Below are 113,341 nucleotides of genomic sequence, written 5' to 3'. Positions count from 1 at the left end.
CCGGTCCGGTCGTCGTAGTTCGTGAGCCGTATACTCCCCGCGCTGGTCTCATCGTGGTCGGGATAGACGGCTCCGAGCCGAGCAAACACGCGTTGGAGTTCGCCGTGCGACATGCCCGAGATACCGGCGGGCGTATCCTCGCCATGCATGTCCAAAGCAAGCACGACGGCCACACAGACGGACAAGTTGATCAGGTGCTCGCCGAGGCGCGTCTGAATGACGTTCCTTTGGAGATCGAGCATGTTCGGGGCATTGCATCCGAGAAACTCGCTGAGGCAAGCCGGGAAGCCGACCTTCTCGTCACCGGCACTCGCGGGCGCAGCCCGCTCAGCACGCTCATCATGGGATCAGTGAGCCACGCAGTTCTCGAGCATTCGCAGTGCCCCGTCGCCGTAGTTCGGTGACGCGCTTCGTTCTCAGCTCGGGGAAAGCACCACCTGCAGGACGGCCATTCCGTCTTGCTCCGTGAGGGGCTAACGGGGTCTCCCGGTGCACCAGCTTTGGGCTTAGTTGGCCGACTCTTCGTCGTTCTCGATGTCTTCTACGTCGTCATCTGCTGGGCCGGTATCGCTTTCGAGGACCGGTGGCGTGCTCTCGACCTGTTCCCCGGGTTCGGGTTCACTGGCCGGGCCGGACTCGGCATCGCAGCCGGTGAGAGCCAGCAAAGCTGAGGCTGCCAGCGCAGTGATCATCTTCGTCTTCATGAGTCCTCTTCTTCTCGAGGCAAACATCGCCTAGCAGACCGCGTGGAAGCCCGGCGCCTGACAGTCACTGCAGGCACGGGGCTTCCACACAGTCCGTTCGAGGGGAGTTCACCGACAAGTGACCCTTGCTCAGTGACCTGCACCGAGGTTACCGGTCATCCGATCGTGCAGCGCCTGACTGGCGGTATTGAGACCGGAGATCTCCACGTGCTTTCCGTACTTGGAATACTTCTCGGTGATCGCGTCCAGGGAAGCCACCGTCGAGGCATCCCAGACGTGTGACCCGTACATGTCGATCACGATGTGATCGGGATCCTCCGCGTAGTTGAACTGGGTGTAGAGATCATTCGAGGAGGCGAAGAACAACTCCCCGATGACCTCATACTTCGCGATCTCCTCACCGAAGTGCTGCTCGATCCGACGCTCCACCGTCGCCAGGTGAGCCACCCGGCGGGCGAAGAGGACGAAGGCCGTCAGCACGCCGAGTCCCACACCGATCGCCAGGTTGTGTGTCCAGACGGTCGCGATCACCGTGATCAGCATGACCGTGGTCTCGGACTTGGGCATCATCTTCAGCGTGGAGGGCTTGATGCTGTGCCAGTCGAAGGTGGCGACCGAGACGAAGATCATCACCGCGACCAGTGAGGCCATCGGGATCATCGCCACGATGTCACCCAGCGCCACGGCCAGGAACAGGACGAAGACGCCGGCCATGAAGGTCGAGATACGGGTACGGGCCCCGGAGGCCTTCACGTTGATCATGGTCTGGCCGACCATGGCGCAGCCGCCCATGCCGCCGAAGAAACCGCTGATCACGTTGGCGACGCCCTGGCCCCAGGATTCGCGGACCTTGCCGGAGCGGGTGTCGGTGACATCATCGACCAGCTTGGCAGTCATCAGCGACTCAAGCAGACCCACAGCCGCCATACCCAGCGCGTAGGGCGCGATGATCTGGAAGGTCTCCATGGTGAAAGGGACATCTGGGATGAACAGCGACGGGATGGACTGCGGCAGCTCGCCCTTGTCACCCACGGTCGGGACGTTCAATGCGAACACGACCGCGAGGACGGTCAGCAGCACGATGGAGACCAGCGGGGCTGGCACGATCTTGGTGATCCGTGGCAGCAGGTAGATGACCACCAGCCCGAGTGCCACCAGCGGGTACACCAGCCACGGGACATCGATGAGATCAGGGAACTGCGACGTGAAGATCAGGATCGCCAGAGCGTTGACGAAGCCGACCATGACCGAGCGCGGGATGAATCGCATCACCTTCGCCACGCCGATGACGCCCATGATCACCTGGAACACACCGGCCAGGATCACCGCGGCGATGAAATAGTTGAGACCGTGACTCTCCACCAGCGGGGCGATTACGAGCGCAGTGGCGGCCGTGGCGGCGGAGATCATCGCCGGGCGACCGCCGAGGAAGGCAATAGACACCGCCATCGTGAAGGAGGCGAAGAGTCCGATGCGTGGGTCCACGCCCGCGATCAGTGAGAAGGCGATGGCCTCCGGGATCAGCGCGAGCGCCACGACCAGTCCTGCCAGGATCTCGGTCTTGAGCAGTCGTGGAGACTTCAGGGTGCGGAAGACGGATTGGCGTTCTTCCGGAGTGAGCTCAGCGTGTGGCGCGACAGTGGAGGCGGCCATGAATCTCCGTTCGGCGTTGTGGACACAAGAGTGCCCGGGTTCAAGGTCTGCGAGTGTGCGCGCAGCGGTGCGCGCTAAAAGAATGAGGAGTCCGAGCGGTCATGCTCGCGCGGCCTACACCAACTCTACCCTTACGTAAGAGTAGAGTTGCAAATGATGTGAGGAAGGTCTCAGTGGCGCAGTTTGCCTTCGAGGTCCTCGACGATGTGCTCAGCTTGCTTCAGATAAGCTGCGAGCTTCTGACGTTCCCGCGTAACTCGTTGCAGAGCTACTTCGGCTTCCTTGCGCTGATCTGCCGTGAGGGACTCCAGGTCCAGGAGTCCCACGACCTCAGCGATCTCTTCGAGGCTGAAGCCCAGGGGCTTGAGGTAGTTGATGCGTTGGAGCCGGGCCTGGTCGGCTTCGGTGTAGACACGAAACCCACCTTCGGTGCGGCTGGTGGCTGGCAGCAGGCCGATATCGCCGTAATGGCGGATGGTGCGCAGAGACAGACCGGTGCGTTCGGCGAGCTCACCGATGTGCATCACCGCATCTGTCAGGTTCTCCGACATGGAACCTCCTCTGCATCGTGGCCCACTACTTTAGCAACGCGAGCTTCTGGCCGGTCCTGGTTTCGAGGGGAGTGTGCGTGGTCACGAGCGAAGCAGGACCGTGCCACTGACGCCTGGCTAACCCTTACCTTACGGTAGGTTCCTCAACGGCAGTAGTTGTGGCAAGGAACCTTAACGGGGCGGATTGAGCGGCACACACGCAGACGCATCATGGCAGGTGGGGGCTGCTGCGCTGGCGGCCCACATGAGCGCCCCGGGCCAGAGGATGGCGATCGCGGGTCCACTGAGATCCTGATCTGGAGGTCACCCGCAAGATATGCGCGACGGCAAGTTTCAGATATGGAGGATCGTTCCATCGTGCTTAATCCAGGCCTGTCCCACCGCCCGTTGGACGATCGCTTTGCAATCGTTCATGCATTGGTTGAGGACTCAACGCGCGCTCAGGGAGCCCTCAACTCACATGCCGCGTAGCCCGGCATATCGCAGTTACGCAACAGCGCAGCTACGCGCCGTCACGGCCAGAAAGGGCACTGGGGTCCGTGTGGGGCAGCGTGGCCAGGCAGTGCTGGACCACGGAGCTATACGCACTGAGAGTTTCTCGGAGCTGTTGCTCCGCCCAGCTGATAGCTCCCCCGCCCAGTCGAGGTCTCTACGGCTGGTATCGATCGTTCTCGCGTCAGTTCGCCCGGAAACGTAGTCCAAAGTTGTTCAGCAGCGAGGGCAGATTCTCTGGGTCCAAGGAGTGGGACTCCAACTGAAGCGACGCGCGGCTGAGGATCTCTGCCATGAACTTTGACGTCAACAGCAGGACCAGATGCCGCCCGGGGCACAGACCCGGCCCTGCGCTGAAGGGCACCAGCGGCCAGTCTTCGCGGGTGCGTGGGCGCTCCCAGAGCTCCGGGGCGAAGCGGTGCGCGAAGTCCAGCTGGCGCTCATCACGGTGGAAGAACGGCGCGAAGATCAGCACGGAGGTCCCGGCGGGCATCACCCCATTGGCGAACTCCACCTCGGTCGTGGTCTCGCGCAGGATCATCGGTGTGGTGGGCCAGAGTCGCAGCGATTCCAGGACCGTAGAGCGCAGCAGCGGGAGCAGCGGTGCGGTCTCCTGCTGCTCCTCGCGGATCTGGTGCTTGACGGCGTCGAGAGTCTGGGGGTGAGCGCTCAGAAGCGCAAGCGCGCGGAAGGTGGCCATCCCCGCGGGGTCGAAGGCAAAGAGCCACTGCGGGATCTGCTGAGCCGGCTCCGCCTCGGAGCCCTGGGGCTGCTGCGTCATGAAGGCCGCGAGGCTGCCCGGTTCCGCTCGGTCCAACGCCTGCTGCATCTGCGCCAGCAGGGCGGCCCGCCCGGTCTTGTCCACGGGTTTGAGGAAGGCCCAGTTGCCGTCCGCGCGAAGCTTCTCGGTCAGCTCGGTCAGCTCGGTATTCTCCCGCGCAGAGTCACCCAGGACGACGCGTCGCACAATCCGGAACCACGCATCGAGGAAGGCGTCGTACTCCAGTACGCCGCCGGCTGCGCGCACCTCCTCCAGCAGGGCCTCCGCCTCCTGCTCCACCACGGGCATGAACATCGCCGCCATCTGGTGGATCGGGTGACCGTGGTCGAGGGTGTGTTCGTTGAGGCGACGGCGTTGGGTGCGCTCGGCACCGTGGGAGATGAGCGCGACCTTGGGCTCGAAGTGCTTGAGCGCGTGCGTCTTAAGCGTCTCGGCGGTGGCGAAGGGCTCGGGACAGTCCTCGAGCACCCGGTGGACGTCGTCAGGGTCGAGGATCAGCGCCATGTTGCGGCCCGGGATGTTCAACATCAGCGGTCCGCGTCCGTATTTGTCGGACAAGACCTGCACCCGTCGGACGCCCCGGCCGTCCAGGTCGAAGCGCTCCGAAGCGGCCACCACCTTCGGGCGCCTGATGATCGGCCCCTTGGCGACCATCGGTCCCTGCACGTCTCGGAGCACCTGGGCAGTCTCTGCCAAGGTGGCCTTCGGAAGTGGGTTCTGGACGGATGAGATCGAGCTGGCGGTCATGGCGCACCTTCATATCGGTCGGCTTCTACCTGTCGGCATGGATAGTCTCTGGTTGCCCCCAGTGGCACCGTCGCGAGCGTCTCGCTCGGAAGCAGCACCGGCAACCGTAAACTCTCACCTTCTGAACCACCTAAGCACATGAGGATTAGATCCTCCCGTTCAGTTGGCCGCTGCGTCGTGTCGATCTCTTCATCAGCTAGAGCGCCCATGTCATGGGTGTAGAAGTTCACCGTCACAGTGGGAATGGTGCCCATCACCCCGGCCTCAGGAGCCGCGTAGGACGGCATCTCAACCCGTCATTCCTCGAGAGAACCACCGCCGGCCACCCACTACAGGGAAGCTCCATGCGTCCCGGGTGCTCCCTCGCGGGCTTCACGTGCCGAGGCGACATCATCGACGACGACCACGATGTGGCGCACGCTGGCGATCAGAGAGCCGTAGACAGGCCAAGACGTTCTCGGCAACTTATGATCCTCGGACATCTCGGCAGACAACGACTCCAGGCTCTCGTGCAGAGGCGCGACCTCGGCGTCGGGATCGGAGATCCTTAGACCCACATCGGCTACGACTTCAGCCCAGCGTTCCCGGAAACGACGATCCCAATCACCTTCAGAGTAAGTCGCCTCGCGCAGTGTGCGGGTCAGATGTCGCAGATGCGAGATGCCCTCGTCAGCGCGTTCAAGGATCTCCCCGTAGTCGACCTTGTGAGAACTCCCCCGACTCTGTTCGCGGCTCGTGCTTCTCCCATGCGCGCGCAGGTTAGAGCGGCGCGATTCCCTGGCGAAGCGAACGACTCTCCAGGCAGAATCGAGCTCACGGCTCATCGATTCAGCCTCTTCGAACCATGAGTCAGCCCTGTCAGTCTCCCAGGAGTCCGAGGACTCCTCTGAGATCCGGGTCAGGAGGCTGCCCATGCGCTTGTTGATGCTGTCCACGTAGCGCCCAGCCTGTTTGTCTGCCAGCGGCGGAACGATCAACAGGTTGGCCACGATGCCAGCAGCGACGCCCACGGCAACTTCGAGGATCCGATCGTCTAACAGGGGCTCCTGACCGTCGAAGCCACTGCCGAGCACGAAGATCGCTGTGGTGGCGATCGAGATTCCCTCATCGCGGATCCAGGGCATCCGGGCGACGGTGAGCCCAACGATCAGGGCAAGGGCGAAGGTCCACAGACTGACGCCAAGGAAGTAGCCGATCGCGAAGGAAAGCCCGACACCAATGGTGGAGGCGACCGTTGTCTGCACGCCCCGTGCCAGAGAACGATGGACTGTTGCGTGGACGGTCAACAGCGCAGTCCAGGGAGCGAGAAACGGGATCTCGGATTCCAGCACTGAGACGGAGAACCACCATGCGCCGGTGGCAGCGATCACGGACTTGAGACTCTGCAGCACATCGGTGAGGAATCCCGGACGTTGCACCACGTGCTGGATCTTGTGGACGCGGGCTCGGACGGGCCCCACGTGATGCGCCTCCTCCCCGGAGTCTTGCCCTCGCTGCTGCTTCGTTGACGTCTTTGGGCTTGTGGCCACGCGTCCTCCTCCTGGTGTGAGCGGATACCTTGGGTGAGCGGCTACTGGTGGGCGGGAACAACACGCGGGGCTGCGTTTAGCGTAGGGGGTTGAGTCTCCGCGCCCAAGGGGTGAACACTCAGAGAATCCGCTCCTCATCCGTGCCCGGACCCTCAGCGACAAGACGGGTCAGATGAAACTGATGAAACATGGCAACAGAGGTCACTGGCCGTCTCCGTGGATGAAGCGCCAGGCTTCAGCCCCCTCATCGGCGTCCAGCACTCTAATCTCTCTGGGCGCTCGGCGATGCTGATCGTCACAGCAAGACAACCTGAGAAGAATCCTAACCTGACGGCGGACGCTCGCGCCGCACTGGCTTCCAAAGTTGAGCCTGCGCGGGAAAGCAACCTCTGGAGCGCGCGACCCCATTGACATGACCCTGCATTCGAACGACCAGGAGAAGATTCGTGGACTTGAACCTCGTAGTGACTCTCTTCACCGGCGCAGTAGTGGTGCTGTCCTTATACTCCAGCCTGCTGCAACGGCTGAGCCTCCCAGGACCACTCCTAGCTCTGGCGTTCGGCGTGCTCATCGGCCCGTACGCGGTCGACCTGGTGCGGATGGAAGATTTCCCACTGCCCACCGGGACACTGTTGGAACAGGCGGCTCGCGCCACTTTAGCCGTAGGACTGACCGGGGTCGCCTTGCGGCTGCCCCATGGGTACTGGAGACGCAGCATCAGGTGGCTCACAGTCATCATCGGACTGGGGATGGTCGGAATGTTGATCATCGCCACTGGAGCCCTATGGGCAGGGGCGGGGGTCCCTTTGGTGCTTGCCCTGCTGATCGCCGCGATCATCACCCCCACTGACCCGGTGGTCACCACCCCGGTGGTCACCACCCCGGTGGTCACCGGCTCAATGGCCGAGGAGAAGGTCCCCGAAAGGGTGCGATTCAACCTCTCTGCCGAAAGCGGGATCAATGACGGACTCGGCTACTTGTTCGTGATGTTGCCCGTCTTATTGATGACCGGTCCCGACACGGCGTGGCAAAAACTGCTGACCAAAGTCCTGCTCTGGGAAGTTCTTGGTGCCGCGGTGTTCGGCGCGCTGTTCGGCTACGTGCTGGCAAAGTTGTTTGTCCTGGCGAAGAACAAGAAGCTCATGGAGGAGAGTTCTTACCTCGCATTCGTGATCCCCTTTGGACTTCTGGCGCTTGGTGCCGCAAAACTACTGGGAACCGACGGGGTTCTTGCCGTATTCGTCGCGGCGGCCGTCTTCGGCCAAGTCGTCCCCGAACGGGACGAAGCACAAGAGGACAAGGTTGACGACGCCGTGAATCGGCTCTTCCTCCTTCCCGTCTTTATGCTCCTGGGGATCGCTCTGCCGCTTGACGACTGGGCTCAGCTTGGGTGGGCTGCCCCAGGCACTATCATCGTGGCGATTCTGGCCCGGCGGCTGATCATCCTCTGGGCGCTGCGACCCTTGTTGAGGTGCGTGCATGATCGTGCCGAGACGTTCTTCTTGAGCTGGTTCGCTCCCGTGGGGGTCTCCGCCCTGTTCTACGCGACCCTGGCTGAACGCCACACCGGCAACCCGGATATCTTCGTCTACGCCTCCCTGGCCATCACCGCATCGGTGGTGCTCCACGGGCTCTCTACCGCACCGATGAGCGCCTGGCTCAAACGTCACACTTCGAAAAGTCACCAGCAAGAAGCCACAGGTTGACGGACCCTTCTCGGCCTGGCGTCGGAAGCGCCCACCAGATACTGAGAGGTCACCCCAGTGCACGGAACAACTTCTCGCAGGCAGCTTCGCGTCGTCGGCGGGCCTCCCGAAGCTCGGGCCAGCGAACATCCGTCACCTCCGGGGATCATAGGCGAGTCTCCAGGTGAACCTTGGTCTAACCGCGGGCCCTCCGGGACGGGAAGACTGCATGCAGCAGCGGCAGTAGCGAGACCGCCATAAGCCCGTATCCGATGAGGCCGCTCTCGTCGCGCAGCAGTGTTCCCGTCACCACCAGTCCGGTGAACAGCACCGCGGAGATCACTCGCCGCCCCACCCTTTCCAGCGCGGCGACCCGACGGTCGAGATCAGGGGTGCGCACGGCGATACGTCCGTCGTCGATGCGGTCAGCGATCTCGGAGAACCGACCCGGGAGCCGGAGCGCCGTCGCGGCCGTGTTCGCAACCTGACGAGCCGCGTCCTGCACCGCTGGCCCGCGCTGATCGCGGATCAGCTGCTGGGCGTAGGGCTCGATGGCGTCCCAGAGGTTGAACTTCGAGTCCAGCGTGCTGCAGACCCCCGAGATCAGAGAGACCGTGCGCAGCATCAGCAGGAAATTCTCCGGCAGCTGGAACGGCAGCGAGCGGACCAGCTCACCGAACTCATTGGCGAAGTCTCGAAATTCGCGGGGGTCGACTTCCTTGAGTTCCGCGAAGCCCATGCCGCCGAACCGGGCAAAGAGCTGGGTCATCGCCCGCTCGAGTTCTGCGGTATCAGCCGAGGGAAGCAGCACACCCACGTTCTGGATCCCGTCCACCAGGCCCTTGCCATCTCGCGAGGCCGCGGCGATGAACACCCGGCGCAGCCCGTCACGCAGGGTATCGGAGATTTCCCCCATCATGCCGAAGTCGATGAAGGTCAGGTGCCAGCCGGTTGGCCCTTCATTACCGGCGGAGGCCCCATCAACCGGAGGATCCGGAGTGACGAAGATGTTCCCGGGATGCGGGTCGGCATGGAAGAAGCCGTGGGTGAAGATCTGGTCGAACATCACGTTCGCGAACTCCAGAGCAACCTCTGATGGGTCGATTCCTGCGGCTCTGAGCCGTCCGACGTCGTTGATCTTGATCGCGCTCACGTCTTCGAGGGTGAGGACCCGCCGCGTCGTGCGTTCCCACATCACCTCGGGAACGGCGACGCGCGAATCCTCGGCGAAGTTCGCCGCGAAGCGCTCGGCGTTGGACGCCTCGTTGAGGTAGTCGATCTCCTCCATGCTGGTGACGGCGAACTCCTCCACCAGAGCAGGCGCGTCGACACGGTTGCTCACCAGACGAATGTGCGACAACCAGCGGCCCACCCGTCGAAGGGCCGCGAGGTCGACGTCGACGATGTCACCGATCCCGGGGCGCTGGATCTTCACGACGGCGGCGCCGAACCCTGCCATCTCAGCGTCTTCAGGCGTGGGTACAGCCCGGTGGGCCTGGCCCAGTGATGCCGCAGCCAGGGGCGTCGAGTCCACGGTGGAATAGACATGCGACAGCGGGGCCCCCAGCTCCTGCTCGGCAGCCATCTGGATGGCCGAGAAGTCCACGCGGCTGACCTCATCCTGGAGCCCCTCCAGTTCCTTGGTGATCTCCGGAGGCAGCACGTCCAAGCGCGAGGAGAGGAACTGGCCGACCTTGATCATCAACCCGCCGAGGTCCACGGCGAGCACATGGAAACGCTGCGCGAGGCGCCGCATCCGCCGCGAGCGCCCCGGGGCGGCTAATCGCGCGAGACCGATTCTCGGCAGGAACAGCTCGAACCACCACACCTGGATCAGGTGCAGGGCGGCGAAGCGCAGGATGCGGCGGTACCGGTTGCGCAGCGCCTTGGACGAAAGGCTCACTCGGCGCCCTGCAGGCAGCGGCGCCGAGCATCACGAGGTGCAGTCACCCGGTCAGTCCTGCGCGAGGATGGAATACAGCCGACGTCGTACCTGGTCCAGCTCCTTCTCCGCCTGGCGAATCTGCTCAGGAGTTCCCGAGCGGCCCACCTGGGCGGCCGCTTGGGCCAGCTCTATGCCGGATTTGGACAGGGTCCGTACGGCGTGGCCACGAGTCTCAGCATTCTGGCTTTGCGCGGGCCACGGGCCAGCCGCCTCTGCGGCCTCCCGGCCTTCCTCGGTCAGCGAGTAGGTCTTGCGTCCACCCTCGGCCTCCGCGTGGATGAGCCCCTCATCGGCCAGCAGCTGCAATGCGGGGTAGATCGAACCGGGGCTGGGCTTCCAGGCCCCTCCGCTGCGCTCGTCGATCTCATGGATGATCTGGTAGCCGTGCATCGAGCGTTCAGTCAGAAGCGAAAGCACTGCTGAGCGCACATCGCCGCGGCCCGCTCGCGGAACCGGCTGGTTCTTGAAGGCACCACGCAGCTGGTCGAGGGCTTCCCAGATGTCACCTGAGGACCCTCCCACCGTGGGCCGAAAATCTCCGAAGATCCCCCGAGAATGGGAGTCGAATGGTCCAGTCACAACAGCCTCCTAGGCACCGCGCCCACGATGGGCCCGATCAGGCTTAACGATATATCGGCGAATATCGCCCCGTGAAGATGTGACGAGTCGACCAGGCGGCCGGAGAGAACCGAAAACAGTTCCACGCCCCACACAGAGAAATCCGCTGAAACTTGCCCGATTTCAAGCTCCCGCTCCCGGGATACGCAGATCAGAGCGATGGGCGCGCTCCCTGACTGCAACCTGCCGCGAGCATCGCACCCTTCAACCCACACACCCCCGGGGCGCACTGTCCGCGCTGGCCAGCAACGAGCCGTCTGTGACAGACGAACTCCGCCATTGCAGGCCCTTGACAGTCCGTCTGACCTGCGAATATCGACGATCTGTGCCACTTCTCAGGAGCCATGTGTGACATCGCTCGCGTTTCCTTTCGGCGCGGAAAAGGCCGGTGCGAGCCACTACAGAAGCCGTCTACCGGCCTTTTGAAAAAGATAGCACCAAAGGTTGCGTCCAGCTTCTTTCCATGGTTGTGTGTGTTCTACCTCACAGACGGCTAGAAGGTAATACTAAATGATCACCGCACAACTTTCGACGTCGATGGGTGCCCTTCGATCGCAGCGTTGAGCTGCGAACCAGATCTTCAGGAAGCGAGAACAACGATGTCCACTCACCAGAACTTCCCCCAGCCACCTCTTCCCGCCAGTTCCTCGCCGAGCCAGCACGGGGCCCGATTCATCCGGGGCCGCGCGACCCGAACCATCGGCGCACTGTCCGTGGCTTCTCTGGCTCTCGGTCTCGCGGCGTGCGGCGGTGGAGATGAGCAAAGCGGCGGAGTCAGTGAAGCTGCCAGCGACGAGGAAGTCGAGCTCACGCTGTGGCTCCAGCGCGATGAGTTCGCGCCGACCGACTCCTTCGAGGCCTTCGAGGAGGAGCACGAGAACATCACGGTCAACACGGTGACCATTCCTGCTGAGGAGCAGGTCTCCTCCTTCCTGCGCTCCTCCGCGGCAGGGGACACCCCCGATGTCTTGATGCCCACCACTGACCTGTGGCCAGCACTGGCAGAGCAGGAGGGTGCGCTCTACGACATGACTTCCCTGCTCGAGACTTGGGAGGAAGAGGACCCAGAGGGTTACGAGGCCGCCTCGGCCGGCATCAGGTTCGGCACCGCACAGGACGGGTCCACCTACGGCGTCGGCATCAGCGGCGCGCCAACCTGGACGCTCTACCGAAAGGACTGGTTCGAGGAGGCTGGCATCGAACCTCCCGAGACCTACGAAGAGCTGCTCGAGGGCGCGAAAACCATCAAGGAAGAGCACCCCGAGTCCACTGCCTTCGGTCTGGTCGGCGGCCGCAGCGCGTCGCCGGCTTCCCACTTCCTGACGTACTTCTACCGCATGGGCGGCACCCACGAGAACGGCGTGCCGCAGTTCGACTCCGAGGCGGGCATCGCACTGCTGGAGTATTACCAGGACCTCGTGAAGGAGGGCCTCGCGCACCGAGACACGCTCACATGGACGACCGATCAGACGCGCGGGACGTTCATCGAGGGCCAGCTGGGGACCGTTCAGATGTCCCAGAACCTCTACCCCACCGTCGAGGAAAGCCTGACCTACGACGAGGAATGGGCGATTCTGCCGGACATCCATCGTGAAGGCGCCGAAGACGACCTTCTGATGACATACCGCGCCGTGACCGCATTGGTCGCTGGCAGCACCGAGCACCCGTACGAGGCCTCGCTCCTCGTCCGCTATCTCGCAGGCGAGGAATACGGCGTGGATCTGTCCAAGCGCTACCAGCCCTCATTGAACGCGGCTGTACAGGAGGACGAAGAGTACTTGGACGTGGCGCCATGGGTGCCTGAATTGGCCGACAACATGGATGCGGCCGAGCCGCTGCCGGCAAATCCCAACTCGATCGAGCTCTATGAGGTCATCCAGGACATGAAGCAGGAAGCCATCGATAACCCCGATGCCGATGCTGCGGAGATCGCCGCCAACGGCCAGGAGGCGTTGGATGCCATCGGTTCCGAGTAGCGACCGGCGCCTGAACCGCGGCAGCACCACGAGACCGGGCTGCCTGGCCCACCAGCACTAGCGAAGTAGCTCTTCTCGCGCACTCCTCAAGGAGAGATGGAATGACGACACAAGTCGCCGAAAAATCGGTGGGTGAGCGACCCCCCGCCCGCAAACGCAATCTAAGAAAGTTCGGCCAGACCTGGGGGCCCATCGCGGCCGCTCTGCCTGCCGTTCTCATTGTGGGAGTCTTCCTGGCATATCCGATCGGATATGGCTTCTGGATGTCTCTTCACGAAGTGAGCATGTTCAACCTCTCGGCTCAGGACTTCGTGGGATTCACGAATTATCAGGAGCTCTTCGCGGACCCCGCGTTCCGCAATTCACTCTGGCGCACGATGATATTCGTCTTTGGCGTGATCATCATCGGTATGGCCCAGTCGCTTGCCTTCGGACTCACGCTGCACTATCTGCCGAATGGTCGGTTCGTCCGGGCGCTGAACCTTGTTCCGTATTTCATCTCCTCGGTCGCAGTGGCCATGGTGTGGAGATTCTTCGTCCAGTCCGACGGCGGCTTCACCTCCTTCATCACCGAGGCGTTCGGGCAGACCGCGATCTCGTGGTTGGCCGACGGGAACCTGGCTCTGTTCGTGGTCACGATGGCCACGGTCTGGATGATGGCCCCGTTCTCCGTGCTGCTGATCCTTTCCGGACTGCAGACCGTGAACGCGGATATGTATGAAGCTGCCCAAGTCGATGGGGCGAACGCCTTTCAGCGGTTCATCCACGTGACGCTGCCGAGCATCAGGCCACAGATCGCCACCAGCCTGATCTGGCTCACCTTCCAGGCGTTCAACTCCTTCGGTCTGATCCTTGCCCTGACGGGCGGAGGGCCGGGCGACTCTACAGAGCTCCTGGCGGTCTACATGTACGCCCTGGGCATGGAGAACCTGGATATATCCGGATCTTCAGCGGTGATGATCATCATCCTCGTGCTCAACGCAGTGTTCTCACTGATCTACCTGAAGCTTTTCCCGACCGACGAACCAGAAAAGTCCTGAGAAGGACTGCTGAGGTGACTAAGTGATGAAAAAGTATGGAATCTGGCTCGCGGGGATCGCCCTGATCGTCTGGACTGTGATGCCGCTGCTGTGGGCATTGCTGGCCACGTCGAAAGACACCTCCGAGGTCTACGCCAACAACTTCTGGCCCGAACAGTTCAGCCTCCAAGCTTGGGGCGATCTGTTCCAACTCGATGGCTTTTGGCGCTTCGCCTTCAACAGTCTCTACGTGACGACTGTGTCCACCGTCATCGCCGTGGCCATCAGCATCGTCGCGGCCTACGCCTTTGCTCGGTACGCCTTCAAGTGGCGGCACATTCTGCTGCTCTTCATCTTGGTGCCGCGTCTCGTGCCTCGCGTGGCACTCATCGTGCCGCTCTATCTGATGTTCTCCAAGGTCGGTCTGATCGACACCTACACGGTCATCATCGTGTTGTATGTGGCTTCTGCGGTGCCGCTCGCGACCTGGACACTGATCGGTTTCATCGGCGCGATTCCGCGAGAGATCGAAGAAGCTTCCGCCATCGACGGCGCGTCGCTGCTGCGTCGATTGTGGACCATCGTTCTCCCGCTGACGATCCCAGGGCTGGTGACGGTCACGATCGTCTCCTTCGTGGAGTCTTGGAACGAGTTCCCGTTCGCCCTGGCCTTCCTTCAGGATACGGAGATGCGCACGCTCCCGTACCAGCTCTTCTCCCTGGAGTCGAGCCTCGGGCTCATCGACTGGCCACTGATCTCAGCCTTCGCGATCTTCACCATGCTGCCGATCCTCGTGCTGTATCTGAGGTTCGAGAAGTCCATCGTTTCGGGCATGACCGCAGGAGCTGTGAAGTAGGCGTCTGTTCGCACGACCTGCGCGGCCGGAGCCACACGGCCCGGTCGCGCAGGTCGCCTCGCAAGACCATCACCCACCACTAACGAGGGAACAATGGAGTACAGAAGCTTCGGACGTACCGGAATCCAACTCTCAGCCGTCAGCTACGGGGCGATGCGCCTCACCGGAGATGCGGCCCATGTGGCGCGTTCCCGAAAGCTGACTTCCGCAGAGATCGAGAACGAGAACGCCTCCGGCGAGAGTGCCCTGGAGACTGCTCTCGACGCCGGCGTGAACTGCATCCACTCCAGTCAGGACTATGGCACGTGGTGGATGCTGGAGAAGGTGTTGCGTCGGCGAAAGCTCCGCGACGAGGTGCACCACGTCATCAAGGTCACTACTCCGGACTACGCCGAGGACTACTTCGATGCTCGGCTCGTGCGCTCTGAGGTGGAGAACGCCTTGAAGACCCTTGGGGCAGAGCGGATCTCCTTCGTCCAGCACCTGCAACGTGGCCCCCAGGTGAACAAGTACGACGCGTACAGCACCGCAGGAGACGAGCGCCGGATCGCCGCGGCTGACTCGATTGCGCACCAGTTCGCCCAGATCATGGCCGAGCTTCGCAACGAGGGCAAGGTGGCCCACGGAGTCACGTTCCCACATACGATTCCCTTCGCGGCGGCGGCCCTGCGGACTGGCGCCTACGCAGGGACGGCGCACTTCTTGAATGCGCTGGAGCCGGAGGCTTTGGACCTGCTCGACCGCGAGCGCGGCCGCACGGGGTTCTTCGGAATTCGCCCTCTCCTGCAGGGACTCCTCACCGACAAGAGGATCGACCGCGGGGCGCTGCCCCAAGAGGACTCCAAGCGCAGTCCTGCCTGGGACACCCGGTATGAGGCGATCGAGAGATTGCGTACGACTGTCTCACCGGACTCATGGACGGACTGGGCATTGAGGTTCAGTCTGAGCCACCCAGGGGTGAGTTCGGTGATCGTGAGTGCCCGCAACTCCGCACAGATGGACGCCATCCTGAACGCGGCTGAACAGGGGCCTCTCGAGCAGGACGAATTCACGCGAGCTGTGACAGCCGTTCGCGAGGGGCCGCGGCTCCCAAAATCCGACATCTTCGTCGAGAACCTGGTCTGACTCACGGACCCTATGGGACGACCACGCTGGGCTCCCACAGCCATGCCGCTCGGTCTCTCAGCCTCTCCGCCTCTCAACCTCTCCGCCGCCTGTAAACCGTCACTTTCTACGATTGGTGAACACATGACCACTTCTGAACCCGCAACTCGCATGAACACGTCCATGGAGATGACTCCTCTGCCCAGCCATCCGCCGGAGGGAGCCGGCATCCTGCACCTCGGTCTCGGAAACTTCCACCGCGCGCATCAGGCGGTGTATACGGCGAAGGCGCTCGAACACCAGAACGGCCCCTGGGGGATCGTCGGAGTCGCGAACCAGTCTCATCGCATCGTCGACGCCCTGAAGGAGCAGTCGGGTCGCTACTCTGTGCTGACGCTTGACGAGGAGCACCCCCGCGGAGACGTACTGGCGGTTCACACGGACGCGTTCGTAGCCGCCGAGGAACCTGATCGAGTGACCGCATTCATCGCCGATCCTGCCATCAAGATCATCACGCTGACGGTGACAGAAAACGGGTACTACTACTCTCAGGTGTCCCAAGGACTGGATCGCGATGCAGAGGCGATCCAACACGACATCGCCGGTGGCGCCCCGCGCACTGTCATCGGCCAACTCGCCCGCGGTCTCCGGGCGCGATGGCAGGCCGACGCCGGACCGCTCGCGGTGGTCAGCTGCGACAATATGAACGACAACGGCAATGTCCTGCAGGCACAAGTGCGGGAAATGATCTCGGCGATGGACGAATCTGGCCACGCTGAGTCCCACGCGAGCGCCGACCTGCTGGCATGGATCAAGGAGCATGTGGCGTTCCCGTGCACCATGGTGGACCGGATCGTCCCGGCGACCGAGGAACGGCACTCTTCGATGAGCAGGGAACTCACTGGACTCTCCGACGCGGCTGCGGTTCCGGCCGAACCGTTCACCATGTGGGTCCTCGAAGACAAGTTTCCGGCTGGTCGCCCCGCCTGGGAGATTGCGGGCGCAATCTTCACCGAGGATGTGGCGGCATACGAGTTGCTGAAGCTCCGCGTACTCAACTCGTCAAACTCGCTTCTGTCCTATCTTGGGCTGCTCCTCGGCAAGGATCTCATCGCGGAGACGCTTCGCTCGGATCCGCAGGTGCGCACCGTCGTCGAGCACATGATGCGCACTGACATGTTGCCCACGTTCGCCGCTCCCGCCGCCATCGATGTGGACAAATACGTCGCTGAGCTCTTCGACCGCTTCGGCAACGCCGCGGTGGGTCATCGGTCTCGTCAGGTCGGCTCCGATGGTTCTTCCAAACTCGCCGTGCGCATCACCGAACCGGTGCTTTTTCACGCCGAACGTGGTCGTGTGCCCGCGGGGCTGGCACTTTTGGCGGCCTCCTACATCAGAGTCTTCACCAACCCGGCAAGTTATCCCGCCGACATCACTGGTAGACCGGAAGATCCGTGGAGCGAGCGCCTGATCGAGGCCGGGCGACTGCATCAGGACCCTCAGGACCTGGTACAGGCAGTCCTGGTCGATCTCGGCATTTTCTCGGAGCGATTGGCGATGGCGCCACAATGGCTGAGATTGGTGGCAGAGCTTCTCGATACCCTGGAAACAGAGGGCGTCGCATCGGCTATAGATGCTGCACTGGCTCGCGGAAGAGACTGATCTCAGCCGGGGAGGTCGCTGCGGAAACCGCTGCAGCGACCATCTCTCCTCCAGCGTTCAGGTCTGCGAATCGTGGTCTCGCGCTGCGCTAGCTGCCGGCTCGCTGGGTGTGGCGTGGACCCCGGGCTCGAAATCCCGATCTCGGTCCACTTCGACCCCGCCAGCATGTCGTTCCTGATAGCTGCGGTGCACCTTGAGACGGAGTTCTTCACGCACTGCCGTGAGGGTGCCCTGCATGGCCCGTTCTGCTTCATGGGGGTCACCGTCCCGAATCGCCCACGCAACTCTCTCATGCGCGTCCAAGGACGCCGGGGAGGGATGCGTCGGCATCAGACCAGCATGCGTGCGTCCCGCCAATACCTCGGTGACCGCTTCCGTGAGCGCCGAGAAAAGTTCATTGCCTGTCGAACGCAATACGCGTGAATGAAATTCGATGTCGTACTGGAGAAACGCCTGTACATCCCCATTCTCTCCTGTACGGCGCAGCTCACCCGCGATTCGAAGGAGTTCTTCGATGTCTTCCTCGGTGGCGGACTCCGCGGCCGCTCCAGCGGCAAAGGGCTCGACCGCGACGCGCAGCTCGGTGAGCGACCGCAATTGGGCACTGCGGTTCTGACCCTCCAGGCGCCACCTGATCACACGCGGATCAAGAACCTTCCACTCGCTGAAGTCCTGGACGATCAGTCCCACACGCCGACGCGAGTAGAGAAGACCAAGCGATTCCAAGACGCGCATGACGTCCCGGGCTATGGTGCGAGAGACGCCGAACTCTTCCTGCACATAGTTCAAGGTCATGACATCGCCGGGGGCGATATCGCCGCTGGTGATCGACAGTCCTAAGGCGTTGACAATCGAACTATAGCCAACCGGCGCCGAGGCCATGACTTTGTTCATAATGTCAGTCTCCTTTAGTTGTGCCGTATCTGCTAGAAAACCACATTGCCACGAATGGGTCGACTCCATCCGCGGTGATCAACCTGCTTCTCACAGACCAGAGGGCCCATTGCCCGGTGGGCTGAAACGCCTTCTTGAGGCGGGGGCGAGAACCGCGGCAGATCACTCTGAGCCGTTGACCTGCTCGTCTCGAAGCCACAGCAGGGCGGCCGCTACGAGGTCTTCGACAGTGGAATCGTTAGCAAGAACGGCCCCGTCCTCGTCCGAGTCCAGCGCTTCCAGTGTTGCCGCCTGCGACTTCAGCAGGGTCGCCGGCATGAAGTGGTCCGATCGGCGCTCCAGGCGAGTCTCCAGTTCAGGCAGAGCGACTGACACGTGGAGCCACAGCGTCTTGCCGCTAGCGGTTCGAAGCACATCGCGGTAGCTGCGACGGAGCGCAGAGCAGGTGATGACAGACCCTGTTTCAGCGTGATCACTCATCCAGTCCCTCAGCGAGTGCAACCAAGGCCAACGATCATCATCCGTGAGGGGAACCTGCGCAGACATCTTCGCGATGTTCTCGGGAGAGTGAAACTCGTCCGCCTCGGCCATGGGCAGGTCGAGTTCCTCGGCAAGCGCTTGGGCGAGCGTGGACTTTCCTGATCCCGAGACGCCCATCACGACGATATGCCGCGGAGTCGCGAGGCGGTTGTACCTGCTCTGGTGACCTGGGTCTGTCATACGTCCCTCGCTTTGGATGTCCGATGGGCGTCAACGACCCCAATACAGAAACATCATACCTTTATGGGGATAGTATATCGGAGAAACAAAACGTGAGCGTCTTCATATTCTTAGTTCTTTATCCACTTCAGCTGGCGGACACGCTCCAGCGCCAACGACGTCAGCCGTCGTCGCCCCCGGCCCAATCGACACCCTCCAGCGAGAGCTGCTGCGTCATATCCTGGAGGAATCCGATGACGACCTCTCGCTCGCTCGCGCTCAGCCGTGCTGCAGAGTGGAATCGCTTCGCCTGCTGGCGTCCGACTGTCTCCATCGCCGTCTTCGCAGTAGCCGGGGTCACGCGCACGATGAAGGCTCGCCGATCGGAGTGATGCACTTCGCGGGTGATGTGCGCTCCGCGTTCCAGACGATTGAGAAGCTTCGTGGTGGATGCCGGGGAGATGTCGAGATGCGCCGCGAGCATTCCCGGGGTCACCCTGGCTCCGCGATTGTCCGCCACGATCAGGTAATGGATCGCACCCATGTCCTGCTGGCTGAGCTTCATGTACTGCTGCGAAGCCTCCGAGAGACGCTCCTCGGCCGCACGAAGATCGGAGAGCGCGCGCATGAGTCGACCGATCTGAGCGGTGTCCTCGGCTGACACACCGGACCGGTCGACGAGCCGCTGCTCGGGGTCGGTTGCTTCCACCTCATACAGGTGATCTGCGACGGGGTCAGACCCTGCTTCTGCTGCTGCCATGATGCCCACCTTACGACGCAACGCTGACGCTGATGCAGCTTAGTAACTTTTGGCGTACTTTATCCTATAGGACATTAAATGTGGGTCCATCAGAACCGCCACGCGAGGAGAAGCAGACATGCCGCAGCGCGAGCAGGCCAGGCTCAACGAGGACGGCGGTTCCAGCGCGACACGCGGCGCCCGCTCGGCGCGAGGACGGGCCCCCCGCTGGCTGAGGGTCTTCCTTCCCGCCCTGCTGATCCTGATCTGGCTCACTGGCACGGCGGTGGGTGGACCTTACTTCGGCAAGGTCTCGGAAGTCAGCTCGAACGATCAGACGACCTACCTGCCTGAATCCGCGGACGCCACGGCGGTGCAGGAGCTGCTCGGGGAGTTCAACGATTCGGAATCCATCCCCGCCGTCGTCGTCGTCACCTCGGACACAGAGCTCAGCGCGTCCCAGGTCACCACGATCGAAGATGCCGTCGCGCAGCTTCCCGAGATCGAGGGCGTACAGGAGGACCTCTCCCCCGTCATCCCCTCCGAGGACGGGCTCGCCGCGCAGGCGTTCGTGCCGATCGGCTCGACGGAAGAGCTCGGCGCCGTCGTCGGAGAGGTCTCGGACACGCTCCGCAGCGAACTTCCCGATTTCGAAGTCTTCGTCACGGGGCCGGCCGGGTTCAGCGCGGATCTCGCGGCCGGCTTCGCGGGAATCGATGGAATCCTGCTGGCGGTCTCTCTGGCTGCGGTCTTCGTCATTCTCATCGTCGTGTACCGCTCGCTGCTGCTGCCGCTCGCCGTCCTGGCGACCAGCGTCTTCGCCCTCACGGTCGCGCTGCTGAGCGTCTGGTGGCTGGCGTATGCGGACATCGTGCTGCTCAGCGGGCAGACCCAGGGCATCCTCTTCATCCTGGTGATCGGTGCGGCCACGGATTATTCACTGCTCTACGTGGCGCGCTATCGGGAGTCACTGCGCGTGCATCAGGACAAGTGGACCGCGTCCCGGAAGGCGCTGCGGGGATCCTTCGAACCGATCTTGGCCTCGGGAGGCACGGTGATCGCAGGCCTGCTGTGCCTGCTGCTGAGCGATCTGAAGTCCAACAGCACCCTGGGACCGGTGGCCTCGATCGGCATCCTCTTCGCCATGGCCTCGGCTTTGACCTTCCTGCCCGCGCTGCTCTTCGTCCTCGGCCGTGCGGCGTTCTGGCCCCGCCGCCCACGCTTCGAGCCCGAGGTGGTCGCCGCCGAGGGCGGAGTCCCAAGCCGCGGCATCTGGGCCCGGACGGGGCGAGTCGTGGAACGCAGACCCCGCCGCATCTGGATCGCAACCACCCTCCTGCTCCTCATCGGCGCAGCAGGTGTCACACAGCTCGACGCGCAAGGGGTGCCGCAGTCGGAGCTGGTGCTGGGCGAATCCGAAGCGCGGGAGGGTCAGGTCGCCCTGGGCGAGCACTTCCCCGGAGGCTCGGGCAGCCCTGCCTACGTGGTGACCGAGCAGGGCTCGCTCCAGGACGCCGCCGACGTGCTGCTCGAGAACCCCGGGGTCGACGGCGTCACCGTGGTGACCGACGACGACGCCGGCTCCGCCCCGGTCACCGAGGACGGAGTCAGCGGATTCGGGCCCCCTGGCACACCCGCCCCGGACCCCACGGCGATCGACGGATCGGTCATGCTGCAGGCCACGCTGACCGATCCGGCAGACTCGGCCGCCGCTCAGGACACCGTCCGCGAGCTGCGCGCAAGCTATGCCTCGGCCGATCCGGAGGTGCTGGTGGGCGGGGTGACCGCCACCGCCATAGACACCAACGACGCCGCGATCAGCGACCGCAACCTGATCATCCCGCTCGTGCTGCTGGTCATCCTGCTGATCCTGATGGTGCTGCTGCGCTCGGTCCTCGCTCCGGTGCTGCTGGTGCTCACCACGGTGCTGTCCTTCGCCACGGCGCTGGGAGTCTCGGCGCTGGTGTTCAACTACGTCTTCGACTTCCCAGGAGCCGATCCCACCGTGCCGCTCTACGGCTTCGTGTTCCTGGTCGCGCTGGGCATCGACTACAACATCTTCCTCATGACACGCGTGCGAGAGGAATCGTTGAGCCACGGGACGCGTCGCGGGGTCATCCGGGGTCTGACCGTCACAGGTGGCGTGATCACCTCGGCCGGGATCGTGCTTGCCGCCACGTTCGCGGCGCTCTCGGTGATTCCGATCCTGTTCCTGGCGCAGATCGCCTTCATCGTGGCCTTCGGCGTGCTCCTGGATACCTTCCTGGTCAGGGCGCTGCTGGTCCCTGCTCTGGTGCGCGACATCGGCCCCGCCGTCTGGTGGCCCTCGAAGCTCGGGAAGGGCACCGAGCCGCGAGCGGCCGTCGGGCAGGACTGACGCCCGCGGCCCAGATCCTCGCGACTCGGTATCCCGGACCGGCTGATCAGCCCTGGGGCAGCGGAGCCTTCGGCGAGATGAGCCCCTCGTGCAGCAGCTCCTCCCAGAAGGCGGCAGGGATCTGCGTCTTGAGCGCGGAGATGTCCTCGGCGATCCGGCCCGGGCGGCTGGATCCTGGAATCACTGCCGCCGTCGCAGGGTGGGCCATGGAGAACTGCAGGGCGGCATCCTTCAGGTTCACCTGGTGCCGTCCCGCTACAGCATTGAGCTGCGCCACGTGGTCCTTGACCGCCGGAGTGGCTTCGGCGTAGTCGAAGTGATCCCCGCCGAGCAGCGCACCGGAGTTGTACGGTCCGCCGACGATGATCCCCACACCCTGAGCCTGTGCACGGGGCATCATCCGCTCGAGCGCGGTTTCGTGCTGCATGAGCGTGTACTGGGTGGCGGAGAGGCTCACGTTCGGGGTGGTGTCTTCGAGCTGCATGGCGAGCTCGATCGGCTCGGTGGTGTTCACGCCGAGCCCCCATCCCTTGATGAGGCCCTCCTCGCGCATCTGGGTGAGCACCCGGAAGGCCCCGGTGCGTGCCTCTTCGAGCTTCCCGATCCACTCATCGCCGTGGAAGTCCCGGGACACGTCATGGACGAACACGAAGTCCAACCGGTCGGTCCCCAGGCGCTCGATGCTCTGTTCGATCGACCGACGCGTGGCATCGGCGGTGTAGTCGGTGACGACCTTCTTGTTCCGGCCGTGAGCGAAGAGTCCTGACTTCTCTTCGGTCTCATCCAACACGTAGCGGCCCACCTTGGTGCTCAGGAGGAACTCATCGCGAGGCTGCTGGCTCAAGGTCGCGCCGAGACGCTTCTCGGCGAGTCCGGCCCCGTAGAAGGGAGCGGTGTCGAAGTAGCGGATGCCCTCATTCCATGCCGCCTCGACCGTCTCGCGGGCTTCATCCTCCGGGATGTCGCGGAACATGTTGCCCAGCGGGGCAGTGCCGAAGCCGATGGTCTTGTTCAGAGTCTGGTTCAGGTCGCTCATATCGCAAATCCTTACTCGTTGGTCTGCAGTCGTCACGGGAACACCACCTGATGTGCGGTTTATTTCTTGACCCGTCCGCACTGCCACCTGTTCAGAGCTGCCGAAGCTTCACCCTGTAGCGTGAAGCCCTCTATCGATGCGGCGATCAGGCAGACCGCTGCAGTCGAGATTCCGCACTGACACGACTATCCGAAAGAGGCGGCAGTGTCCCAGGACAGTGAACCGGGCGCCGGGCTCAGCACCCGGCGGGTGCACGTCAGCGGCCACGCCGTGGACGTGCGGGGAACCTTCTCCCCCGAGCGTCCACCGATCCTGCTGGTGCATGGGATCGGCATGTCCGGGGAGTACTTCCTCCCCTTTGCCGACGTCTTGTCTCAGACCCATGACGTCTACGCCGTGGACCTGCCCGGCTACGGCCATGCGCCGAAACCGCCGCGCGCGCTGACCATCACGGAACTGGGCGAGGTGCTCGCCGAGGTGACTCTGGCGCTGGGACTGGAGGCCGCCGTCGTCGTCGGACATTCCATGGGTGCGCAGATCGTCACCAACTCCATCGCCGGGCACCGCGAGCTCTTTGCCGGCTACATCCTGATCGGACCGACGGTGGACCCGACGGCGCGCAGCCTGCCGAGACAGGCCGCACGGCTGTTCCGCGACAGCCTGGCCGAACCGCCCTCCAGCAACGCCGTGATCTTCCGCAACTATCTCCGGATGGGGCCGCTGCGGTACCTGCGCACGGCCCAGTACATGGTGGCCGACCGCATCGAGGAGTCCATTCGGCACTGCACCATCCCAGGATTGGTGATGAGCGGGGATCGGGACCCGATCGCCTCTGAGGCGTGGCTCTACGAGCTCGCCGGAATCGCGCCCCATGCGCAGGTGCTCGAGGTTCTCGGTGGCCCGCATGCCGTGCAGCTCAACCGTCCCCGTGAGCTCGCCGCCGCCTGTGCGCCGTTTCTGGAATCTGTCACGGGGCAGCAGCCCGGGCCACGGGCGCGGTTCGAGCAGTCATGACCGGCGGGGAACGCCGGGCGAGTCGAGCGTCTGCCGGCACAGGCAGGACTGCGCCACGATGGCTGGCAGAAGCCGGCATCAACCTCGACGCCTGGGTTCGCGACTACGCCTATGCGCTGCGAAGTCAGGCCTCGGGTGGGATACGCCGGCCGACGCCGCGCCGGTACCGCCTCTCCACGCCGGAGAGCCCCTCCATCCTCCTGCTGCCCGGGATCTATGAGACCTGGACCTTCATGCTCCCGGTGGCCGACGTCCTGCGCGCGGAAGGCTATGACGTGCATGCCGTGCTGGACCTGGGCCGCAATGGCGGGACCATCGAGGACATGGCGGAGCTGGTGGACGCCTACATCCGCCGCGAAGGCATCGCCCACTGCATGCTCGTGGCGCACAGCAAGGGTGGGCTGATCGGAAAGCTGCTGCTCGCCCGCCACAACGAAGCCGGGGTCATCCAGGGGCTCGTGGCCATCAACACGCCCTTCGCCGGGTCTCCCCTGGCGCGGCTGCTGCCGTTTCCGGCGCTGCGTGTCTTTCGACCGCGTTCACCCGAGCTGGTCGAACTCGCCGCCAGCCGCGAGGTGGACCGGAACATCGTCTCGATCTACGGTCGTTTCGATCCACACATCCCCGGCGGCAGCCACCTCGACGGCGCGCACAACATCCAGCTCGAGACCCGCGGGCACTTCAGGCCGCTCGCCGATCCCAGGGTGCACGGCGCCGTCTTGGAGGGCGTCCGGCACTTGACGGGCTGAGGGCGTTCAGCCTTCGGCTGCGCGGTGCGCGGCCAGAGCCTCGCGGCGCTGCTGCTGCTCCACCGGATCCGGCACCGGAACCGAGGCCAGGAGTCGCTGCGTGTAAGGGTGCTGCGGGTCCGTCAGGACCTGCCTGCCTGCCCCATGCTCCACAAGTTCACCGCGGTAGAGCACACCGATGTGGTCCGAGAGCATCCCCACCACAGCCAGGTCGTGACTGATGAACAGCGTGGCGAAGCCGCGGCGCTCCTGAAGCTCGCTGAAGACCTCCAGCACTCGCGCCTGAACCGAGACATCCAGCGCCGAGGTGGGCTCGTCGGCGACCAGCAGCTCCGGATCCAAGGCAAGCGCCCGCGCCAGGCTGGCGCGCTGACGCTGACCGCCGGAGAGCTCATGCGGATAGCGCTCGGCATAGTGGGTCGGCAGGTGCACGGAATCGAGCAGCTCTCGCACCCGTGCCTTGGTGCCGGCGGCGTCGGTCGCCTCCCCGTGGATCAGCAGCGGCTCGGCGATCGCCTCCCCCACGGTGAGCAGCGGGTTGAAGCTGGTGGCGGGGTCCTGGAACACGAACCCGACCCGGGAGCGCAGCGGCCGGAAGGTGCGCTCCTTGAAGCCCACCATCTCGTGGCCGAGCACGTTCAGCGATCCACCGGTGGCTCGTGTCAGCCCGACGATCGCCCGGCCGATGGTGGTCTTGCCGGACCCGGACTCTCCGACCAGACCAAGCACCTCGCCGGGGGCGATCGTGAAGTTCACTCCACCCACGGCGCGGAACCCCGACCGGCCCAGCCGGCCCGGGTAGACGATCTCCAGATCGCGAGCCTCCACCAACGGAGCCGCAGGCTCACCCGGACCCGCTTCAGCGGTGACCTTATAGGCGGTCTGCGCCCCGAGCCGGGGCACGGCGCCGAGCAGATGCTGGGTGTATTCATGCTGCGGGTGAGCGAACAGGTCGCGGACATCGGCCTCCTCGACCACCTCACCGCGGTACATCACGGCGACGCGGTCGGCGAGGTCCGCGACCACACCCATGTTGTGGGTGATGAGCACGATGGCCCGGCCGAAGTCATCACGGACCCGGCGCAGCAGGTCCAGGATCTCGGCCTGGACGGTGACGTCCAGAGCAGTGGTGGGCTCATCAGCGACGATGACCTTGGAGCCCAGGGCCAGCGCCATGGCGATCACCACGCGCTGCTTCTGCCCGCCGGAGAACTGATGGGGGTAGTGATCGACCCGCTTCTCCGGGTCGGGGATGCCGACCGTGCCGAGGATCTCGACGGCGCGTTCCCGCGCCTGCTTCTTGGAGTACTTCCCGTGGGCGCGAAGCCCCTCGGCGATCTGCCAGCCGACGGTATAGACCGGGTTCAGCGCGGTGGAGGCCTCCTGAAAGACCATGGCCACGTCGCGACCCCTGACTTGGCGCAGCTGTCCCGGGGAGAGCTGGACGATGTCGTTGCCCTCGAGCACCACGGCACCGGAGACGGTGGCGTTATCGGGCAGCAGCCCCAGGATGGATTTCGCGGTCACGGTCTTGCCTGAGCCGGATTCCCCGACGATCGCCAGCACCTCGCCGGGCTGCACATGCAGCGAGACGCCGTCCACGGCGCTGACCGGCTCGCCGTCGGTGGCGAAGCTGATGCGCAGATCACGGATGTCCACGGCGGCCTGGGGAGAGGTGGCCGCTCCCTCATGGTTCTGAACAGCGGTCATCACGCGGCTCCCTTCATGGCCGTGGCGGTCCGTCGGGGCACGCGCTTGGGGCGGCGGCGAATGCGCAGTCGCGGGTCGGACAGGTCGTTGAGTGACTCGCCGACCAGGGTGATCCCCAGCACGAGCAGCACGATGGCGGCGCCGGGGAAGACACCGGTCCACCAGATGCCTCCGGCGACGTCGGAGATCGCACGGTTGAGGTCATAGCCCCATTCCGAGGCGGCCGTGGGGTTGATGCCGAAGCCGAGGAAGCCCAGCCCGGCGAGGGTCAGGATGGCCTCGGAGGCGTTGAGCGTGATGATCAGCGGCAGCGAGCGGGTGGCGTTGCGCAGCACATGCCGGGAGAGGATCCGCGGCGTGGACGCGCCCAGCACGCGAGCCGATTCCACGAAGGGCTCTGCCTTCAGCCGCACCGTCTCGGCGCGCACCACGCGGAAGTATTGCGGCACGAAGACCACGGTGATCGAGATGGCGGCCGCGAGGATGCCGCTGATGAACCCGGACTCGCCGCCGGAGATCATGATCGAGACCACGATGGCGAGCAGAAGCGAAGGGAAGGCATAGATGGCGTCGGCGATGGTGACCAGAATCCGGTCCAGCCACCCACCCAGGTAGCCGGAGACCAGACCCAGAGCGATGCCCAGGAAGATCGACAGTGCGACGGCGAGCACCACGGTCAGCACAGCGGTCTGGGCACCCCAGACCACGCGCGAGAAGACGTCATAGCCGCCGACAGTGGTGCCCCACCAGAACTGCGCCGAGGGAGCCCCCTGCCGGGGGAAGTTGCCCCCGGCGTCGGAGAGCTGGTTGAAGCCGTAGGGCGCGATCAGCGGAGCGAACACCGCTGCAATGAGGAAGACCGCACAGAGCACCATGCCGGCGATGAGCATGCCGCGCTGCAGTCCGGTGCTGCGGCGCAGCTGCCAGATCACGGGAAGCCGCTTCCAGCGCGGTTCACGCTGGCGGGCCTCGCCGGTCACGAGGGGATCGGCTTCCGCGACGGAGCCCTCCACGGGCTCCGGAACGGTGGAGTTGGCATCAGTGGGGACAGACATGGTCAGTACCTCACTCTCGGGTCGATGAGTGCGGCAAGGACGTCCACCGCGAAGTTGGTCAGCGCGACGATCACCGCGAGCAGAGCCACGATTCCCTGCACGGCCACGAAGTCCCGAGCACCCAGGTATTGGGCGAGCTGGAAGCCCAGCCCGCGCCAGCCGAACGCGGTCTCGGTCAGGATGGCCCCGCCGAGCATCAGCGCGATCTGCATGCCCATCACGGTGATGATCGGGATCAGCGCCGGCTTATAGGCATGCTTGCGCAGCAGTCTGCCTTCCCGCACGCCGCGGGAGCGGGCGGCGTCGACATAGTCCATGGACAGGGTGCCGATGAGGTTGGTCCGCACCAGCCGCAGGAAGACTCCTGCGGTGAGCAGACCCAGAGCGACGGCGGGCAGCACCGCGTGAGCGAGCACGTCTGAGATCAGGTCCCAGCGGCCGGTGCGCAGCGCGTCGATGATGTTGATCCCGGTGGAGCCGGAGATCCGGTCGAGCACCAGCTGGGTGCTCGTGCTCGCCCGGCCTCCCAGTGGGAACCATCCGAGCCAGACCGAGAAGACGAGCTTCAGCAGCAGGGCGGCGAAGAACACCGGGGTGGCGTAGCAGAGGATCGCGAAGATCCGCAGCAACGCATCCGGGATCTGATCACGGCGGTAGGCGGCGAAGCGGCCCAGCGGGATGCCGACCACGAGCGCGACCACCAGGGAATAGAGGACCAGCTCGAGAGTTCCGGTGCCGTAGGTCACCAGGATCTCGCTGATCTCACGGTTGTCTGTGAGGGTGCGGCCGAAGTCACCGGTGAAGATCTGGCCGATGTACTCGAAGTACTGCACCAGCACCGGCCGGTCATACCCGGCCTCGGCGAGGCGGGCGTTGAGCTGATCCGGGGTCAGACGACCCCCGACCGAGGCGGAGATCGGATCACCGACCACCCGCATGAGGAAGAAGACCAGCGTCACCAGAATGAACACGGTCGGGATGATCAGCAGGAACCTGACCAGGATGTAGCGGCCCAGGCCGCCGCCCCCGGAGGTCTTTCCGGCGGCGGCGGTCGGAGGCGTTGCGGTGTCAGCGATGGTCACGCTGGTCCTCTTCTCTCGGAATTTCTCATGCGATGCTGCACAGACCGGCTGACCCGCGGATCAGCAGGTCAGCCGATCAACGGGTCAGCAGGGGGACGATCAGCGGGTCAGCGAGGCGTAGCGGAACTTGAAGGACGCATCCAGCGTCACGCCCTCGATGTCGTTGGCCGAGACCGCCACCTGGGCACCCTGGAGGTACGGCAGCGTGGAGAGATCCTCTGCCACCAGCTCCTGAGCCTGAGTGATCATCTCTTCACGCTCTGCCTCGTCCGGGGTGCTGGCCTGCTCCAGGATGAGGTCATTGACCTCCTGGTTGGAGTAACCGTTGACGAGGAAGTTCTCCTCCAGGAAGAACGGGGAGAGGTAGTTGTCTGCGTCGGAGTAGTCCGGGAACCAGCCGAGCTGGTACGCCGGGTAGACACCCTCCACGCGCTCCGCGTTGTAGGTGTCCCACAGCGTGGACTGCAGGTTGACCTCGAAGAGACCATCCGATTCCAGCTGGCTCTCGATCATGGCGTATTCCTCATCCGAGGAGTTGCCGTAGTGATCGGGGCTGTACTGAAGGTTCAGCTCGACCGGCGTCTCGATACCGGCCTCCTCCAGCTTGCTCGCAGCAGCCTCGGCATCCGGGCCGCCCTCGCCGTCGCCGTACATCTCCAGAAGCGGCTCGGCCGCACCGGTCAGTCCCTCGGGGACGTAGGAGTACAGCGGGGTGTAGGTGCCCTGGTAGATCTCTTCGCTCAGCGCCTCGCGGTCCAGCAGGTCCGCCGCGGCCTGGCGCACGGCCAGGGCCTGCTCCTCGTCGGCGTCCTCGGTCTCGGCGCCGAAGGGCTGGGTGTTGAAGTCGAAGACCATGTAGCGGATCTCGCCGCCGGGTCCGTCGTGCACCGTGACGTTCTCGTCCTCACGGAGGTCACCGAGGTCGGTGGGGCTCAGGTTGCGGAAGGCCAGATCGATGTCGCCCTCCTGCACGGCAAGCTTGAGCTGTGTCTCCTCGGTGAAGTACTGCGCGGTGATGACGTCAGTCTCTGCCGCGTCGAGCAGACCCTGGTAGTCCTCGAAGGCCTCGTAGCGGATCAGTTCGTTCTCGGTGTAGTCCGTGATCGCGTACTGGCCGGCGAACGCGTCTCCCTCGACGATGTCCTCGGAGGGGGTCAGCTCGGTGGGAGAGAAGACGTCCTCATCCACGATCGGGCCCACCGGGGAGGAGAGGATCTGCGGGAACGTCTGATCGTCCTCGCTCTTGAGGTTGAAGACCACGGTCTGCTCATCCGGGGTCTCGACGCTGTCCAGGTTGTAGAGCAGGGAGGACGGCCCGTTGGGATCCGCGATCTCCAGCTGGCGGTCGAAGGTGAACTTCACATCGGAGGAGGTCAGCTCGTTGCCGTTGGCGAAGGTCAGACCCTCCTTCAGCGTGACCGTGTACTGCGTGGGCTCGGTGAACTCCGCGGACTCGGCGATGTCCGGCTCGACGTCCGGGCTGCCGTAGGGAGTGTTCATCAGGAACGGATACACCTGGTTCTGCACGGAGAACGAGCCGTTGTCATAGGAACCGGCGGGGTCCAGGGAGGTGACGACGTCCGTGGTGCCGATCGCGATGCTGCCGCCGTCGCCGGAATCTCCGCCGTCGCCGCCGCCGTCGATGTTCTCGGTCTCTGCGCATGATGCCAGCACGAGTGCCAGGCTGGCGGTGAGAGCGACCGCGCTGAAAGCACGGCGTCGATGTCCTGAGAATGCCATGAGTCAAGTCCTTGCGAGTGATGGGCGACCGTCGGCGGGGTGCTGCGGCGGCCGAGGACACGGTGAGTCCTACGCGTCCGGCGTCAATTGAAACACACAACATTCTCGCCAGATGACACGCGTGGAGGATTTATTCAGAATGTAATGCTGGGGTGCACGTCACGGCTCGGTGCAAATTTCTGCGCGTGCTGGTGTACTGGGGCCGGACCCTATCTCAACCCCTATCTCAACCCCTAGAACAGGTGGTCTCGATGAGCAGCGTAGAGATTCTCAAAGATGTTGCACGGCGCCCCCGCGATGAGGCACAGGCGCTGCGTTCCGCGCTGAGCCCCACCCTGCTGAACGCGCATCCGCACCATGACAACTCCATCGCCTGGCTGCTCTGGCACGCGGCCCGGGAGATCGACGAACAGATCGCCACGCTTTCCGGATCGGAGACGGTGTGGACCGCCCAGGGGTTCGACGCCCGTTTCAACCTCGGCCTGAGCGAGCACGACATGGGATTCGGACATTCCCCGAAGCAGGCCCGCCAGATCCGCGTCCAGGACGCTGATCTGCTGCTGGAGCACCTCGACGCGGTGGTCCAGGCGCAGCTGACCTACCTGGACTCGCTGAGCGAAGCGGACCTGGAAGAGGTCATCGATGAGCAGTGGGATCCACCGGTGACACGCTCGGCACGGCTGGTCAGCGTCTCCCTCGACGCCGTGGCACATGTCAATCAGGCCGCTTACATCACCGGGATGGGCGCGGACGCTTTCGACGCCGACCACGCCGACCAGCCCCGCTAGACGAGAACGGCGCGCAGCGTCGGCCGCCGACCAAAAGCTCGCCACCATGATTTAGTGGTGACATGCCAGCGCGCATCTGCTCCATCGGCACGGCCCTGCCGGAGACCTCGGTCCCGCAGCACGATCTGCGCGCCTTCTTCGCCGACCAGCCCGACGTGAGCCGGCTGACCCGGCGGCTGATCGGAGCAGCCTTCGACGCCGCCGGCATCGAGACGCGCCACACGGTGCTCACCGGCCTGGGCGGGTCTCCCGACGGCCAGTTCGTCGGGGACGGCGCCACCCTGCTGAACCCTGGCACCGGCACGCGCAACGATCTCTACCGCGACGCCGCACCGCAGCTTGCTGCCGACGCGGCCCGCAGCGCTCTGGCCGAAGGGGAGATCACTGCCAGCCAGGTCACCCACGTGGTCACGGTCTCCTGCACCGGGTTCTTCGCGCCCGGGCTGGACTACCGGCTGATCCGCGACCTGGGCCTGCCTGAGACCGTGGAACGCAGCCACCTCGGATTCATGGGCTGCGCCGCCGCCCTGCCGGGGCTGCGCCTGGCCTCTCAGATCACCACCGCGCAGCCCGAGGCAGTGGTGCTGGTGGTCTGCGTGGAGCTGTGCTCACTGCATATCCGCGACACGGCCGACGCTGAACAGATCGTGGCCGCCTCGGTCTTCGCCGACGGCGCGGCCGCGGCCGTGGTCACCGCCGATGACGCCGCGGGACGGCCCGGCGGGATCATGCTGGAACGCTTCGCCACCGCGTTGACCAGCGAGGGGGAATCCGACATGGTCTGGACCATCGGTGACCACGGCTTCAACATGACGCTCTCCGCCGAGGTCCCGCGCATCATCGGACGCGAGATCCGCGCCGCCCTCGACCGCTTCCTCGGTGAGGAGCCGCCGCCGTCGACCTGGGCGGTGCACCCCGGGGGACGCAGCGTGCTGGATCGCGTGGAAGCCGGTCTGCAGCTGGAGCCCTCTGCGCTGGACTCGTCCCGGGCGGTGCTGCGCGAGAACGGCAACATGTCCAGCGCCACCATCTTGTTCATCCTGCGCCGGCTCCTGGACGACGCTGCGGTTTCCGGTCCGATCGCGGCGCTGGCCTTCGGCCCCGGGCTCACCGTGGAATCCGCGCTGATGCACAAGAGCGGCTGAGCCGAGACCTCGATGAGCCGCCTCGACCTCTCCACCCGCGATGAGCAGCTGCGCGAGCTCATGGACGATCCCGACTGCGATCCGCAGCGCCTGCAGGCCACGCTGCGCCGCTTCGGTCTGGTCAATCGTGTGATCTCGGGCTGGGACCTGATCTACCGCCGACGGCTGCGCAGCCTGCTGACCAGCTTCGATCAGCCAGCCCGGGTGCTGGATCTCGGTTCCGGCGGCGGGGATGTGCTCGCACGGCTGGCCCAGCTCTCCGCGGCCGACGGGATCACCGTGGAATGGACCGGGGCCGACCCGGACCCGCGCGCCCACGAGGCGGCGCTGCGCCGGGCCCAGCCTGGGATCACCTTCCACTGCGCAGACGCGGAGCAGCTGATCTCCCGCGGGGAGACCTTCGACCTCGTGCTCTCCAACCATGTGCTCCACCACCTCGATGCCGAGGAGCTGCGGCAGTTCACCGCCGCATCCCAGCAGCTCTCCTCCGGCACCGTGCTGCACGCCGACATCGCCCGCGGTCGCCTCGCCTACGGGCTCTACGCGGTGGCCATCACCCCGGTGGCCCCGGGCACCTTCCTGCGCACCGACGGGCTGCGGTCCATCCGGCGCAGCTACCAGCGCGCCGAGCTCGCCGCCGCGCTGGGCCCGGCCTGGGAGGTCTCCTCCCCCGCCCCCTTCCGGCTGCTCGCCCAGGGGCCCGGCCATGGCTGAGGTCATCGTCATCGGCGCCGGACCGGTGGGCCTGCTGCTCGCCGCCGAGCTGTTCCGCCGCGGCATCAGCGTGGAGGTCCTCGAAGCGCGCGAGGAGCCCGGCTCCGACAGCCGAGCGATCGGCATCCACGCCCCGGTGCTCGCTTCACTGCAGCGCTCCGGACTCACGGCCGCGCTGCTGGAACACGCAGTGCGCGTGCGACGCGGCGAAGCCCGATCCGAGGGTCGCCTGTTGGGCACCGTGCGCTTCGACCGCCTCTCCACCAGATTCCCCTTCGTCGCGACCCTGCCGCAGGCCGCCACCGAAGCCGTGATCTCCCGTGTCGCGCCGGAGCCGCGACGCGGGGTCCGGGTCAGCGCGCTCGCGGCCCGGGCCGAGCACGTGGAGGTGAGCACCAGCCACGGAGACCGCCACGCCCCGATCGTGGTCCTCGCCGGCGGCTCCCGCTCCCGAGAGCTGGTCTATCGGGACCCGGTGGCGCGCACCTATCCGGACCGGTACCTCATGACCGACGCGGAGGTCTCTGCTCGCCAGGACCAGGGCACAGCGGTGGTGCACCTGGAGACCTCCGGAGTGCTGGAATCCTTCCCGCTGCCCGGACGACGACGACGCTTCGTCGCCTGGGACTCCCCCGACGCCTCCACCGAACCGCAGCAGCGACGGGAGCGCATGCACCGTGTGCTGGCGGCCCATGGCGAATCGGTCACCGCCGAGGTCACGGGATTCGGGGTGCGCCGGTTCGTCGCCCCGCAGCTGCGCAACGGGCGACTCCTGGTGATCGGCGACGCCGCCCATGAGGTCAGCCCCATCGGCGGACAGGGGATGAACCTGGGCCTGCTCGACGCCGCCACCCTCGCCCCGCTGCTGACGAAGTGGATCAACACCGGGACCGCCCCGGAGGAGGCCCTCCAGCGGTGGGAGCAGAACCGGCTCCGCTCGGCGCGACGCGCGGGACACCTGGCCGGGCTGAACACTCGGCTGGGCAGACCGGCGGGACCAGCAGCGAACACGCTGCGCAGCGGCGGGCTCCAGGTGATGCTGGGGCCGGGCACCGGCAGGCTTTTCGCCCGTGCCTACGCGATGGGCTTCGACTCCGCAGCCTGAGACTCAGCCGGCGAGGGAACCGCCTGCCGCCACCAGCTGTGCTGCCAGCAGCAGCGCCGCGAGCATGACCAGTCGAAACAGCAGCCGCCCGGAGCGTCCCTTCACTGCGAGCACCAATGTCACCAGGACCACCGCGACCTCCAGGGCGAAGAACAGCCAGGAGATGACCGGGATCTGCGTGAGATCGACACGCAGGATCTCCCCGTCGGCCGCCCCGGCCGTCACCGCCGTCGCCCCAGCTGTCACCGCGATCGCCCCGACCAGCACCGCGGCAGCCGCGAGCGCCGCCGAGGGACGCGCACCGAGCCGGTGCGGCAGGCCCGAGATGCCGGTGCGGGCGTCGTCGTCGAGGTCTGGCAGCACGTTGGTCAGATGGATCGCCGCACCCAGGGCGCCACCGGCGAGCAAGGCCCAGGGGGCCGCCAGCTGCGGGTCATGGGCGGCGAACGTGGCGAAGGTGGGGAAGGCACCGAATCCCAGGATGAACGGCAGGATCGAGATCGGTGTCGCCTTCAGCCCCGCGTTATAGGACCAGGCCGAGGCGAGGAAGATCCCGTGCGCGGCGAGCATTCCGAGACCGAGCGGGGCGGAGAGCGCCAGCGCAAGCACCACTGCGAGGACCGCGGCGACCCATGCCGTGCGCAGGCTGATGTCGCCGCGAGCGATGGGCTTGTCGGTGCGGCCCACCGCACGATCACGTCCGGCGTCCAGCGCGTCATTGGACAGGCCCACCGAGAGCTGTCCGGCGAAGACGGCGAGCGCGAGCAGCACGATCCGCCCCAGGCTGAGCCCCGCCGCGACCGAGAGCGCGGCCGCGAGTACAGTGACGACCAGGGTGGGACCAGGATGCGTGGAACCCCACAGCCCGCGTGTCATTCGGAGAAAAGCCCCAGTCATGGGCTCAGTGTCTCACTGCGCGGGCACCATTCCATGTCACGGTGCACCCACCACACCGGCGCACTGTGCGACGGCACAGGAGAGGGAGTTCGATGAACACGAACCAGCAGGCCGCCGCGATGGCAGGGCTTCTCGGCGTCACCGGGGCGCTGCACTTCCTCTACCCCGCCCCCTTCGATTCGATCGTGCCGCCACAGCTGGGGGACAGACGCCGGATCACCCACGCCAGTGGCGTCGCCGAACTCAGCTGCGCCGCCGCGCTGATGATCCCGGCGACTCGTCGCGCCGGAGGGCTGGGCACGGCGGCCCTGATGCTGGCTGTCTACCCGGCGAACCTATACTCCGTGAAGAAGTACTGGCGCCACCCGCGGGCTCGCGCCGTCGCCCTGGCTCGGCTGCCGCTGCAGGTCCCGCTGATCCGCGCCGGGTGGAACATCGCTCGGGCCTAGAGTTCGACAGACCCCCCGGCGCCGTGTTTACGGTGGAGGAAGAACGGTCAGACAGGCCCGTGCGCAGACCTGAGAGCTGCGGCACGCGCCAGCGGACGAACCGTTGGCGCGCACGGCCCGCTGGCCGGAGCAACTGAAGGAGCATCATATGCGCCACGACGAATTCTTGAAGACCGTCTCCGAAAAGGGCGGCCCCAGCGACCGCGCGCAGGCTGACAAGCTGGTCACGGTCGTGCTGGAGAATCTCGGCAAGCGCCTCAAGGGGGGCGAAGCAAGCGATCTTGCTGCCCAGCTGCCCCAGGAGCTGAAGGCTCCGCTGACCTCCCAGACCGAGACCGAGACGCTCGATGACGTGGATGACTTCCTGCGTCGCGTGGCCGGTCAGCTGGGCGAGGACCTCGGCACCGAGGACGCCCTCCCCCAGGTCAAGGCAGTGTTCTCCACCCTGGCCGACTCGGTCTCCGAGGGCGAGATCAAGGATCTGCGCTCGCAGCTGCCGACCGGGTTCGCTCCGCTCTTCGCCTAGAGACACCTCACCCGTGGATCTACGGGTTCAACCCCCGCTGGGCCGTCGGCCCAGCGGGGGTTTTGGTCTCTAGGACGGGACCGCTCTCTATGACGGCTAAGGAGCACCTGAGGCTGTGTCAACACCTGTGAACACGTTCCGCATCATGCTTCTGGCTGACCCTGGCCTGCCTACACGTCGGGTCAACTCCATCCAAGAATCTTTCAGCGCCGAAGCGCGCAGGCTCATCGGCGACGAGGTCTCGGTGTATTCCGAGACCAGGATGCTCAAGATCCGTCCCGATGACACCCTCGATCTCAGCGCCGTGCGCGAGATCGACGATGAGAATGAAGACGCCGACGCGGTCATCATGCTGACCGAGATCCCGCGCCACACCAAGGGACACCCGCTGATCTCCGAGATCTTCCCCGAGCAGAACATCGCGATCGTCTCCTGTCCGACCCTGGGCGCCTGGGCCACCAAGCGCAGGATCCAGAAGGTCTTCACCGGCTCGCTGCTGCGCCTGCTGCCCGAAGGCACCGGCCCGGACCCGGAGAAGTATGACGCCCGCTGGAGCCGATGGCAGGACACCGAGCGTGGCACCGCGCTGGGTCTCTTCGCGCACACCTTCACCGGCGGCCCCCGCACCGTGTTGGGAATGGTGCTCGGCAATGACCCGATGCGGGCAGTCCCGAAACTCTCCAGCGCGTTGGCCGCCGGTGCGGCGACCGGTGCCTTCGGCATCTTCTACAGCTCCATCTGGCAGATGGCCGATGCGCTGAGCTCGACACGCCTGCTGCTGGTGGGACTCGCCGCCGTCGCGACCATGATCTTCTGGCTCATCCTGCGCGACGGCCTCTGGGACCGCCCCAAGAATCGCAGCCTGGCCACCGTGGTGACGCTCTACAACGGCTCCACCGTGATCACGCTGCTGTTCTGCATCATGGTGCTCTACCTGTTCCTGGTGCTGGCGATCTTCCTCGGCGCTCTGGTCATCATCGACGCCGAGTACATGTCCACTGTGATCGGCCGCGAGGCGGAGCTCTCGACCTACCTGCACATCGCCTGGTTCAGCGCGGGTCTGGGGGTCTTCGCCGGCGCTATCGGCTCCAGCTTCGACTCCGGGGTCGATCTGCGCCGGCTGACCCATGGGCAGCGCGAGCGCCAGCGCCAGTACACTCAGGGCGCATGAACGATCAGCAGACGCTCCAGCGCACACTGACCTCCCTGGACGGCCGAGGCTACGCCGCGTACAAGCAGCTGACCGGCTCCTATGATCTCGGTGCCTTCCGGCTCCTCGTGGACAAGGTGCAGGTCGACCCGTTCGCTCCGCCCTCCCTGATGCGACTGCGCCTGAGCCGGACAGAGGCAGGATTTCCTTCTGCACTGCTGGCGGACCGCGAGGGCCGGATCGCGACCGGGGACTTTCTCACCCGCGCCTTCGCCGCGGCTCTGCGAGGAAGTCATACGTCCTCGCCCGAGAGCGACGCCATCAGCATCGGCACGCCCGGGCAGCAGGTGCTCGAGCGCACCAGCGTGCTCATCACCGAGGAGTTCATCGAAGCACGCCTCACCGTCGGGCTGCCCGCCGCAGGACGCAAGGCGCTGGGTCGCAAAGCTGCGCGGCTGCTCACGGAGACGCTGCCGCGGATCGCCGAGACCGCCTTGCTCCACGCCAGCGTGGACCAGACCGCCCTACAGGACCACGTCACGCTCTACCGCGACCAGCTCGCCGTGCAGGCCCAGCTGGCGGAGCGGCGCCTGGTCTCCTTCGTGGCGGACGGCGCGGTGCTGCCCCGCAGGTCAGGGGACTCCGACCGCCCACTCGCAGAGGCCGCAGTCCAGTTCCGCAGCCCGGAATCGCTGCGCGTGGGTTTCGAGCTCCCCAGTGGCCGCAGCCTCACCGGGATGGGCGTCCCCGAGGGAGTCAGCGTGATCGTCGGCGGCGGGTACCACGGCAAGTCCACTCTGCTCCGCGCCATCGAGCGCGGCGTCTACCCGCATATCGCCGGGGACGGCCGCGAATGGGTCATCACCCGCAACGACGCCGTGTCCATCCGCGCCGAAGATGGTCGCGCCGCCGCCGGGGTGGACATCTCACCCTTCATCTCCGGGCTGCCCTCGGGCACGGACACCCGCAGCTTCTCCAGCACCAATGCCTCCGGCTCCACCTCCCAGGCCACGAACCTGGTGGAAGCAGTGGAGGCCGGGGCCAGCGCGCTGCTGATCGACGAGGACACCTCAGCCACGAACTTCATGATCCGCGACGAGCGCATGCGCGAGCTCATCCCGGCCCAGCGGGAACCGATCACCCCCTTCGTGGACCGGGTCCGTCCGCTCTTCACCGAGCGCGGGGTCTCCACCGTGCTGGTGGCCGGTGGTTCTGGCGCCTTCTTCGAAGTGGCCGATCACGTGATCGCCCTGCAGGACTACACCCTGCGCGATGTCACTGAGGAGGCGCACCGCATCGCGGCCCGGCACGCCGCTCCCGCCGCTTCGGAGCTCCCCGCGACTGGCGCCACGGCCACTGCTCCCGCCGCGGCGACCGGGATCTTCGCAACGGCCGCGGCACGGATCCCACAGCGAGACTCGCTGCACCCGGCGAAGAAGACCAAGCCCGCTCGGGGCCGAGGCCGGGACGCCATCCAGTATGGCCGCGAGGACGTGGACCTGGCCGCCGTCGCCCAGCTCGTCGATGCCGCCCAGACCGAGGCCATCGCCAAGGCACTGGACCGGCTCGCCGAGCGCACAGACGGGGTCAGCGATATCGCCAGCATGGTCAAATCTCTGCTTCAGGAGGTGGATGCCTCCGGGCTCGAGTCCCTCTCTCCCCATCGGGGTCATCCCGGGCATCTGGCACGTCCGCGCGCCCACGAGATCCACGCGGCGCTCAACCGCTACCGAGGCCTGAAAGTCAGGGACTGATCACCATGGCCATCAGCATGTGGGAAGTCGGGGACGACGGCGGCGTCTACGTTGTCGATCTCTCAGCGGTGGATGCGCCACGCACCTCCTCCCATGGCCTGCTCTGGGTGGACCTCCAGGCGCGCGACGCACCGGACCTCGCCGCGCTGGCCGAGGGCCTTGGTCTGCAGGAGGCCGAGCTGGACTTCCTGGCGGGCAACCGGAGCCGGCTGTCGATCCCCTCGACCTCCTACGAGTCGGTCGCCGCTGTGCTGCATCGGGTCTGCCTCACCGCTGCTCAGCAGTTCAACTTGGCCGAGCTGCGCGTGCTCTCGGCGAAGAGCCTCATCATCACCGTGCAGACGGCGACGGAGGGTCTTCCCCCGCTCAACGTGCTGGATGCGGTGCCAGCACGCCCCGCTGCCCTGACCGCGGCCGACGCGGTCTCTGGGATCATCAGCGCCGTGCTGCGCGAGTATCCCGCGGTCCTGGATCACCTGGAGGATGCCGTCGAAGAGATGGAGGGCCTACTGTTCCAGGAAGCCCGGCTGGATGCCGAGCTCTCACACAAGATTTACCAGCTGCTCCAAGAGGCTCACCGATGCGAGTGGGCGCTGCGACCCCTGGAGGCGCTCTCCTCGGAGGGCGGTTCCAATGCCGCCGACGCAGCCGCGGAATCAACTGCTGAGGATGCCCCCTCTCCCATCTGGAGCGATCTCATCCGCCGGGCACGGCGGATGCGCGACCGCGTCGAGCTGCTGCGCTCGCACCTGGAGAACGCTGTGACGCTGCACTCCACGCTTCTGACGATCGAACAGAACGAGGCGACCCGTCGGCTGGCTGACGCCTCCTACGCCCAGGGTGAGCAGAGCAAGAAGATCTCCGGCTGGGCGGCGATACTGTTCGCGCCGACGCTCATCGCTTCGATCTATGGCATGAACTTCCGCCATATGCCGGAACTTCACTGGAGCGCCGGATATCCGCTGGCACTCGCCCTGATGCTGGGCCTGAGCCTGGGGCTGTGGCTGGTCTTCAAGCGCCGGAATTGGCTCTGAGCCGCGCACGGACCCTCACTCCAGGCTCGGGCCACCCATGCTGACGCGCTTGCGCCGAAGCCCGAGGCTGAGCACCAGCCCCCAGAGCAGGAGCATCGGGTACCAGAGCAGAGCCTGGCCCCATCGCGCCGTCGGGTCCTCCACGGTGAGTCCAGGCCATAGCAGGAGCCCGAGGTTGATCGCCGTTCCGGCCGCGCCATAGAGGATCAGCGCCAGTGCGACGACCCGGGAGAGGTTCCACCACAGCGCTCGGCGAGCCGCCAGTCCGTAGACCGCCACCAGCGGGACCACTGCCGCCGCCGATTTACCCAGCGCGATGCCCAGCAGGCCGGACCCGATCAGAACTGGATAGCGTCCCCGCAGGTCGACAAGCCACTGACCGATGGTGTCCAGCAGCGCATCCCCGCCGAAGGCCCAGTAGAAGCTGGGTGCCGCATTGAGCAGACCCAGCGCGGCAGCGCCCCAGATCAGCCCGCTCCCTGAGCGGTGCTGACCCTCAGGAAGGTCCTGCGACTCAGTCCGGTGCTGACCCTCAGGAAGGTCCTGCGACTCAGCCGCCATGACTGCCTGGGGCCCCGACGCCTCCAGCAGAACTGGCGGTGGGACGGGTCTCTTCGAAGCTGAGCAGCATCTCCGCCGCGCGGCGGGCCTTCATCGCCATGGACACGTCCCCGGTGATCGCGGCGGTGACCTGAGCGCCCTCCGCGAGCAGCATCAGCTGGTCACCCAGCTCGGCGGAGAATCCGGCGTCGATCGCGAGCTGATCCATGTAGTTGCGAAAGTCACGCTTGTGCTCGGCGGCCTTTGCCGCCACGGCGGGGGACTCCGTGGCGAGTTCACCGAAGGCGTTGATGAACACGCAGCCGCGGAAGTTCTCGGCGCGGAACCACCCGGCAAGGTAGTCATAGATCGCCAGCAGACGCTCTCTGGGCGATTCGGCACGCTCGACGGCGGCCGTGACCTCCCCGGCCCAGATCTGGTGCCGGTAGTCCAGCACTGCGAGCACGATGGACTCCTTGGACGGGAAGAGCCGGTAGATCAGCTTCAGCGAGACCCCTGCGTGCTGGCGCAGCGCATCCATGCCCACCGCGCGGAACCCGTGGGCGTAGTAGAGAGCATCGGCGGATTCGATGACTGCTCGGCGCAGCCGGAGATCCCCCGAATCGCGCAATCCTGCGTCCCCCTGACGCGTCATTCCGACCCTTCTCTTTCCCTCGATTTCCGTTGCTCTTCACAGTGCCGTCATTCCAGTGTACTTGCCAGAGAACGATGGTTCTCCTATGGTGAGAGGAGTGGAGAACGAACGTTCTCCGGACTGAAGGAGGAACTGACTTGTCGCACGTCACCGTCGGGACCGAAAACAGCACAGACATCTCTCTCTACTACGAGGATCACGGCGCAGGACAGCCGGTGGTGCTCATTCACGGCTACCCCCTGGACGGATCATCCTGGGAGAAGCAGACGGCAGCTCTGCTGGACGCCGGATACCGAGTCATCACGTATGACCGCCGCGGGTTCGGAAAGTCTTCCCGCCCCACCACGGGCCACGATTACGACACCTATGCTGCGGATCTGCACGCGGTCATGAAGGCACTCGACCTCCGCGACGCCGCGCTGGTCGGCTTCTCCATGGGCACCGGTGAGGTGGCCCGCTACCTGAAGAACCACGGAACCCAGCGAGTGGACAAGGCAGTCTTCCTCGGCTCGCTCCAGCCTTTCCTGCTGCAGACCGGGGACAACCCCACGGGCGTCCCGCAGGACGTGTTCGATGGACTCTTCGAAGCCGTCAGCACCGACCGCTACGCCTTCTTCACCAGCTTCTTCAATGATTTCTTCAACGCCGAGGAGAACCTCGGCGGTCGACTCAGCGAAGAGGCGCTGGCAGCCAACAAGGGGCTCGCCTACGCGGCGGCACCGTATGCCTCGATCTGGGCGCAGCCGACCTGGCTCACCGACTTCAGGGACGACGTCGTCGCGCTCGGGGAATCCGAGGTCTCCACACTGATCGTCCACGGCACGGCCGACAACATCCTGCCCATCGATTCCACCGGGCGACCATTTCATGAGGCCCTTCCCTCGGCGAGATATCACGAGATCGAGGGCGCTCCCCATGGCATGCTCTGGACCCATGCCCAGGAGGTCAACGAGCAGCTCCTGACCTTCCTGCGCGGCTGAGCGACGTCCAGGCGGCGTCAGGCCGCGGCCGAGAAACTGACACAGACCAGCTCCGTGCATCCGCATTGAGCAACCGAATCGAAGGAGAAACATCATGCCTACACGTACAGCCCGCACCGCCTGGAACGGATCACTCGAAGAGGGCTCCGGCCAGGTCGAGCTCAGCAGCTCCAAGATCGGCACCTACGATGTGTCGTTCCCGAAGCGCTCGGCCGAGGAGGCCAACGGCAGCACCAGCCCCGAGGAGCTCATCGCCGCGGCGCACTCCTCCTGCTACGCCATGCAGCTCTCCGCCGTGCTCTCCGGCGCCGGCGGCACCGTGGAGTCTCTCGACATCCGCGCAGAGGTCTCCCTCGGCGAAGATCCCGACGGCGGCTTCAAGCTCACAGGGATCAAGCTCATCGTCCACGGTGAGGTCAGCGGAATCGACGAGGACACGTTCCTGAAGTCCGCCGAAGAAGCCAAGACCGGCTGCCCGGTCAGCAAGGCGCTCACCGGGGTGGACATCACTCTGGACGCCACCTTCGAGAGCTGATCCGCTAAGACCACATCGGTCCAGCACACGTCTGCAGGGCCGCGGCGCGCATTCATCGCCCGCCGCGGCCCTGCGGCGTCTCCTGACACTCTCACCGCGCACCCCTGCGCCACGACACGAAGGACCATCTCTATGACTACGACCGTCACCGCACTTCAGGCCGACAATGCCGAAGGCGAGTTCACCCGCCGCCCGCTCGAGCGGCGCAGCCTCCGCGCCGACGACGTGCGCATCGCCATCCGCTATGCGGGCATCTGCCATACCGACATCCACCAGGTCCGCAATGAATGGGGCGGCGCCAGCTACCCGATGACCCCGGGCCACGAGATCATCGGCGACGTGGTCGAGGTCGGGGCTGACGTCTCCAAGTTCACCGTCGGTGACACCGTCGGCGTCGGCTGCTTCGCCGATTCCTGCATGGAGTGCGAAGCCTGCAAGGCCGGCGAGGAGCAGTTCTGCAGCCAGGGCGTCGTCTCGACCTACAACGGTCAGGACAAGGACGGCGAGACCACTCACGGCGGATACAGCCAGCAGATCGTGGTCCGTGACCACTTCGTGCTGCGCATCCCCGAGGGCATGGACGCCGCCTCCGCCACTCCGCTGCTCTGCGCCGGGATCACCACCTATGCTCCGCTGAAGCGCTACGGCGCCGGTCCAGGCGTAAAGGTCGGCGTGATCGGCATGGGCGGACTGGGGCACATCGCGGTGAAGATCGCCGCCGCCATGGGCGCCGAGGTCACCGTGCTCAGCCGCACCGACAGCAAGAAGGAAGACGGACTCAGCTTCGGCGCCACCTCCTACCGCGCCACCGAAGACGGCAGCGCGTTCCAGGAACTGGCCGGAACCTTCGACCTGATCATCAACACCGTGGGCGCCTCCGTCAGCCTGGACTCCTTCCTCGGCCTGCTGGGCCGCGGCGGAACCATGGTCAACGTCGGAGCCCCGAGCGAGGAGCAGTCCTTCCAGATGTTCTCGCTGCTCACCATGCGCCGCAACTACGCGGGTTCCATGGTCGGTGGTCTTCCTGAGACCCAGGAGATGCTGGACTTCTGCGCCGAACACGGCATCACGGCCACCACCGAGCTGATCAAGGCCGACCAGGTCGCCGAGTACTACGACAAGGTCGTCTCGGGCGATGTGCGCTACCGCGCAGTCATCGACATCGCCTCGCTGGAGAACGCCTCCTGAGCATGAGGTTCTGAGCGACCCCAGCAACACCGAACGCCCCGTCGCAGAGAAGCTCCCTGAGCCTCCCTCTGAGGCGGGGCCTTTGTCATGCCGCCATCAACCTCTCTGCGGGAGAACTAAAGTCGCCAATCGCCTCCAGACGAGGTGGAGTGAGGGTTCCTGCGCATAACATCTGTCTCGAACTGGAAGCACCAGTTCAGATGGGTGGAAGATCACGTTGGCTATCCCGGGAAACCTCTCGACAGAGCAGTTCGCAACTGCGTTCACCGAGTTCATGGAGCAGATGACTATGGCCGCACGCGAGACTGCGGCGCCAGGTGTCTACCTGGAGCTTCTGTCCGCGCACTTCGGACGAGACCCGCTGAGCGTGGACACTGTCTCCCACACTTTTCCCTGGTGGCGTCACGCGGATGTGGACATCGCGCTGACCACGCTCTTCCCCGAGACCACACCCACAGGCGTGCGCTATGCGCAGGGGAGCGAGGTGAGCTTCTCTGAACTCCTGACTGATCGTTACCAGCAGTTCGAAACGGGGGCCCTGGCCTACGAGACCATGCCTGTGGGGCACGAGCGCCGGCGCAGGGTGATCGTCAATGGACTGTGGGTCGCGCGATATAAGGAGCACGCCGTTGCGGTGCTGCAGACGAAGAACCAGAACTTCGGCTATGCCCAGTCGCAGCTGGAGATCATGTGTGCTGACGAGTCGATCGGAGACGAACTCTCCCAAGAGATTCGGCGGTGCATGGACCTCCACTCCACCCTTCGGGGGGAGTATGTCACCTTGGCCGGCAGCACCCTTCAGGACGAGGCTCTCAGTGTCCGATTCCACGATCGACCCAGCATCCGGCCAGAGGACGTCATCCTCCCGAGCGGAACCCTGGCTCGCATTCGTCGGCATGTCTTGGGACTCTCGGAGATGAAGACTCAGCTGCGCGACGCCGGCCAACACCTCAAACGCGGCATCCTCCTCTATGGTCCTCCCGGCACCGGCAAGACTCATACGGTTCGACACCTCATCGGAGAGAACGCGGCCACCACGGTGATCGTGCTCACCGGTCCGGCGCTGGGCAACATCTCGATGGCAGCGGAAACTGCCAGGGCGCTGCAGCCGTCCCTGGTGGTCCTTGAGGACTGTGACCTCGTGGCGGAGGACCGGGACTTCGGTGATGCCGGGCGTCCCCTGCTGTTCGAGATCCTGGACACGCTGGACGGTCTCTCCGAGGACGCCGACGTGGCCTTCGTGCTGACCACCAACCGCGCGGATGTACTGGAACCTGCTCTCGCGCAGCGACCCGGGCGCGTCGATCTGGCGATGGAGATCCCGCTGCCGGATCACGACGGACGGCTCAAGCTCTTCACTCTGTACTCTCAGGAGCTCACGTTCTCTCCGCAGGGTCTTCGCGATGCCGCGGGATCCACCGAGGGCATCACGGCGTCCTTCGCCAAGGAGGCCATCCGCCGGGCAGTGGTCAACGCCGCGGCCGCGGGACGCCAGGCCCGCGACGAAGACCTTCTCACTGCAGTGGCTGAGCTGATGTCAGACCAGGAGCTGCTCACCGCGAAGCTGCTGGCCTCGGAACCGGAGTGGCCCGTTGAACCCGACGAAGTCCTCGAGGCCGAGGACCATCCTGAGCCGTGACGACCGAGGCTCGACCAGCCCACGTGCAACGAACCCTCGCGCAACGACCGCTCCCCGGGGACAATTCCTGCATGGGGAGCTCACGCGAGGAACAGCGGCGCAGGACACTCGAGCTGATGCGCAGAGTCCGCGATCGTATCGACCGCGACTATGCGCGACCCCTCGATGTCGAGGAACTCGCCCGAAGCGTTCACCTCTCCGGCGGATACCTCGGCCGTCAGTTCAAGCAGGCCTACGGCGAATCTCCGTATTCTTACCTGATGACTCGCCGGGTGGAGCGTGCGATGACACTGCTGCGTCGGGCGGATATGACCGTCACGGAGGTGTGTTTTGCCGTGGGGTTCTCTTCCCTGGGAACCTTCAGCACCCGATTCACTGAGTTGGTGGGGGTCCCTCCGAGCACTTACCGCAGCACCGAGACACACGCCCTGGCGGGCATCCCGCCCTGCCTGGCGAAACAGGTCAGCAGACCGCTCCGAAGCACAGCGCGCAAACAGGTCGGGAATCGAGAAGCGCACTCGCCGGTGCCTGCTTAGAGTTGCCCCATGAACATCACCATCCATTACACATTCCTGCCGCACACTGACGCGGAGGCGGCACTGCGCTTTTACCGCGACCTGCTGGGCTTCGAGGTCCGTCAAGATGTGGGCTACGAAGACATGCGCTGGATCACCGTGGGTCCCGTCGGGCAGCCGGAGACCTCCATCGTCCTGCATCCCCCTGCCGCTGACCCGGGGATCACCGACCAGGAACGCTCCGTGATCCTCTCGCTGATCGCCAAGGGGAGCTATGGCGGACTGACCCTGGCTGTCGATGATCTGGACGCGTTCTATCAGGAGCTCGAGGCCGCCGGCGCTGACGTGGTCCAGGAACCGATCGACCAGGACTACGGGGTTCGCGACTGCGCCTTCAGAGACCCTTCGGGCAACCTGCTGCGCATCAACCAGCGCTGACCCCGCCTCCAAGCGGCCTAGGGAATGACACGGCCCGCGCGGTAGCGCGCGAAGAGATCCTTGAAGGCCTGCTCCGTGCGGCGGTGTGAGAGGAAGCCGGCGTCGCGGCTCTTGCCCATATCCGTGACGACCTCCATGTCCCGCCCCAGATCGGCGTCGGTGTGCCACCAGGACGCCAGACGTCCGATGTCGGACTCGACGAGCCCATGCTTCTCCGCGATGGCGGGCCAGGAGGACTCGTGCGGCGCCATCTGCTCCTCCAACGGCCGCGGAGCCTCAGAGAAGCCAAGCACACGCTCAGGGGCGACACCGAGATCAGCCGCGAGTCGGGGCCACATCCAGCGCCACCGGAACACGTCCCCATTGACGATGTTGAACGGTTCGTTCGCTCCGGCAGGGTCTGTGGAGGCCCAGACCATCTGCTCAGCGAGCAGCCCGGCGTCGGTCATGTCGGTGAGCCCGTTCCACTGCTGCTCGCTGCCGGGGAACACGAAGTCAAGGTCCAGCTCCTTGGCCAGCGTGGCCTGGACGGCGATGGTGAGGCCCATGTTCATCGCATTGCCCACGGCGTGGCCGATGATGGTGTGCGCCCGGTGCACGGACCAGGTGAAGCCCTGACGTTCAGCGGCAGCGAAGAGCTCATCCTCGTGCGCGTAGTAGAAGTTCGGGGTCTCCAGCCGCGGCTCCTCCTCATGGAAGGGAGTATCGGGGGTGGCGCCGGCGGCGTAGGCCTCGAAGGGGCCGAGATAGTGCTTCAGCCCGGTCACGATGGCCACATGCTGCAGCGGAGCGTGCTCCAGGGCCGCCAGCAGGTCACGCAGCATGGCGCCGTTGACGCGGATGTTCTCCGCCTCCGTGTCCTGCTTCTGCCAGGCGCTGAAGAACACGTGCGTCGGCCGGTGCTCGGCCAGCGCAGCGGCGAGGCTCTCAGGGTCGCGAAGATCAGCGGCGACTCCGCGCAGACCCGGAGCAGATGCGGCACTCCGGGACAGGGCCAGCACCTCCCACCCCTCGGCGACGAGCTGCCGAGCGACGGCCGATCCGGTGATGCCCGAGGCACCCACGATCAAGGCAGTGCGGTCGGCGGGCAGGAATGAGTCTTCTACAGCAGAGGTCATGCTCGGTGGAAGGACCGGAAGACGGCGGAAATTCCCCGGCGCAGGAGTCACTGCTGCCGTGACTCCTGTGACCACCGCCTAGACTCAAGCACGTGAGTGCCGCTGCCGCCCCTGAACTCGATACCCTCGTGGTCATCCCTGCCCACGATGAGGCGGCCACGGTGCTCGCCGCTGTCACCGCCGTTCGCGCGGCAGCTGATCATGCCGGCGCGCTTGTGCACCTCATCGTCGTCGCAGATGCCTGCAGCGATGCGACTGCCGCCCTGGCACGCGAGGCAGGCGCCGAGGTGCTGGAGATCGATGCGCACAACGTGGGGGCCGCTCGGGCGGCAGGGTTCCGGCATGGACTCCGCGCAACAGCGCCCGGGCCAGGCTCCCTTCGCCCAGGTTCTCAGACTGCCGCTCCCTGGCTGGCGACCACCGACGCCGACAGCCAGGTTCCGCTGGACTGGTTCAGCAGGCAGAGCGCCCATCGAAACCGGGGTGCCGACGTCGTCATCGGGACCGTGTCACTCGACCCACGCGTGGGCAAGGACGCCCTGGGACGCGCCTGGGCCTGTGATTACACCGGGAAGTTCATCGCAGGTGGCCACGGTCATATCCATGGAGCCAATCTCGCGTTCAGCGCGGAAAGCTACCGCGAGGTCCAGGGTTTCCGAAGTCTCGAAGCCGATGAGGATGTCGACCTGGTGCATCGATTCCGCGCGGCCGGTGCGCGCATCGCCACGGCGACCGATATGCCCGTCCTGACCTCACGACGCACCAACGGGCGAGTCCCGCGCGGGTTCGCCCAGACCCTGGCAGCCCTGCCCGCGTGAACGAGATTCTGGCGGAGGTCCACTCCTACCTGCGTGCCGGCACGCCCGCGCTCCCTGGTCACGGAGACACCATTGCGCGGTGGCGCAGACTCGCGGGCGTGACGGCGCAGAACACGGTGGTGGGTCGGCTCTATGAGGCTCATGCCGACGCGGTCGCCATCACGGCCGAGCTGGGCCAGCCGGAGCTGGTCCGCCCTGGCCAGCTGTGGGGCGTATGGGCCGCAGAACCGCCGTCACCGGTGCTGACCGCGCAGCGCAGCGGCCAAGGATGGACGCTGACCGGCACGAAGCCGTGGTGCTCCGGAGCGTCGCTGTGCAGCCACGCCTTGGTCACCGCCACCGTCCGTGCCCCCGTCACCCCTGCCGCGCACGGTGATGACGCGGGGGCATCCGATGACGCCCCGCCCAAGATGCTCTTCGCCGTTGACCTCTCCTCCCCCGGGGTGGAGCCCGTGGCGGACACCTGGCACGCGGTGGGCATGGCGGCCAGCGACTCGGGCTGGGTCTCTTTCGAGCAGGTCCACGCCACCTCGCTGGGCACAAACGCGGACTACCTGGATCGCGCCGGTTTCTGGCACGGCGGCATCGGAGTGGCCGCCTGCTGGTACGGGGCGGCCCGCGCCGTCGCCGCTCCTCTGCTCACCCGGGCCTCCACTCCCAGTGCCGCACCGATCCTCCGCGCCCATGCCGGGGCCGTGGCCGCGGCACTGAGCGCGAGCTGGGCCTTGCTTGAACGGACAGCCGCCTCCGTGGACGCCGATCCGAGGAACCTGCCGCTGGCGAAGGCGCAGGCCTTTGCGGTGCGGACCCTGATCGACCGCACAGCGGCTGAGGTCATCGACCGCACCGGGCGTGCACTCGGACCGGGGCCGCTCGCCTCAGACGCAGCCCACGCGCAGCGCGTCGCCGATCTCAGCGTCTACATCCGCCAGTCCCACGCCGAGACCGATGAGGCGGCGCTGCCCGCCGTGATGGCCGAGAACGGACTCAGCTGGGACGACCTGATCGGAGACGGCCATGGAACCTGGTGAGACCGCGCCGACCTTCCACGGCACGCAGACTCCGCGCAGCGTCGCTGCGGCCCTTCGGGACTTCGACGCGGGCGTCCCGCGCTGGGGCATCGGCGAGGTCGACGACGCAGGGCGGTGGGTCCCGCAGCATCTGCCGGGGCTGCTCGTGGTGGCGCCGCATCCCGACGACGAGGTGTTGGGCGCGGCGGCACTGATCGCCGCCGCCGTGCGTGGCAGGTCACCGGTGAAGATCCTGGCCGCCACCGACGGCACAGGATCGCATCCGCCCAGCACCATTCCCGCAGATCAGCTCGCCGAGATCCGGACCGCAGAGTCCGAGACGGCCCTCGAAGAGCTGCGCTCCCTGATCCCGCGCGGCCGTGCTGAGCCGGGCGGGCCGGAACATCAGGGCGGTCCCACCGATCTGAGTGATCACAGTGGCATGGAGCGCATTCGACTGAGACTGCCCGACGGCGAGCTCGCCGTCCACGTCGAATCTCTCACCGAAGCAATCGGTGCCGCGCTGCTGCCTATGCCCAGCGGCACGCTTATTGCAGCCCCGCTCTCCCATGACGGTCATCCCGATCATGACGCGTGCGGGGAGGCCGCGACGGCCGCGGCCACGCAGCACAACGCACCGCTGGTGCAGTACCCGGTGTGGCTGTGGCTGCACAGCACCCCGCCCGAGACGACCTCACCGACGCAGACACGGTCCCCGGTTCCGTGGGCGGCGGCGCGCTCGATCCCCATTGATGCTGAGCTCGCCGAGGTCCGCAGCCGCGCCGTCGCCGCCTTCGCCTCTCAGCTGGGCACCGCACTGGGCTCACCGGTGGATCGGAGACCAGGGGAACCGGTCCTCACCGCCACGATGCTGGCCACGGTGCTGCGTGACCAGCAGATCGTCTTCCCAGGGACTCCGCTGGATTTCGAGGGACTCCATGCCGAGCGGGATGACCCTTGGGGGGTGACCAGCCGCTGGTACGAGCAGCGCAAGTACGCCCTGACGATGGCTGCGCTTCCTCGATCGCGATACCGGCGGGCCTTCGAGCCCGGATGCTCCATAGGCGGTCTGACCGAGCTGCTCACGCAGCGCTGCGATGAGGTTCTCGCGACCGACATCTCCGGCTCAGCATTACAGGCTGCCGCGCGTCGGGTCTCTGCCGAGAACGTGACCTTCCAGCATGCCAGCATCGAGGACTGGCCTCAGGGTGTTCTCGACCTGATCGTCATCAGCGAGCTTGCCTACTACCTCAGTGATTCGCAATGGAGCGCCGTCCTCACCCGGGCCGCAGAGACTCTGGAGGTTGGCGGGCATCTCGTCTCGGTTCACTGGCGCCACTCGAATGCGGAGGCCTTCCGCTCAGCGGAGGACATCCGCCAGGAGCTGCGCGCGGTGCCGGGCTGGACCAGGCATGGAAGCTACGAGGATCGTGACATGTTGATCGACGTCGTGGGACCCGCGAGCCCCAGCGTGGCTCAGGCCGAGTTCCTCGACTGAGTGGCAAGAGCCGGTTCACGCTGAAGGAGAACAGCGCGACTTCGGGGCGCTGCGACCGTCCGCTCACGACGCTGAAGCGCCGCGGTCCAGATCCCGCAGATGACTAAGACCGGCACGGCGATGACGAGTGCAGCGAGCAGGAATGCGTTCAAGGTCTGGATCAGCATCACAGCGCCGACACCTCGGACGCGCCTGGGTGTGCGGGGCGAACCACGCTCACTGGGAAGGACCGTCGCTGTACAGGCTGCGATTGAAGTGCAGGCGCCGCGCGGCGAAGCTTATGCCCAGCATGCGCTCGATATTCGAGATCACGCCGTTCGACACCGTTCCCATCAGATCCGAGGGATCGGACTCCGCAGTGATCGTGCAGTTCAGGTGAAAGACAAGTTCGGACTCATCCCCCGAAATCTCAACAATCGCGGACTCGACATGGGGGTGGGACATGAGTCCGGCGGAGGCAGCCTTGGCCATCTGGTCATATCGGGTGCAGCGGAGTCCACGATCCTTCTCCGCCTCCGGAGCTCCCGGTGTCGTGCCAGGGATTTCCGAGGGGATGTTCGATTGGATCATGCTGTCGTGGACTTGTTGCGGGCTCATCTGACTTCTCCATACCTCTGTGGGACTGCCCCCTGTTGCAGTCACCCATGTACCGCGCTATGCACCTTACAGTTAGACTGTATAACTATTATTTGCACTCACGCAAAAAAGTCGGTGTCAGGCGGGTTCGATGTGCCGCGTCGGGACGGGGCTGGAGTAGACCACGCTGGTGGTGATGCTTCCCAGAGTCGCCAGGCGTCCGGTGATGCGTTCAAGATCCCGCATGGAACGGGCCAGGACTTTGATGATGAAGCAGTCAGCACCGGTGACATGATGAGCCTCCACGATCTCGGGCGTGGTGTCGACGAGGTCGTGGAATGGCTTGTAGTTGCCAGAGGGGTAGGCCAGTCGGACAAAGGCGCTCACGTCGTAGCCCAGGGCCTCTGGGTCCAAGGTCACGGAGTACCCCGTGATGACCCCGCCATCCTGAAGGCGCCGGAGCCGATCCGCCGTGGCGCTGGCGGAGAGGCTGACGCTGCGTGCCAGTTCGGCCGTGCTCATCCGGCCATCGCGTTGCAGCTGCGTGATGATGCGATGGTCGGTGGAATCCAATTCGAGATGGGAATTCTTCGGCATGAGAGTGATAGTACCGAGGAATCCCCGGCATATGTCTCGATATGCCCCGATATCGCTGTTCCCTGATCGACGGTTCTGAGATGGACTGGAGCTATGACTTCACCACTGAGCGCCACAGACTTCTTCTCCGCCAAGCTGCGCTTCGAGACGGATCCGGCGGACCTCGCCGCTGACCGCGCGGCGGGCGCTTCTCCGCTCGTCATCGACGTCCGTTCGGCCGAGGCCTGGAGTCAGGGTCACCTCCCAGGGGCGCTGCACATCCCCGGGGCAGAGCTCGCCGCTCGGGCAGACGAACTGGGCACGGACCGTGCCCGCGCCGTCGTCGTCTATTGCTGGGGGCCGGGCTGCAATGGCAGCACTCGTGCGGCGCTGAGTCTGACGACCTTGGGATTCACCGCGGTTCGCGAACTGATCGGCGGGTTCGAGTATTGGGCGCGCGAGGGATTCCTGGTGGAGAGCCTCGCAGGGCGCAACCGACGGTCTCCGGATCCACTGACCGCTCCAGTCAGGCCGTGAGCATTCATCGCGACCGGCTCGGTAGGGTGAGAGAAGCCCCTGACCTGAGAGGTTTCCTCCATGACTCCCCGCACCGACTCTGCCGCCCCCACACGATCCGAACCCCAGACCGCCACATCGTCGAGCACCATTGATGCCTGCGTCGCCACGGCGCAGAGGACCTTCCAGGCTGGCCGCACCAGTCCGCGGCAGTGGCGTCGTGAGCAGCTGAACGCATTGCTGCGTCTGCTCGAGGAGCGTGCGGGCGAGATCCACGCGGCGATGGACGCCGACCTGGGCAAGAGCGACGTCGAGAGTCACCTCACCGAGGTGCTGGCGGTGAAATCCGAGGTCAAGGACACTCTCAAGCATCTTCAGCGCTGGACGCGGGATCAGCGGGTCTCTGTGCCGTTCATCGTGGGCACCGCACGAGCCCATGTCCAGCGCCAGCCGCTGGGCACCGTGCTGATCATCGGGCCCTGGAACTACCCGTTCCACCTGCTGCTGATGCCGCTCATCGGCGCTCTCGCGGCCGGCAACTCCGTGGTGCTCAAGCCCAACGAGCTGGCCCCGACGGTGTCCCGCACCGTGGCCCAGCTGATTCCGGAGTATCTCGATCCCGGGGCGGTGCAGGTCATCGAAGGTGGGGTCGAGGAGACGACCCGGCTGCTGGAGCACCGCTTCGATCACATCTTCTACACCGGCAACGGCACAGTGGGATCGATCGTGATGACCGCCGCCGCGAAGCACCTGACTCCGGTGACCCTGGAGCTGGGCGGCAAGTCTCCGGTGTGGGTCGATGCCTCGGCCGATCTCACGCAGACGGCTGAATCACTGGTGTGGGGCAAGTTCAGCAACTGCGGCCAGACCTGCGTTGCGCCGGACTATGTGCTGACCACACCGGACCTCGCCGAACCACTGGCAGCGGAGATCGCTCGCGTCACCACCCGCGCCTTCGGGACGAGCCCGCGCACGGCCACGAACTACGGGCGCATCATCAACGAGCGCCACACCGAGCGGCTGGCCGGACTGCTGGGCTCCGGCAGCCCGGTGGTGGGAGGCACGGCCGACATCACCGAGAAGTATGTGGCACCGACCGTGCTGCTCGACGTCGCACCCGACTCAGCCATCATGCAGGAGGAGATCTTCGGACCGATCCTGCCGATCCTGACGGTGGCCGGTCACCGGGAGGCCATCGCCTTCATCAACGCACGACCGAAGCCGCTGGCGCTCTATGCGTTCACCGAGCTTCAAGAGGTGCGGGAGGACTTCCTGGAGCAGACCTCCTCGGGCGGAATCACCTTCAACACCGTGATGACCCAGCTGGCGGTGTCCACGCTCCCGTTCGGCGGCGTGGGCGCCAGCGGCATGGGCCGCTATCACGGGGAGTACAGCGTCGAGACGTTCAGCCACGAGCGCGCGGTCCTGCGCAAGCTGCCCGGCTTCGATCCCACCCGACTGGCGAAGGCTCCCATCTCCTGGGGCATGCGCCGGCTGCTGCTCAGGGGCTGAGCTCTTCCTCTGGCGGGCGGAGCCTCAGGCGTGGCGGTAGGTCGGCAGCACCGCACGTGAGGGCACGATGACCTTGCCCAGCGGCATCAGCGAGACCGGGATCAGCTTCAGGTTCGCGATGCCCAGGGGGATACCGATGATGCTGACGAACATCGGGATCGCGGTGAGCACATGCCCGATGGCGATCCAGATGCCTGCCACCAGCACCCAGATGACATTGCCCACCGTGGTGAGGGGCCCGGCGCCCCGCGGGCTGCGGTCCACGATGGTCCGCCCAAAGGGCCAGAGCGCATAGACCCCGATCCGGAAGGACGCGATGCCGAAGGGGATCGTGATGATCAGCAGACAGCAGATGATCCCGGCGAGGAAGTAGCCCAGTGCGAGCCAGAGCCCGCCGAAGACCAGCCAGATGACGTTGAGGATCGAAGAGACCATGGAGTTCATCCCTCCATTGAATCGCATCAGCCGGTCGGCAAGAAGGGTCTGGTTCGCAAGCAGCCCCGGAGGACGAGGCACACAGAGCTGGTTGCGGCGGATCAGTCGCGGCGCCTGCTGCGACCGCGCAGCACCGCGACGACGACGGCGGCCAGCAGCCCGAGCACGACGACGCTCCCGGCCGCGAGCACCCAGGTCGGGACGTTGAGGTTGAACCCCACCACTTCCTCGGATACGGCAGCCCCCGGATCTTCCGAGTTCTGATCGTCGGACTCCTGGGTTTCAGGATCGCCAGTGGTTGCGTCTTCCGTGGCCTCCTCGCTGGGGCTGGACGCCGCGTCGTCGTCGTTCTCGGACGACTCTGCAGCGGCAGACTCGGACGGGGTCTCAGAATCTGTAGTCTCAGCCGCCACCTCGAAGTCGAAGGACTGCTCCTCGGCGTGGCCGTCGGAGTAGACCGCCCGGTACGCCACGGTGTACTCGCCGCCTGGCAGCTCCTCGGGGAGTTCGGTGGACATGGTGGCGCCTTCGATCTCGGTCTCCCCCTCCCAGTTCTCCCCCTCGGCGTCGGATATCTGAAGGACGTTGGCGATGGACTCGCCATCGGTCAGTCCGTCTCCGGAGAACTCCAGGACGACCTCCTCGGGGCTGGTCTCGAGGACTTCACCGGCCTCCGGGGAGGAGGAGATGAGCGAATCGTGGGCCCAGGCGGGGGCGGCCACGGCCGCCAGTGTGAGGCCCATCCCCGCCGCAGCGGAGAGGGCAGTGATGCGCGCAGCCTGTACGCGGGTCAGGGAGATGCGGTGTGTCATGGGTCTGGTCTTTCCGTCGTGAGGTGACTGGTCCCGCGGCGGTGCTGCCGCCGGGACCACGATGTGTTGTCAGTTCACGAGGAGGGGAGGACCGCGCAGCGTCTGCGCCCCGCCACCCAGCCAGAGGTCTCGCAGCACGGTGGTGGTGAAGGAGCGGTGCGCACGGATGCGGCGTGGCCCGGCCAGCAGCGCCGGAGGCTGCAGCAAGAGGACGATGGGTCGCAGGCTGAGCAGTCTGGTCAGCCCCTCCAGCACGAGCTCGCCTCGGCGCAGCACCCCATAGGTGAAGATCCCGGCGAGCACGTGGGCCAGCATCATGGGCGCATCAGGCAGCACGCCAGCCACCGTCCCGGTCTGCGCCACCTCGATCGCGGCCCCCGCCTGGACCCCGCCGTGCGCGCCATGCCCGGTGTGAGTGCCCACGACGACAGCGCCACCGGCTGCCCCGCTGGCGGGGAAGATCGCGAAGAGCCCGTGGAGGACCGCCTGGCTGAAGAGCACCGCGGCACCGAGCCGGCCGCGACTCAGCCGAACCGAGGAGAGCACTGCGCACACCGGCACCGAGAGGGCCAGCGCGAGCAGCAGCACGATCCAGTGCGGCGGATGCCCTGCGGCAGAGTGGGATATCGCCGCGGTTCCGCTGGCAAACACTGCCGCGAGGAGACCGCGGGCGATCCTGGCACCGCCGGTGACGGGGCGCAGAGAAGGGACAGCATCCGCAGCATTGACCACAGAAGACCCCTTCTCTCGGCTGATGCGGGCGAGTCTACTACGGGGTGTAGAAGTTACAGCGTGTAGAAGTTGAACCGGGCCACGGCCGACTGTCACGCGATCTCATCTGGCGGGGCGACTTGAGCGGATTCGCGGTCAGACTCGCCGGGCCGAGGTGTCCAGATCGCCCTATAGATGCTCGGGCTGCACATAATGACCCTATGACAGACTTCCCCTCCTCCCGGCGCGATCGCCGCACTCCGCCCGGAAGAAGCCTGCGCACGCTGGGATGGGTGGCGTTCGTCGTGCTCGGTTCCGCCGCGGCATGGTTCGCCTGGATGGGATGGGACCAGGAGTACTGGGAGGATCCGGAGACCGGAACCCCTCAGGGGCCCTACCGCGCCTGGCAGGTGATCGGGTGCGGCGTCACGCTGGTGGCCATCGGCGTGTGGACCTCGAGGTCACGCTGCTGGCCCGCCGTGCTGCTGCTGCCGCCGTCGTTCACCCTGGCCTGGAGCATCACCGCCAGCGAGGACGACACCGGACTCTGGATGGTCGGCGCGATCATGGTGCTCATCGGCACTTCCCTTGGCACGGCGATCGTGATGGGCATCGTTCGGACCGCACGATCCCTTGCCAAGCCTCGATGAGCCGACGGCCCGCCTTCCCTGGGCAAGCCAGAGAAAACGGGCCGTCCAGAGGCCAGCGCCTCAGCGGTCCAGCGTAGTGGCCAACGGCTTCTCATCGACGAAGAGCAGCACCAGCGTGGAGATCAGCGCGATCGGCGCCAGCAGCAGGAACAGCGGCATGAGCGCCTCGTTGTAGGACTCGACCACCACCGTGTAGGCCGCATCGGGCAGGGAACGCACCAGCTCCGGAGTCAATGAATTGGCTCCGGCGCCGTCCGCGGCACCGGCGGGAAGCCGATCGCGCAGCAGGTCGGTCAGTCGAGTGGCGAAGAGGGAGCCCACCACGGCCGAGCCCAGCGTCGCACCGACCTGGCGGAAGTAGTTCTGTCCCGCTGTCGCGGTGCCCACGAACCGCAGCGCAAAGGAGTTCTGCGCCACCAGCGTCAGCAGCTGCATGGTGCAGCCCAGGCCGAGGCCCAGCACGCCGAGATAGATGCACTCCAGGATGACCGGGGAATCGGCGCTCACGGTGGAGAGCAGCCCGAGTCCAAGCGCGGTGATCACGCTGCCGACCACCATCACCTTCTTGTACCGGCCGGTCTTGCTCACTCGGCGGCCGACGACGATGCCCGCCACCAGCAGCGTGCCCATCATCGGGATCATCAGCAGACCCGCCTGGGCCGGGGTGTAGCCGGTGACCATCTGCAGGTAGGTGGGCATGTAGCCCAGGGCCCCGAACATGGCCATGCCGGTGATGAGCCCGGCCACCATGGTGAGCACGAAGTTGCGGCTGCGGAAGAGCATCAGCGGAAGGATCGGCTCCGGGGTGCGGGATTCGACCCAGGTGAAGATGGCGCCAGCGACGATCGCTGCGGCGATCAGACCCAGGATCATCGGGGAGGACCAGGCGTATTCTCCGCCGCCCCATGTGGCCACCAGAACCACCGCGGTGGTCGCGGCGCCCAGCAGCGCCATGCCCCAGACATCGATGCGTCCTCGGTTTTCGGGGGCACGCTTGGGCAGCTTCAGGAGCACAGCAATGCCGATCAGTGCCAGCAGGCCGAGCGGGACGTTCATCCAGAGGGTCCAGCGCCAGCCGGGGCCGGTGGTCAGCCAGCCGCCGAGCAGCGGACCCGCCACCGAGGAGAACGCAAAGACGCCACCCATGACGCCCATGTACTTGCCGCGCTCGCGAGCGGGCACGACATCGGCGATGGTGGCCTGGGACAGGATCATCAGTCCGCCGCCACCGATACCCTGAATGACGCGTGCGCCGATCAGCTGCCCCATGCCGTCGGCGGCTCCGCCCATCGCGGAGCCGATGACGAAGGCCAGGATGGCGAAGATGAAGAGCGGCTTGCGCCCGAACATGTCGCCGAGCTTGCCGTAGACGGGCATCATCACGGTGGAGGCCAGGATGAAGGCCGTGATGACCCAGGCCATGTGCTCCACGCCGTCGAGCTCACCCACGATGGTGGGCAGCGCGGTGGCCAGCACGGTCTGACCCAGGGAGGCCATCAGCATGGCCAAGATCAAGGCACTGAAGATGAGGCCGAGGTGGCCGGTCTCAGGCTCGACAGGTGTTGCAGCCGCCGAGGACTCCTCGGGGCTCAACGGCACTTCGGCCGCGGCGTTCGGAGGCGTGACCTTCGGGAGAGAAGAGGTATTGGGACTGGTCATCGGGTGTTCTCCACGACATTTCTGAACTGGGCGATGGACTCGCTGATGAATGGATCAAGACTCTCGGACGCAGACTCGTGGTACCGAGAGAAGGTGAACTTGGTGATGCCCCCCGCGAGCATCAGCAGCGCCTCGAAGGCATGCTCTCCCCCACCGCCGGGCAGGCGCAGTCCGCCCTGCTCGGCCTCGGCGTGCACCGCACCATGGACAAGCCGCTCCACCTGCGCGAGCAGCTCGGCCAGCCGGGCCCGCAGCTGGGGATGGTCGGCGATGATCTGTCTGCGCCGCGCGGCGGTTTCCTCCGGCAAGCAGGTGCGGACCACTGCGACGAAGAGATGGACCACTCGCGTCAGCTCGTCCTCAGAGGAGGCATGGAAGCGTTCAACGGCGGCCGGGTCGAGTTCGGCCGACCGGGTACCCAGGACCGCGTCCTCCTTCACCGGGAAATAATTGAAGAAGGTCCGCCGCGAGACACCGGCGCGGGTGGCGATCTCATCCACGGTGGCGGCACCGGGGCCGCCGTCGCGTGCCAGGTCGAAGGCGGCCTGGTGGATCGCGTTCCAGCTCTCACGGTGGTTGCGTTCGCGTTGACTCAGATTTTCTTGCACTCGTGCATCTTATGCACCCAGGAAAATTTGCACAAGTGCAAACACTGTGAGTTGCGTCATCGAAGCTCACCCCAGGGGCTGACGACACCCCGCAGATGCTTCGAAAGAATGAGTGCATGTTCGAAACACTCACACTCGCCAGCAATGTCGCCGCCACGATGGGCGAGGACAGCTGGATCACCGGCCTGCAGAACTGGACCCAGGAGCTCCCGGCAGCCCTGCAATGGCTCGGGGTCATCCTCGTCTCGGCGATCCCCTTCGTGGAATCGTTCTTCGGAGGCCCCATCGGGATCCTCGCCGGGATGCACCCAGCCATCGCGATCGCCGCCGCCGTGGTCGGCAACATGCTCTCGCTCATTCTGGTGGTCTACGTGGCCCACTGGGTGCGCACGGCGATTCTGCACAAGCGACCGCAGCGCGATCCAGAGAAGTCAGCCAAACGGGAGAAGGTGAAGCGCATCTTTGACCGGTTCGGCGTCCCGGGGGTCTCCATCCTGGGGCCGCTGGCGCTGCCCAGCCAGTTCACCGCCCCGTTGATGGTGTCCTTCGGAGCCTCGCGGCATGCAGTCATGGCATGGATGCTGGTGTCAGTGATCCTCTGGGGCGTCGGCTTCGGCCTGCTCGCAGCCTGGGGACTCAGCCTCGTCGGATAGTCCTCCGCACTGTGAGCCGACCCTCGACCTCCGGCGGATCAGCGCTGCTCCTCATCCTTGGGGTACCGCTGAAGCTCGCGGGACCCCTGGGTGAGGTTCTTCAGCTCGACACTGTCGTCGAAGTTCGAGCCCACGGCGCCGGCGAAGGTTCCCAGCGAGGCTGAGAGCCAGGCGATCTCGACATAGTTGAGGAAGCTGGTCTCCGAGCCCAAGGTGTCAGACATGAAGCCCGGCTCGATCAAAAGCAGTCCGACCACCAGAATCGAGACGAACAGCAGGAAGTAGAGAGCCGCCACGCTGGTCAGCATGCTGACCACGGTGGAGATGTTGTACATCGCGGCCTCACGCGCACCACCCACGCTCGCCGAGCGGTCCCAGAACCTGTTGCTGATGATCAGCCACGCGCTGACGATCGCGATGGCGGCCACGGAGACCACCGCGAGCCGCCAGAGCGGCAGGAAGCTGGCCATCTCCCAGATCGTGGTGAAGAAGATGCCGAACGCCCCTGTGGCCGCCGCGGCGGCGAAGACCCCGGAGAGCTTGGGCAGCGACCACATGGGCTCATTGGCTGCCACCATCCCCAGCGTCATCCACAGCCGACCGGGGAACACCCGGCCCGGGGAGATGAAGAAGGTGTCATCACCCCTCTGCGGCTCCACATGCGCGGAATAGCCGCCGTACTGGCGCGCCGCCTCCACCGACTCATGCAGGAAGGCGCTCACCACACGGTGGAGCTCCCGGCGCAGAGAGTTCAGAATGAACCACGGACCCAGCGCAGGCAGGGAGATGATCGCCAGGCGATCGCTGAAGTGCAGCTCGGCGGTCTTGGGGCGCTCCCCGGCCATTCGCGGGATCTCCGTGATGATGACGGTGATGTCGGCCTCGGACTCGGCAGACCATCGCTTCGCCTCATCGAGGTCCAGGGTGGCATCGTCGCGCAGCGGAACCAGGGCCTGCTGATGGGTCACTTCTCCGCCGCGGGCCCAGTCGGCGTTGCGGCCCCGTTCGGGCTGCTGGAGCACCCTCCGCACGAGCCAGGAGGTTCTGCCCGGGTCGGAGTACATCATGACGCTGAGATTCTTGGGAGCAAGCGAACTCTCGCTGACCTGCTCCACCTGTCCCTGGTTCCGCGTATCCAACTCCCCGGGGGCCGTCCCCTCGTTCGTCTCCTGCGATGCCATGGAGACAACGTTACCGAATCCGCACAGCACAAGGCCCGCCGCCCAAGGGGCGACGGGCAGGCTTGAGGGGGCTCAGGAGTCGCTGAGCATGTCCAGGACCAGCGGCTTGACCTGCGTCCCATAGAGCTCAACGGCGCTGAGCATATGCTCGTGCGCCAGGCTGCCGTTGCCGTACTTCATGCCGAAGCGGCTGTTGCCCAGCAGCTTCTGGGTGCGCACGATCTTCTTCGCCACCGTCTCTGGAGAGCCCACATAGAGGGCCCCCTGGTGGACCTCCTGCTCGAACTGGGCTCGGCTGGGATGGCCATTGCCCCATCCCCGCTCACGGCCCAGCTTGGCCATCGACTCGGCCCAGGACGGGTAGAACACATCAAGGGCCTCCTCGTCCGTCGGAGCCACGAAGCCGTGGGAATGGACTGCCACACGCCGGTTGCCGGTGTGAGCAAATTCATCCAGCGCCTTCTGGTAGAGCTGCGCCAGCGGGCGGAAGCGCTCGGGAGCGCCTCCGATGATCGCGAGCTCGAGCCCCGCTCCGTAGCGGGCTGCGCGGACCACGGAGTTGGGCGTGCCACCTACCGCGATCCACGTGGGCAGCCCGTGCTCGTGATCGGTCTTGGGGTAGATCTCCTGATTCTGCAGACGGCCGCGGGTCTTGCCCTGCCAGCTGACAGGACCTTCGCTGCGCAGCTTGGTGAAGAGATCGACCTTCTCCTCGAAGAGCTGCTCGTAGTCGGAGAGGTCGTAGCCGAAGAGCGGGTAGGACTCGATGAAGGACCCGCGACCCAGCGAGACCTCGGCACGACCCCCGGTGAGTCCGTCAATGGTGGCGAAGCGCTGATACACGCGCACCGGGTCATCGGAGGAGAGCACCGTGACGGCGGAGGTGAGCTTGATCCGCTCGGTGGCGGCGCCGATCGCGGAAAGCACCACATCGGGTGCCGAGATGGAATAGTCCGGCCGGTGATGCTCGCCGATGCCGATCACGTCGACTCCGGAGGCGTCGGCCATCTTCGCCTCCGCCAGGACATTGCGCAGCACCTGGGGCTGCGGGACATCCTGCTCGCCGTCGAGGGTCTTGGTGACGTCCCCGAAGGTGTGCAGGCCGAGTTCGAACTGGTCGCTGTGGCGCTCTGTGCTGATGGTCATGGCTGGTACAACGCCAGCCACAACCGCTCCATTCCTCAAAATTTGAAATAGATTATGAGACGTGGCGCATACCAGCCTTCGTCCTCAGCGCATGCGGGCCCCGGCCCGGCGCACGGCCTGAGTGAGCCGGTCCATGACGGCGATCGTGCTGGACCAGTGCTGCCAGTGCAACGTGGTCTCCTGCGGACCGATCTCGCCGACGATCGCAAGGTCCCGGTGCGTACCTTCCATGACTCCGGGGGGCATCATCCCCTCCGGGATCATCCCCCAGCCCAGTCCGTAGCCCACGGCCGCGTTATACGCCTCCACCGAGGGCACCATGTGGGTGGTGGGGGTCCCGGCGACGCCCAGTCGGCGCAGGCCGGCGCGCTGCAGCGAATCACGAATGCCGAACTCCACCAGCGGAACCTGCTCCCAGTCCACAGTCCCGTCGGTGCCGCGATGCCGGTCCAGGAGCTCGGTGCTGGCTACGGGCCAGTAGCGCATGGTGCCCAATACCGTGGAGCGGCACCCGGAGACCGGTGCGGGATTCTCGGCCACAGCAGCCGCCACGGTGCCGTTGCGCAGCAGCTCATGCGTGTGCTCCTGGTCCTCCGCGTAGAGATGCAGCTCCACGTCATCCCAGGTCGCCGCCTCCTGGAGTACACGCAGGAACCAGCTCGCCAGCGAGTCGGCGTTCACCGCGACCGACAGGGTCACCGTGGGTGCGGCCTGTCCCGGGATCCGATGGAACCCGAGGCTGCGCCGCGCCTCATCCTCGAGCGTCACGGTCTGCCGTGCGATCCGCAGCAGCTCCGCGCCCGACTCCGTGGTCATGACCGGCACCGTGCGGGTCACCAATACATGGCCGACCTCCCGCTCCAGGGCCTTGATGCGCTGGGAGAAGGCGGAGCCCGAGATCTGCAGCAGCGCGGCGGCAGCCTCAAAGGTCCCCTCGTCCACCGCGACGACGAAGGCCCGGAGATGGTCTGTATTCATGCCGTAAGCCTAGGTGATATCTGAAGTATTGCTTCAGATACTGAAGGATATTGAGCTGGTGCGGATACTTCCGGACCGCCAGGATGGACTCATGACCATCGTGCTCACCGGACTCCTGACCTGTTTGGCCCTCATCGTCGCCATCGGCCCGCAGAGCGCCTGGCTGCTGCGGCAGGGACTGCGCAGAGACCGAGTGCTGTTGGCCGTGACCTGCTGCGTCGTCGGCGACATCGCGCTCATCGCGCTGGGCACGGCCGGCGTCGGTGCTGTGCTGGATCACGCGCCCTGGCTCATGGAGGTCCTGCGCTGGGCCGGCGTGGCGTACCTGACCTGGTTCGCCTACCGCTCCTTCGTCGCAGCCCATCGGGCGGGCAGGGCGATGAAGCCCGGTCTCCACGTGGAGCTCTCCAGCCAGGACTCCGACGACGACGCCGGCTCCGCTTCCTCCACAGGAGGCCGCGCCCCGGCGACCGGCGGCGTGAAGGTCGCCCAGCAGGTGCAGGTCACGCGGATCTCCTCGATCGCCGCCACGGGCCTGAGCGTGTCCATCCTGAACCCGCATGCCTGGGTGGACACGATGGTCGTGCTGGGAACCATGGCGAACACCTTCGGAGCGGACCGGTGGCTCTTCGCCGTCGGCGCGATCATCGCCTCGGTTCTCTGGTTCAGCGCGCTGGCGCTGGGCGGCGCCGTCCTGTCCAAGTGGCTGAACCGACCCCGCACCTGGCAGGTGCTCGATCTGCTGGTCGGCGCGATCATGCTGGTCGTGGCCGGGTTCCTCGCCGTCGGCGGCGTCTGATCCGCGCCGGCAGGCTCGGCGGCGTCTAGTCCGGGTGCCGGCGCAGGACTGAGCGGGCGGCGTGGAAGCCCGCCATGCCGTGGGCGCCACCGCCCGGCGGGGTCGAGGCCGAGCACAGGTAGATTCCCGCGGTGGCCGGCTCAGCAGAGAGTCCCTCGGGCATGCCGGGCGCCTCGTCCCCGGCATGAGGCACCCGGTACGGGTCGGGCCTCAGGGCCGGTCGGGCCAGGAACTGACGCAGCGTCGGTGCTCCGGCGCTGATGGAGCCGCCGATCAGATTCGGGTTCCACTCCTGCAGGTCCGCCGGGCTCCACAGCTTCCGCGCCAGCACCCCGGTGCCGAAGCCTGGGGCCTGTGCCTCGATCTCAGCCTCGATCATCATCGCCGCCCGCGTCACGGCGCTGCCGGAGAGGCCCAGCGGCACATGGGCGTAGGCCCAGGCCACGGTGCGCTCATCGGGGGTCCTGGTGGGATCCGCCACGCTGGGCTGGGTCAGCAGCACGTAAGGTCTGCCGGGCAGCGTGCCCCGCACGACCGCAGCCTCAGACGCCGCGATCTGCCCAGCACCACCGCCCAGATGCACGGTGCCTGACCGGGCCACCTGCTCATGCCGCCACGGGATGGGCCCCTCGAGCAGGTAGTCGATCTTCACGATGCCGGTCCCGTAGTCCCAGCGGCTCAACGCGCGGGAGTATCCGCGCGGCAGTCGCAGTCCCCCGAAGCGACGCAGCTGCCGCGGGGTGATGTCCAGCAGCACGGCGTCGACGTCGGCCCGGGCCCTGCCGCCGGCCGCACCGTCGGCCTCCTGTCCCGCAGCACGGAGGTCCTCAAGACCCTCGATGCGTCGGCCGGTGACCAGCTTTCCGCCATGGGCCTGCAGCTCCCGGACCAGGGCGCGCACCACCTCGCCCGATCCGCCGCGCGCCACCGGCCACCCGGATGCCTGGGCTGCGCCGCCGAGCAGCAGCCCGAAGGCGGAGGTGAGCGGGCCTCGCAGGTCGGTGGTGGCGTGGCCGGCAATCCCGGCGAAGAGCGCTCGGGCAGGTTCCTCAGTGAAGATGCGCTGCACCCAGGTCGACGGCCAGGCACCGCGGGCGCCGATCTGCAGCAGCGCCTGGATCCGCTGCAGCGGCGTGTCTGCCTCCAGATTGCTCAACGGCGCGGTGACTGGGGTGAGTCCTGCTCGAAGCGTGCGCTCCCAGTCCTGCACGATCGGCTCGAACAGGCGCGTCCACGCCGCGGCGTCCGCGCCGAGGCCTGCGGCTGTCGCGGCAAGGGAAGAGTGCAGAAGGGCCGGCGGGACGCCGTCGTCGAGCCCATGGGCCGCCGGTATCTCGGGGTAGACGTACTCCAAGCCATGGCGCTGCAGTCCCGGCACCGGCGGAGGACCAAAGGGGAAGACGCTGGCACCCAGGTCGCTGATGACACCCTCGGTCCCCTGCATTCCCGCACCCTGAATTCCCGCGTCTTGCGTTCCGCCGCCCAGCTCTCCGGCGAACAGCTCAGCCGAGCGCAGCGCGCCGCCGGGCTGCTCCCCCGCTTCGAAGACCGTCACCTCCCAGCCAGCCTGGGCCAGCAGCACGGCGGAGGTGAGCCCGTTGGGGCCGGAGCCGACTACGGCTGCGCGCCGAGTCACGGCTGCGGTCCCCGCAGCTGAGCGACCAGGGCGGCGATGTTGCGGATGAACACGACCATCCAGGAGAACAGCACGGCTGCCCCGATGAGCTCCAGGGAGGTGAGGTTGTAATACCCGATCGGTTTCCAAAGTGCCACGGCGAAGATCACCGAGGCTGCGGAGAGGTAGCTGATGAGGTAGAACGTGCGAGGGAAGCCTGGCAGCAGATACGGGATGCCGAGCAGCAGCACCAGGAAGGACAGGCCGAAGACGCCTGTGAAGAGCACGTGCACGTCATGATGCAGGCTGATCGGAACGAGTCCCACCCCCGCCAGCGAGATACCCATGCCGATCATCACGGCGCGGATCATGCCGATCCGGGGTCGCGAGACGTGTCGGCTCCACGCCGCGCGGAGCCGAGCCCACCAGGGAAGGTGCCCGTCTGATCGGCGTTGCCCCTCCTGCCGCTGCTCCATCTTCGCAGCGCGCTTCGTGGTGATGTATTCGGACCAGACCTCCAGATCACGGGTGATGAAGGCAGTCAAGGTGGTGATGATCGTCCCGGAGACCACCAGCGTCGTGTTGAAGGTCCAGAACGAGGTCAGGCCCGCCGCTCCCGTTCCGAGCTCGGAGAACATCACATGCCACCAGAAGGGGTTCTCCGCAAAGATCATCGAGACCAGGACCCCGGAGACCATGAACATGGCCAGCAAGGTGGAGAGCGTGAAGGCGTTGATCCGTGCGCCGGAGTTGAACGCGAAATAGCCCGAGATCCCCCCGACGATCGCGAGCAGGACCGAGCCGGCGATGTGGTCGACGGTGAGCCCGATGAACGCCTGCTGGAAGACCCGGAACAGCCCCAGTGAGACCATCACCGCGATCGAGGCATGCACCACCAGCAGTGCCACAGTGTCCATCACCTGCCGGATTCGCGGCCTCTCACCGAGCCAGATGTTCGCCAACCGGGTGTTCAGTGAGAATCCCAGCAGGAACGCCAGCGCGGCGGTGATCCCGCCGACGACTGAGCCGTAGACCTGGATGGACTCCTCCCCCGCCAAAGGGGGCCGATCACCGGCGAAGGCGAAGAAGCCGACAGCCAGTCCGATCACAGCCCCGCCGATCGCGCACCAGATGGCACGCGACTCGATGAGCACCTGCAGCGTCGCCTGCGACTGCCCGGACCCCTCACACTGGGCGGAAGGGGCGGCCACCGGCTGGGCGGCTTCCTCCAGGGCAGCCTGCGCCGCAAGCCGGCGCGCCATGCCGTGGGAGGAGGGGGACTTGATCACTGCACCAGCCTTACCCTCGGGGATGATTCATGCAAGCTGGTTCGGTGAACTCCCAGTCAACGGACCCGCGATGATCGGGCTCAGGTCCTACACTGCCGAGCATGAGTACACAGGAGACCGGGCACTCAGGTGCTGGCGACACTTCCCCACCTCAGCGACTGCCCTCAGAGAAGCACCTGGTGGCCTACTCCGCCGAGGTCAACGCCACGGCTGAGGAGCTCTTCGCGCTGGTCTCGGATCCGCAGCGACACCATGAGCTCGACGGCTCAGGCACCGTGCAGGCCCGCGCCTTCGGGCCCCGAAGCTTGAAGACCGGGGATCGCTTCAGCGTGGCGATGCGGCTCTTCGGAGTGCCCTACCGCCTCCCGCTTCTGGTCCTGCAGTCGCAGGCGCCCTCTGGGCGGCAGGCGGGGGTGGTGGAATGGGTTCAACCCACGGGTCACCGCTGGCGCTGGGAGCTGACCCCTCTTGCCGCGGATCCCGGCCGCACGCTGGTGACAGAGTCCTACGACGCGCGCACCCAGAACCGGGTGGCTCGAAGGGGCCTGACCCTGCTCCGGGTCTATCCGCGCAATGCAGCGGGCATCAGAGCTTCCCTGGAGAAGCTGCAGGGACGCTTCAGCCGAGGCGCCTGAGGAGTCGGCCGTCCAGCCCGCGGTCACCCGCCGGAGCCCGGACGGGCAGGGACTAAGATTGGCCGCACACCAGCCCCCGCCGCCGCGAGGCCGCGAATCTCGGCCGGGTGCTCATGACAGAAGGAGAGGAGATGCATGTTCGATGTTGACACCGACCGGACCCTCGTGGCGGCGGCAGACCTGGTGAATACCACGGCCGGTCTGCGCAGCGCCACGCACAGTCCGGATCAGCTCACCACGGTGGCGCAGCTCAAGGAATATCTGAACCAGCGCGACGGCGACATCCGCTGGCCCTCGTCGAACGCGGATCGAGCACAGCTCAGCCGCGTGGTGGACCTGAGGGACAAGGTCAAGGAGATCTGGGGGGCCGCTCCCATCGAGACGGAGGCGCCGGTGGAGCTGTTGAACCAGCTCCTGAGCGGTGTGGGCCTGAAGGTGAGTCGCAGCTCCGACGGTGGACACCGTGCCGAGCCGGTCCCGGCCTCCCCTGATCTCGCTGATGTGATGACCGCGAGCATCGCGACCGCCATCCAGCACCTGGTGGTCCGCGATGAGACGGCAAGGATGCGCACCTGTAAGGGAGAGAGCTGTGATGCGATCATCATCGATCTGACCCGCAACAGGTCGCGGCTCTTCTGCGACTTCGGCAACTGCGCGAACCGAGCGCACGTGCGGGCCTACCGTGCACGTCAGGCAGCACACCGCAAAGCCCCATCGCCTCACCAGGCCAAGGCCACTCGACCCGCGCACCCTGCCGAATCCGATCTGGCGACAGATCCTCGCCTGGTCAAGCCCAGCGCAGCCGAGAAGGCTGCGCAGATCCAGGAACCCACCTCTCAGTCGGCCACTGCCGCCAAGGAGTTCAGGGAACGGATGCGCGATGAGCTGATGGAGAAGCGGAACAAGAAGTCAGGCAAGAAGTCCAAGAAGGGAAAGAAGAAGAAATAGCACCCCGGAGGGAGCTTCTGCGCTCAGCAGGACTGGCAGACCGTCACGGAAAACAGGAGGCTGTGACGTGCTGATCAGTTCTGGATCGCGAGGCTCAGGACCGGGTCAACGGCGGTCGTCGCGGCGTCCGTAGGTCGGCTCATCGCCGTCCTCGGGCTCCCCGGCGTCCCGCCGGGCCTGGGCTGCTTCCTCGGCGCGCTTGCGGCGAGCCTCTTCCCGACGCTTCGCCACCTGCGCCCGGTAGAGCTCCTCGGAGTTCCGGTTCACGCCGGAGCCTTCCGAGAGGTGCTCAGGGTTCTCCCGCGAGGCCAGGTGGAGCATCGAGATGACCAGCAGCGTGGCGATGAACGCGATGCCGAAGGCGATCAGTCCCAGGTCGAGCCGGGCGACGTTGTCGGTGCCGCCGGAGGCGGTGATGAGCGTGACGAAGCCCGCCAGAAAACCCATGGCGAAGGAGAAGATCAGCGGAGCTTTGACCGTCTCGAGCAGAGATCGGCGCCGCTTTTCGTCGTCAGCCACTGAGAGTTCCTCATTCCTGGACATCGGGATCTGCTGTCGAGCGCCGTGCACCTGCGGCGTGGCGCCCTCGATTCAATTCTACGTCCTGTAGTAGAACCGCGACGATTCAGTGCTCAGCTGGTGCGCGCGCGGCCGCGTCTGGCGTCATGAAGGAGCCCCGCGCCGCTGATCAGCAGCAGCACTGCCATGATGATCACACCGGTTCCCGCCATCCCGAGGATCCCATGCGCGTCCAGGTGGAGTCCGACGGCGAGCCCAAGCCCGGTGAGCACCCCCACCACACCGAGGATGATCTGATCCCGAGCTGGGACGAACTCCCGCCGCGCTCGAAGACCGCCGATCAGCTCGGCGAGGCCCATCGCGCCGAACCCGATCGCAGCGACCGCAGCGGCCGCCGTGGTGGTGCTCACGAAGATGACGGTGACTCCGGAGATCACCCAGGCGGCCGCCCCGAGAGCGAGCGCGCCACGCAGGGTCTGGGGCACCGACTCGACCTTGGCGTAGTCCCAGACAGCGGTCGCCCCGAACACGAAGAACGCCGCGAGGGACACCTTCAGGAGGGTGACCGTCTCCTGCTGCCAGAAGATCGCGACGACGGCGAACGCCACCGTGATGATGGCGCGCAGCCAGACGGGGCGGGTCAGTTCCTCGGCGGTGGAGGCAGGGATCTTCTTCACAGACACGCAGCCGAGTCTACCGCCGCCGTGGGCAGCCACCGATCAGCGGTGCGGGCAACGGACACCGATCAGCGGTGCTCCCCGGCGATCATCCAGCGCTCGCCGCGGGCGCGCAGCCCCAGGGATGCTCCGCGAGCGCCCATGAACAGCGCCGCAAAGCCCGCCCAGAGCCAGGCGATCGCCTCGGTGCCGCTGAACCCGGCCTCCGCGATCCACCACAGCACCGGGAGGTAGATCGCGAGGTTCGCGAGGCCGACCATCGCCAGGTACCTCACATCCCCGGCCCCCATGAGCACGCCGTCGAGCACGAAGACGAATCCCGCCAGCGGCTGTGCCGCGGCCATGACCAGCAGCGCCACGGTGATGCCGGACGCCACCTTCGCATCGGGCGTGAACAGCGCAGGGGCGAAGGGCGCCGCCACTGCGATGACACCGCCGGTGATGACGCCGAAGCCCAGTCCCCAGCGAATCATCGTCCGGGTCATCGCCTTGGCCTGGGTCACCCGAGAGGCACCGAGCTCCTTGCCGATCAGTGCCTGCGCTGCGATGGCCAGCGCGTCGAGCACGAACGCCAGCGTCGAGAAGATGGTGAAGGCGACCTGGTGCGCCGCGAGGGTCTGCGGGCCCAGGTCCGTGGCGACCAGCACGGTCGCCACGATGGCGGCGCGCAGCGACACGGTGCGCAGCATCATCCACGAGCCGACGCCTGCGGCCTGGCGCAGCGCGACCGGGTCCACTCCCAGCGGCACTCCTGCGGCGCGCATCTGCGGGACGAGCATGATCAGGTACGCGATCGCCATTCCCCACTGGGCGATCGAGGTGCCCAGAGCGGCACCGGCGGTGCCCAGTCCCAGCGGGTGCACCAGGATCAGGTTCAGCACCTGATATTGGCACCGAAGCCCACCGCGGCGACCACCAGCGGAGTCTTGGTGTCCTGCATGCCGCGCAGCATGCCGACGGCCGCGAAGACCAGCAGGATGGCGGGGATTCCGGGCAGGGACCACAGCAGGTAGTTCCAGGCATGGAGCTGCATCTCGCCGGAGCTGCCCATGGCCAGCAGCAGCTGCTCGCCGAAGGCGAGGCCGGCGAACGCGAGCACCACTCCGAGCATGATCGAGAGCCAGAGTCCATCGCGCCCCGCCGCCAGCGCGCGCTTGAGCCGACCGGCACCGATGAACCGGGCCACCGCTGGAGTGGTGGAGTAGGCGAGGAAGATCATCAGTCCGGTCACCGTGTGCATCACCGTGATGCCCAGCGCTGCTCCTGCCAGCTCGTCGACGCCCAGGCGACCGATGATCGCGGTGTCGGCGAGTAGGAACAGCGGCTCGGCGATCAGGGCACCCAGCGCGGGCACCGCGAGGGCGAGGATCTGCCGTCCGAGCGGACGGGGATCCTGAGTCTGCGGGGACATCAGCGCCGGGTCACCGGCCGATGGTCAGCGCGAATGTCACCTCGGTGCCCAGTCGGAGCAGACCTCGGGCGACGTCGAGGAGACCCTGCACGTCGTCGAGGTCCATACCGCTGTCCTCCAGGAACTGCTCCAGCTGGGGCTGCACGAAGTAGGCCATGACCAGCGCCATGACGTTGTTGAAGGCATGCAGCAGCCAGGCGTAGACCAGCGACCGGCCGGTGAGGATATAGGCCAGGGTGAAGATCGACCCCATGACCAGATAGGGCACCACGGAGATCACGGTGAGGTCCGTGGCGACGCCGGGGCTGACGAGCATCGTCACCAGCGCGGGGATGAAGTGCAGCAGCGGGAACGTGATCACGGAGATCACGCCGCAGATCCAGATGTTGATGAACCGGGAGAGCTTGCCGATGAGCAGGTGTCGGAAGAAGTACTCCTCCACATAGGGACCCAGCAGGCCCATCACCAGCACGGCGGCGAGGAACGGCACGTATTCAAGCATGCCTTCGATGGCGAGCTGGTTCGCGGAGGTCTCGGGCTCGGCGCCCATGGACAGGACGATCAGCGCGGTGAGGATCAGCGTGCCCACCCAGGCCGCCGGGATCAGCAGCAGCTTCAGCCACCAGAGGTATCCGAAGGCCTTGACCGAGCGCCAGAAGGCCTTGGCGGAGAAGGAGAGGGCCAGCGCGAAGATGAGCCCGTAGCCGATCACATTGAGCAGGAACTGCGCCTGCTGCTCCTGGGCCTCCACTCCCGAGCTGAGCATCGTGGAGAAGGGCGGCACGAGCCCCAGCAGAGCGACGCCGCCGACCAGCATCACGATGACGTAGGCCAGGAACGCGATCAGATCGGACCAGGTGAACCGTCCGGGCTCAGAGTCTCGCTGCCGCTTCCGTGGTGGTGCCGGGTGGGGCTGCTGCCAACCGTCCTGCGGCGCCTGTCCATAAAGCGGAGGCTGGCCATAGGGCTGGGACGGCTCCCCGGGATAGGGCGCCTGGCTATAGGGCGGGGACGGGTGCCCATAGGACTGGGACGGGTGCCCATAGGGACTGGAGTTCTGCGGAGGCTGAGTCATCGGGTCCCAGTTTAGTTCTGTGAGGTGAGGGGTCAGTTCTGTGAGGTGATCGGGCTCGGCGTCAGGAGTGTGGCGTTGCGCAGGTCACGAAGCTTCCGCGCCTGGGCGGCCACGGCGTGATCCTCATCGGTGATCGGCTCCCATGGAGCGATCTGCCGCGCGGAGCCGGTTCCGTCGGGGGAGACCATCACGGGCAGCCCGTAGGCGACCACCGCGGGGTTCTTCTCACGGCGATCTCCGGCCCGAACGCGGACCAGGATATGCATGGACTTCGCACCGGTGAGCACGATGCGGGCATCGACCTCCACCAGGTCTCCAATGGTGATGGGCCGGTAGAAGCGCACACCTCCGGTGAGCACCGCCGCTGCGTCGTGGCCGGAGTAGCGCTGGGCGCAGATCTCGGCGGTCTTGTCGATCCACTTCATCACCGCACCACCGCGGATCTTGCCGTCGGGATAACGCTCATCCGTGTCGGCGAGGAAACGCATGGTCAGCGCCTCGGAGGTGCCCATGCCCTCGGGCAGCGCCCGGATGACCTCCTCCATCTCGCGGCGGTAGACCATGCGCTGGGAGGCATCGAGATCACGGCGACGCTCCAGCTCCGTCTGCGGCTCGAAGGGCACGGCCTCGGCGGGCTCGCCGTCCTCGCCGACCGCCACGTAGATCATGAAGCATTCCGTGCAGACCACCCATCCCTCATCCTTGCGGATCAGCACACGGGTCTGGATATGCACGGAGGTGCGGCCGGTGTGCACCACGCGCGCCTGCACCGTCACCGGCGTCTCGCGCGGAACCGGCACCGTGAAGTGCATGTTTCCGACATAGGAGGTGACACAGTCGGATCGCGTCCAGGAGGCGGCACAGGCGTAGGCGGTCTTGTCGATCCAGTCCACGATCACGCCTGCGGCCACATAGGAGTCGCTCGAGGTGCCCGTGACCTCTCGGAAAGTCAGTTCGATGCTGCTGCGCCGCGCCATGACAAAGACGCTAGCACCCTCGCATGGGAGACCTGCGCCATAGGTCAGAACCCACCGGGTGTATATCGTGGACCCTAGAGCCCTAGGATGGAGCACCGTGTCCGCACGGACTCCTCCCTGTCCTGGGTGACCATCCGACTTTCGAGACATCTCAGCGTGAGGCAGATATGCACCCCTTTGAGAATCCGTTCCGACACAGCGCCGAGGCGAAACGCCACGCGCTGCGTCATTTCCGCACCGTGATCTTCGACATGGACGGGGTCGTCACCGATACGGCTGGCGTTCACACACGGGCGTGGAAGGAGCTCTTCGACGCCGCACTGCCGGAGATCGCCGGGTCCCCGCAGCCCGAGTTCACCGAGGAGGACTACCTCAACTATGTCGACGGGCGCCCGCGCGAGGACGGAGTCCGCTCCCTGCTGAAGGCCAGGAACCTCGAGGTGCCCGAGGGAAGCCTCGATGACACCGCAGAGACGCTGAGCATCCACGGGCTCGCGGCACGCAAGCAGGGGTACTTCGAAGCCGTCCTCGCCCGCGACGGCGTGGAGGTCTTCACCACCACGGTTGAGCTCATTGAAGAGCTGCGCAAGGACGGAATCCCCACAGCCCTGGTGACCTCCTCGCGCAACGGACGCGAAGTCCTCACCATCGCTGGACTCCTGGACGCCTTCACCGTGATCGTGGACGGCTCCGACGCGCTGGAGCTGGGCCTGCCGGGCAAGCCGAACCCCCATATGTTCCTCCACGCCGCCGAGCTGCTGCGCGTGGAACCCCAGGACGCCATCGTGATCGAAGATGCGGCCTCCGGCGTCCAGGCAGGTCGCGCCGGTGACTTCGGCATGGTCATCGGGCTCAACCGCGGCGAGGACCCGGCCCGGCTGAAGGAGGCGGGCGCCGACGTCGTCGTCACCGATCTCGCGGTGATGAACCTCGCGTCGCGCACCACCCGTCCCTACGACTCCGACTGGGTGCTCTCCTATGACGGGTTCGACCCGAAGCTGGAGCCCACGCGCGAGGTGCTGATGGCGATGGCCAACGGCTACTGGGGCACCCGCGGGCACTATCCGGGCACCGCGGCCGACGCCACCCACTATCCGGGCAGCTATATCGCGGGCGTCTTCAACCGGCTCAAGACGGATCTGATGGGCAAGACCGTGGAGACCGAGCACATGGTCAATGTTCCGGACTGGACCTTCCTACAGGTCACCCCGGAGGCCGGCACTCCCCTGCTGCCCGGCTCCCCCGAGCTGATCGCCTACCACCAGGAACTCGACATGCGCCGCGGCCTGGTCACCAGGATCGCCCGCTACCAGGACCTGCATGGGCGGCGCACCAAGGTGACCATGCGCCAGTTCCATTCGCTGGCCGGGGTGCAGATCGCCGGCCTCGAGATGAAGCTCGAGGCCGAGAACTGGTCGGGCAACGTCAATGTGCGCTCGATGATCGATGGCCGCGTGGCCAACCGCAACGTCGACGCCGACCGTGAACTTGCCGGCAATCACCTGGACCCGGTGCAGTCCCGCGAGGTCGATGGCGAGACGGTGCTGCTGGAGACCCAGACCAACCAGTCCCAGGTGCGCATCGCCCTGGCCACCCGCACCTCGGTGACCACCTCGGGCACCGGCAACCCGATGCGCCGCCCGATCCACGAGGGCGAGCTGGTGGCCGGCCACGACATCTCGCTGGCGCTGGAATCCGGCAAGCCCGTCATTCTGGAGAAGATCGCCGCGGTCTCGAACTCCCATGACCACGCGATCTCCACCGTCTGGCACAACGCGGTCAAGAAGGTGCAGCGGGCCTCGAGCTTCCGCACCATCCTGACCTATCACGAGGAGATGTGGGGCGTGCTGTGGCACCGCTTCGCGGTCTCCATCGGTGAGGACCCCTCGCGCCAGCAGATGGCGCTGAACCTGCACACGTTCCACGTGCTGCAGACGGCCTTCGGCGCGCGCCATGACCTCGATGCCACCCTCCCGGCCCGCGGGCTCACCGGTGAGGGCTACCGCGGGCACCTGTTCTGGGACGAGATGTTCATGTACCCGATGCTCACGCTGCGCCGCCCGGAGCTCACCCGTGGTCTGCTGCTCTACCGCTACCGGCGGCTCAGCGAGGCCCGCTCGATGGCCCGCAGCGAGGGCTATGACGGGGCGATGTTCCCCTGGCAGGCCGGGTCCGATGGCCGTGAGGAGACCCCGAGCGAGCTGTGGAACCCACGTTCGGGCATGTGGATGCCGGACAACTCGCACCGCCAGCGCCACGTCTCGCTGGCGATCGCGTATTCGGTGCTGCAGTACTTCGAGACCACGCAGGATTACACGTTCCTCGCCGACTACGGCGCAGAGATCCTGGTGGAGATCTCCCGGTTCTTCGTCTCCATGACCACCTACGACGCCGAGGCCGACCGGTTCAGCATCGAGGGCGTCATGGGCCCGGATGAGTACCATGACGGCTATCCCGACGCCCACGGCGCGGGCGTCCGCGACAATGCCTACACCAATGTGCTGACCTCCTGGATGCTGCGCCACACCTCGCGGCTGGTGCGCGATCTGGATGGCCGTGATGATCCGCTCTCCGAGTGGCTGGACATCTTTGAGGACGAGCTCGATCACTGGGAGCACATCGCCCAGCGGTTGCACGTGCCCTTCCATGAGGACAATGTGATCAGCCAGTTCGCCGGCTATGAGGACCTGGAGGAGTTCGACTGGGAGGGCTACCGCGCCAAGTACGGCAACATCGGCCGGCTCGACCTGATCCTTCAGGCCGAAGGTGACTCCACCAATCGGTACAAGCTCTCCAAGCAGGCCGACGTGCTCATGCTCTGCTACATCTTCTCCGCAGATGAGCTCGTCGAGACCCTGGACCACATGGGGTACACGCTCTCCATGGAGGACTTTGCGAAGACCGTGGAGTACTACCTGGCCCGGTCCTCACACGGCTCCACGCTCTCCCGGCTGGTCCATGGCTGGGTGGCGGCGCGGTTCGACCGCTCCGGCTCCTGGAACCTGTTCAAGGAGGCGCTGGAGGCGGACCTCGCAGACACCCAGGGAGGCACCACCCGCGAGGGCGTGCACCTCGGCGCCATGGCCGGCACCGTGGACATGGTGCTGCGCTGCTACGGCGGCGTGGAGACCCGCGCAGATGCGCTCTGGCTGCACCCGCTGCTGCCCGACGAGCTGCCAGCGCTGACCTTCCGGATGCGCTACCGCAACCAGCCCATCGTGGTGTCCATCAATCACGACGAGGTCCAGCTGAACCTCTCCGAAGGCTCCGCGGAGCCCATCGACGTCAACGTCGAAGGCACGCGCAAGACCCTTGCCCCGGGCGAGAAGTGGGCGGTGAAGCTGGCCCACTCGGCGCGAGTGCACCAGCGCCAGCCCGCCGGAGTCTGAACCCGGGGTCTGAACCCGGGGTCTGAACCCGCAGGCAGCTCAACAGCAGACCACCGACGACGGCGGCCGCTCACTCATCCGAGGTGGGCGGCCGCCGTCGTCGTGCTGTCGAACCTGAGAATCTCAGCCGAAGAGGCCGACCAGGGTGAAGTAGAACACCGACGGTCCCAGCAGACAGCCCAGACCGGTGTAGAAGGTCGCGGTCATCGCGCCGTAGGGCACGAGCCGCTTGTCGGTCGCGGCCAGACCGCCCGCGACGCCGGAGGTGGTGCCCATCAGACCGCCGTAGGCCATAGCCGACTTCGGGTTGTTCAGCCCGATGAACGGCGCGATCAGCGGGGTGCACACCATGACCACCACAGCCTTGATCAGCCCGGCCGCCACGGAGAGAGCGATGACCTCCGAGCTGGCTCCGATCGCGGTGCCGGTGACCGGTCCGACGATGTAGGTCGCGGCACCGGCTCCGATGGTCGCCATCGATTCCGGATCGGTGTAGCCGAAGGCCGCGGCCACGGCGGCGCCGACCACGAAGGAGACCAGGATCCCGGCGATCAGGGCGATCACGCCGGCGGCTCCGGACTTCTTGATCTCCTGGAGGTCCACGCCATAGGCGGTGGCGACGATGGCGAAGTCGCGCAGCATGGCCCCGCCCATCAGACCCAGCCCGCTGAAGATCGCGATGTCGGCCAGGCCGTCCTCTCCTCCGGTCTGGATCCCGCCGAGGTAGGCGAGCACCAGGCCCAGCATGATGGCGATGGCGGAGCCTTGCAGCCGCCCCCTGGTCAGGGTCTTGGACAGCCACCCGGAGAGCAGCATGAGGGCTCCGACCACCACGAAGGCGAAGAGCAGGCCATTGCGTTCGAGCACGTCTGCGACGATCTCCATCTCAGGCCTCCTGCTTCTCTTCTTCGGTCATCGGCGGCAGCGCTTCAGACTGACCTCCGACGCGGGCGATCACGGGCACCAGCGCAGCTCCTGCGGCGAGGGCCCCGAGTCCTGCGATCGCGGCCATGGGACCGCCGCCGATGGCTTCGGCCACGTTCTGCGTAGAGGCCATGGCGATCACGATCGGAATGTACAGGGCGCTCCAGAACAGCACCCCCTGTTCGGTGGGCTTGGGGAACAGGCCGCGCTTGCGCAGCCGGTCTGTGGCCACCACGAGGAGGATCATGGCGAAGCCGACCCCGCCCACATTGGCGTCCACTCCGACCAGGACGCCCAGGCCGTCACCGATCAGCATTCCTATGAGCATGCACAGCGCCAGCGCTGCAACTCCATAGAGAACCATCTATTTCTCCAGACGTAGATAAGAGGACTTCGGCGCACCATCAGGCGCTGAAGAGGTCCGTGTACTGCTTGCGGAGCTCGGCCTTCTGGACCTTGCCCATGACATTGCGGGGGAGCGCATCCACGAAGCAAACGGCGCGCGGCTGCTTGAAGCGGGCCAGCTCACCGGCCAGGGCTTCGAGGATCTGCGCCTCATCGGGGGCGCCCTCGGGCGCGGGGACGACGACTGCGACGAGCCCTTCGCCCAGATCGGGGTGGGGCACTCCGATCACCGCAGACTCGGTCACCCCGGGCTGATCATCGATGAGCCCCTCCACCTCTTTGGGATAGATGTTGAACCCACCGGAGATCACCAGGTCCTTGTCCCTTCCGACGATGCTCAGGTACCCCTGCTCGTCGATGGTGCCGAGGTCCCCGGTGATGAAGAAGCCGTCTTCGCGGAACTCCTCGGCGGTCTTCTCCGGCATGTTCCAGTAGCCGGCGAAGACGTTGGGGCCGCGCACCTCGATGATGCCGACCTCTCCCTGCGGCAGGGCCTCGCCGGTCTCGCGGGCGGTGATCCGCACCTCGACCCCGGGCAGCGGATGACCCACAGTTCCCGGTCGGCGCGGACCTCCCCGGTAAGGGTTGGAGGTGTTCATCCCGGTCTCGGTCATCCCGTAGCGCTCCAGGATGGCGTGGCCGGTGCGGGCCTGGAAGGCCTCATGATCGGCGGCCAGCAGCGGGGCAGAGCCGGAGACGAAGAGCCGCATGCCGGAGCAGGTCTCCTCGCCGAGCCGGTCCGAACCGAGCAGCCGGGTGTAGAACGTGGGGACCCCCATCAGCACGGTGGCACCCACGGTGGAGTCCGTCATCGCATCGAGGACGTCGGCGACGTCGAACTTGGGAAGCCAGATCATCGAGGCGCCTGCGGTGAGCGTCATGTTCACGGCGACGAAGAGCCCGTGGATGTGGAAGATCGGCAGCGCGTGGATGAGCACGTCCTCGGCGGTGAACTCCCAGGTCTTCAGCAGCGAAGCGCAGTTGGCGGCGAGGTTCTGGTTGGTCAGCACGGCACCCTTGGAGCGGCCCGTGGTGCCCGAGGTGTAGAGGATCGCACCAGGGTCCTCGGGGAGTCGCGACGCGATCTCGCGATGTTCCTGCTCGGCGGCGAGCAGAGTGCCCTCTCCCGTGGTGCCGAGGGTCTCGACGACGATGCCGTCCTTGCCGCGGACGACATGGTCGGCGGCCTGGATCGGGTCACAGACCAGCACCCGCGGCGCGGCATCGGACATGAAATAGTCCATCTCCGCACCGGTGTAGGCAGTGTTCAGCGGCAGGTACACCCCACCGACCTGCAGCGTGGCGAGGTAGAGCGCGATGGCCTCGGGGGACTTCTCCACCTGCGCGGCGACCCGGTCTCCCGGGGTGACGCCGTCTCCGATGAGCTTCGAGGCGATCCGCCGCGAGGTGTGCAGCACCTCGGCGTAGGACAGCGTCGCTCCGCCGGGCAGATGGAACAGCGCCTTGTCGGGCTGCTCCTCGGCCCGGGCGAGGAAGCCCTGGTAGATGCCGCTGAGCGTGTGATCGGTTGCTGGTTCTTCCACTGCGGTGGTTCCTTTCGTGCTGCTGGTCTGGGCGTCTGCCGCGGGCAGCAGCTGGGAGACGCGTGCTCCCAGCGCCACCGTGGCGTTCCTGACGTAGTCTTCGTGCCGCTGCTCCACGAGTCCCGGCTCGTAGCGGTAGTTGATCATCGCGCCGTAGGACTGGTCCCACATGTAGTCGGCCGTGCTGGCGGGCCAGTGCAGCTGCCAGGCCGTGGCCCCATTGCCCAGGTGGAACCGGGCCACGGAATCCAGGGGCTGACCGTCGGCGCGGCGCTCGACGGCGATGTATTGCGCGAGTGCCGAGGCGAGGCGGGCGCGCAGGTCTTCAACCTCGGCGTCGGAGAGCTGCGCGGCGGATTCGTGACGCTCGAGCTCCGCGGAGAGTTCGTGCAGTGCGCCTCGTTCCGAGTCAGCTGACTGCTCGCGCAGCCACCTCCTGAACCCAGGAATCGGTGAGAGCGTGACGAACTGCTCGAGGTGCGGCAGTTCGGTGGAGACCTGATCGATGACCTGTTTGATGAGCAGGCTGCCGAAGGAGATCCCCGCCAGTCCGTCGAGTGCGTTGTTGATCGAGTACAGCACCGCGGTGTCCGCCTTGCCGGGGGACAGCGCCTCGGTGGGCGCGAGCAGCGGCTCGATGGCGCCGGGGATGCCCTTGACCAGCGCCACCTCCACGAAGATCAGCGGCAGGTCCCCGGTCGCGGGGTGGAAGAAGGCATAGCAGGTCCGGTCCTTGGGACGCAGCCTCCGCTTGAGGTCGTTCATGTCCAGCATGGGGTGGACCTTCTCGGAGGCGAGCAGGTGCTGGCGCATCTCCCGGGGTGCATCCCAGCCCACCTGCTCCATGCGCAGAAAGCCGCGATTGAACCAGGAGCTCAACAGATGTCGGAAGTCACGGTCCAGGGGCGCCAGATCCGGGTGCTCGCGCAGCAGTCGGCGCAGGTCGGCCCTCATGTTCACCAGATGCAGCGTGGCTCCGTCCGCGTGGTTCAGCCGGCGCAGCAGCTGCTGGCGGCGCGGTTCACTGGCGTCGAAGAGGTCGGCGAGCTCCGCCTGCCCGCGGGTCTGCTCCCACCGCTGGTACGCCTCACGCAGCGTGTCGTCGTTCACCGCGTAGGAGGTGAGCATATGGCTGAAGAACGTCACGCGATCGGCGTCGTCCTCCAAATCTCGGTAGGAGGCGAGCGCGCGATCGGCGACGGCGCGCATCGATGCCTCCCCGATGTCGCCCATGAGCACGTCACAGGCGGCGGTGAGCTGTTCCAGGGGGGCCGGCTCGTCACCGTCTGACTCTGCGGGGCCACGGCTGCCGCCCAGGGAGCGCAGCAGATCCGAGAGTACCCAGCCTTGGATTGCCGGCATGCCGCCTCCTTCCGTGTATAACAGGTGTTCTGATGTATATAACAGCGACTATAGGGTATGAACGTGATCCACGCCACAGTGTGCTGACGATATGCTCGATACAGGAGGTGCCATGGTCCGGGTCCCGGAATCCCAGCGCGTACGGGATGCGTTGGAGAACGCCATCGTCGATGGGCAGTACGGCCCGGGCGAGCGGCTCGATCCTGCCAAGCTCCAGGAAGAGTTCGGCTGCTCCCGCACCCCGGTGCGCGAGGCCCTGCAGGGACTCGAGCGCTCGGGCCTGGTGCGGATCCGCCCGAAGCAGGGCACCTACGTCACCGAGCTGAGCATCCCCGAGCTCGCCGAGCGCTTCGAGCTCATGGCTGAGCTGGAGGGGATGGCCGCCAGGCTGGCGTCGCGCCGGATCGAACGCGAGCCGCTGGCCGAGCTCCGGAGAGCCCTGGAAGAATGTGAGCGCCACGAGGCCGCCGGAGATGCCGACGGCTACTACTACGCGAACGCCTTGTTCCACAGCATCATCTACGACTCCTGCGGCAATGGATATCTTCAGCAGCAGGCATATGACCTGCGGCGGATCCTTCAGCCTTATCGCCGGCTCCAGCTGCGCGCTCCGGATCGGATGCGCCGCTCGCTGGCCGAGCACCACGCGATCGTGGAGGCCATCAGCAGCGGAGACACTGAGACCGCGGAGAACACCGCCCGGGACCACGTTCTGGTGCAGGTCAAGGAGTTCAGTCAGCTGGTGCGCACCTGGAACAGACTGCGCGAAGCGCGAGTGGGTCAGAACCAGGCCCAGCTCCAATGAAAGGAATCTGATGTCGACGGAGCGAAGCCCCGAGTTCATCGAAGCCATCTCGCGAGGACTGTCCGTGATCACGGCCTTCTCAGCCGAGTACCCCAGCCTCACGCTGAGCCAGGTCGCCAAGGCCACCGGCCTGGCCCGACCCACGGCGCGGCGGATCCTGATGACCCTGCAGGAGCTGGAGTATGTGCGCTCAGACAACGGGCTCTTCGGACTGACCCCCCGGGTGATGGAGCTCGGCATGGCCTACGTCAGCTCGCTGGGCCTCTGGGACGTGGCCCGGCCCCATCTGGAGTCTCTGGTGACCCACACCCACGAGTCCGCCTCGATGACTCAGCTGGACGGGCCGGACGTGGTCTACGTGGCGCGCGTCGCGGTGCCGAAGCTGATCGGGCTGCGGGTCGACATCGGCACCCGATTCCCCGCCCCGCCCACCTCTCAGGGCAAGGTGCTGCTGGCAGATATGGAGCGCCGCGAGATCCTGCAGCGCCTGTCCGAACCCTCACGCTCGCCGGTGATCCCGGTGGTGCAGTGGGACCAGAAGTCCTTCATGGACGAGCTGGACCGGGTGCAGCAGCAGGGGTACGCGGTGGCCGACGAGGAGCTGGCGCGCGGCATCCGCTCCATCGCGGTGCCGGTGCGCGATGGCGACGGGCGCGTCCTTGCCGCCATGAACACGACGGTCCATGCGGCCGAGACCAGCCTCGAGGCGCTGCTGACCAAGCACCTGCCACACCTGAAGGAGGCCGCGGCGGCGGTGACCGAGGACTGGGCGCGCTGGCAGTCCATGCCCAGTCATGTCCGCGAGCGCGAGGTGCCCGCCGTCGGGCGGATTCCGCTGCTGCCCGCCGAGGAGGGCTGAGGCTACATCGCCACCGAGGGGTAGTCCCGGCCGGTCCAGTGACCGAGCTGCCGGGCCATCTCCGTCTGGAAGGCCAGTGGGCCGTGTGCGGCGGCGTACTCCTCATCGAAGAGAGCGATGAACAGCGTGAGGTTCAAGAAGAAGTGCGCGCCGTTCTCGAAGAGCCAGACGTAGTCGTGGGTGGACAGCGCCTCGCGCTCCTCGGCCGTGAACTCCAGCCAGCTGGTCTGCTCTACGGAATTCAGCCAGCGGCCGATCTCCTTCTCCCAGCGATCCACCGTGCCTCGCGGATCATCCTTGTAGCTGGCCACCCACTCCGGGTCCCGATCGATGGTGAAGAGGAACTTGTTGACGTAGTACTTGCTCATGCTCGCTCCTGACTCAGGTTTCGGAACCAGCGGCCGTGGCGGCGCGCTCACCGCGGAACTGATCCCAGGCGGCATCGTTGGCGTAGATGGGTCCGGTGCTGGCCTGCGCGGTCTTCGCGGCGCGGGCCGCGGCCTCGAGCTGGTCCTGATTCTTGTTCGGGTACCAGGTCATGTACATCTCCCGGGTGTGGAACAGATCGAGGTGATCGACATAGTCCGCGTGGACTCCGGGGCCGGCGATGCCCATCATCAGCAGCAGGTCCATGAAGCCGTGGGTCGCATTGCCGGCCCCGGCCATGGATTCGTGGGTGACGTTGTCCAGGATCGCGTCGATGTTGCCGGTGGAGAGCCATTCGATGGCGTCGGCGTCGAAGAGCGGATCCGGGCCGTGCTCGCCGAACTGCCGGGGCCCGCCGAGCTCCAACGAGAGATGCCCGGTGCCGATGGCGGCGACCTTCTTGTCACTGGGAAAGCTGTCGATGATCTCTCGGATCGCCCGTCCGACCTGGAAGAACCGGCGCGGTGAGGGCAGCGGGGGCACGAAGATGTTCGTGTAGATGGGCACGATCGGCAGATCCGCGTCGGGGCGGACCGTGATGATCGGGCAGATGATGGAGTGGTCGATCTTCAGCTCGTGACTGACCGAGAAGTCGAAGTCCTTGCCCAGCAGCTCCTCATGCATATAGCGGGAGAGCTCGATGTCGCCGGCGAGGGTGTACTTCGGGATCCCGAACTCGCGCTCCTCGTTGTAGAAGGTCGCGTCGTAGGTCTCCTGCTTGCCGATCAGGAACTGTGGATAGTTGTCCAGCCAGAGCTGGTGGAAGTGATCCGCCCCGACCATCACCAGGATGTCGGGCTCCGCGGCGGTGAGCGTCTCGCGGTAGGCCTCGACCTTGCGCTGCCAGTCGGCGGCGTAGGGCGGTCGCTGATCTTCCGGAGAGGTGGTGGCCTTGTAGTAGAACGGGTGGTGGGTGCTCGCGAGCACCGCTGTCAGCTCTGCCATGCTCAGCTCTTCCTAGGCTCGTCAGAATCGGAGGACGCGCCGGAGCCACGATGGGTCTCATGACTCTCGTCCGGTGTCAGCGGAACGAACGTCGCATTGCGGTCCACATGCATATAGATGTCATTGGCGATCGGGTTGCGCCGCTCCTCGGCGATCTGCCCCAGCAGACCCGCGGTGCGGGCCAGCAGCGCGAAGCCGCGCAGGAAGTCCACCGGCAGACCGAGATCGGCCAGCGCAGCCCCGCAGACCCCGGCGCCGTTGAGCGGAAGCTTCTTGCCCAGCACCTCTTCGCTGACCCGACCCATGGCCTCGAACAGGCGCAGGTGCTCCCCGCGGGTGCCTCCCTCCTCCGCGATCTGGATCAGTCGCGGCGTGCGGGGGTCACCGGCCTTGTGCACCGGATGCCCCAGCCCGGGGACGATCTGCTTCGCGGCGCGTGCCCGGGTGATCGCCGCCCGCGCCAACGCGTCATAGTCCGCGTCGGTGCTGCGCTCGCCGTCGTCGGCTGCCAGCACCTCATGCAGGAACTTGCCGGTGTCCTCGGTGACGCCGAGGAACCGGGAGCCGCCGCCGAGCAGTCCTGCCGCGATGGCGCCCTGGATGGACTCCGGGGCTGAGAGGTAGGTCAACCGGGCCGCGATCGCGGTGGGGGTGAACCCGTGGTCCGCGAGCGCGACGAGCACGGCCTCGAAGGTGCGCAGCTCCCCGGGAGTGGGCCGGCGGGTGGCGGTCATCCAGAAGGCCAGCTCGGCGAACCCGACCTTGCCCATGAGGTCCTCGGAGAGGGACTGCCCCATGAGGCTGATCTCCTCGGCGGTGGAGGTCCCCAGCGAGGTGGGGTAGCTCGGTGTCTGCTTGTTCTGCTCTGCGCCGCTCATCGCTGTGCCCCTTCCTCGGTCTGCAGCCAGGCCCGGATCTCCTCGGTGTGCTCGCCCAGCGTGGGCGGGGCCAGATCGTAGCGCGGGGTCATCGTGCTGAAGGTCAGCGGGTGCCGGACCCCGGGCACCGCTGCAGAGCCTGTTCCCACCTGCACCACCGGCTGCAGGCCGAGTGCCTCGGCGTACTCGACTCCCTGCTTGATGGTGTTGATCGGCCCGCAGGGCACGCCGACCTCGTTGAGTTTCTCAAAGAGCTCCTGGGCCGTGTGCTTGGCGAGCTCTGCCTCCAGGATCGGGCGCAGCTCGTCACGCCGGTCGGTGCGGTCGCCGACGTCGGCGAAGCGCTCGTCCTCGGCGATCTCCGGTATGCCCAGCACCGTGCAGAGACGGCTGAACTGGGTGTTGTTGCCGGCGGCGATGATGACGTCGTCGTCAGCCGTGGGCATGGCCTCATAGGGGTACAGCGAGGGGTGGGCGTTGCCCATGCGCATCGGGGTGGTCCCGCCCCCGACATAGGCATGGGTCTGGTTGACCAGTCCTGACATCGCCGATGCCATAAGGGACGCCTCCACATGGGCTCCCTCCCCCGTGTGGTCGCGCTGCCGCAGGGCTGCGAGGATGCCGATCGTGGAGTGCAGCCCGGCCATCACGTCGAACACGCTGATCCCGGCACGGAAGGGCGGCCCGTCGGGCGAGCCGGTGAGACTCATCAGCCCTGACATAGCCTGCACGATGAGGTCATAGCCGGGGTACTTGGCGCCCTCCCCCTGCGTGCCGAAGCCGGTGATGGAGGAGTAGATGACGCTCGGGTTGTCCTGGACCACCGAGTCGTAGTCCAGCCCGAACTTCTTCAGACCGCCCGGCTTGAAGTTCTCGATGACGACGTCGGCGCGCGCCGCCAGGCGCTGGGCTGCGGCGAGGTCCTCGGCATCCTTGAAGTCCAGCACGATCGACTTCTTATTGCGGTTGATCGCCGCGTAGTAGGTCGAGACTCCGTCGGGGCGCCGCGGTGGGACCCAGGTGCGGGTGTCATCCCCGGTCGGACCCTCCACCTTGATCACCTCGGCGCCCAGATCTGCCAGCAGCATGGTGGCATACGGGCCCGCGAGCACCCGCGAGAAGTCGGCGATCACAATGCCCTCGAGCGGCAGCGGCGAGCCTGCCGCGGCATGCGAAGCGGTGTCAGTCATATCAGGTTCCTCCCGGTCGGCCCTGCGGGCGAGACGTCTGTCTTGCCAGCAACCGTCATGCGGACAGGCGTCCGTCTCTGTCGTGACCAGTTTCACACCAGACAGCCGAGAGCGTCAAGCGTCGAGCCGCCTGCATGGAAATGCGTTCTTCAGTGAGGGGGATTCCAGCGCATAAGCAGCCAACGGACTCTTGTCCACTGTGCGAACACAAGCTATTGTGAGTGGCGTCACAGATATCTTCATAGGAGGCTGACATGAGTTCTGACGCCGCAGCCCATGGCACCGGCGCGCCCGTGCTGTTCAAGAACGGGATCGTGCTGACCATGGACAAGGACCGGAGTGTGCTGACCCGGGCCGACGTGCTGGTCCGCGGGGACACCCTCGCGGCCGTCGGGCCCGACCTCGAGACCCCCGAGCACGCTCAGATCATCGATGCCGCCGGCGGAATCGTCACCCCCGGCTTCATCGACACCCACCGCCACATGTGGCAGACCGCCATGCGCGGCTACGGCGCCGACTGGACGCTGACCCAGTATTTTGTATGGAACTACCTCGAGCATGGGAAGAAGTTCCGCCCCGAGGACATCTACGCCGGGAACCTGCTCTCCGCCGTGGAGGCTCTCGACGCCGGGGTCACCACCTCCGTGGACTGGTCCCATGGTCTCTCCACCGTGGATCACGCCGATGCCGCAGTGGATGCATTGCAGGAGGTCGCGGGGCGGTTCGTCTTCGCCTACGGCAACATTCATGCTGGCCCGTGGGAATGGTCGACCTCGCCCGAGTTCCGCGACTTCGTGGATCGTCGGATCCCCCGCTCGGCGGGATCGATCGGCGATGACATGCTCGGCTTCCAGATGGCCTTCGACGTCACCGGAGATCCAGAGTTTCCGGAGAAGGCGGCCTTCGAGGTCGCCCGGGACCTCGACGTCGGGGTGACCACCCATGCTGGAGTCTGGGGCGCGACCAACGACGACGGGATTCGACTCATGCACGAGCACGGATTCATGAATGAGAAGACCGTCTACGTCCACGCGGCCACCCTGGGTCAGGACTCATACCAGCGCATCGCGGCCACCGGAGGCGCCGCCTCGGTCTCTGCTGAGTCAGAGTCCAGCTGCGGTCAGGGATACCCTTCCTCCTGGCAGCTGCGCAAGCATGGCATTCCGGTCTCGCTGTCCGTGGACACCTCGGTCTGGTGGAGCGCCGATCCGTTCGCGGCGATGCGTTCCACGCTGAGCTCCGACCGTGCCCGGGAACACTTCGAGCATCACGCCACCGGGGAGACCTGCACCAATCTGGGGCTCCGGGCCGACCAGGTCGTGGAATGGGCGACTCGAGGCGGGGCGAAGGCACTCGGCATGGAGGAGACCATCGGCTCTCTGGAGGTCGGGAAGAAGGCCGACGTCGTTCTGATCAAGAACGACGACTCCCCTGCGATGTTCCCGATCCTGAATCCGCACGGCCATGTGGTGTTCCAGGCCCAGCGCGGAGACGTGCACACGGTCATGGTCAACGGACGGATCGTCAAGCACGAGCACAAGTTGGTCGACGTCGATCTCGCGAAGGTCCGCCGCACGGTGGAGCAGACCGTGGAGCACATCGCCGGCGAGCTGGGCCGGGAGGAATGGGACGCCGGCATGAGCCCGGAGGTTCCCGAGACCAAGATCCTCGACAACCCGTACACCTATACCGAGTACCGCACAGACACGACGCATGCCGCCCAGGGCCGGGGACCCGGCGCATGAGACGCTGAGCCGTTTCGCCTCTGCTGGACTTCGGGACTGCGCCCAGACAGGGCGCAGTCCCGAAGTGCGTCCATCGACTCAGCGCGCGGCGGCCTTCTTCACCACGGAGGCAAAGGGGATCACCGCGAGAGCCGCCCCGAGCAGGACCGCTGCGCCCACCCAGGGGGCCGGATGGTAGAACACCCTCTCAAGCACCGATCCGGGCTCAGCCAGCAGCGCGTCGAGCGAGAATGCGCCAGCACCGGTGAAGCCCAGCACGACCGCCGCTGCCGCAAGGACATAGGGATACTCCCCGCCTCCGGCGATGTTCCAGAACTTCCCCGAGTTCAGCTGCATGGTCGCTCCCGCCACCGCCATAGTTCCGGCAGCCAGCAGGGCGGCCAGCGGCGTGAGCAGCCCGAACAGCAGCCCAATGGCGGCCAGCAGCTCAGAGACCCCGGCGGCCAGCACCATTGCACGGCCGGGACGCAGGCCGAGCGTTGCGAAGATCTCGGCCTGTCGGGTCAGCCCGTTTCCCCCGAACCAGCCCGCGAGCTTCTGGGTGGCGTGGGTGAACAGGATCAGCGCCAGAACGAGTCGCAGCAGAAGCAATCCGGTTTCCATCAGCACCTTTCGCTAGTCGGACATATGTCCGTTTCAAAGTCCAGTCTTCCCCGCCGAGATTCTCGCGTCAAGACATCCTCAGTCCTTGAGGAACCGCCGGAGATAATCCGCAAGGCGGCGCGCGGCGTCCTCGGAGATGTGGTGCTCGGAGTCGCGGGAGACCGTCAGCGTGGTGGAGGCGACGAGCGACTCGAAGGCCGTCGCGGTCTCCTTCGCCCGGTGCAGCGGCACCCACGGGTCCTCATCGGCGCAGAACAGCTCCACCGAGATGTTGCTCATCGCACCCGACGGAGTCTTGGCGAAATCCCGGGGGCGCGGACCGAGATATCCGCCGGTGTGCAGCACCGCCCCGTCCACGCCCGGCTGGCGGGTGAGCAGGTACTCGGCGAGCAGGCAGGCTCCCTGTGAGAACCCCAGGACGACGACGGGCGCTCCGCCTGCGTCCCTGCGCTCAAGCAGCGCGGAGAGCTGTGCCTCCAGGACCTCCAGAGCCTGTCCGAGCTGGGGCTGATTGGACTCCGGCGGTTCCATGAATCTCCCCGGGTACCAGGAGTTCCCGGCAGCCTCGGGCAGGAACCAGCAGAGGCCCTCCACTCCCAGGCGGTCGGCGAGCTCGATCCACGCCGCGGGACTCTGCGTCCGCCCGTGGACCCCGTACACCACCAGCCGGGCGTCCTCGGGGTCGAGGCCGTGGTGGACGGGGTCCAGCTGATCATGAGTGGGCACGTCGGTTCAGTCCTCGGTGCGCAGCGGCTCGAGCTGGGACATGATGTGCTCACGCTCATGCTCGAACTGCGGCGGCAGCATGAAGTGGCTGCCCAGCTCCTCGGGGGACTCGTCGCAGTCCCAGCCGCCGTCGGCGTGGGTCACCGCAAGTTCGAAGAGCGCCCCGCCGGGGGTCCGCACGTAGTGGGACTTGAAATAGGTCCTGTCTTTGAGCTCGGAGATGTCGGTGTAGCCAGCGCCTTCGATCTCGAACTTCGAGGCCTCCTGGTTCTCCAAGGTGTCGAAGTTCCAGGCGAAGTGGTGGTAGGTGCCGGCGGCGAAGCGCCAGGTGCCCTGATCATCGGTGCGGTTCCCGCGCAGCTCGACCCAGTTGCCGAAGTCATCCGAGCCCACCTTGAATCGGGCCACGTCGCCAGCCTCGTTGATGTCTCCGCCGAGGAAGAACACGTCCTTGGCGAAGTCGACCATCCGGTCCTGGTCATAGACGTGGATGCCCATCCCATAGATCCCGTGGATGGCATGCTCTTCGGGAACGCCGTTGCCGGAATAGCCGCGTCGCGGGTCTCCGTGCACGCCGACAAGCACGTACTCGAGCCCACAGGGGTGGGTCAGTGCGATGCGACCTTCCCCGAAGAGCTCGGACTGGACGGCATCGATGTCCATGGACTTCAACCGCGGCATCCAGAACTCCAGGGACCCCGCGGGCACAGCAAGCATGACCTCCCGCGCCTGGTTCGTTCCGCGGGTGCCGAAGCGCCCCTGTTGCGCCCAGGGGAACGTGGTGAGCACGGCGGAGGGGTCACCGTTGGCATTGGAGTAATAGAGGTGGTAGATCGGGATGGAGCCGTCATAGAGCACGGTCTTCTTGATGAAGCGCATCCCCAGGACCCTGGTGTGGAAATCCACATCCTCCTGGGCTGCGCCGACGGAGAGTGTCACGTGATGAGAGCCGAGCAGGTAGGTCATGGTGATGCCCTTCTTGAGACGTGATTACGGGTGGGATCGAAGCTCGGAGGGGTCCTGGCCGGCCCAGGCCGCTCGCAGCAGCCGGACGGCGTCGTCCTGGTCCATGCCCCGCGGGTTGCTGGCAGGGACGACGTCGAGGACCTGTGCTGCCGCCCCTTGGAGGTCCTGTTCCTGCAGTCCGAGATCCTTCAGTGCGCGCGGGGCGTCGATCCGCGCGCGAAGCTGCTCCAGGGCATCCAGTGCGTCCGCTCCGCCGAGTGCCCGCGCGATGCGGTCACCGGCCGCCGGGGCGGCGTCGAGGTTGAAGGCGAGCACATAGGGCAGCACGACGGCATGGGTCTGGGCGTGCGGAAGACCGAAGCTGCCACCCAGCACGTGGCAGATCTTGTGGTGCAGACCCGAGCCCGCGGAGGCGAAAGCGGTGGCCGCGAGGTAGGCGCCATATTGCAGCTGCTGCGGGCCGTCCACGCCTGTGCCGGGGTTCTCGGTGATCTGCACCAGCCCGAGCGCAAGTGCGCGCATCGCCTCTTCGGCCCAGGCGGCATTGAGCGGATCGGCGCCCGGTGCCCAGAGGGAGTCCACACAGTGGGCCAGCGCATTGAGCCCGGAGGAGATGCTCAGGGAGGTCGAGAGGGTGGCGACGAGGTCGACGTCATAGATCACGCTGCGGGGCAGTACAGCGTCGTCGACGCCTGTGGTCTTCCTGCCCTGCTCGGTGATTCCCCAGACGTTGGTCGCCTCGGAGCCGGCATAGGTGGTCGGCGCTGCGATCAGCGGCAGCTTCGAGCCCAGGGCCACGGCCTTGCCCAGACCGATCACTGAGCCTCCGCCCACACAGACCAACAGATCAGCATCGACCTGCTCGGCCATCCGACCTGCGGCCTCGGCGTCTTCGGCGGGGACGTGCTGCCGGGCACCGTCAAAGCGGTGCGCCACTGGAAGCACCTCAGCGAGCTGGTCTGCGGCGGAAGCGGCGCTGCTGGAGGCGATGAGCATGACCCGCCGGGCGGTGAGCCGCTGGACCGCGGCACTGACATCAGAGCCCAGGTTCCCCGCACCGAAGTGGACGCGCTGACCGAGGGTCTGATGGCTGAAGCTCATCGACATAGCGCGCCCCTTAGGCCCATGACTCCCCGCCAAGGCCCCACATGGGAAGTCACTTGCAACGAGGATCCGGACATGTGTCCGTCAGGCCATTATGTGGTGCGCACCACAGCTTCTGTCAAGGGGTCCTTCGGGCACCTTGACCGTCCGCGCTCACGCCGCCCGGCGGAAGGCGGTCTCGATCTGCTCCAGCGTGCGCTCCTTGGTCTCCGGCACCTTCTTCGCGGTGAAGACGAAGGCGGTGAAGCAGATGAGGGCGAAGCCGGCGAAGATCCAGCCCACCCCGAAGGCGGCGAGTGCGGTGGGGAACAGCAGCGAGACCAGGCCGTTGGCGAGCCAGTGGGCGGTGGTCACCACGCCCATCGCGGCGGCGCGCACGCCCAGTGGGAAGATCTCCCCGAGCACCACCCAGACCAGTGCGCCCCAGCTGACCTGGAACATGAAGATGAACACGGCCAGGCAGGCGAGGGTGGCGATGCCCAGCGCGCCGACCCCGTCCGGGGTGGGCATAGTCAGGTTCACCACGGCCAGTACCGCGAGCGCCAGTGAGGTGCCCAGCGCGCCGATCAGCAGCATCGGGCGGCGTCCCCAGCGGTCGGTGTAGCTGATCGCGATCCAGACGGCCACGATGTTGAGGACCCCGATGATGAGGTTCGAACCGATCGCTCCTTCATCGGAGAAGCCGACGTTCTGCAGAGTGGTGGGCGCGTAGTAGAGCACCGCGTTGATGCCCATGATCTGCTGATAGACCCCCAGGCCGAACCCCACCCCGAGGATCGAGAGCACCCAGGGTCGGCGCAGCGCACGCAGACCGGAGACGCCGTCGCGCTTTTCGGCCTCATGCACATCGTGGATCTCGCCGAGCTCCCGGCGGGCCTCCTCCGGGGTGCGGTCGCGCAGCAGCATCTGCTCGGCCTCCGCCTCGCGCCCCTTGTGGACCAGCCACCGCGGGGTCTCGCGCACCACCGTCAGGCCCAGCGCGAAGAGCACCGAGGGGATCACCGAGAGACCCAGCATCCACCGCCAGGACTCCACCGGGGCGAACGCCACCCCGACCACGAACCCCAGGAACTGACCGATGACGATGGCCAGCACATAGGAGGCGGTCACCCGTCCACGGATCCTCGCGGGGGCGATCTCGGAGAGATACACCGGAAGGACGACGGCGGCCAGGCCGGTGCCCAGTCCGACCACCAGACGTGCGGCGAAGAGCACCTCGGCGTTCGGCGCGAAGGCCATGCCGATCGGGGCGACGAGGAACAGTGCGGCGGTGATCAGCAGCACGGTGCGTCGCCCGTAGCGGTCCGAGAGCCGCCCGCCCAGGCCCGCTCCGATCGCGGCGCCGATCATCAGCCCGGTGACGATCGCCCCTTCGGCCCAGCTGGAGAGCTCGAAGTCGCGGCGCAGGTAGACCAGGGCGGCAGAGATGACGCCGGTGTCATAACCCCAGTTCAGACCGCCGAGGGCGCCAAAGAGGTAGATCAGGGTGGAGCCCGCGCGCCGATTCGGAGCGGTGGGTGGTGCTGTTCTCATATGGTCCTTGTTCTCATCCTGCGCTGCGCTGAACCTGGTCAGACTAATCGCCCGAGGCGCCGGTGGCAGAATATTGCGCATGCGCATCACTGAGGGCACCCTGGATCACCCTGCCGTGCGGGAGCTCATCTCCGAACACCTGGCGGACATGCATGAGACCTCCCCACCCGAGAGCATCCACGCGCTGGACCTTCAGGCGCTGCAGAGCCCGGAGCTGACCTTCTGGAGCGCCTGGCTGGAGGATTCGGCCGGCGCCGAGGACGTGCTGGCGGGATGCGCCGCGCTCAAGGAGCTGGACCCCGCCCATGGGGAGATCAAGACGATGCGCACCGCGCGCAGCGCCCGGGGCCGCGGGGTGGCGAGCACCATGGTCCAGCACCTCGTCACCGAGGCCACCGAGCGGGGCTACTCCCGGCTGAGCCTGGAGACCGGCGTCGAGGATTACTTTGCGGTGGCCCGCAGGCTCTATGCCCGGCACGGCTTCACCGTGTGTCCGCCCTTCGGTGACTACATCCTGGACCCGAACAGCGTGTTCATGACCCGCACGCTGGGGTGATGACCTGGACCCAGAGGGCGCAGCGGCGCGAGCTGACTCCTAACCGGGCAGGTCCGCGGCGATGGTCTCTTTCAGGATCTCGCTGGTCCCGCCGAAGATGGTCAGCAGCCGGACGGCGAGGTAGGCCTGAGCCACGGGATACTCCAGGATGTAGCCGTATCCGCCGTGCAGCTGCAGGCAGGCATCGACCGAGCTCTTGGCCTGTTCGCTGGCCCAGAGCTTGACCTTGGAGGCGGCCACCAGATCGAGCTCACCGGCATTGAACCGCTCCACCGCGGCGGCCACATAGCGTTCGGCGGCCTCGAGGCTCACCTGTTGCTCGGCAAGCTGGAACCTGGTGTGCTGGAACTCGCGGATCGACTGCCCGAAGGCCTCGCGCTCCCCCACGTAGCTCATGGTCTGGCGCAGCACCTCGGCCGTCACGGCCACCGCTGAGGTGGCGACGCCGAGCCGACCCTGAGGCAGGATCGCCTTGGCGTATTCGAGCCCTCGGCCTTCCTCACCGATCAGGTTCTCCGCAGGGATCTCCACCTCGGAGAAGAACAGCTCTGCGGTGTCCGAGGCCTTGAGCCCCATCTTCTCGAGCTGACGGCCCGGCTGATAGCCCGGGTTGTCCTGCTTCTCCACCAGGAAGAGGCTGAAGGCGCTCTCGGATCCCCTCTCCCGGGGCTCGGAGCCGTCCGTGCGGGCCAGCACGAGGGCACCGTCTCCGGAGATGCCGTTGCCGATGAAGGTCTTCTGCCCGTTCAGGATCCAGCCGCCGTCGTCGTCCTTCACCGCCTTGGTGCGCACCGCGCGCAGATCCGAGCCGGCGCCGGGCTCGGTGAAGGCCACTGAGGAGACGAAGCTGCCGTCCATGAAGCGGGGCAGCCAGACCTGCTGCTGCTCAGGGGTGGCGAACTGCAGCACGGCGGGCAGCACCCAGTCATCGTGGAGGTGCAGGGCTAGCGCCACGCCCAGCGCGTCCGCGCGGGCGAGCTCCTCGTCGAGGATCATGCGGAACCTGTAGTCGGCGAGTCCCATGCCGCCGTGCTCCTCATCCACTGCAAGGCCCAGCAGGCCGTTCTCTGCGGCGGCGTGCCACATCGAACGGTCGATCATGTGGTTCTGGTCCCACGCCTTGTAGTGGGGGGCCACCTCACGGGTGACGAACTCGCGCACCACCTCGCGAAACTCTTCGTGGATCTCTTCGTAGAAGCCAGCAAACATCCGGGACGGGCCGCCTTTCAGGCTAGGGCTGGGTCAGGCGACCTGACCGATGGATTCAAAGCGGGTGAGGATGCGCTGGACCTGGATGATCACCGGAAGGTCGATCATCTCCCCGCGGAAGCTGAACGCCCCGGAGAGTTCCGGGTCGGCGCGGTGGCCTTCGCCCGGGTGCAGTCCGGCGTTGGTCTCGAAGGCGGCGATCACACCCTTGGCCCATTCCAGGTCGCTGGCGGTGGGGGTGTAGGCCCGCCGGATCGGCTCGACCTGATCCGGGTGGATGCAGGCCTTGCCGATGAACCCGGAGGCGCAGGCGTCCTCGGTCTCCACGGCCAGGCGCTGGAGGTCCGGAACGCGGGTGAAGACCGCGTCGATGGCGGGCACGCCCACGGCACCAGCGGTGAGCAGCAGCCGGTTGCGGGTGAAGCGGATGATGTCGCGCTGGGTGCCGTCATTATTGCGCGAGGTGGTGCCCCCGATGCCCGCAATGAGGTCCTCGGTGCCCCAGAGCAGGGCGACGGTGGCGCGATGCTGGGTCAGCGCGAGATCGTTGAGCACACCGATGGGGGTCTCGATCTGCGGGATCAGGCCCACACCGGGCAGTGCGTCGGCGATCTGGTCGAGGATTTCGGTCCGCTCCGCTTTGGAGACCACCACGTAGCGGACAGACGTCTCGGCCAGTGCTGCCAGATCGTCCTCGAGCTCGCCGGAGGCGGGGGCGTTGACCCGGACGAGGGTGGATCGTGGATCCATCCCGACCTGGTCCCGCCGCAGCGCCTGAACCATGTTCTGGCGCGCGATCTCCTTGGCTCCGGAGATCACAGCGTCTTCGAGGTCGATGATCACAGCGTCTGCTGAGGAGGCGGCCTTGCCGAACAGCTCTGGGCGGCTGGCGGGGCAGAACATCAGTGCAGGGCCCAGGGCGAACCGGGCGGGGGTCTTCTCAGACATGGGTCTCTTCTTAGGTGTGGTGGGTGCAGGTGCGCGGGCCCGTAGGAGGGTGGGCTCGTGCCTATTGTGTCGATCCGCCGGTGCGGACCGGGATCGACACACTGACGCGGAGCATCATCCCTTGCGGCGGCGCAGCTCTTCGATCATCTGCGGGATCACCTCATGGAGGTCCCCGACGACGCCGAAGTCCGCGATCTCGAAGACCTGTGCGTCCTCATCCTTGTTGATCGCCACAATGGTGCCGGCCGTCTGCATGCCGGCGCGCTGGTGCACGGCGCCGGAGATGCCCGCGGAGATGTAGAGCTGCGGGGAGACGGTCACGCCGGTCTGGCCGACCTGGGCTGCATGTTCGATCCAGCCTGCGTCGGTGGCGGCTCGGGAGGCACCGAGACCGGCGCCGAGCTCATCGGCAAGCTCCTCCAGCGGGGTGAAGTCCCCGTCGGTTCCGCGCCCGCCGGCGACGACGATGCGCGCCTCGGCCAGCGCCGGACGGGCGGAGACCTCCATCGCGGTGCGCTCTTCGATCTGCACCCCTCCGACCGAGGGCCGGACCGGCAGCACGTTGACCTCCGGCTGCTCTCCGTCGGTGACCAGGGTGGCCACGCGCTGCGGGTCGATGTTGTTCGGTTTGAAGGTGACCACCAGCGGCTGGGCGGGGGTCGCGGCGGAGACCAGCTGCGACGTCGTCGTGTAGGAGCCCGCCAGCTCGGACTTGGTGACCACCAGATCGGCGGAGATGCTCCCAGCGCCACAGATCAGTCCGGTGTCCAGCCGCACCGCGAGGCGGGCCAGCGCATCGGTGGCGTCTGCGGTGGAGGAGCCGAGGACGACGAGGGCGCCGGACTCAGCCACGGAGGTCTCGAGCAGGTCCACGATGGCCACCTCGGGGGCGGGCAGGCTGACCTCGGGGAGGTAGACCTCCTGGACTCCGTTGACGGCGAGCACGGGGGTGGGATCGCCGTCGTAGGCAGCCACGGCGATGTGCACCTCGCCCAGCGCCGCCGCCTGGGCGATCAGCTCCTTCTGGGCAGGAGTCAGCGCCTCGCCCAGCTCATCGAAAAACACCAGTACATTGCTCACAGCAGACGCTCCTTCGCGAGGAATTCCACGATCTTGACGCCGGCGTCTCCCTCGTCGGTGATGATCTCGCCGGCGGTGCGCGGCGGTCGGGCCTGTGTGGTGACCACTCGGACCTTGGGCTCGACATGTTCACGCTGCAGGCCGACGTCGGCCAGGGTGAACCGGGTCAGCGGCTTCTTCTTCGCCGCCATGATCGCCTTGAAGTTGGGGTATCGGGGGTCGTTGACCTGGTCGGTGACCGAGACGACGGCGGGCATCGTCACCGCGACTCGCTGCGACTCGGTGCCGCCCGAGCGGGTGACGACCAGCCGTTCGGCTTCGAAGTCCAGGCCGGTGGCGTAGGTGACCACATGCGCACCCAGGCGTTCGGCGAGCTGTGCGGGAAGTGCGCCGGACTCGCCCTCCTCGGAGGCCATGCCGGTGAGCACGAGGTATTCGGGCTCCCCGGAGTCGAACTCGGCGGCCCCGGTGACGGTCTCCACGGCGGCCTTCAGCGCCACCGAGGTGGCCCAGATATCGGCGCCGATCAGGTCATCGTCGGTGAGCTGGTAGGCGTCGTCGGCGCCGATCTGCAGGGCCTTCTTCGCGGCGGTGCTCGCGCCCGCGGGGCCCATGGTCAGCGCGGTCACGCGGATCTCCCGATCCGGGGCGGCTTCCTTGATCTGCAGGGCGGCTTCGAGCGGGTACTCGTCCAGCTCGCTCAGCACGCCCTCGGAGCGGTCGATGCGCCCCTCGGCGTTGTATCGACGCTCCAGCTGGGCGTCCGGAACCCATTTGACCAGCGTGATGATGTGCAGGGGTGCATTCACCATGTGGTGCTCCCGCCTCACTCTCGAGATTTGTGCAGTATCAGAGATGTCCATGGTCGCATGAATCGCGATCTCGGGCAGGGCCGCGGGGCCCATTCGCCCCTCCCCTCCTGGCTGGTTGAGTGATCCGGTGGCGACGTTCGCGCCGGATCACTCAACTGCCCAGGTCAGTTGCATCGAGAGGCCCCTTGATCCGCGATTGTTTCGCTATATGATCAATCCGTTCAGGAGGCGCTCCTGCGCCGCCCCGTCCCGCGCAGCGGACGCCTCACACTGGAGACGAATGCCATGGGGACATCCCAGCATTGGCGGAGACTCGCCACGGTCCTGACCACTACCCTTCTCACGGCCAGCCTGATCGGCGCCGCACCGCCACCACAGTCGACGACGGCGCAGCTCAGCCCCTCCGCGTTCAGCCAGTCGGCGTCCGCCCCTGTGGCACAGGCCGCACCGGCGAGCGCCTCCGTCGCGGGCACGACGGTGACGATCAGCTCGGCGAAGAAGACACTTCGCGCTCCCACCCCGAAGATCTCCGGCACCGCCGCCGTGGGATCAAGGCTCACCGCGAAGCCGGGCACCTGGACCAGCGGAACCTCCCGGAGCTACCGCTGGTATGCCAATGGCAAAGCGATCAGCGGCGGGTATCGCAGCACCTTCACCCCGAGCACCGCCCACCAGGGCAAACGGATCACGGTGAAGGTGACCGGGAAGAAGTCCGGGTACAGCACGGTGAGCCGCACCTCCGCCGCCACGCTGAAGGTGGCACGGTCCTCCACCCCCAAGGTGAGCGGCTCGGCCATCACCGGGAAGACGGTCTCCGCCACCGTGGGAACCTGGACGCCGTCGACCTCCTTCGCCTATCAGTGGCGCGCCAACGGCACCGCGATCAAGGGGGCGACGAAGAAGACCTACAAGATCTCCACCTCCCACGCCGGAAAGAAGCTCTCGGTGCGTGTGACCGGCACGAAGTCCGGTCACACCACGCTGGTCAGGACCTCGGCGTCGACCTCGACGGTGAAGAAGGCGGCTCCGGCGAAGCGAGCGACCAGCGTGAAGCACACGTCATCCTCCTGGAACTGCCCCAAGGGCTACCCGATCAAGGGCAATGCCAGCTCGCGGATCTATCACGTGCCCAGCGGGTCCTTCTACAAACGGACCAACCCCGAGTACTGCTTCGCGACCGAATCGGCCGCGAAGGCGGCTGGCTACCGCAAATCCAAGCGCTGACCCACCATTCCTCCGGGCTGGTTGAGTGATCCGGCAGGCATGCTGCCGCCGGATCACTCAACCAGCCGGGAAGGGCTCAGCGGATGACCGGGTCGGCGGTTCCCAGTTGGTTCTCGAGTTCTCGCGCGGTGGGCAGCGATTCCCAATCCCCTTCGGCTCCACACGCTGCGGCTCCACACGCGATGGCCGTGTCCATGCGCGCTTCGGGCGAGGAGCCTCGCACCCACTCCAGCAACCACCCGGCGACGAAAGCATCTCCCGCCCCCACCGTGTCCACGGGTTCTAGAGGCAGAGCTGCCTTCTCACACTTGACACCGTCGCGGTTGAGGCTGATCGCCCCCTGGTCACCTCGCTTCACCACAGCTTCTCGGGCACCCATCTCAAGCAGTGCCTCCAGTTGCTGCGGCCCGGCGGCCACCCCGGTCAACAACTCGGCCTCCTTCTCACCCGCAAAGATCACGTCCGCCCGGGAGGCCAACTTTCGGTACGCAACACGGGCCTCAGAGTCGGAGGCCCACAGACCACTTCGGTGATTCACATCGAAGGAGATCCTCACTTTGAAGCGAGCTGCCAGGTCCAGGGCGGCATCCACCGCCTGTGCGGCGCTCTCCCCGAGCGCTGCCGTGATACCGGTGACGTGGAGGACCGCAGCGTCCCTTATGGGATTCTCTGGGATGTCCGCCGGAGCGAGGCGACTTCCCGCCAGGCCCCGCCGGTAATAAGTGATGCGGCTGTGCCCGGGGCGCGGGCGCTCTTTAAGCATCAGAGCGGTCGCGACCTCAGCATCATAGGTGACATGCACCTGGACACCCTCAGCGCGAATCTCACGGGTTATCAATTCACCCAGCGAATCTGCACCCAGACGACCGATCCATGCAGACACTCCGCCCAGTCGGGCCACACCGATGGCCACGTTGGACTCGGCCCCACCGAACCCCAGGTCCATCGAGGGCACATGTTGAAGACGTCCGTGCCTCCCTGCCACAAGCAGTCCGAGGCTCTCCCCGACTGTCACCACATCCACGGGGCTCACGTCAGCTTTCCCATTGCGTCAGCCACCTCTCGGCGAATCACCTCGGCGCCACGTTCGGCGCCCTTGAGAAGCCAGCTGCCACTGACCGAAAAAACATTGGAGCGCGACAGATATTCCATTGCGTTCGATGGACTGACACCTCCGCTGGGCATGAATCGAACCCGAGGATAGACCGCCCTGCAGGCGTCCAGCATGGCGAAGCCGTCTACCGCGTTGGCGGGAAACAGCTTCAGGTGGTCCAGGCCCAGAGCGAGAGCGTTCTGTACCTCAGATGGAGTCAGCACTCCCGGCAGCACGGGCACCCCGGCGTTCATGAAGAACTCCACAATCTTCGGGGACAGCCCAGGAGTCACCGCAAACGCCGCCCCAGCGTCAACGACCATCTTGGCCTGTTCCACCGTGAGCACAGTTCCCGCACCCACAGTGAGCTCAGTGCGCAGCACCATTCTCCTCAATGCTTCGAACCCGTAGTCCGTGCGAAGTGCAATCTCGATGATTGGCAGGCCCCCAGCCAGGAGCCCCTCCGAAGCGGCGTCAACCTCAGTGGAGGTGTTGAAGCTGGCCAGCGGAACTATTGGGTGCTCTCCCCAGAGACTCATCGTCCGAGCCACCCGCCGTCCACAGGAATGATTGCACCGGTGACATAGTCTGCGGCGGCACTCGCGAGGAAGACTGCAGCCCCACCCAGGTCCTCAGCTTCGCCCCAGCGACCGGCCGGAATGCGAGAAAGGATCTCCTTGGACCGGACGGGGTCGTCGCGAAGCGCCTCGGTGTTGTCCGTGGAGATGTACCCGGGCGCGATCGCGTTCACCGTGACCCCTTTTCCTGCCCACTCATTGCTCAGGGCCTTCACGAGGCCCGTGATCCCGGACTTCGCTGCGGCATAGCCGGGAACGCTGATGCCGCCCTGGAAGCTGAGCAGACTTGCGGTGAAGATGATTCGCCCATCGCCGCGCTCCACCATCGCGGACCCGATGGATCGACTGAGAACGAACTGGCTGCTTAGGTTCACGTCGATGACCTCGTCCCACCATTCATCGGGGTGCTCCGCGGCAGGTGCACGCCGGATTGTTCCCGCGTTATTGACGAGGATGTCTACTTTGCCACGGACCTTTCTGCCGAACTCCTCGACCTGAGCACGATCCTGGAAGTCCACAGCGTGGCCTTCAAAATTGCGGCCAAGCCCGCGAACCACCTTTCCTATTTCGCCGCCGTCAGTCTCTTGGCTGGCGGAAACTGCGATGATGTCCGCTCCAGCAGCGGCGAGGGTCTCAGCCATCGCCCTTCCGATGCCTCGGCGTGCCCCGGTGACTACGGCAGTTTTTCCTGTGAGGTCGAAGATCTTCATGCTTGTTCTCCCTGTGATTGGACATCCACAAGGACTTTCATCGCTTGTGAACCGGAAAGTTTGACGAATGCATCTTGTGCCTTCTCCAAGGGCACTACGTCGCTGATTAGACGATGAACAGGCAGCTGGCCCGCGCTCAGCAGCTCAACTGCCTTGTCGAAGTCGGCCCTCTCGTAGACCCGGGCCCCCAGCACTTCGAGCTCCCGCCAGAACATGCGGTGCAGATCCATCGGCACCGGTTTCGGATGGATGGCGACAATGACGACACGACCCCGTGGCCGGGCGTGCTGCATGGCATCGAGAGCTGTGGCGGAGAGCCCCGCGACCTCAAAGACGACGTCTGCACCGACTCCGTCAGTGTGCTCATCAAGCACCGCAGCGAGATCGGCAGAGAGAGGATCCACAGTCCGAATCCCATTCTCAGACGCAAAGTGACGTCGTCCCTGGTCGGGTTCCGACAGGACGACATTGGCCCCAGCCCGTAGGGCGACAAGGGCGATCAGCTGACCGATGGGTCCACCGCCGATGACCAGTGCCGTCTCTCCCGCCACTAGTCGCGAACGGCTGACATCATGGACCGCGACTGCGAGCGGTTCTATCAGTGCCGCCTCGCGAAGATCGACGTTCGCGGGAACAGGAACGACCGTCTCGGCGGGCACGGTCCAGCGGCTCTGCATGGCTCCCGGGCTGTCGATGCCGATGAACTGGAGCTGCGGGCAGATGTGCTGGTGCCCGGCACGACAGGTTTTGCACTGACCACACCATTTCAGCGGCATCACCGTCACGGCGTCCCCGGTGCTGATACCGACGACGCCCTCACCGACGCGATGCACTCGTCCACTCATTTCGTGACCAAGTGCTGAGGGAATCTGAACCCGCTGGTCCATATCACCGTGCAGCACATGCAGATCGGTGCCGCAGATTCCGCTGTAGGCGACCTCGATCTGAACCTCTCCGGAACCTGGCGGAAATTCTTCCGCCTCAGGATCCAAAGTGATTCGCCCGTCACCGATGTACTTCGCTGCTCTCATTTTCATCCCTCTCAGAATTTTATGAAACAGAGTTCCATTTTAAAGTCCGTCTGGCAAAACTACGTCCCATATGGTTATAGTAACTCACATCACACTCGGCGATGGAGCCGGGAACCCGATCAGGAGGACTCATGACAACGAACCGCATGATCAGCACCGGAATCGCCTCACTGGCAGTCGTCTCATTGGCAGCGTGCGGCAGCAGTTCCGAGGGTGGAGAAGAAGGCGGCGACGGTGCCGCCAGCAGCACGGCCTTCCGTGTGGCCTTCAACCAGAACGAGGGCCACCCGCAGGCGCAGGTTCTCGAGCAGGTCTCTGAAGGACTCAGCGAGCAGACCGACGGACAGTACTCCCTGGATCTCTACACGGATGAGACGCTTGGGGACCAGGCTGCGACCATTGAGCAGGTTCAGTCCGGGACCATCGAATTCTCGATGGTGGCCGGCTCCCTGCTGGAGAGCTACGAGCCCGACTTTGCCGTCGCGAATCTCCCATACCTCTACGAATCACCCGAGCACCAGATGGAGGTCCTCAACGACACCGAGCTCATGAGTGAGCTCTACGAGAGTGTGGAGGACGACAACATCAAAGTCCTCGCCGCGTACCACGGCGGGGTGCGCAACGTGTACTCCAGCGAGGGGCCGGTGAACAGCCCTGAGGATCTCTCGGGACAGCAGATCCGCGTCATCGGTTCAGATACGAACGTTCGCATGATGGAACTCATGGGCGGGGTGGGTAACCCCATGGCTCAGGGCGAGGTCTATACCGCCATCCAGTCGGGGGTGATCGAGGGTGGCGAGAACAATGAGCTCATCTACTCCTCGTTGTCGCATGACGAGATCGCACCGTATTACTCCTACACAGAGCATCTGATGCTGCCGGACTTCTTGGTCATGAGCCTGGACGTGTGGGAGGGATTGGACGAGGAGGCGCAGCAGACGCTTATGGAGCTTCTGGACGAGTCGGTCGATGAAGAACTCGCTCTCTTCAGCGAGGCCGTGGAGGAGGCTCGCGCCAGCTCAGAGGAGGCAGGAGCTGAGTTCAACGACGTCGACGTCGAAGCATTCCGCGAAGCCGTCATGCCGCTGCACGAAGAGGCCATCGAGTCCGACCGTGCTCAGGCGATCTATGACGCTATCGAATCCGCGCGCAGTGACAGTTAGGACCTGCTGACCGATGAGCCATCTACATAACTGGGTCACCTGGACGCTGCGGGTGATCTGCGTGGCGCTGTTCGCGCTGCTAGTCATCATCGTCGTGTGGCAGGTCGTCTCGAGACTTGTTCTCGGCGACCCGGCGTCCTGGACCGAGGAGGCCGCGAGGTTCACCTTCATCTGGGTCAGCCTGATCGGCGTCTCGATCGCGGTCTCAGAGAAGACGGACATCTTCATGGGATTCATCGTTGAACGCCTGCCCCTGATGTGGCAGCGAGTGACTGAGATCATGGCGCACCTGGCCACAGCCGCAGTGGTGCTCCACGTGATGCTTATAGGCGGGATGGACCAGGTGAGCCAGGCATGGACCCAAACCAACCCGGTCCTTCCCTTCACCCAGGGCCAGCTCTATCTGGCTCTGCCGATCTCCGGCGCACTGCTGCTGTTCTTTCTGCTGATTCATATGATCCATGCACTTTCACCGCGGTACACGGGTCGCTCCGGTGCGCCAGATGACCATTTGGAGGCGACGGCCCAATGATTGATCCAGCAATGATCGGACTCGTCCTGATCGGCGGGGTGGTCCTGCTCCTGGTTCTGGGGGCCCCGATCTCCACCGCCATCGCCCTGCCGTCAGCCATCAGCATGATCCTCATCATGGGATCAGACCGTGGTGCGATCACTTCGGCCCAAAGGATGCTTCAAGGCGCAAACTCATTCGCGCTGTTGGCGATCCCGCTTTTCATACTGGCTGGTGTCATCATGAACAGCGGCGGAATTGCGGTCAGGCTGATCAACCTGGCCCGCATCCTGGTTGGTCGGTCCCCGGCGCCATTGATCCAGACCAACGTGATGGCGAATACCATCTTCGGATCCGTCTCTGGATCAGCGGTGGCGGCGGCCGCCGCCGTCGGCACCACGATGACCCCGATGCAGCAGAAGGAAGGGTACGACCGTTCCTTCAGCGCTGCTGCGAACGTCGCCTCGGCCCCCGCTGGAATGCTGATCCCACCGAGCAACACCCTGATCGTGTTCTCGCTGGTCGGTGGAACCTCGGTGGGCGCACTGTTCCTGGCAGGCTACCTTCCTGGGTTGCTCTGGGCGCTGGGATGCATGGTGGTGGTCTATCTCTACTCCCGACGCCATCCCGAACTTCGCGGACAACCCATGCCGCCCCTGGGCGAGATCGCAAAGGTCTCATTGGCGGCTCTGCCGTCGCTCGGTCTGATCGTAGTAGCCATCGGCGGCATCGTGGTCGGTTTCTTCACTCCAACGGAAGGAGCTGCCGTCGCAGTCGTCTACTCTCTGGGGCTTTCTTTCATCTACCGCACGATCGGGGTAAAGAATCTACCGGGAATACTCTTCGACGCATGCCGGACCAGCTCGATCGTGGTCTTCCTCATCGCAGTGGCCAGCATCATGTCCTACGTCATGACATTCGCGCGCATTCCTCAGCTGCTGGCAGACAGTCTCTTCGGCTGGACCGATTCTCCATTCCTAGTTCTGCTGTTGATGATGGTCCTGCTGCTGCTGATCGGCATCGTCCTGGACCCCACGCCAGCCATTCTGATCTTCACTCCCATCTTCCTCCCGATCGCTACGGCCCATGGAGTGGACCCTGTGCACTTCGGGATCATGATGGTCATGAACCTGTCTATCGGAGTCATCTCTCCGCCTTCGGCTCCAGTGCTATTCATCGGAGCACAGGTCGCGAAGGCCAAGCTTGAGAGCGTCATCGTCAGGCTCATTCCCTTCTACGTCATGCTGGTCATCATTCTTCTGCTAGTCGCATTCATCCCCGAAATCTCACTGACTCTCCCGCGACTCTTCGGTCTCCTGTAACCCGATTTTCGACCTAACCGCACAACCAATGAGGAGCAATTCCTGATGTCTGAACATTCGATCGCTATGCGCGGACCCGTCTCACCCGAACAGGTCCAAGGGTTCTCCCAGCAGGACCTCCGCGACCGCTTCCTGGTGGAAGATCTCCTCATTCCTGGTGCTGTCCGAGTAGCTCCCACCCACTTCGATCGCGCAGTCGCAGTCGGAGCCGTGCCGACGAACAAGCCGCTCACTCTCACACCTGTTCCTGAGATTCGTTCGGAGTACTTCCTCGAGCACCGGGAGATCGGCATCGTGAATGTCGGGGGTTCCGGCCATATCGAGGCCGACGGCAAGGTCTGGCAGATGGAACCTGAAGCTGTTCTCTACCTCGGGCGTGGCACGAGAGACATCATTTTCTTCTCCGAAGACGAGGAAGAGCCCGCAGCCTTCTACGGATTTTCCGCGCCAGCCCACACGGACTACCCGAACGCAGTTGTCACCCCGGAAGAAGGAACGATCCGCGAGCTCGGCGATGCACTGACCTCGAACAGACGCACACTCCGTCAGTGCATTCACCCCAACGGCGTCCCCAGCTGCCAGGTCGTCATGGGCGTGACAAGGCTTCATCCTGGCAGCATGTGGAACACCATGCCGGCTCATACCCACGACCGACGAACTGAGTTCTACCTCTATTTCGACATCCCGGAAGATCAGCGCGTCGTCCATCTCATGGGTAAGCCCGAAGAGACTCGCCACATCGTCACTGGGGACAAGAACCTCATACTGTCGCCGAGCTGGTCTATCCATTCCGGTGTCGGAACTAGTGCTTATGCCTTCGTTTGGGCCATGGCCGGAGAGAACCAGGCGTTCGATGACATGGACCACGTGCAGATCACCGACATAAGCTGAGACCGTGAGTATCCAGCCGAGAGAATTCCCGAGCGCCGAGGAATCACCGACGCGCGCACCATCCAAAGGCGCGAGCGAAAAGACGATCCTCGTACTGGAGGCGGCTCTAAGCAACGAACGGTTCACCGATATCACTGAAGAGACAGGCCTCACGAAGACCACGGTCCATCGGATTCTAAGCACGCTCGTGGATCAGAACTTCATCTCTGGTGACGCCAGGGGGGGCTATCACCCCGGCCCCAGGTTCCTTGCGCTTGCAGGAAGAGCGTTAGACAGCATCGATATTTCATCCCTCGCCCAACCCTTCGTCGACGAGCTCGTGACCGAGGTGGACTGCACTGTCCACGTGGGAGTAGCTTCGGGAGACGAGATCGTCTATGTCATTCGGACCGACTCCTCAAAGCCATACCGCATGCGCTCCCGGGTTGGCCTGTCTTTGCCGATGCATTGCAGCGGAATCGGCAAAGTGGTCCTTGCAGGTCGCCCCGACCAAGAGATCGTTCGGGTGGCAGAACGCACGGGTCTCCAGGCAAGGACTCGGGCCACCATCACCGACATAGACAACCTCCTCGAGAACATCCGAGAGACTCGTGCGCGTGGTTACGCGCTGGATCTGGGGGAGAACGAAGATGGCACGGTCTGCGTTTCGGCTCCGATCTACGATCACACGAACCGGGTGACCCACGGGTTGTCCATCTCTTCCATCGCACTCGAACACCCCGGACGGACAATCGAGAGTCTCGCTCCCGCAGCGATGGCCACGGCCGCGAAGATCTCTCGGCACCTCGGGGCGACCGTGGGACAAGCCTGACACCACCTCGACAGGCCATTCCTCCTGGTTGGTTGAGTGATCCGGCAGGCATGTTGCCGCCGGATCACTCAACCAACCAGGAAAAGCTCAGCGGGCGCGCGGGACGAGGCGTTCGAGCTGAGTCACGTGCTTGGGCTCGAGCTCGGCGAGGTTCGGGACCTCCAGCAGCTTCATCGTGCGCTGAACCTGATCTGCCAGGATCTCGATCGTGCGGTCCACCCCCGCGCGGCCACCTGCCATCAGCCCGTAGAGGTACGCGCGCCCGATCAGCGTGAACTTCGCGCCCAGGGCGATCGAGGCCACAATGTCCGCGCCGTTCATGATCCCCGTGTCCATGGTGACCTCGAGATCCTCGCCGACCTCGCGGACCACCTCGGGCAGCAGGTGGAACGGCACCGGTGCACGGTCCAGCTGCCGGCCGCCGTGATTGGAGAGCACGATCCCGTCCACTCCGAGGCCAGCGAGCTTCTTGGCGTCCTCGACGTTCTGCACGCCTTTGACCACGAGCTTGCCGGGGAACAGCTCGCGGATGATCTTGAGGTCCTCGAAGCTGATCGAGGGATCCATCGCCTTGTCCAGCAGCTCCCCCACCGTGCCCCCGGTCGAGGACAGCGAGGCAAACTCCAGCGGCGGGGTAGTCAGGAAGTCATACCACCACCAGGGCCTCGGGATCGCGTTGACCACGGTGCCCAGGCTCAGCTGCGGCGGGATCGAGAACCCGTTGCGCTTGTCCCGCAGCCGGGCTCCCGCCACAGGGGTGTCCACGGTGAAGAAGAGGGTGTCGAACCCGGCCTTGCCCGCCCGTTCGGTGAGGTCATAGGAGATCTCCCGGTCCTTCATCACATAGAGCTGGAACCAGTTGCGACCTTCCGGGTTCGCCTCCTTCACGGCTTCGATGGACGTGGTGCCCAGCGTAGAGAGGGTGAAGGGAATCCCTGCTGCCCCGGCTGCGGTGGCACCGGCGATCTCACCCTCGGTCTGCATCAGCCGGGTGAACCCGGTAGGGGCGATCCCGAACGGCAGCGAGGAGCGCCCGCCGAAGATCTCACAGGAGGTGTCCACCTCTGAGACATCGCGCAGGATCGAGGGATTGAACTCGATGTCCTGGAACGCCTCCCGGGCCCGGGTCAGCGAGAACTCACCCTCCGCGGCGCCGTCGGTGTAGTCGAACGCGGCCTTCGGGGTGCGCCGCTTCGCGATCCTATGCAGATCCTCGATGGTCAGCGCCGCGGAGAGCCGCCGACGGGAGGCGTTGAAGTCGAACTTCTTGAACTTCATCAGCGGCGCGATATCGCGCGGCTTGGGCAGTTGACGCTGAACCATTGGATGCTCCTTGACCGGCCGCTTCGGCGACTGTGGAATTTCAGGACTGTGGACGGTAGGTGATGGGGGAATGGGTGCGGATGATCAGCTCACGCAGGTCCTCAAGGCTGCCCGAAAGCATCCCCGCGGTGCGGGCTTGGATGAGGAGGTTGCCGATGGCGGTGGCCTCCACGGGACCGGCCACCACAGGATATCCGCTGCGATCCGCCGTGGCCTGGCAGAGCAGCACGTTCAGCGAACCGCCACCGACCATATGGACCACGTCGATCCGCCGATCCGCGAGCTCTCCGGCGGTCTGCAGCGCCGCGGCGAACCCTGCAGCGATGGACTCCACGATGCTGCGCACCAGCTCTGCCTTGCCCGCCGGGATCGGCAGGTCCTGCTCGGCGCAGAGCTGCGCGATCCGCGCCGGCATGTCTCCAGGTGCCACGAAGCGCTCATCCTGGACGTCGAAGACGACGACGGCGGCCGGGCTGACCTGGGCGGCGGCGTCGAGCAGAGCGGTCAGGTCCTGTTCGCGTCCTTCTTCGCGCTCCCAGGCGCGCAGCGTCTCGGAGAGCAGCCACGTGCCCATCACATTGGTCAGGAAGCGGGTGCGCCCGTCGACCCCGCCCTCGTTGGTGAAGTTCGCCGCCCGGGAGGCGTCGGTCACCACCGGGGCCTGAAGCTCCAGTCCGACCAGCCCCCAGGTGCCGCAGGAGATGTAGGCGGCATCGGGGGTCGAGAGCGGGGTGCCCACGATCGCGCTGGCGGTGTCATGGGAGCCGACCAGTGTGACCGGAAGCTGATGTCCGCCGAGCAGCGGCGTCAACTCAGCACGGGTCACGCCCAGCGTCGTGCCCGGTGCGGCCACCGGCGCGAAGAGCTCGGAGGACAGACCCAGGGTGGACATCAGCTCGGTGTCCCACTCCTTGGTGTGTACGTCGAGCAGTCCCGTGGTCGAAGCGTTGGTCCCCTCAGTGAGCTGCTCTCCGGTGAACCAATAGCCCAGGAGGTCCGGCACCATCAGCAGCCGATCTGCATGCGGTGCCAGGCCCTCCTGGGCCAGCTGGTAGAGCGTGTTGAAGGGAAGAAACTGCAGTCCGTTCCGTCGGTAGAGCTCCGCGAAGCCGACTCTGCCGTGGACCTTCTTCACGCCGGCTGCGGTGCGGTCGTCCCGGTAATGGAACGGTGTGCCCAGCAGCTGCATGCGATGGGGTTCCGCTCCGGTGAGCAGACCGTAGTCCACCGCCCAGGAGTCGATGGCCACCGAGGACAGTTCGCCCTTGGTCTCACGCACGGCCGCGCCCAGCCCGGCGAGGGCCTGTTCATAGAGCCCCACAAGGTTCCAATGCAGCCCGTCAGGCATGGGGACCACGCCGTTGGAGAACCGCGCGGCCTCATGGAACTCCAGGGTGTCCGGTCCGACCCGGCCGAGGACCACGCGCCCCGAGGACGCGCCGAGGTCGACGGCGGCGTGCGTCGTCGTCGCCCTCGTTGTCACCTTCGGCGTCGTTGTTGGGGTCATCAGCGCAGGAAGGCGGCGGCCACGCCGGCGTCGACGGGGATGTGCAGCCCGGTGGTGTGCGAAAGCTCCGGCCCGACCAGCGCGAACACCGCATTGGCCACGTTCTGCGGCAGCACTTCGCGCTTGAGGATGGTGCGCTGGGCGTAGAACTTGCCCAGGTCCTTCTCCTCGATGCCGTAGGTCGCCGCGCGGTTGGCACCCCACCCGGAGGCGAAGATTCCGGAGCCCTGGACCACCCCGTCGGGGTTGATCCCGTTGACCCGGATCTGATGGGCGCCGAGCTCGGCGGCGAGCAGCCGCACCTGGTGCGCCTGGTCCGCCTTGGTGGCGGAGTAGGCGATGTTGTTCGGGCCCGCGAAGACGCTGTTCTTCGAGGAGATGTAGATGACGTCCCCGCCGAGCCCTTGAGCGATCAGCACCGAGGCCGCGGCCTTGGACACCAGGAAGGATCCCTTGGCCATCACGTTGTGCTGGAGATCCCAGTCCTTGGCGGTGGTGTCCAGAAGCGATTTCGACAGGCTCAGCCCGGCGTTGTTGACCACGATGTCCAGACCGCCGAAGGCCAGCAAGGTCTCATTGATGGCCTGGATGACGGCATCCTCATCCGAGACATCGACGGCGATGCCCACCGCCTTGTCCGGTCCACCGATCCCCGCGGCCGCCTCTTTCGCCTTCTCAAGGTTGAGGTCAGCTATGGCGACGACGGCGCCCTCCTCGGCGAGCCGCTCCGCAATGGCTTTGCCGATGCCGGAAGCGGCGCCGGTCACCAGGGCGATCCTGGTGGCCAGCGGCTTGGGCTTGGGCATGCGAGCCAACTTGGCCTCCTCCAGCGCCCAGTACTCGATGCGGAACTTCTCCGACTCATCGATGGGCGCGTAGGAGGAGAGGCCTTCGGCGCCGCGCATCACATTGATGGCATTGACGTAGAACTCCCCAGCCACACGGGCAGTCTGCTTGTCCTTGCCGAAGCTGAACATACCGACCCCGGGGATCAGCACGATCGCGGGATCGGCGCCGCGGATGGCGGGGCTGTCCTCGCTGGAATGGCGGTCGTAGTAGCCCTGGTAGTCCTCGCGATAGGCCTGATGCAGTTCGTGGAGCCGGGCGATGGAGTCCTCCACGGAGGCGTCTGCGGGGAGGTCCAGCACCAGTGGCTTGACCTTGGTGCGCAGGAAGTGGTCCGGGCAGGAGGTGCCCATCTCAGCCAGCCGGGGATGTTCAGTGTGAGCGAGGAACTCCAGGACCGCCTCGGAGTCGGTGTAGTGACCGACCTGCGGCTTGTCGGCGCTGGCTATGGAGCGGATGGTCGGAATCAGGGCCGCGGCCTTGGCGTGGCGCTGCGCCTCAGGCAGCGCCGCGTATCCCTCGAGCGCAGGGCCGAAGGGCTCCGGCTTGGAATGCTCTGCGATGTAGGCGGCGGCGGTGTCGATGATCCACAGCGAGTTCTGCTGAGACTCAGCGGAGGTGTCACCCCAGGCGGTGATGCCGTGCCCACCAAGGATGCAGCCGATGGCCTGCGGGTTGCGCTCCTTGATCTCGGCGATGTCCAGTCCAAGCTGGAAGCCGGGGCGGCGCCAGGGGACCCAGACGACCTTCTCGCCGAAGATCTTCGTGGTCAGCTCAGGCCCGTCTGCGGCGGTCGCGATGGCGATCCCGGAATCCGGGTGCAGGTGGTCCACATGGGCGGCGTCCACCAGTCCATGCATGGCCGTGTCGATGCTCGGTGCCGCGCCGCCCTTGCCATGCAGGCAGTAGTCGAAGGCGGCGACCATCTCGTCCTCACGCTCCACGCCGAGGTAGACGTGCTTCAGGGCACGCATCCGGTCCAGACGCAGGGTGGCCAGTCCGGTCTCCTTCAGCGTTCCGAGGTCGCCGCCGGAGCCCTTGACCCAGAGCAGCTCGACCTCTTCCCCGGTGACCGGGTCCTTCTCGGTGCCCTTTGCCGAGGTGTTTCCTCCGGCGTAGTTGGTGTTCTTCGGGTCCGCGCCCAAGCTGTTGGACCGGGAGATGAGTTCAGTGACGCTCGGGTTGATCATGGGTAGCTCCTTCACCAGCTGAGCTGGGTTCCGCCGACGCGGTCGGCCTCGATCTTCTCTTGGTATCCGGATTCAGCGAACGCGCGCATCGGCTGCGCGGGCAGGCCGCGGGACTCGCGCCAGGCGGCGAGATCGGAGCGGACATCGGTGTAGAAGGCGTCCATGAAGACCTCATGGGCACCGAGCACGTCACCGGCCTCCTGGGCCGCCTGGAGCGCCTCACGGTCGATCATCAGCGCGCGTGCCGTCATCTCCTGCACGTTGAGCACGCTGCGGATCTGTCCGGGGATCTTCTTCTCGATGTTGTGGCACTGGTCGAGCATGAAGGCCACATCCGACTCCGGCCCATAACCGCCGCCGCGAATCACCTCGAACATGATCCGGAAGAGCTGGAACGGGTCCGCGGAGCCGACGATCAGGTCATCGTCGGCGTAGAAGCGGGAGTTGAAGTCGAAGGAGCCGAGCTTTCCGGCGCGCAACAGCTGGGCGACGATGAACTCGACGTTGGTGCTGGGTGCGTGATGGCCGGTGTCCAGGCAGACCGCGGCGTTCTCTCCGAGGGCCTGGACATGACCCAGGGCGGTGCCCCAGTCTGGAACGTCCATGTGGTAGAAGGCCGGCTCAAAGATCTTGTACTCCAGCACGAGCCGCTGGTCCTCAGCGATCTGCGCGTAGATGGCGGCGAGGGACTCTGCCAGCCAGTCCTGGCGGGCGCGGATATCTGCCTGACCTGGGTAGTTTGACCCGTCGGCGAGCCAGATCTTCAGGTCTCGGGAACCGGTCTCACCCATCACTCGGATGCATTCCAGGTGGTGATCGATGGCCTTCTGCCGGATCGCGGGGTCGTGGTGGGTCAGCCCGCCGAGCTTATAGTCGTCGTCCTGAAAGGTGTTCGAGTTGATGGTGCCGATGGCGATGCCCTGATCTTCGGCGTAGCGGCGCAGCGCGGCGTAGTCCTGAACCTTGTCCCAGGGAATGTGCAGAGCCACCTTGGGTGCGAGACCCGTGAACCGATGCACCGTCGCGGCGTCGGCGATCTTCTCCTCGACGCTGCGCGGGGTTCCGGCAGAGCCGAAGACCTTGAAGCGAGTGCCCGAGTTCCCGTAGGCCCAGGAGGGCACCTCGATGGCCTGGTGCTCCAGCTGGTGGGAGATCTGGTCGAAGCTTGGCATGATTCCTCAGTTCTGCGGTGTATGAGTGGTCGAGGGTTCGACGGCGTCCAGCTGGTCCTCCAGGTGGAAGACCTCCTGGAGTTCCACGAACCCGGTGTCTGGCCGCGCGCCCTCCAGGTCGACGAAGAACTCGCCCATCTGCTCCTGCCACCTGGCGTTGACCGGTTCGGCATCCATCGCGGCCTGCGCCTGCTCCAGAGATTCGACCTCGACGTAGCCGATCAGGAGCCCGTCCCGGCGCAGGAACAGCGAGTAGTTGTTCCAGCCCGATCGCTTCAACGCTTGGAGCATCTCGGGCCAGACAGCGCGATGTCTCTCGGCGTACTCGTCGAGGCGATCAGGCTTGACCTGAAGCTGGAAACAGACTCGTTGCACAGGGGTCCTCTCAACCGTTCGGGCCAGCATTCTGGGGGTGCCCCCGGGGGCGGAGCTCAGTGCCCCGCCCCGGGGAGCGCCTGCGGATCAGAAGTCAAAGTCACCGATGTTCTCTGAGTCGAAGACGAAAGGCTCACCCAGGACGACCTCTCCATCGGCGCCGACCGTGTATTCGCCGAGTCGGCCGGCCTCGAAGGTGTCGCCCTCCTCGCCGGCGATGTCACCGGAAGCGACGGCACGTGCAGCGAATGCCGCGAGATAGCCCAGGTCCTCCGGATTCCAGAGGGCGAAGGCCTCAACGGTGCCGTCCTCGACGTACTCGCGCATCTGGTTCGGCGTGCCCAGACCGGTCACCGCGACCTCACCGGCATAGTCGGAGTCCGAGATGTACCGTGCTGCGGCTGCTATGCCAACTGTCGTGGGGGAGACGATGGCGTCCAGATCGGGGTGGGTCTGCAGCAGCGCCGCAGTCTGGTCGAAGGAACGCTGGTCGTCGTCGTCGCCGTAGACGGTGTCGACGATCTCGATGTCCGGGTAGTCCGCAGCGAGCTCCTCCTCCATGAGTTCGATCCACAGGTTCTGGTTCGTGGCGTTCGCCGAGGCGGAGAGGATGGCGATCTCTCCCTCTCCGTCGATCTGCTCCGCCACCAGCTCGACCTGGGCGCTTGCGATGCCCTCCGCCGTGGCCTGGTTCACGAAGAGGTCGCGGCATTC

General features: G+C 65.8%; 107 protein-coding genes and 1 pseudogene (2 of these 108 cut by a window edge). 46 read left to right on the top strand and 62 right to left on the bottom strand.

Annotated elements, in window-relative coordinates; genetic code table 11:
* A protein-coding gene (locus IY716_RS09255) for a universal stress protein (protein ID WP_218221234.1) crosses the window boundary here: on the top strand, positions 1-404 show its 3' portion. 376 nt of this gene lie to the left of the window's left edge; the window shows 404 of its 780 coding nt (coding positions 377-780); its start codon lies beyond the left edge, outside the window; its stop codon occupies positions 402-404.
* Positions 405-506: 102 nt separating this feature from the next.
* Here IY716_RS09255 and IY716_RS09250 read toward each other — a convergent pair whose 3' ends face one another.
* The 5 genes from IY716_RS09250 to IY716_RS09230 form a co-directional block, all read right to left on the bottom strand.
* A complete protein-coding gene (locus tag IY716_RS09250; protein WP_218221233.1) occupies positions 507-704 on the bottom strand; it encodes a hypothetical protein in 198 nt (65 codons plus the stop codon).
* A gap of 129 nt (positions 705-833) precedes the next feature.
* Positions 834-2,357, bottom strand: coding sequence for a SulP family inorganic anion transporter (locus IY716_RS09245; protein ID WP_218221232.1), 1,524 nt, complete (start codon positions 2,355-2,357; stop codon positions 834-836).
* Positions 2,358-2,527: 170 nt separating this feature from the next.
* Entirely contained in the window at positions 2,528-2,908 is a 381-nt protein-coding gene (locus IY716_RS09240; protein ID WP_255316485.1) for a MerR family transcriptional regulator, read from the bottom strand.
* Between the two features lie 676 nt (positions 2,909-3,584).
* Positions 3,585-4,928: a cytochrome P450 gene (locus IY716_RS09235; RefSeq protein ID WP_218221231.1), complete on the bottom strand. Its 1,344-nt coding sequence runs from the start codon at positions 4,926-4,928 to the stop codon at positions 3,585-3,587.
* A 329-nt stretch (positions 4,929-5,257) separates the two neighbouring features.
* On the bottom strand, positions 5,258-6,457 hold the full coding sequence (locus IY716_RS09230) for an aromatic acid exporter family protein (RefSeq protein ID WP_369699654.1): 1,200 nt from the start codon (positions 6,455-6,457) through the stop codon (positions 5,258-5,260).
* A 446-nt stretch (positions 6,458-6,903) separates the two neighbouring features.
* On the opposite strand from IY716_RS09230, the gene IY716_RS09225 reads away from it, so the two are divergent.
* Positions 6,904-8,163: a cation:proton antiporter gene (locus tag IY716_RS09225; protein ID WP_218221229.1), complete on the top strand. Its 1,260-nt coding sequence runs from the start codon at positions 6,904-6,906 to the stop codon at positions 8,161-8,163.
* Between the two features lie 175 nt (positions 8,164-8,338).
* On the opposite strand, the gene IY716_RS09220 is transcribed toward IY716_RS09225, so the two are convergent.
* Positions 8,339-10,045 carry an ABC1 kinase family protein gene (locus IY716_RS09220; protein WP_369699653.1) on the bottom strand — a complete coding sequence of 569 codons (1,707 nt, stop codon included), beginning with the start codon at positions 10,043-10,045 and terminating at the stop codon, positions 8,339-8,341.
* A 51-nt stretch (positions 10,046-10,096) separates the two neighbouring features.
* A complete protein-coding gene (locus tag IY716_RS09215; RefSeq protein ID WP_369699652.1) occupies positions 10,097-10,666 on the bottom strand; it encodes a PadR family transcriptional regulator in 570 nt (189 codons plus the stop codon).
* 638 nt (positions 10,667-11,304) lie between these two features.
* Here IY716_RS09215 and IY716_RS09210 point away from each other — a divergent pair.
* The 5 genes from IY716_RS09210 to IY716_RS09190 all read left to right on the top strand — a co-directional run bounded on the left by IY716_RS09210 (position 11,305) and on the right by IY716_RS09190 (position 17,322).
* A complete protein-coding gene (locus tag IY716_RS09210; RefSeq protein ID WP_218221228.1) occupies positions 11,305-12,681 on the top strand; it encodes an ABC transporter substrate-binding protein in 1,377 nt (458 codons plus the stop codon).
* Between the two features lie 101 nt (positions 12,682-12,782).
* Positions 12,783-13,721 carry a carbohydrate ABC transporter permease gene (locus IY716_RS09205; RefSeq protein ID WP_218221227.1) on the top strand — a complete coding sequence of 313 codons (939 nt, stop codon included), beginning with the start codon at positions 12,783-12,785 and terminating at the stop codon, positions 13,719-13,721.
* A 25-nt stretch (positions 13,722-13,746) separates the two neighbouring features.
* A complete protein-coding gene (locus IY716_RS09200) occupies positions 13,747-14,556 on the top strand; it encodes a carbohydrate ABC transporter permease (RefSeq protein WP_218221226.1) in 810 nt (269 codons plus the stop codon).
* Between the two features lie 93 nt (positions 14,557-14,649).
* Positions 14,650-15,681, top strand: coding sequence for an aldo/keto reductase (locus tag IY716_RS09195; protein WP_218221225.1), 1,032 nt, complete (start codon positions 14,650-14,652; stop codon positions 15,679-15,681).
* A 123-nt stretch (positions 15,682-15,804) separates the two neighbouring features.
* Positions 15,805-17,322: a mannitol dehydrogenase family protein gene (locus IY716_RS09190; protein WP_218221224.1), complete on the top strand. Its 1,518-nt coding sequence runs from the start codon at positions 15,805-15,807 to the stop codon at positions 17,320-17,322.
* A gap of 57 nt (positions 17,323-17,379) precedes the next feature.
* Here IY716_RS09190 and IY716_RS09185 read toward each other — a convergent pair whose 3' ends face one another.
* The 3 genes from IY716_RS09185 to IY716_RS09175 form a co-directional block, all read right to left on the bottom strand.
* Entirely contained in the window at positions 17,380-18,216 is an 837-nt protein-coding gene (locus IY716_RS09185; RefSeq protein ID WP_255316484.1) for a FadR/GntR family transcriptional regulator, read from the bottom strand.
* 162 nt (positions 18,217-18,378) lie between these two features.
* Positions 18,379-18,936, bottom strand: coding sequence for a gluconokinase (locus tag IY716_RS09180; RefSeq protein WP_218221223.1), 558 nt, complete (start codon positions 18,934-18,936; stop codon positions 18,379-18,381).
* Between the two features lie 160 nt (positions 18,937-19,096).
* Positions 19,097-19,675 (bottom strand): MarR family winged helix-turn-helix transcriptional regulator, encoded by a 579-nt coding sequence (locus tag IY716_RS09175; RefSeq protein WP_218221222.1) that lies wholly within the window; start codon positions 19,673-19,675, stop codon positions 19,097-19,099.
* Positions 19,676-19,793: 118 nt separating this feature from the next.
* Here IY716_RS09175 and IY716_RS09170 point away from each other — a divergent pair, with 118 nt between their 5' ends.
* Positions 19,794-22,031: an efflux RND transporter permease subunit gene (locus tag IY716_RS09170; RefSeq protein ID WP_218221221.1), complete on the top strand. Its 2,238-nt coding sequence runs from the start codon at positions 19,794-19,796 to the stop codon at positions 22,029-22,031.
* 46 nt (positions 22,032-22,077) lie between these two features.
* Here IY716_RS09170 and IY716_RS09165 read toward each other — a convergent pair whose 3' ends face one another.
* Positions 22,078-23,067, bottom strand: a complete 990-nt coding sequence (locus IY716_RS09165; RefSeq protein WP_218221220.1) for an aldo/keto reductase — start codon at positions 23,065-23,067, stop codon at positions 22,078-22,080.
* A 204-nt stretch (positions 23,068-23,271) separates the two neighbouring features.
* Between IY716_RS09165 and IY716_RS09160 the strand changes: the two genes are divergently transcribed.
* Entirely contained in the window at positions 23,272-24,081 is an 810-nt protein-coding gene (locus IY716_RS09160) for an alpha/beta hydrolase (RefSeq protein WP_218221219.1), read from the top strand.
* On the top strand, positions 24,078-24,830 hold the full coding sequence (locus IY716_RS09155) for a triacylglycerol lipase (protein ID WP_218221218.1): 753 nt from the start codon (positions 24,078-24,080) through the stop codon (positions 24,828-24,830). The genes IY716_RS09160 and IY716_RS09155 overlap by 4 nt, the downstream gene beginning before the upstream one ends.
* Positions 24,831-24,836: 6 nt before the next feature.
* Here the strand turns inward: IY716_RS09155 and IY716_RS09150 are convergent, their stop codons facing one another.
* The 4 genes from IY716_RS09150 to IY716_RS09135 form a co-directional block, all read right to left on the bottom strand.
* Positions 24,837-26,540: an ABC transporter ATP-binding protein gene (locus tag IY716_RS09150; RefSeq protein ID WP_218221217.1), complete on the bottom strand. Its 1,704-nt coding sequence runs from the start codon at positions 26,538-26,540 to the stop codon at positions 24,837-24,839.
* On the bottom strand, positions 26,540-27,595 hold the full coding sequence (locus tag IY716_RS09145; RefSeq protein WP_218221216.1) for an ABC transporter permease: 1,056 nt from the start codon (positions 27,593-27,595) through the stop codon (positions 26,540-26,542). Before IY716_RS09145 ends, IY716_RS09150 begins: the two co-directional genes overlap by 1 nt.
* Positions 27,596-27,597: 2 nt before the next feature.
* Positions 27,598-28,677, bottom strand: a complete 1,080-nt coding sequence (locus tag IY716_RS09140; protein ID WP_369699651.1) for an ABC transporter permease — start codon at positions 28,675-28,677, stop codon at positions 27,598-27,600.
* Positions 28,678-28,776: 99 nt separating this feature from the next.
* Positions 28,777-30,417, bottom strand: a complete 1,641-nt coding sequence (locus IY716_RS09135) for an ABC transporter substrate-binding protein (protein WP_218221215.1) — start codon at positions 30,415-30,417, stop codon at positions 28,777-28,779.
* Between the two features lie 251 nt (positions 30,418-30,668).
* On the opposite strand from IY716_RS09135, the gene IY716_RS09130 reads away from it, so the two are divergent.
* From IY716_RS09130 to IY716_RS09115, 4 genes are all read left to right on the top strand, one after another.
* The gene (locus IY716_RS09130) at positions 30,669-31,205 is read left to right on the top strand and encodes a DinB family protein (RefSeq protein ID WP_218221214.1); all 537 of its coding nucleotides are present in this window, start codon (positions 30,669-30,671) and stop codon (positions 31,203-31,205) included.
* A gap of 62 nt (positions 31,206-31,267) precedes the next feature.
* Positions 31,268-32,350 (top strand): type III polyketide synthase, encoded by a 1,083-nt coding sequence (locus IY716_RS09125; RefSeq protein ID WP_218221213.1) that lies wholly within the window; start codon positions 31,268-31,270, stop codon positions 32,348-32,350.
* A gap of 12 nt (positions 32,351-32,362) precedes the next feature.
* Positions 32,363-33,064 (top strand): methyltransferase domain-containing protein, encoded by a 702-nt coding sequence (locus IY716_RS09120; RefSeq protein WP_218221212.1) that lies wholly within the window; start codon positions 32,363-32,365, stop codon positions 33,062-33,064.
* Positions 33,057-34,169, top strand: coding sequence for an NAD(P)/FAD-dependent oxidoreductase (locus tag IY716_RS09115; protein ID WP_218221211.1), 1,113 nt, complete (start codon positions 33,057-33,059; stop codon positions 34,167-34,169). Before IY716_RS09120 ends, IY716_RS09115 begins: the two co-directional genes overlap by 8 nt.
* 3 nt (positions 34,170-34,172) lie before the next feature.
* On the opposite strand, the gene IY716_RS09110 is transcribed toward IY716_RS09115, so the two are convergent.
* Positions 34,173-35,066, bottom strand: a complete 894-nt coding sequence (locus tag IY716_RS09110) for a UbiA family prenyltransferase (RefSeq protein ID WP_218221210.1) — start codon at positions 35,064-35,066, stop codon at positions 34,173-34,175.
* A gap of 92 nt (positions 35,067-35,158) precedes the next feature.
* On the opposite strand from IY716_RS09110, the gene IY716_RS09105 reads away from it, so the two are divergent.
* From IY716_RS09105 to IY716_RS09085, 5 genes are all read left to right on the top strand, one after another.
* A complete protein-coding gene (locus tag IY716_RS09105) occupies positions 35,159-35,515 on the top strand; it encodes a hypothetical protein (protein WP_255316483.1) in 357 nt (118 codons plus the stop codon).
* A gap of 148 nt (positions 35,516-35,663) precedes the next feature.
* Complete coding sequence (locus tag IY716_RS09100; RefSeq protein ID WP_218221209.1) at positions 35,664-36,041, top strand: DUF2267 domain-containing protein; 378 nt, start codon at positions 35,664-35,666, stop codon at positions 36,039-36,041.
* 115 nt (positions 36,042-36,156) lie between these two features.
* Positions 36,157-37,212: a hypothetical protein gene (locus IY716_RS09095; RefSeq protein WP_369699650.1), complete on the top strand. Its 1,056-nt coding sequence runs from the start codon at positions 36,157-36,159 to the stop codon at positions 37,210-37,212.
* The gene (locus tag IY716_RS09090) at positions 37,209-38,945 is read left to right on the top strand and encodes an ABC-ATPase domain-containing protein (RefSeq protein WP_218221208.1); all 1,737 of its coding nucleotides are present in this window, start codon (positions 37,209-37,211) and stop codon (positions 38,943-38,945) included. The genes IY716_RS09095 and IY716_RS09090 overlap by 4 nt, the downstream gene beginning before the upstream one ends.
* A 5-nt stretch (positions 38,946-38,950) precedes the next feature.
* A complete protein-coding gene (locus IY716_RS09085) occupies positions 38,951-39,979 on the top strand; it encodes a CorA family divalent cation transporter (protein ID WP_218221207.1) in 1,029 nt (342 codons plus the stop codon).
* Between the two features lie 15 nt (positions 39,980-39,994).
* Here the strand turns inward: IY716_RS09085 and IY716_RS09080 are convergent, their stop codons facing one another.
* Both IY716_RS09080 and IY716_RS09075 read right to left on the bottom strand, forming a co-directional pair.
* Entirely contained in the window at positions 39,995-40,540 is a 546-nt protein-coding gene (locus IY716_RS09080; protein ID WP_218221206.1) for a DUF3995 domain-containing protein, read from the bottom strand.
* Positions 40,530-41,174, bottom strand: a complete 645-nt coding sequence (locus IY716_RS09075) for a TetR/AcrR family transcriptional regulator (RefSeq protein WP_218221205.1) — start codon at positions 41,172-41,174, stop codon at positions 40,530-40,532. The genes IY716_RS09080 and IY716_RS09075 overlap by 11 nt, the downstream gene beginning before the upstream one ends.
* A gap of 137 nt (positions 41,175-41,311) precedes the next feature.
* Here IY716_RS09075 and IY716_RS09070 point away from each other — a divergent pair, with 137 nt between their 5' ends.
* From IY716_RS09070 to IY716_RS09045, 6 genes are all read left to right on the top strand, one after another.
* Positions 41,312-42,154, top strand: a complete 843-nt coding sequence (locus tag IY716_RS09070) for an alpha/beta fold hydrolase (protein WP_218221204.1) — start codon at positions 41,312-41,314, stop codon at positions 42,152-42,154.
* Positions 42,155-42,248: 94 nt separating this feature from the next.
* Entirely contained in the window at positions 42,249-42,689 is a 441-nt protein-coding gene (locus tag IY716_RS09065) for an OsmC family peroxiredoxin (RefSeq protein ID WP_218221203.1), read from the top strand.
* 132 nt (positions 42,690-42,821) lie between these two features.
* Positions 42,822-43,877 (top strand): NAD(P)-dependent alcohol dehydrogenase, encoded by a 1,056-nt coding sequence (locus IY716_RS09060; protein WP_218221202.1) that lies wholly within the window; start codon positions 42,822-42,824, stop codon positions 43,875-43,877.
* A gap of 283 nt (positions 43,878-44,160) precedes the next feature.
* Positions 44,161-45,516, top strand: coding sequence for an ATP-binding protein (locus IY716_RS09055; RefSeq protein WP_218221201.1), 1,356 nt, complete (start codon positions 44,161-44,163; stop codon positions 45,514-45,516).
* Between the two features lie 71 nt (positions 45,517-45,587).
* Complete coding sequence (locus IY716_RS09050; protein ID WP_218221200.1) at positions 45,588-46,052, top strand: helix-turn-helix transcriptional regulator; 465 nt, start codon at positions 45,588-45,590, stop codon at positions 46,050-46,052.
* 9 nt (positions 46,053-46,061) lie between these two features.
* Positions 46,062-46,469, top strand: coding sequence for a VOC family protein (locus IY716_RS09045; RefSeq protein ID WP_218221199.1), 408 nt, complete (start codon positions 46,062-46,064; stop codon positions 46,467-46,469).
* A gap of 17 nt (positions 46,470-46,486) precedes the next feature.
* On the opposite strand, the gene IY716_RS09040 is transcribed toward IY716_RS09045, so the two are convergent.
* Positions 46,487-47,587 carry an SDR family oxidoreductase gene (locus IY716_RS09040; RefSeq protein ID WP_218221198.1) on the bottom strand — a complete coding sequence of 367 codons (1,101 nt, stop codon included), beginning with the start codon at positions 47,585-47,587 and terminating at the stop codon, positions 46,487-46,489.
* 92 nt (positions 47,588-47,679) lie between these two features.
* Between IY716_RS09040 and IY716_RS09035 the strand changes: the two genes are divergently transcribed.
* From IY716_RS09035 to IY716_RS09025, 3 genes are read left to right on the top strand one after another with little or no spacing between them, the layout of a single operon-like run.
* Positions 47,680-48,405, top strand: coding sequence for a glycosyltransferase (locus IY716_RS09035; protein WP_218221197.1), 726 nt, complete (start codon positions 47,680-47,682; stop codon positions 48,403-48,405).
* Positions 48,402-49,436: an acyl-CoA dehydrogenase family protein gene (locus tag IY716_RS09030; RefSeq protein ID WP_218221196.1), complete on the top strand. Its 1,035-nt coding sequence runs from the start codon at positions 48,402-48,404 to the stop codon at positions 49,434-49,436. The genes IY716_RS09035 and IY716_RS09030 overlap by 4 nt, the downstream gene beginning before the upstream one ends.
* Positions 49,423-50,913, top strand: coding sequence for a bifunctional PIG-L family deacetylase/class I SAM-dependent methyltransferase (locus IY716_RS09025; RefSeq protein WP_218221195.1), 1,491 nt, complete (start codon positions 49,423-49,425; stop codon positions 50,911-50,913). Before IY716_RS09030 ends, IY716_RS09025 begins: the two co-directional genes overlap by 14 nt.
* 216 nt (positions 50,914-51,129) lie before the next feature.
* Here the strand turns inward: IY716_RS09025 and IY716_RS09020 are convergent, their stop codons facing one another.
* Positions 51,130-51,510 (bottom strand): hypothetical protein, encoded by a 381-nt coding sequence (locus IY716_RS09020; RefSeq protein WP_218221194.1) that lies wholly within the window; start codon positions 51,508-51,510, stop codon positions 51,130-51,132.
* A 117-nt stretch (positions 51,511-51,627) separates the two neighbouring features.
* The gene (locus IY716_RS09015) at positions 51,628-52,086 is read right to left on the bottom strand and encodes an Lrp/AsnC family transcriptional regulator (RefSeq protein ID WP_218221193.1); all 459 of its coding nucleotides are present in this window, start codon (positions 52,084-52,086) and stop codon (positions 51,628-51,630) included.
* Positions 52,087-52,179: 93 nt separating this feature from the next.
* On the opposite strand from IY716_RS09015, the gene IY716_RS09010 reads away from it, so the two are divergent.
* Both IY716_RS09010 and IY716_RS09005 read left to right on the top strand, forming a co-directional pair.
* Positions 52,180-52,602 carry a rhodanese-like domain-containing protein gene (locus tag IY716_RS09010; protein WP_218221192.1) on the top strand — a complete coding sequence of 141 codons (423 nt, stop codon included), beginning with the start codon at positions 52,180-52,182 and terminating at the stop codon, positions 52,600-52,602.
* Between the two features lie 60 nt (positions 52,603-52,662).
* Entirely contained in the window at positions 52,663-54,093 is a 1,431-nt protein-coding gene (locus IY716_RS09005; RefSeq protein WP_218221191.1) for an aldehyde dehydrogenase family protein, read from the top strand.
* A 24-nt stretch (positions 54,094-54,117) separates the two neighbouring features.
* On the opposite strand, the gene IY716_RS09000 is transcribed toward IY716_RS09005, so the two are convergent.
* The 3 genes from IY716_RS09000 to IY716_RS08990 form a co-directional block, all read right to left on the bottom strand.
* Positions 54,118-54,528 carry a YccF domain-containing protein gene (locus IY716_RS09000; protein ID WP_218221190.1) on the bottom strand — a complete coding sequence of 137 codons (411 nt, stop codon included), beginning with the start codon at positions 54,526-54,528 and terminating at the stop codon, positions 54,118-54,120.
* Between the two features lie 101 nt (positions 54,529-54,629).
* Positions 54,630-55,340, bottom strand: a complete 711-nt coding sequence (locus tag IY716_RS08995; RefSeq protein ID WP_218221189.1) for a copper resistance CopC family protein — start codon at positions 55,338-55,340, stop codon at positions 54,630-54,632.
* 69 nt (positions 55,341-55,409) lie between these two features.
* Positions 55,410-56,072 carry a hypothetical protein gene (locus IY716_RS08990; protein WP_218221188.1) on the bottom strand — a complete coding sequence of 221 codons (663 nt, stop codon included), beginning with the start codon at positions 56,070-56,072 and terminating at the stop codon, positions 55,410-55,412.
* A gap of 200 nt (positions 56,073-56,272) precedes the next feature.
* Between IY716_RS08990 and IY716_RS08985 the strand changes: the two genes are divergently transcribed.
* Positions 56,273-56,701, top strand: coding sequence for a hypothetical protein (locus IY716_RS08985; protein WP_218221187.1), 429 nt, complete (start codon positions 56,273-56,275; stop codon positions 56,699-56,701).
* 60 nt (positions 56,702-56,761) lie between these two features.
* On the opposite strand, the gene IY716_RS08980 is transcribed toward IY716_RS08985, so the two are convergent.
* Together IY716_RS08980 and IY716_RS08975 are read right to left on the bottom strand one after the other, a co-directional pair.
* A complete protein-coding gene (locus IY716_RS08980; protein WP_218221186.1) occupies positions 56,762-58,360 on the bottom strand; it encodes an MDR family MFS transporter in 1,599 nt (532 codons plus the stop codon).
* On the bottom strand, positions 58,357-58,968 hold the full coding sequence (locus tag IY716_RS08975; protein ID WP_218221185.1) for a TetR family transcriptional regulator: 612 nt from the start codon (positions 58,966-58,968) through the stop codon (positions 58,357-58,359). Before IY716_RS08975 ends, IY716_RS08980 begins: the two co-directional genes overlap by 4 nt.
* Positions 58,969-59,084: 116 nt before the next feature.
* Here IY716_RS08975 and IY716_RS08970 point away from each other — a divergent pair, with 116 nt between their 5' ends.
* Positions 59,085-59,621 (top strand): small multi-drug export protein, encoded by a 537-nt coding sequence (locus IY716_RS08970; protein WP_255316482.1) that lies wholly within the window; start codon positions 59,085-59,087, stop codon positions 59,619-59,621.
* A gap of 38 nt (positions 59,622-59,659) precedes the next feature.
* Here the strand turns inward: IY716_RS08970 and IY716_RS08965 are convergent, their stop codons facing one another.
* The 3 genes from IY716_RS08965 to IY716_RS08955 form a co-directional block, all read right to left on the bottom strand.
* Positions 59,660-60,802 (bottom strand): hypothetical protein, encoded by a 1,143-nt coding sequence (locus IY716_RS08965; RefSeq protein WP_218221184.1) that lies wholly within the window; start codon positions 60,800-60,802, stop codon positions 59,660-59,662.
* 72 nt (positions 60,803-60,874) lie between these two features.
* Entirely contained in the window at positions 60,875-61,948 is a 1,074-nt protein-coding gene (locus IY716_RS08960) for an LLM class flavin-dependent oxidoreductase (RefSeq protein ID WP_218221183.1), read from the bottom strand.
* 84 nt (positions 61,949-62,032) lie between these two features.
* On the bottom strand, positions 62,033-62,926 hold the full coding sequence (locus IY716_RS08955) for an ArgP/LysG family DNA-binding transcriptional regulator (RefSeq protein WP_218221182.1): 894 nt from the start codon (positions 62,924-62,926) through the stop codon (positions 62,033-62,035).
* Between the two features lie 91 nt (positions 62,927-63,017).
* Here IY716_RS08955 and IY716_RS08950 point away from each other — a divergent pair, with 91 nt between their 5' ends.
* Positions 63,018-63,725 (top strand): LysE/ArgO family amino acid transporter, encoded by a 708-nt coding sequence (locus IY716_RS08950; RefSeq protein ID WP_218221181.1) that lies wholly within the window; start codon positions 63,018-63,020, stop codon positions 63,723-63,725.
* Between the two features lie 25 nt (positions 63,726-63,750).
* Here the strand turns inward: IY716_RS08950 and IY716_RS08945 are convergent, their stop codons facing one another.
* Both IY716_RS08945 and IY716_RS08940 read right to left on the bottom strand, forming a co-directional pair.
* Positions 63,751-65,361 (bottom strand): NAD(P)/FAD-dependent oxidoreductase, encoded by a 1,611-nt coding sequence (locus IY716_RS08945; RefSeq protein ID WP_218221180.1) that lies wholly within the window; start codon positions 65,359-65,361, stop codon positions 63,751-63,753.
* Entirely contained in the window at positions 65,358-66,629 is a 1,272-nt protein-coding gene (locus IY716_RS08940) for a hypothetical protein (protein WP_218221179.1), read from the bottom strand. Before IY716_RS08940 ends, IY716_RS08945 begins: the two co-directional genes overlap by 4 nt.
* Before the next feature lie 101 nt (positions 66,630-66,730).
* Here IY716_RS08940 and IY716_RS08935 point away from each other — a divergent pair, with 101 nt between their 5' ends.
* Positions 66,731-67,264, top strand: coding sequence for a dimethyladenosine transferase (locus IY716_RS08935; RefSeq protein WP_218221178.1), 534 nt, complete (start codon positions 66,731-66,733; stop codon positions 67,262-67,264).
* A 135-nt stretch (positions 67,265-67,399) separates the two neighbouring features.
* Complete coding sequence (locus IY716_RS08930; protein ID WP_218221177.1) at positions 67,400-68,212, top strand: CGNR zinc finger domain-containing protein; 813 nt, start codon at positions 67,400-67,402, stop codon at positions 68,210-68,212.
* Between the two features lie 105 nt (positions 68,213-68,317).
* Here IY716_RS08930 and IY716_RS08925 read toward each other — a convergent pair whose 3' ends face one another.
* From IY716_RS08925 to IY716_RS08905, 5 genes and pseudogenes are all read right to left on the bottom strand, one after another.
* Positions 68,318-68,731: a hypothetical protein gene (locus IY716_RS08925; RefSeq protein WP_218221176.1), complete on the bottom strand. Its 414-nt coding sequence runs from the start codon at positions 68,729-68,731 to the stop codon at positions 68,318-68,320.
* A gap of 113 nt (positions 68,732-68,844) precedes the next feature.
* On the bottom strand, positions 68,845-69,414 hold the full coding sequence (locus IY716_RS08920) for a hypothetical protein (RefSeq protein ID WP_218221175.1): 570 nt from the start codon (positions 69,412-69,414) through the stop codon (positions 68,845-68,847).
* 62 nt (positions 69,415-69,476) lie between these two features.
* Positions 69,477-70,819 (bottom strand): annotated as a pseudogene (locus IY716_RS08915) (MATE family efflux transporter).
* A 10-nt stretch (positions 70,820-70,829) separates the two neighbouring features.
* A complete protein-coding gene (locus IY716_RS08910) occupies positions 70,830-71,894 on the bottom strand; it encodes a type II CAAX prenyl endopeptidase Rce1 family protein (RefSeq protein WP_218221174.1) in 1,065 nt (354 codons plus the stop codon).
* 32 nt (positions 71,895-71,926) lie between these two features.
* A complete protein-coding gene (locus IY716_RS08905) occupies positions 71,927-72,871 on the bottom strand; it encodes an acyl-CoA thioesterase (protein WP_218221173.1) in 945 nt (314 codons plus the stop codon).
* Between the two features lie 167 nt (positions 72,872-73,038).
* On the opposite strand from IY716_RS08905, the gene IY716_RS08900 reads away from it, so the two are divergent.
* Entirely contained in the window at positions 73,039-76,260 is a 3,222-nt protein-coding gene (locus IY716_RS08900) for a beta-phosphoglucomutase family hydrolase (protein WP_218221172.1), read from the top strand.
* A 123-nt stretch (positions 76,261-76,383) separates the two neighbouring features.
* Here the strand turns inward: IY716_RS08900 and madM are convergent, their stop codons facing one another.
* The 3 genes from madM to IY716_RS08885 are packed head-to-tail and all read right to left on the bottom strand — an operon-like array spanning position 76,384 to position 80,495.
* Entirely contained in the window at positions 76,384-77,145 is a 762-nt protein-coding gene (madM, locus tag IY716_RS08895; protein ID WP_218221171.1) for a malonate transporter subunit MadM, read from the bottom strand.
* Between the two features lies 1 nt (position 77,146).
* Positions 77,147-77,548, bottom strand: a complete 402-nt coding sequence (madL, locus tag IY716_RS08890; RefSeq protein ID WP_218221170.1) for a malonate transporter subunit MadL — start codon at positions 77,546-77,548, stop codon at positions 77,147-77,149.
* 40 nt (positions 77,549-77,588) lie between these two features.
* Positions 77,589-80,495, bottom strand: a complete 2,907-nt coding sequence (locus IY716_RS08885; protein ID WP_218221169.1) for an AMP-binding protein — start codon at positions 80,493-80,495, stop codon at positions 77,589-77,591.
* Positions 80,496-80,586: 91 nt separating this feature from the next.
* Here IY716_RS08885 and IY716_RS08880 point away from each other — a divergent pair, with 91 nt between their 5' ends.
* Both IY716_RS08880 and IY716_RS08875 read left to right on the top strand, forming a co-directional pair.
* Complete coding sequence (locus tag IY716_RS08880; protein WP_255316481.1) at positions 80,587-81,300, top strand: GntR family transcriptional regulator; 714 nt, start codon at positions 80,587-80,589, stop codon at positions 81,298-81,300.
* A gap of 10 nt (positions 81,301-81,310) precedes the next feature.
* The gene (locus IY716_RS08875) at positions 81,311-82,159 is read left to right on the top strand and encodes an IclR family transcriptional regulator C-terminal domain-containing protein (protein WP_218221168.1); all 849 of its coding nucleotides are present in this window, start codon (positions 81,311-81,313) and stop codon (positions 82,157-82,159) included.
* A 2-nt stretch (positions 82,160-82,161) separates the two neighbouring features.
* Here the strand turns inward: IY716_RS08875 and IY716_RS08870 are convergent, their stop codons facing one another.
* Genes IY716_RS08870 through IY716_RS08855 form a run of 4 tightly spaced genes read right to left on the bottom strand, consistent with a single transcriptional unit; the run spans position 82,162 to position 85,598 of the window.
* Positions 82,162-82,527 carry a hypothetical protein gene (locus IY716_RS08870; RefSeq protein ID WP_218221167.1) on the bottom strand — a complete coding sequence of 122 codons (366 nt, stop codon included), beginning with the start codon at positions 82,525-82,527 and terminating at the stop codon, positions 82,162-82,164.
* A 13-nt stretch (positions 82,528-82,540) separates the two neighbouring features.
* Positions 82,541-83,530 carry a hypothetical protein gene (locus tag IY716_RS08865; protein WP_218221166.1) on the bottom strand — a complete coding sequence of 330 codons (990 nt, stop codon included), beginning with the start codon at positions 83,528-83,530 and terminating at the stop codon, positions 82,541-82,543.
* Between the two features lie 2 nt (positions 83,531-83,532).
* Positions 83,533-84,408, bottom strand: coding sequence for a citryl-CoA lyase (locus tag IY716_RS08860; RefSeq protein WP_218221165.1), 876 nt, complete (start codon positions 84,406-84,408; stop codon positions 83,533-83,535).
* Complete coding sequence (locus IY716_RS08855; RefSeq protein WP_218221164.1) at positions 84,405-85,598, bottom strand: CaiB/BaiF CoA-transferase family protein; 1,194 nt, start codon at positions 85,596-85,598, stop codon at positions 84,405-84,407. Before IY716_RS08855 ends, IY716_RS08860 begins: the two co-directional genes overlap by 4 nt.
* Positions 85,599-85,852: 254 nt before the next feature.
* Between IY716_RS08855 and IY716_RS08850 the strand changes: the two genes are divergently transcribed.
* On the top strand, positions 85,853-87,343 hold the full coding sequence (locus IY716_RS08850; RefSeq protein WP_218221163.1) for an amidohydrolase family protein: 1,491 nt from the start codon (positions 85,853-85,855) through the stop codon (positions 87,341-87,343).
* Positions 87,344-87,421: 78 nt separating this feature from the next.
* Here the strand turns inward: IY716_RS08850 and IY716_RS08845 are convergent, their stop codons facing one another.
* The 5 genes from IY716_RS08845 to IY716_RS08825 all read right to left on the bottom strand — a co-directional run bounded on the left by IY716_RS08845 (position 87,422) and on the right by IY716_RS08825 (position 92,356).
* On the bottom strand, positions 87,422-87,946 hold the full coding sequence (locus IY716_RS08845) for a DoxX family protein (protein WP_218221162.1): 525 nt from the start codon (positions 87,944-87,946) through the stop codon (positions 87,422-87,424).
* A 78-nt stretch (positions 87,947-88,024) separates the two neighbouring features.
* Positions 88,025-88,672 carry an alpha/beta hydrolase gene (locus tag IY716_RS08840; protein WP_218221161.1) on the bottom strand — a complete coding sequence of 216 codons (648 nt, stop codon included), beginning with the start codon at positions 88,670-88,672 and terminating at the stop codon, positions 88,025-88,027.
* Positions 88,673-88,678: 6 nt separating this feature from the next.
* The gene (locus tag IY716_RS08835; RefSeq protein WP_218221160.1) at positions 88,679-89,638 is read right to left on the bottom strand and encodes a VOC family protein; all 960 of its coding nucleotides are present in this window, start codon (positions 89,636-89,638) and stop codon (positions 88,679-88,681) included.
* Positions 89,639-89,662: 24 nt separating this feature from the next.
* On the bottom strand, positions 89,663-90,739 hold the full coding sequence (locus tag IY716_RS08830) for a maleylacetate reductase (protein WP_369699649.1): 1,077 nt from the start codon (positions 90,737-90,739) through the stop codon (positions 89,663-89,665).
* A 156-nt stretch (positions 90,740-90,895) separates the two neighbouring features.
* Positions 90,896-92,356, bottom strand: coding sequence for a sugar porter family MFS transporter (locus tag IY716_RS08825; RefSeq protein WP_255316480.1), 1,461 nt, complete (start codon positions 92,354-92,356; stop codon positions 90,896-90,898).
* Here IY716_RS08825 and IY716_RS08820 point away from each other — a divergent pair.
* Positions 92,355-92,831, top strand: coding sequence for a GNAT family N-acetyltransferase (locus IY716_RS08820; RefSeq protein ID WP_218221157.1), 477 nt, complete (start codon positions 92,355-92,357; stop codon positions 92,829-92,831). The genes IY716_RS08825 and IY716_RS08820 overlap by 2 nt on opposite strands.
* 39 nt (positions 92,832-92,870) lie before the next feature.
* On the opposite strand, the gene IY716_RS08815 is transcribed toward IY716_RS08820, so the two are convergent.
* The 4 genes from IY716_RS08815 to IY716_RS08800 form a co-directional block, all read right to left on the bottom strand.
* Positions 92,871-94,040 (bottom strand): acyl-CoA dehydrogenase family protein, encoded by a 1,170-nt coding sequence (locus IY716_RS08815; RefSeq protein WP_218221156.1) that lies wholly within the window; start codon positions 94,038-94,040, stop codon positions 92,871-92,873.
* A 33-nt stretch (positions 94,041-94,073) separates the two neighbouring features.
* Positions 94,074-94,988 carry a CoA ester lyase gene (locus tag IY716_RS08810; protein ID WP_218221155.1) on the bottom strand — a complete coding sequence of 305 codons (915 nt, stop codon included), beginning with the start codon at positions 94,986-94,988 and terminating at the stop codon, positions 94,074-94,076.
* Positions 94,989-95,102: 114 nt separating this feature from the next.
* Entirely contained in the window at positions 95,103-96,068 is a 966-nt protein-coding gene (locus tag IY716_RS08805; protein WP_218221154.1) for an electron transfer flavoprotein subunit alpha/FixB family protein, read from the bottom strand.
* Positions 96,065-96,880, bottom strand: a complete 816-nt coding sequence (locus tag IY716_RS08800) for an electron transfer flavoprotein subunit beta/FixA family protein (protein WP_255316479.1) — start codon at positions 96,878-96,880, stop codon at positions 96,065-96,067. The genes IY716_RS08805 and IY716_RS08800 overlap by 4 nt, the downstream gene beginning before the upstream one ends.
* 285 nt (positions 96,881-97,165) lie before the next feature.
* On the opposite strand from IY716_RS08800, the gene IY716_RS08795 reads away from it, so the two are divergent.
* Positions 97,166-98,104, top strand: coding sequence for a hypothetical protein (locus IY716_RS08795; RefSeq protein WP_218221153.1), 939 nt, complete (start codon positions 97,166-97,168; stop codon positions 98,102-98,104).
* A 76-nt stretch (positions 98,105-98,180) separates the two neighbouring features.
* Here the strand turns inward: IY716_RS08795 and IY716_RS08790 are convergent, their stop codons facing one another.
* The 4 genes from IY716_RS08790 to IY716_RS08775 are packed head-to-tail and all read right to left on the bottom strand — an operon-like array spanning position 98,181 to position 101,516.
* Positions 98,181-99,137, bottom strand: a complete 957-nt coding sequence (locus IY716_RS08790; protein WP_218221152.1) for a sugar kinase — start codon at positions 99,135-99,137, stop codon at positions 98,181-98,183.
* Positions 99,134-99,736, bottom strand: a complete 603-nt coding sequence (locus IY716_RS08785; RefSeq protein ID WP_218221151.1) for a bifunctional 4-hydroxy-2-oxoglutarate aldolase/2-dehydro-3-deoxy-phosphogluconate aldolase — start codon at positions 99,734-99,736, stop codon at positions 99,134-99,136. The genes IY716_RS08790 and IY716_RS08785 overlap by 4 nt, the downstream gene beginning before the upstream one ends.
* Entirely contained in the window at positions 99,733-100,485 is a 753-nt protein-coding gene (locus IY716_RS08780) for an SDR family oxidoreductase (protein WP_218221150.1), read from the bottom strand. The genes IY716_RS08785 and IY716_RS08780 overlap by 4 nt, the downstream gene beginning before the upstream one ends.
* Positions 100,482-101,516: a zinc-binding dehydrogenase gene (locus IY716_RS08775; protein ID WP_218221149.1), complete on the bottom strand. Its 1,035-nt coding sequence runs from the start codon at positions 101,514-101,516 to the stop codon at positions 100,482-100,484. The genes IY716_RS08780 and IY716_RS08775 overlap by 4 nt, the downstream gene beginning before the upstream one ends.
* 131 nt (positions 101,517-101,647) lie before the next feature.
* Between IY716_RS08775 and IY716_RS08770 the strand changes: the two genes are divergently transcribed.
* Genes IY716_RS08770 through IY716_RS08750 form a run of 5 tightly spaced genes read left to right on the top strand, consistent with a single transcriptional unit; the run spans position 101,648 to position 106,214 of the window.
* A complete protein-coding gene (locus IY716_RS08770; RefSeq protein ID WP_218221148.1) occupies positions 101,648-102,679 on the top strand; it encodes a TRAP transporter substrate-binding protein in 1,032 nt (343 codons plus the stop codon).
* 13 nt (positions 102,680-102,692) lie between these two features.
* Positions 102,693-103,211 (top strand): TRAP transporter small permease, encoded by a 519-nt coding sequence (locus tag IY716_RS08765; RefSeq protein ID WP_218221147.1) that lies wholly within the window; start codon positions 102,693-102,695, stop codon positions 103,209-103,211.
* A complete protein-coding gene (locus tag IY716_RS08760; RefSeq protein ID WP_218221146.1) occupies positions 103,208-104,512 on the top strand; it encodes a TRAP transporter large permease in 1,305 nt (434 codons plus the stop codon). Before IY716_RS08765 ends, IY716_RS08760 begins: the two co-directional genes overlap by 4 nt.
* A gap of 45 nt (positions 104,513-104,557) precedes the next feature.
* Positions 104,558-105,403, top strand: coding sequence for a 5-dehydro-4-deoxy-D-glucuronate isomerase (kduI, locus tag IY716_RS08755; protein ID WP_218221145.1), 846 nt, complete (start codon positions 104,558-104,560; stop codon positions 105,401-105,403).
* Between the two features lie 4 nt (positions 105,404-105,407).
* Positions 105,408-106,214, top strand: coding sequence for an IclR family transcriptional regulator (locus IY716_RS08750; protein WP_218221144.1), 807 nt, complete (start codon positions 105,408-105,410; stop codon positions 106,212-106,214).
* Between the two features lie 87 nt (positions 106,215-106,301).
* Here IY716_RS08750 and IY716_RS08745 read toward each other — a convergent pair whose 3' ends face one another.
* The 6 genes from IY716_RS08745 to rhaS form a co-directional block, all read right to left on the bottom strand.
* A complete protein-coding gene (locus tag IY716_RS08745; RefSeq protein WP_218221143.1) occupies positions 106,302-107,537 on the bottom strand; it encodes an alpha-hydroxy acid oxidase in 1,236 nt (411 codons plus the stop codon).
* Between the two features lie 40 nt (positions 107,538-107,577).
* On the bottom strand, positions 107,578-109,044 hold the full coding sequence (locus IY716_RS08740; protein ID WP_218221142.1) for a rhamnulokinase family protein: 1,467 nt from the start codon (positions 109,042-109,044) through the stop codon (positions 107,578-107,580).
* Complete coding sequence (locus tag IY716_RS08735) at positions 109,044-111,080, bottom strand: bifunctional aldolase/short-chain dehydrogenase (protein ID WP_218221141.1); 2,037 nt, start codon at positions 111,078-111,080, stop codon at positions 109,044-109,046. Before IY716_RS08735 ends, IY716_RS08740 begins: the two co-directional genes overlap by 1 nt.
* 11 nt (positions 111,081-111,091) lie before the next feature.
* Positions 111,092-112,252 carry an L-rhamnose isomerase gene (gene rhaI, locus IY716_RS08730; RefSeq protein WP_218221140.1) on the bottom strand — a complete coding sequence of 387 codons (1,161 nt, stop codon included), beginning with the start codon at positions 112,250-112,252 and terminating at the stop codon, positions 111,092-111,094.
* Between the two features lie 6 nt (positions 112,253-112,258).
* On the bottom strand, positions 112,259-112,627 hold the full coding sequence (locus IY716_RS08725; RefSeq protein ID WP_369699648.1) for an L-rhamnose mutarotase: 369 nt from the start codon (positions 112,625-112,627) through the stop codon (positions 112,259-112,261).
* An 87-nt stretch (positions 112,628-112,714) separates the two neighbouring features.
* Positions 112,715-113,341, bottom strand: partial view of a rhamnose ABC transporter substrate-binding protein gene (rhaS, locus tag IY716_RS08720; RefSeq protein WP_218221138.1) — the 3' portion only. Its footprint extends 414 nt past the window's final position; only the last 627 of its 1,041 coding nucleotides appear in the window; its start codon lies beyond the right edge, outside the window; it ends in the stop codon at positions 112,715-112,717.

The sequence above is a fragment of the Nesterenkonia sp. Act20 genome (assembly GCF_019173455.1).
Classification (GTDB): domain Bacteria; phylum Actinomycetota; class Actinomycetes; order Actinomycetales; family Micrococcaceae; genus Nesterenkonia.
This window is presented reverse-complemented; position numbering and strand designations above follow the sequence as displayed.

Excerpts from the sequence above, each read along its gene's own strand:
- IY716_RS09250 (WP_218221233.1), bottom strand. The coding sequence starts at position 704 with ATGAAGACGAAGATGATCACTGCGCTGGCAGCCTCAGCTTTGCTGGCT.
- IY716_RS09245 (WP_218221232.1), bottom strand. The coding sequence starts at position 2,357 with ATGGCCGCCTCCACTGTCGCGCCACACGCTGAGCTCACTCCGGAAGAA.
- IY716_RS09240 (WP_255316485.1), bottom strand. The coding sequence starts at position 2,908 with ATGTCGGAGAACCTGACAGATGCGGTGATGCACATCGGTGAGCTCGCC.
- IY716_RS09235 (WP_218221231.1), bottom strand. The coding sequence starts at position 4,928 with ATGACCGCCAGCTCGATCTCATCCGTCCAGAACCCACTTCCGAAGGCC.
- IY716_RS09210 (WP_218221228.1), top strand. The coding sequence starts at position 11,305 with ATGTCCACTCACCAGAACTTCCCCCAGCCACCTCTTCCCGCCAGTTCC.
- IY716_RS09205 (WP_218221227.1), top strand. The coding sequence starts at position 12,783 with ATGACGACACAAGTCGCCGAAAAATCGGTGGGTGAGCGACCCCCCGCC.
- IY716_RS09200 (WP_218221226.1), top strand. The coding sequence starts at position 13,747 with ATGAAAAAGTATGGAATCTGGCTCGCGGGGATCGCCCTGATCGTCTGG.
- IY716_RS09195 (WP_218221225.1), top strand. The coding sequence starts at position 14,650 with ATGGAGTACAGAAGCTTCGGACGTACCGGAATCCAACTCTCAGCCGTC.
- IY716_RS09190 (WP_218221224.1), top strand. The coding sequence starts at position 15,805 with ATGACCACTTCTGAACCCGCAACTCGCATGAACACGTCCATGGAGATG.
- IY716_RS09185 (WP_255316484.1), bottom strand. The coding sequence starts at position 18,216 with ATGAACAAAGTCATGGCCTCGGCGCCGGTTGGCTATAGTTCGATTGTC.
- IY716_RS09180 (WP_218221223.1), bottom strand. The coding sequence starts at position 18,936 with ATGACAGACCCAGGTCACCAGAGCAGGTACAACCGCCTCGCGACTCCG.
- IY716_RS09175 (WP_218221222.1), bottom strand. The coding sequence starts at position 19,675 with ATGGCAGCAGCAGAAGCAGGGTCTGACCCCGTCGCAGATCACCTGTAT.
- IY716_RS09170 (WP_218221221.1), top strand. The coding sequence starts at position 19,794 with ATGCCGCAGCGCGAGCAGGCCAGGCTCAACGAGGACGGCGGTTCCAGC.
- IY716_RS09165 (WP_218221220.1), bottom strand. The coding sequence starts at position 23,067 with ATGAGCGACCTGAACCAGACTCTGAACAAGACCATCGGCTTCGGCACT.
- IY716_RS09155 (WP_218221218.1), top strand. The coding sequence starts at position 24,078 with ATGACCGGCGGGGAACGCCGGGCGAGTCGAGCGTCTGCCGGCACAGGC.
- IY716_RS09150 (WP_218221217.1), bottom strand. The coding sequence starts at position 26,540 with ATGACCGCTGTTCAGAACCATGAGGGAGCGGCCACCTCTCCCCAGGCC.
- IY716_RS09145 (WP_218221216.1), bottom strand. The coding sequence starts at position 27,595 with ATGTCTGTCCCCACTGATGCCAACTCCACCGTTCCGGAGCCCGTGGAG.
- IY716_RS09135 (WP_218221215.1), bottom strand. The coding sequence starts at position 30,417 with ATGGCATTCTCAGGACATCGACGCCGTGCTTTCAGCGCGGTCGCTCTC.
- IY716_RS09130 (WP_218221214.1), top strand. The coding sequence starts at position 30,669 with ATGAGCAGCGTAGAGATTCTCAAAGATGTTGCACGGCGCCCCCGCGAT.
- IY716_RS09125 (WP_218221213.1), top strand. The coding sequence starts at position 31,268 with ATGCCAGCGCGCATCTGCTCCATCGGCACGGCCCTGCCGGAGACCTCG.
- IY716_RS09120 (WP_218221212.1), top strand. The coding sequence starts at position 32,363 with ATGAGCCGCCTCGACCTCTCCACCCGCGATGAGCAGCTGCGCGAGCTC.
- IY716_RS09115 (WP_218221211.1), top strand. The coding sequence starts at position 33,057 with ATGGCTGAGGTCATCGTCATCGGCGCCGGACCGGTGGGCCTGCTGCTC.
- IY716_RS09110 (WP_218221210.1), bottom strand. The coding sequence starts at position 35,066 with ATGACTGGGGCTTTTCTCCGAATGACACGCGGGCTGTGGGGTTCCACG.
- IY716_RS09105 (WP_255316483.1), top strand. The coding sequence starts at position 35,159 with ATGAACACGAACCAGCAGGCCGCCGCGATGGCAGGGCTTCTCGGCGTC.
- IY716_RS09100 (WP_218221209.1), top strand. The coding sequence starts at position 35,664 with ATGCGCCACGACGAATTCTTGAAGACCGTCTCCGAAAAGGGCGGCCCC.
- IY716_RS09090 (WP_218221208.1), top strand. The coding sequence starts at position 37,209 with ATGAACGATCAGCAGACGCTCCAGCGCACACTGACCTCCCTGGACGGC.
- IY716_RS09085 (WP_218221207.1), top strand. The coding sequence starts at position 38,951 with ATGGCCATCAGCATGTGGGAAGTCGGGGACGACGGCGGCGTCTACGTT.
- IY716_RS09080 (WP_218221206.1), bottom strand. The coding sequence starts at position 40,540 with ATGGCGGCTGAGTCGCAGGACCTTCCTGAGGGTCAGCACCGGACTGAG.
- IY716_RS09075 (WP_218221205.1), bottom strand. The coding sequence starts at position 41,174 with ATGACGCGTCAGGGGGACGCAGGATTGCGCGATTCGGGGGATCTCCGG.
- IY716_RS09065 (WP_218221203.1), top strand. The coding sequence starts at position 42,249 with ATGCCTACACGTACAGCCCGCACCGCCTGGAACGGATCACTCGAAGAG.
- IY716_RS09060 (WP_218221202.1), top strand. The coding sequence starts at position 42,822 with ATGACTACGACCGTCACCGCACTTCAGGCCGACAATGCCGAAGGCGAG.
- IY716_RS09055 (WP_218221201.1), top strand. The coding sequence starts at position 44,161 with ATGACTATGGCCGCACGCGAGACTGCGGCGCCAGGTGTCTACCTGGAG.
- IY716_RS09050 (WP_218221200.1), top strand. The coding sequence starts at position 45,588 with ATGGGGAGCTCACGCGAGGAACAGCGGCGCAGGACACTCGAGCTGATG.
- IY716_RS09045 (WP_218221199.1), top strand. The coding sequence starts at position 46,062 with ATGAACATCACCATCCATTACACATTCCTGCCGCACACTGACGCGGAG.
- IY716_RS09040 (WP_218221198.1), bottom strand. The coding sequence starts at position 47,587 with ATGACCTCTGCTGTAGAAGACTCATTCCTGCCCGCCGACCGCACTGCC.
- IY716_RS09025 (WP_218221195.1), top strand. The coding sequence starts at position 49,423 with ATGGAACCTGGTGAGACCGCGCCGACCTTCCACGGCACGCAGACTCCG.
- IY716_RS09020 (WP_218221194.1), bottom strand. The coding sequence starts at position 51,510 with ATGAGCCCGCAACAAGTCCACGACAGCATGATCCAATCGAACATCCCC.
- IY716_RS09015 (WP_218221193.1), bottom strand. The coding sequence starts at position 52,086 with ATGCCGAAGAATTCCCATCTCGAATTGGATTCCACCGACCATCGCATC.
- IY716_RS09010 (WP_218221192.1), top strand. The coding sequence starts at position 52,180 with ATGACTTCACCACTGAGCGCCACAGACTTCTTCTCCGCCAAGCTGCGC.
- IY716_RS09005 (WP_218221191.1), top strand. The coding sequence starts at position 52,663 with ATGACTCCCCGCACCGACTCTGCCGCCCCCACACGATCCGAACCCCAG.
- IY716_RS09000 (WP_218221190.1), bottom strand. The coding sequence starts at position 54,528 with ATGGTCTCTTCGATCCTCAACGTCATCTGGCTGGTCTTCGGCGGGCTC.
- IY716_RS08995 (WP_218221189.1), bottom strand. The coding sequence starts at position 55,340 with ATGACACACCGCATCTCCCTGACCCGCGTACAGGCTGCGCGCATCACT.
- IY716_RS08985 (WP_218221187.1), top strand. The coding sequence starts at position 56,273 with ATGACAGACTTCCCCTCCTCCCGGCGCGATCGCCGCACTCCGCCCGGA.
- IY716_RS08980 (WP_218221186.1), bottom strand. The coding sequence starts at position 58,360 with ATGACCAGTCCCAATACCTCTTCTCTCCCGAAGGTCACGCCTCCGAAC.
- IY716_RS08970 (WP_255316482.1), top strand. The coding sequence starts at position 59,085 with ATGTTCGAAACACTCACACTCGCCAGCAATGTCGCCGCCACGATGGGC.
- IY716_RS08965 (WP_218221184.1), bottom strand. The coding sequence starts at position 60,802 with ATGGCATCGCAGGAGACGAACGAGGGGACGGCCCCCGGGGAGTTGGAT.
- IY716_RS08960 (WP_218221183.1), bottom strand. The coding sequence starts at position 61,948 with ATGACCATCAGCACAGAGCGCCACAGCGACCAGTTCGAACTCGGCCTG.
- IY716_RS08955 (WP_218221182.1), bottom strand. The coding sequence starts at position 62,926 with ATGAATACAGACCATCTCCGGGCCTTCGTCGTCGCGGTGGACGAGGGG.
- IY716_RS08950 (WP_218221181.1), top strand. The coding sequence starts at position 63,018 with ATGACCATCGTGCTCACCGGACTCCTGACCTGTTTGGCCCTCATCGTC.
- IY716_RS08935 (WP_218221178.1), top strand. The coding sequence starts at position 66,731 with ATGAGTACACAGGAGACCGGGCACTCAGGTGCTGGCGACACTTCCCCA.
- IY716_RS08930 (WP_218221177.1), top strand. The coding sequence starts at position 67,400 with ATGTTCGATGTTGACACCGACCGGACCCTCGTGGCGGCGGCAGACCTG.
- IY716_RS08910 (WP_218221174.1), bottom strand. The coding sequence starts at position 71,894 with ATGACTCAGCCTCCGCAGAACTCCAGTCCCTATGGGCACCCGTCCCAG.
- IY716_RS08905 (WP_218221173.1), bottom strand. The coding sequence starts at position 72,871 with ATGGCGCGGCGCAGCAGCATCGAACTGACTTTCCGAGAGGTCACGGGC.
- IY716_RS08900 (WP_218221172.1), top strand. The coding sequence starts at position 73,039 with ATGCACCCCTTTGAGAATCCGTTCCGACACAGCGCCGAGGCGAAACGC.
- madM (WP_218221171.1), bottom strand. The coding sequence starts at position 77,145 with ATGGAGATCGTCGCAGACGTGCTCGAACGCAATGGCCTGCTCTTCGCC.
- madL (WP_218221170.1), bottom strand. The coding sequence starts at position 77,548 with ATGGTTCTCTATGGAGTTGCAGCGCTGGCGCTGTGCATGCTCATAGGA.
- IY716_RS08885 (WP_218221169.1), bottom strand. The coding sequence starts at position 80,495 with ATGCCGGCAATCCAAGGCTGGGTACTCTCGGATCTGCTGCGCTCCCTG.
- IY716_RS08880 (WP_255316481.1), top strand. The coding sequence starts at position 80,587 with ATGCTCGATACAGGAGGTGCCATGGTCCGGGTCCCGGAATCCCAGCGC.
- IY716_RS08875 (WP_218221168.1), top strand. The coding sequence starts at position 81,311 with ATGTCGACGGAGCGAAGCCCCGAGTTCATCGAAGCCATCTCGCGAGGA.
- IY716_RS08870 (WP_218221167.1), bottom strand. The coding sequence starts at position 82,527 with ATGAGCAAGTACTACGTCAACAAGTTCCTCTTCACCATCGATCGGGAC.
- IY716_RS08865 (WP_218221166.1), bottom strand. The coding sequence starts at position 83,530 with ATGGCAGAGCTGACAGCGGTGCTCGCGAGCACCCACCACCCGTTCTAC.
- IY716_RS08860 (WP_218221165.1), bottom strand. The coding sequence starts at position 84,408 with ATGAGCGGCGCAGAGCAGAACAAGCAGACACCGAGCTACCCCACCTCG.
- IY716_RS08855 (WP_218221164.1), bottom strand. The coding sequence starts at position 85,598 with ATGACTGACACCGCTTCGCATGCCGCGGCAGGCTCGCCGCTGCCGCTC.
- IY716_RS08850 (WP_218221163.1), top strand. The coding sequence starts at position 85,853 with ATGAGTTCTGACGCCGCAGCCCATGGCACCGGCGCGCCCGTGCTGTTC.
- IY716_RS08845 (WP_218221162.1), bottom strand. The coding sequence starts at position 87,946 with ATGGAAACCGGATTGCTTCTGCTGCGACTCGTTCTGGCGCTGATCCTG.
- IY716_RS08835 (WP_218221160.1), bottom strand. The coding sequence starts at position 89,638 with ATGACCTACCTGCTCGGCTCTCATCACGTGACACTCTCCGTCGGCGCA.
- IY716_RS08830 (WP_369699649.1), bottom strand. The coding sequence starts at position 90,739 with ATGAGCTTCAGCCATCAGACCCTCGGTCAGCGCGTCCACTTCGGTGCG.
- IY716_RS08820 (WP_218221157.1), top strand. The coding sequence starts at position 92,355 with ATGCGCATCACTGAGGGCACCCTGGATCACCCTGCCGTGCGGGAGCTC.
- IY716_RS08825 (WP_255316480.1), bottom strand. The coding sequence starts at position 92,356 with ATGCGCAATATTCTGCCACCGGCGCCTCGGGCGATTAGTCTGACCAGG.
- IY716_RS08815 (WP_218221156.1), bottom strand. The coding sequence starts at position 94,040 with ATGTTTGCTGGCTTCTACGAAGAGATCCACGAAGAGTTTCGCGAGGTG.
- IY716_RS08810 (WP_218221155.1), bottom strand. The coding sequence starts at position 94,988 with ATGTCTGAGAAGACCCCCGCCCGGTTCGCCCTGGGCCCTGCACTGATG.
- IY716_RS08800 (WP_255316479.1), bottom strand. The coding sequence starts at position 96,880 with ATGGTGAATGCACCCCTGCACATCATCACGCTGGTCAAATGGGTTCCG.
- IY716_RS08795 (WP_218221153.1), top strand. The coding sequence starts at position 97,166 with ATGGGGACATCCCAGCATTGGCGGAGACTCGCCACGGTCCTGACCACT.
- IY716_RS08785 (WP_218221151.1), bottom strand. The coding sequence starts at position 99,736 with ATGAGTCTCTGGGGAGAGCACCCAATAGTTCCGCTGGCCAGCTTCAAC.
- IY716_RS08780 (WP_218221150.1), bottom strand. The coding sequence starts at position 100,485 with ATGAAGATCTTCGACCTCACAGGAAAAACTGCCGTAGTCACCGGGGCA.
- IY716_RS08775 (WP_218221149.1), bottom strand. The coding sequence starts at position 101,516 with ATGAGAGCAGCGAAGTACATCGGTGACGGGCGAATCACTTTGGATCCT.
- IY716_RS08770 (WP_218221148.1), top strand. The coding sequence starts at position 101,648 with ATGACAACGAACCGCATGATCAGCACCGGAATCGCCTCACTGGCAGTC.
- IY716_RS08765 (WP_218221147.1), top strand. The coding sequence starts at position 102,693 with ATGAGCCATCTACATAACTGGGTCACCTGGACGCTGCGGGTGATCTGC.
- IY716_RS08760 (WP_218221146.1), top strand. The coding sequence starts at position 103,208 with ATGATTGATCCAGCAATGATCGGACTCGTCCTGATCGGCGGGGTGGTC.
- kduI (WP_218221145.1), top strand. The coding sequence starts at position 104,558 with ATGTCTGAACATTCGATCGCTATGCGCGGACCCGTCTCACCCGAACAG.
- IY716_RS08745 (WP_218221143.1), bottom strand. The coding sequence starts at position 107,537 with ATGGTTCAGCGTCAACTGCCCAAGCCGCGCGATATCGCGCCGCTGATG.
- IY716_RS08740 (WP_218221142.1), bottom strand. The coding sequence starts at position 109,044 with ATGACCCCAACAACGACGCCGAAGGTGACAACGAGGGCGACGACGACG.
- IY716_RS08735 (WP_218221141.1), bottom strand. The coding sequence starts at position 111,080 with ATGATCAACCCGAGCGTCACTGAACTCATCTCCCGGTCCAACAGCTTG.
- rhaI (WP_218221140.1), bottom strand. The coding sequence starts at position 112,252 with ATGCCAAGCTTCGACCAGATCTCCCACCAGCTGGAGCACCAGGCCATC.